Origin of the sequence: Brucella sp. TWI432 (assembly GCF_039674445.1) — a bacterium.
GTDB classification, from domain to species: Bacteria; Pseudomonadota; Alphaproteobacteria; order Rhizobiales; family Rhizobiaceae; genus Brucella; species Brucella chromiisoli.
Map to the genome: position 1 here is coordinate 911,097 of NZ_JBDJNL010000001.1, position 104,957 is coordinate 1,016,053.

The window sequence follows — 104,957 nt, forward strand, 5'->3', positions numbered from 1 at the left end:
ATGTGGATCGTCACGGGCACTGCGCGCAGTTCGGGGCCGGCAAGCATCATCACGGGAATGACTGTGCGCCCCAGATGTTTGCTCGCGAGCTCTGCGAGAAATTCCGTATGGCCGGGGTGTTGAAAACCTGCATCATAAAGCGGCTTTTTTGCAATCGGACACGTCACAACCGCAGACGTTTCGCCTGCTATTGTGAGGCTTACGGCGCGCTCAATGGCTTCAAGGATACCCGCAGCATTTTCTGGCAAAGGCTTTCCGGGGCTTTCCTTGTGCCGGTTGACAAGCGGCAACACCGGCAGCTGCGTATCGAAAATCTCTACGGCCTGTGAGGGTGCCGTTATGGCTGCAACAGGCACATTCAAACCAAGAAGTTCGGCACGCGCCAAGAGCTGTTGTGGATCGGCAATTATCAGAAATGGCGGCAAAGAAAGCTCTGCGCGCTTTAGCCATGTATTCAGAGCGACGTCAGCCCCAACGCCTGAAGGGTCGCCAATGCTTATGGCGAGCGGAGGAACCGATTGAATGCGCATATGTTTTTCTCGAATTATAGAATAAGGGGGCAGAAGCCCCCTCAAATTATACTGTCACTTGGCGACTGCCAAGGCTTTAACGATTAACGATGGTTGCCTTTTCACGCAGTTCATCGACATATTTCTTGCTCAACGCTTCGGCTTTCTTCTCTTGCCCGGATGCAGAATCGGCACCTTCCATTGAGAAAACAAGCTGTGCAACGCGGTCATCGGAAACCTGACGTGTCGAGCACACTGCGAGAATTTCTACGCCTTTTTCCGTGTCATGCGGAGGTGTCGCACGATTGACGCTGGTGGCTTTTATGTCCTTGGCCCATTCGCCCGGAAGCTGCTGCTCAATAATGCGTCCCAGATCGCGCACAGTGACGTCGATCATGCCTTTGGTAAGCTGACGCGTGCTGTCGCAGCTTTGGAAACGCGAACGCAATGCATTCGCTTCCTGACGGCGCTTGCCCATTTCCGCTGGCGAACGCTTTGCGCTGGGAACAACAAAGATAACTTGCTGCAACTGATATTCGGTTGCGACCGGCTTTTTGCCACCATCCTTGAGCATGCGCTGTACCGCATCCTGCTCGCTGACCATACCCGTTGCGCGGAAACGGGCGCTGACAAGACGGCCCCAGCCCATCTGGACCATGATGTATTTTTTAAAATGGTCAGGCGTAATTCCAGCCTGATTCATAACCTGATTGAGCTGGGCGACACTCATCTTGTTTCGCGATGCAAACCCAGCATAAGCTTCGTCGACTTCCTTGTCGGAAATGTTCATGCCGCGCGTCTTCATTTCGATGCGCTTGAGCATTTCTTCCGTCAGTTCCTGACGAGCGGTCTGGTTAAGGTTGCCACCTTTGCGCTGCAACTTCAAAAAGTTGACGCGGCGTTGAATGTCACCATTGGTAATGACATTACCCGAGACAATGATCTTGGCCTCTGCTGAATTTGACGCGGCATGGGCCGGGCTCAGCATCGCAGCCGATCCAAGCGCCGTGAAGCATACGGCGGCGCCTATCATGGAGGCGAAAAGAGGTTTAGCAAACATCATCTTTCTTTCCCGGTTCCTTCAGGTCGGCAACGCAAAGCTTCGCCTGATCTTGTAACGTATCAGAGGTTCGCACGACAAAGCGACCCCAATACAAGCCAATCATATTAAGATGACTGTATAGAGGACCCAGTGCGGCGAAACAATGACCCGCGAGCATTTTACGACGTCTTTGAAGAGGCTTGGCTCAATAAAATTGATAAAAGCGCGTAGTATTCAGACCAAAAAACCGGAAGCAGTTTGGCTGCGTCCGGTTTTTCTTCTTTTAGAAGGACTGTGAACCGCTCCCAATATCGCCGAGTGTTCGGAACGATATATTGAAGCCCACACTATGCGTTGCCTTGCTTTCACCCGGATTACGCGTCTGTACGTAAGCCATCGAATAGGTAAAGCACTCATCGTCATAGGCAAGACCGGACGAGGCGCGAACCAATGTATCGGAAACCAGATCGTAGGTACCCGAACCAAACACACGCCAGTTGTCATTGACCTTGACGTTTGTGGAGCCGCTGACTTCCTGGCGCAATTCCGAATAGCCGTATGCAGGCTGCGGCGCGATATAAGCATAACGCGCGGAAACGCTCAGGCGAGACCAGTTCTGTTGGGCTTCAAGTTCACCGCGTTTGAGTGCGAGGCTGTCTTTATCAAAGCGTCCACGGGCTGCAAATGCGAGGCCGGTTGAATTCGACGTTCCAATCATGCCAACATAGTCGGAACGCGCATCCTGCAGGCCCGAATCTTCGCCGACATTGACAAAATCGCTCGTACCGAACGAGTTTAAACCGCCGAGTTGAATCGACTGACCGCCAAGGGCGTAAAGATTCCAATCGGTGTAGTCGAAGCTGCCCGAATAACGCAGCCCGAAATTGGCGCGAGTGCCCCCTTCAACGCGATCATAGCCGGAGAACTTGTCACGCGAGAAAAGATTCGTCGCATCAAACACGAAGCTCTGCGCATCTTCATTTGGAAGCTGGCCTGCATAGCGTTCATTGTTGCGCATATAGATCTGGGCAATTGGCTCCAGAATATGCGTCGAACTTGTGCTTGAGAACAGGATCGGCCAGCGCAGTTCAAGACCCGCAGTCGCCATCGCACGTAGTGCCTCAGATTTAACCACCGCATCCGTGAAACCCGCGACAGCGGGATCAAAATTCGTACTCACGTTGATCGCATCGGCGCGAAGCGCCAACAAAGGCGTAATCACGAGACCGGAATCGGTGATGATCGTGCGCTTCCACTCAACTTCACCTGTCAGGCGGGTATTTGTACCGCTGAAACCCGGAATGCGTGGGTAGTCAGGAGTTACTTTCCCCCAAGACCCATCAGGCAACTTACCATAAGTATAAGCGTAATTTGCGTTCTTGCGGTAAAGAACCTGCAAATTGCTGGTGAAGTTCAGCTCGCCGCCATAAACGGATTCAGGTGCTGTATAAGAATAGTCGAGGCTTGGGAAAACCCAAGGTTGCTTTGAGTGCATCTCCACATCGCTATAATCAGATGTGACAGGATAGGATTCCTGCACGTTGAAGCGATAGAAGTTGAGGTCAAAGTAATTGCGATTATTGATGCCGCGCAGGTAAATATTGGAAACCTGTGTCTGGCTTGAATAACCTTCCAAGCTATATGTGCGGCTGAAATTCCGATCAGTCTGGGCCATAATATCCCAGCCAGCCTTCCAGCGCGCATTGATGTCGAAATCACCTTTCGATGCGATCATCCCGCGATTTTTTTCTTCGCGATCAATTGTGTTCGCATCGAACTCGCCGGGCTTCATCTGGTGAATGCCCGCGATCTGGAGATTATAGGTGCCGTTCTCGAGACGATGACGCCATTCAGCCTGTGTCAGAAAACCCTGCTTTGTGTAAGCAGTGGTTGAAAGTGTCAGGTCATAATTGGGTGCAAGCGCCCAGAAGTAAGCGTTCTTGATGCCGAAACCGAGCTTGTCTTTATATGCAAAGCCCGGAAACAGGAAGCCGCTCTTCCGCTTGACTGTTGGATCAGCCATCTCGAAAGCGGGGAAATAAGCGAGCGGCATTCCGAAAAGTTCAAACTTGCCGCGCTCGAAACGCACGGTTTTGGTCGCGCTGTTCCAAATGATTTTGCGTGCCTTGATCTGCCAGAGAACCGGCTTGTCAGGATTCTTTTCGCAAGCCTGACAGGCTGTGTAGACACCATTATTGAATGTGGTGATCTCGCCATTGCTGCGTTCCGCACTTTCGGCTGCAAAGCGCGTGTTGTCTGTCGTCTCAACGCGCAGACCATTGACGAAGCCATCGCGGAAACTATCCGTCACATCCAGATGATCGGAATAAATCTTGTTACCGTCGCGTTCGACGATCTCGACATTGCCTGTCGCGGTCATGCGACGGGTCTGCTGATTGTACGTTACCTGATCCGCAACGAGGCGATTGCCATCATATTCGATGCGCACCTTACCTTGAGCGGTAACAACATTGACGTCACGATCATAGACGAGCTCATCCGCCTGCAAAATCATGCGCGCATTGGGATCGCTCTGGTAATTTGCACCGAGAGCGTCCTGCGCATGAACCTGCGAAGGGAGAATTGCGACTGAAATGAAAGGTATAGCAAGGGCGCACACCAAAGCCGTCCCGCGTGCGAGACGCGAGAATGAATGGGGCAATACCATGCGGGTGTTACTCAAACCCACTAACCATCCTCCTTATGCAACAAAAAGGAGACACCAAAAAATGTCGCAATAACAACTGGAACCCAGGCAGCAACGAATGGCGGAACGAATCCCGCATTCCCGAATGCCTTCACCAAGACTGAAACGACATAAAGCATGAAGCCAGCAACAACGCCACCCAGAATCATCGCACCGGACTGACCAAAGCGCACAAATTTCAATGACACTGTTGCAGCAATGAGCGTCATTGCCATCAAGAGCGCAGGTAAGGCCAGAAGTGACTGGTATTGCATGTCAAATGCGTTTGCCGAATAACCGAAAGAACGCGCAACCTCGATCTTGTGACGCAATTGCGTAAACGGAATCGTATCGGGGGAGGCGAGCTTTTCTTCCACATATTCCGGGCGCAGCTGCGTCGGAATACTGAAGCTTTCCATTTTGCGCGGCTCTTCACCGCGCGAGAATTGTGTGACGTCGGTCAGTTCCCAGTGACCGTCCATAAGCTTCGCGGTGCGCGCATCATAGCGATTGCTGATTTTCTTCTTGTCATCGAACTGAATAAAGGTCGCATCGGCAAGCGTTGTTCCGCGATCCAGAATGCTTTTGGCGCCAATAATCGTTTCGCCTTCATCGGTCTTCTGTCGAAGCCATGGATCACGCAACGCTGATACGTCCGTCACTTTGCCAGTCTTCCAGTTGGAAGCGATTTCATCGGCTTTCGAGAAACCGTAAGCGGCAAACGGATTGAGAATAAAGATCGTCGCCAGACCAAACAGCAAAGCGCCAAAACAAGCTGGCAGCAGGAACTGCCACGCCGAAACCCCGACCGAACGCGCAACGACAAGTTCATACTTACGATTGAGCGAAATCAGCGTCGCCATGGCGGAAAACAAGGCCACAAAGGGGATCATCTGCTGCATGATGAAGGGAACGCGCATTGCAGAGATCCCAAGCGCGATCCAAACGGAATAGCCCGGAAGATTTGCAAGTTTGCTGGCGTTTTCCGTGAAGTCGAGCAGCAGAGCCAGCGCGAAAATGCCGAGCAAAAAATAGAATGTAATCTGCACATAGCGGACAAAGAAGTAACGCCCAAGGGTCCAGCCAATCATGCGTGCCCTCCTGAGTTTTTACGCAGTCGGCCAAGCACACGATTATAAGTGCCGGAGGCATACCCCCTGAAGCGATCAAAGCCATCAAGAATGCGATCGTTCCACTTGTCAGGAAGCCCGATACGACGTCCCGTGAAAAGGGCAAAACCAGTCAACAGAATCACACCGAGCGGTATCAGATACATGATGAAAATATAGGTTTCGTCCTTGTCCGCACGGTCAGCCGAGAAATAGCCAGCCCAATAGACAAGCAATGCAGTGCTGATCGCCGAGAAGGACGCAGAGACACGGGCTTCGCGGTGCGAGCGCGAGTCACCGGCATAGGCAAGGGCAATCATCGCAAACACAATCGGGTAGAGCCATTCTGTCAGGCGACGATGCAATTCCGCTTTGTAACGAAGAGGACGCGTCTGCAGGATCGGATCGTTCGGATCCGGGTTAAGCAGATAGGACAGCGGACGATCCTTGGCATAAATAACAAAATCGTCGCCAGCCGATGTGAACTGGCTGAGATCAAATGCATAAGAATTGAACTTGATGATCGAAACCGTACCGTCAGAAACATCCCTGCGCTGGACTTCCCCATCCTTCATCAGCAACATGTCGCCTGCGGGCGTGGTGGCAATGTTGCCGTCTGCTGCATAGTAAATCAGATCAAGCGTCGGGTCGCGGGAATCGGCGATGAACAGACCGCCAATGCTGCCATCGGGGCGGCGCTCTGCGATCTGGATATAAAGATTATCGGCGAGTTTGCGGAAATTGCCTTCCTGTACAACGACATTGAGCATATCCGCGCTCGCATTGGCGATCATGGCTCGCATATTCATGCGCGCATAGGGATCGACGTAGTTCGCAACCAGAAACGATACGAGCGAGATAATCGCTGCGAGTATCAAAATCGGACGCATGACGGCACTGCGTGGCGCGCCCGAGGCGTTGATGACGACAAGTTCGGAATCCTGGTTCATCGTCGAAAGTGTCTGCGTAATGGCAATGATCAGCGCAAATGGCATAACCAGAGGGATTGCAGACGGAATAAGTAACGAACTGAACTGGATGATTGTCTGAATGGACTGGCCGCTGGTGGTGAGAAAATCCACACGTTGAAGCACTTGCACTGTCCACGTAATGCCCACAGCAGCACCGAGTACCGCTAAGAACATGACCGCCACGCGGCGCAGGATGTACAACTCGATCAATCTCATGGGTGGAGTTTACATCCTGGTTCCGTTGAAAAAGCCTGACCCTTAAACAGAATCGTGGCTCGAAAATTAACAGCTACACTAATTGGACTTGGCTAAAATTAGCCAAAGAAATTAGGTTAACAGATTACTAAAGTTTTTTGGTTGATACCAGCGACCGTGTCTCTAAAGCCATTGGAATAATCGACGCAACCCGTTTTCATCTATTTTCGCTGTAAGACAAGATAGGTTCATATCCAAGGCTCGCAAGTTTTTATTCGAGTTAACGCAAAACTGATTTTCATTGAACGTCACTCTTGCCGTTTCGCCATATTCGTCTCACATGAGTAAGGAAAAGTCGCGACACAATCGTGTCATCTCATGGTCTGAGTTTGTTTGGAGTTGTTATGTCGAAACGTCCTTCCATTTCTTTCAGTGAATTTTCAGCCCCCCATAAAGGCGTAAGCATCGTTCTGGTTGCCAAGGGCGGCGGCTTTTCAGAAGAAGCCGCGCAGGCCGTTGGCGGGTCAGAAAAAATTGCGCGCATCATTGAAATCTCTGGCTTTTCGGGTGCTTTGGGTAAAACTGCCGAAGCCATTGAAACGACGGAAGGCGGTATTGATAAGATCGTTTTGGTTGGTGCGGGCGACCCCGGCGAACTTGGTAATGACGACTGGGTCAAAATTGGCGGAGCCGCATTTTCGCGAATCGGCAAGGCAGAACGCGCGACACTCACGCTTGCGCTGCCGGAAACCACAATCGCTGGCGACGAAGCAGGCGATGTGGCTCTGGGCATGATTCTGCGTTCTTATGACTTCAATCGTTATAAAACCCGCAAAAATGAAGAAAACAACGAGCCAAAGCATTCTGCAAAGGTTCACATTCACGTTGCTGATGTTCATAGCGCCAAAAGAGCCCTTGAAGTTGCTGACGCCGTTGCCGATGGCGTGCTCAAAGCACGCGATCTGGTCAATGAGCCAGCCAACATTCTCGGCCCTGTCGAGTTTGCTGAGGAAGCGCAGAAGCTTGAAAAGCTTGGCGTGAAGGTCGAGGTTCTCGGCGAAAAGGAAATGAAGAAGCTGGGCATGGGCTCTTTGTTGGGGGTCGCGCAGGGCTCTGTTCGCCCACCGCGTCTCGTTGTCATGGAATGGCAGGGTGCCAAAGCCAAGGAAAAGCCGGTAGCGTTTGTCGGTAAAGGCGTGGTGTTTGATACGGGCGGCATCTCGATCAAGCCTGCCGCTGGCATGGAAGAAATGAAAGGTGACATGGGCGGCGCTGCTGCTGTCACCGGATTGATGCGGGCGCTCGCAGGACGCAAGGCCAAGGTCAATGCAATCGGCGTTATTGGACTTGTCGAAAATATGCCGGATGGCAATGCGCAGCGTCCCGGCGACATTGTAACGTCAATGTCCGGCCAGACGATCGAAGTCATCAACACGGATGCCGAAGGCCGTCTCGTGCTGGCAGATGCACTTTATTACACCAATGATCGCTTCAAGCCGCAGTTCATTATCAATCTGGCGACGCTGACGGGTGCGATTCTCGTGGCGCTTGGCACACACCATGCGGGTCTGTTCTCCAATGATGATGAGCTCGCAGACCAGCTTTATGACGCTGGTCAGGCAACAGGTGAAAAGCTGTGGCGTATGCCGATGGGCAAGGAATACGACAAGATGATCGATTCCAAGTTTGCCGACATGAAAAACAGTTCGGGTCGCTACGCCGGCTCAATTACGGCAGCACAGTTCCTCAAGCGCTTTGTCGGTGATACACCTTGGGCGCATCTTGATGTAGCCGGAACGGCGATGGCATCCCCAACCAACGAATACAGCCAGACTTGGGCGTCGGGCTATGGCGTTCGTCTGCTGGACCGTCTTGTGCGGGATAACTTCGAAAGCTGATTTCGATTCAGAAACAACGGTATGGGCTGAGAAGGTGAATCGCTTTCTCAGCCCCGCCAAATCCTATACAAAGAGCGCATGGCTGAAATTCTCTTTTATCACCTCACAGAATCGACGCTGGATGAAGCGCTTCCGGGCCTTGTCGAACGTTCGATAACACGTGGATGGCGCGTCGTCATTCAGGCTGTGACCGAGGAACGGCGTGACGCTTTAGACAGTCTTTTGTGGACTTTCTCGGATACGTCTTTTGTGGCCCATGGCACCGATCATGAGCCGCTTGCTGAGCATCAGCCGGTCTTGCTGACCACATCGCAAGCCAATTTGAATGGCGCCACTGTCCGCTTTCTTGTGGAGGGGGCGGCGCTTGAAGATGCAAGCCCTTATGATCGGCTGGTTGTCATGTTTGATGGTCATAATCAGGAGCAGCTTGAAAATGCGCGCGCCCAGTGGAAAACTTTCAAGATGGGGAACCACGATTTGACCTATTGGCAACAGACACCGGATCGTCGTTGGGAGCGCAAAGCCTGATGCGTGCCGTCTTTATCGCAATGATTGTGGCGGGCTTCGGTTTGGCCCTCGGCTACCCATGGTATATGCGCCATTTCACAGGCGATGAGATTGGGCGCTGGCCGATTCTTGAAAGCCGTCAGGCTGGCTTCATTACACAGGAAGTTAAGCTTGAAGCGAGCGATGCACCGGTTCGTATTTTCGTGGATGCCACGCCATTGCCGGGCTATGTACCAGCTGAACGCCGTTCGGCGATAACTCTGGCTGTCAGCCGTGATGGTTTCCCAGTTCTTTCACAGGGGTTGGATTTTGCTTCCGGCAGCAGTTCCATCAACACGGATCGTCCGCAGGATGGAAGTGTTTTGCGTCAGAGTGCAGGCGATATCGATCCTGTCTTGTCTGGCACTTATGCATTTCACGCTGTTCAGGGCAATACGGATGGTTTGCAACTCTCAAAGGCCGAACTCGTGCTGAGACGCGGTGCTGAGGAAGCGGGTGAGACTTATACAACGATCGGACTCATCCTTGGTGTGCTCGGTGTCTATGCGCTGATGCGCACGCGCATTCGACGGCGGGTTGAATAGAAACTTATTCGGCCATTGCTTCTTCATATTCGGAAGACATTTCCAGCCATTTGTCTTCCGCATCGGCAAGCGCTGATTTTGCTTCGCTCATTTCCTTGTTGAGGCGTATCGCCTTCTGTGGCTCTTTCTCATAAAGGGCGGGGTCTTCCAATTGCGTGATGAACCCTTGAATCTGTTTCTGCAGTTTCTGCATCAAGTTCTCGGTTTCCTTGATCTTTTTGAGCAAGGGCGCGAATGTCTCACGCTTCTGGGCGGCAAGCTTGCGCTGCTCTGCCTTGTTGATCTTCGGCCCTTCGTCGCGCTCTGAAACCTGTTCGCCCTTGGCATCGGCCAGAACGATCTGGCGATATTCATCCAGATCGCCATCGAATGCCTTCACAGCCCCTTCACGCACCAGCCACAGACGTTCCATGGTTGCTTCGATCAGGTGACGGTCATGCGCAATCAGGATAACGGCGCCATTGAAGGCATTGAGCGCATGAACCAGTTCTTCACGGCTGTCGATGTCGAGATGGTTGGTCGGTTCGTCAAGGATCAGCAGGTTCGGACCATGGAAGGTTGCAAGCCCCATCAGAAGACGTGCTTTTTCGCCACCAGAGAGATCTCTGGCAGGTGTCAGCATCTTTTCTGTCGAAAGCCCCATCTGGGCAACACGCGCACGCACCTTTGCTTCCGGCTCGCCCGGCATGAGCTTGCGCACATGCTCAATTGCATTGTCTTCCGGAATGAGATCATCCATCTGATGTTGCGCAAAGAACGCCACTTTCAGATTGGGCGAAAGCGTCAGCGTTCCTTTTTCCGGCTGCAACCGACCGGCAATCAGCTTGGCAAGCGTCGACTTACCGTTGCCGTTTGAACCGAGCAGTGCAATGCGGTCATCATTGTCGATACGCAGCGTCACATTGCGCAAAACCGGCTTGCCCGGCACATAACCGACATCGGCATTATCCAATGCGATAATCGGCGAAGCGGCTTTCTTCTCTGCATCGGGAAAACGAAATGGCTGCACATTGCTTTCAACATAAAGCTCAATGGGCTTGAGCTTTTCCAGAGCCTTCATGCGCGATTGTGCCTGACGTGCCTTGGTCGCCTTGGCGCGGAACCGCTCTACAAAGGATTCCATATGCTTGCGGTGCGCTTCCTGCTTGGCATGGGCCTTTTGCTGAAGCTCCAGCATTTCGTGGCGCTGCCGTTCGAACTGATCATAATTGCCGCGCCAGAAGCTGATTTTCTTCTGGTCGAGATGCATAATTGACGATGTAGCCGAATTGAGCAGATCGCGATCATGGCTGATGATGATGACGGTGTGCGGATAACGCTTCACATAATCAACCAGCCACAACACGCCTTCAAGATCGAGATAGTTGGTCGGCTCGTCGAGCAGCAACAGATCGGGTTCGGCAAAAAGCACGGCTGCAAGCGCCACGCGCATACGCCAGCCGCCTGAGAAGGCGGAAGCGGGGCGGCGCTGTGCTTCGGCGTTGAAACCAAGACCTGACAGGATCGCGCCTGCGCGCGCTTCCGCTGAATGGGCATTGATGTCAGCAAGGCGTGTATGAATTTCAGCAATCCGGTGCGGGTCGGTTGCCGTCTCCGCCTCTTCAAGAAGCGCTGCACGTTCCTTGTCCGCTTTCATGACGATTTCAATGAGCGCATCTTCTGTGCCGGGCGCTTCCTGCGCTACTTGACCAATACGTGTATTTTTCGGCAGGGAAATATTGCCGGTCTCAGAGGCGAGATCGCCGGTGATGACACGAAACAGGGTCGATTTTCCGGTGCCGTTGCGGCCGACAAAACCTGTCTTCGAACCCGCTGGCAGCGTGATGCTGGCGTGGTCGATCAGGAGGCGTCCGGCGATTCGTACGGAGATGTCGTCAAGAATAAGCATGGTGAAAAGGCTTTTGCACGGCTTGAGATATTTCCGCAAGTATCAACTATTCGCTATCAGGCGAAACGGCGGCCCGCTTCGCTGCGCTGAAACTGAATAAGATCAAGCGATGGCGCATCCGCACGCAACCGTGTGAGTCCTGCATGGATTTGCCCACGATGGTGCGTTTGATGGTTGAAGAGATGGGCGAGTGCCGGGGCGACCCGCTGGCTGATCGTTCGCACATTGGTTGCTGTCATGTAGGTGAAGCGTCCAGCAAGTTGTTCAGCATTCATGCTTTCAACATATTGACAGATGCGCTCATCTTCAGCCTTTCGCATATCTCGCAGCTTGATGAAATCATCGGTGATGATGGCATCAAGCTGGTTGGGATGGTCGCCTTCGCCGGTAAAGCGCTTCATCCAGATGCGGTCTGTGACCAGCAAGTGATTAAACGTGCGGTGTATCGATCCAAAATACAGGCCGAGATCTACTCGATAGTCGATGTCGCTCAGATCAGCCGCTGCTGAATAGAGCAAGTCATTGGCCCAGTGATTGTAATGAGCGAACATTAAAAAGTGCTGTTCCATGATTTTTCCCCCCGAAGGCATTTCCAGCAAAAGCGCACAGCGTCTTTGTATGAGATAACGCCAAAGACATAACGACAGAGCAGCTATTTTGCATCCCGAAAGACATATGACGCTCTGGTGAATCGAATTCCCCTTCTATGCAGCCAATTTTCTGCTCTCTCAAGCTGATAAGCGCGTTGGGTGAGGCGCTCCCCCTTGGCAATCGGGCCTATCACGGTTATAGAACCCCACTTTCCGAATTTTCCATCATACAAGGTGTCATATGGCAATCGAACGTACTTTCTCCATGATCAAGCCTGATGCAACCCGCCGCAACCTGACCGGTGCGATTACTGCCAAGCTTGAAGAAGCTGGTCTGCGCGTTGTTGCTTCCAAGCGCGTCTGGATGAGCCGCCGCGAAGCTGAAGGCTTTTACGCAGTTCATAAAGAGCGTCCTTTCTTTGGTGAACTGGTTGACTCGATGTCTTCGGGTCCGACAATCGTTCAGGTTCTCGAAGGCGAAAACGCAATTACCAAGAACCGTGAAGTCATGGGCGCAACCAACCCGGAAAACGCAGACGCTGGCACGATCCGCAAGGAATTCGCACTGTCGATCGGCGAAAACTCGGTTCATGGTTCGGACGCTCCTGAAACGGCTGCTGAAGAAATCGCTTACTGGTTCTCCGGTACAGAAATCGTCGGCTAATTCAGCATTTCCAGCAAAAGTGCAGCGCGGTTTTGCGTAGGATAATGCAATAAAGAAGTCAGATGGATTGAAAAAGCCCGGTCGCAAGACCGGGCTTATTTTATTGCTGCATTTGAGACGATCAAAGGCTCTGTGCAAGCCTTGCCAACTCGTCGCCGCTCTCATCAATCAGGACAAGTTTTCCAGAATCCATTTTGTATGAACGTGTTTTGCCGAGCACATCGAGGAACTTGCGTTCTTGATTCATCAGTGCAGGTGGGCACTGCATGTAGGTCGAACCAATTTCACCGAAAGAAATATTGCTGCCTGATATCGTTGCCTTGCTCATGAAACGGTTGCAACCGCCGGAGCCGCTCACTGTGCCATCGGAATCAACCATAAGAGTGGTCTGGGCAGTATCGATGACGCCGCCGCCCTGAATATCCTCCGCGAGCCAGTCTTTGCCTTCGATCCCGATTGCAACGGTATCGTCTGTGCCCTTACGGACCATAACGAGCTTGAGTTCGATGGGGGCTGTGACATTTTTGGGATCAACCGTGTAACGCTCGTCAGTGACAAACCATAAGGTATCACCGGCAGCAATGCGTGCCTGCAAGGCATAGCTGTGCTGTGGTTCGAGTTGGTCTGTATCGAAGCTGATCGCAAAGGGGATCGGTGAGCCTTGTGGTGCTTCTATCCGTGTCTCCCCAATTGTCTTGGAAGGAGCGTCCGCGCGAGAAACATCAATGAGCTGCACGATAAGGTGCGCTTCGGGGGGAAGCGCAATGCGCTCACGATAGGAGGCCTTGCCGCTGATTGTCTTTTCGGCAGCAATACTCGCGGTTGGCATTGATGTTGTGACAAACATTGCGGCACCACCAAGCATGCCAATGCCGGCAGTGAGCGCTGCCACGATAGAAAGGGTTTTTGTCAGACCTTTTGCCATTGCCAAATTTAAAACTTTCGTTCCCCCAATTTTTAGTCATGCGGCTGCAGACATGTTACCGGATGTTCAAGGCAACCGAATTCGCGCGACACCATGACGAATGATGCAAACATTAACCGTTGCTTCATGTGAAAATTGTGGCGGTGTGATTTTATGCCGTCAATAGTTCCCATATTTTAGGGGGTTAAATAGTTAATTCGCCATTAAATGCGTCTTACGATATCTGATAAATTGGAAAAAGAATGTTGCGGGCGACTTCTTGGGTTCGCTTTTCAGTCTTTCTGCCAGCGCTGGCGGCTTTGCTCGTCTTTGGCTTTTGATTCGACCCAGCCGCCGATTTTTCCATCCATCAGATGCTCGCGCTTCCAGAAGGGGGCTCCGGTTTTCATGAAATCCATGAGATAGGATGCGGCCTCAAAGGCCACCTGACGATGCAACGATGCTGTGACAACGAGAACGATGTTTTCGCCGGGCTTGATAAGGCCGTAGCGATGAATGATCGAAACGCCACAGAGCGGCCAACGCGCTATCGCTTGCTCCGCGATGCGGCGAATCTCCGCCTGTGCCATGCCGGGATAATGTTCAAGTTCAAGCGCGGCAAGCGTACCGCCTTCATCGCGACAAAGGCCCGTGAAGCTGACAATCGCACCTATATCCGTCCGACCATCGCTAAGCTTTCGGACTTCCACGGCCATGTCGAAGTCGGCATCACGGATATCAATGAAGAGAGGGCAGATGTCAGGCTGCACCATTTCAACCACCGGTCATAGGTGGAAAAAGCGCCACTTCATTGCCGTCTCTGACCAGTTCATCATGGTCAGCGTGCTCCTGATTAATCGCGGCGCGAATAACCTTTTCATGCTCAAGCGCAGCGTCATATTCTTCGCCAAGGCTTTTGAGGTGTGCGATCAGATCTCCGACGGTGATTGTCTCGCAGGCAAGTTCGATGACTTCCTCTCCCTTGCCGATCTTTTCACGCACCCAGGCGAAATAGACGAGCTTAATGCGCATAATTATCAATCCATGACGTGCTTGAGGCCTGCGCGGAAATAATCCCAGCCCGTGTAAAGTGTCAGGATTGCAGAAATCCAAAGCAGAACAATGCCGATCTCAGTCGTATAGGGCAGGATTTTCTCGCCAGCGGGCCCCGCCAGCAGAAAGGCCAGAGCAACCATCTGTGCGGTTGTCTTCCATTTTGCCAGTTTCGAAACCGGTACGCTGACTTTCAGCTCGGCAAGATATTCACGCAGTCCCGAGACAAGAATTTCACGGCAGAGAATGATGATGGCTGCCCACAGCGTCCATCCGGCGATGGTGCCATCGGCCGCTAGCAGCAAAAGACATGCCGAAACCAGAAGCTTGTCAGCGATTGGGTCAAGCATACGGCCGATGGTCGATGTTTGCTGCCAGATGCGGGCAAGATAACCATCAAAGAAATCAGTGATGCTGGCGATGGCAAAAATTGCCAGTGCGGTCCAGCGCGACGTGTCACTTGATTGAAGACTGCCCTCCACAAAAAAGCACAAAACGACAAGTGGCACGGCGATAATCCGTGCGTAAGTCAGTATGTTTGGCAAGGAGAGAGTGTGATTTTTCCGCATAGCACCGTCGCATTCGTTATTCGTGCACAACAACAGGGATGACCGAGAAAATCAACACCTGCTCATGTGTTCTTCCGGGACGTAATGACGCCCTTGGAGGAATAGTTGCCGAAACCCGGACAAAATTACGTCATCGGTCGTGAAAATGATCGTGAATCGTGCGCGCCATGGCTTCCGATATGCCATCAATCTGCATCAGGTCTTCAATCGCCGCTCTGGAAACGGCTTTGGCCGTGCCGAAATGGTGGAGAAGGGCACGCTTGCGCGTTGGACCGATTCCCGAAATTTCATCAAGCGGATTGGCGACCATTTCTTTTTTGCGGCGCGCGCGATGCGTGCCGATGGCAAAGCGATGGGCTTCATCGCGCATACGCTGAATGAAATAGAGCACAGGATCGCGCGGTGGCAGCGTAAAGGCCGGCTTGCCTTCCACGAAAAAGCGTTCCCGTCCCGCTTCGCGATCAACGCCCTTGGCAATACCGATGGCCGTCACAAGATGGCTGATACCCAGTTCGCCAAGAATCTGGCGCACCGCGCCCACTTGCCCCTGACCACCATCGATAAGCACGACATCCGGCCATGAAGGGAAGGCGTCGTTGGTTTCCGCATCGCTTACAGGCTCAGGCTCGCCATGTTCCTTGACCAGCCGTGAAAACCGCCGTTCGATCACTTCGCGCATCATGCCAAAATCATCGCCCGGCGTGATGTCCGTCGATTTAATATTGAACTTGCGATACTGATTCTTCACGAAGCCTTCCGGTCCGGCAACGATCATACCGCCGACAGCATTCGTTCCCATGATATGCGAGTTATCATAGACCTCGATGCGGCGTGGTACATGCGGCAGGCCAAAGGTTTCGGCCAGCCCTTTGAGCAACCGTGTTTGCGAAGACGTCTCGGCCAATCGACGTCCCAGTGCTTCGCGGGCATTGGTCAAAGCGTGATCAGTCAGCTCTTTCTTTTCGCCACGTTGCGGCACAGTGACGTGAACGCGATGATTGGCTCGGGTGGATAAGGCTTCTGCGAGAAGCGTCTGATCCTCAATGCTTTGCGAAAGCAGAACCAGCTTCGGGCAGGGCTTGTCATCATAAAATTGCGAAAGGAAGGCACCGAGAACCTCCGCAGGTCCGAGCGAGCTGTCGGCTTTCGGGAAATAGGCGCGGTTGCCCCAGTTTTGGCCGGTGCGGAAGAAGAAGACCTGAATACAGGTCATGCCGCCTTCCTGATGGATGGCAAACACATCGGCTTCTTCGACAGTCTGCGGATTGATGCCCTGATGCGATTGCACATGTGAAAGCGCTGAAAGGCGATCACGATAAACGGCTGCATGCTCGAAATCGAGATCAGCAGATGCCGCCTGCATGGCTTTTGCAAGATGGTCTTTGACGTTCTGGCTTTTACCCGACAGGAAGGCTTTGGCTTCGCTCACAAGCTCTGCATAACCCTCGTCGCTGATCTCATGCGTGCATGGGCCCGAACAGCGCTTGATCTGGTAAAGCAGGCAGGGGCGGGTGCGTGTTTCGAATACTGAATCTGTGCAGGTGCGCAGCAAAAAGGCGCGCTGCAATGCATTGATTGTGCGGGTAACAGCACCGCCGGACGCAAATGGTCCGAAATATTCTCCCTTGCGCGTGCGGGCGCCGCGGTGCTTGAAAATGCCGGGTGCGCGGTGGTTTCCGCTCAACAGAATATAGGGAAATGATTTGTCGTCACGCAGCAGCACATTAAATCGTGGCCGCAAACGCTTGATAAGATTCGCTTCAAGCAGCAGCGCTTCCGTCTCCGTGCGGGTGACAACAAATTCCATTGTTGTCGTTTCGCTGATCATGCGTGTGATGCGGTTGGAATGTCCAATGCCGCGCGCATAATTGGAAACGCGTTTTTTCAGACTGCGCGCCTTGCCAACATAGAGGACATCGCCGGCGCTGTTAAACATCCGATAAACGCCAGGATTGTTTGGCAGATGCCTCACGAATGCATTGATGATGTCGGCGCCGCTCAGGCCTTTTGTATCCGGCAGCCCTTCCGATGAATCCCACTCAATAGAATCGGCAATCGGTGCGACAGGCACGATCCCTTCCAGATCGCCGTCATCGTCTTCATCCATGTCTGCATCATCGATGACAATGCCAGCCGCATCCTCTTCATCATTCGATGGCAGGTTTGGAGCATCGTCATGGGGCTTGCGCGGGTCATTCATTCCGTAATTCCTGCTATATCCGGCGTTTCCCATGCCAGATGCTGCCCACTATCAAGCGCGATCATCTGTCCTGTCACCGATCGGCTTTCCCAGAAGTAGCGAATAGTACGTCCAAATTCTGACAAATCGGGCGCGCGTGCCAACGGCAGACGGCTGACCTGCAACTCAAAATCATCCACGCTCTGCCTCTCGCTGGGAAGTGTGGGGCCAGGAGCTATGGCATTGACCCGAATGCGCGGGGCCAGTGCCTGTGCCAGCGTTTTTGTGGCGTTCCACAACGCAGTTTTAGAAAGCGTATAGGAAAAGAATTGTGGATTGAGCTTCCAGACGCGCTGGTCAATCACATTGATAATAAGGCCATCGCTGCCATCGGGGAGGGCTTTTGCCATTTCTTCAGCGAGAATCACCGGGGTTTTCAGATGAATTGCAAAGTGGCGATCCCAAAGCTGCATATCGAGACTGCCAACCCGATCATCTTCAAACAATGAGGCATTGTTAACGAGCAGACGAATCGGCCCAATCTTGTTGGAAGCCCGTGCGATTAAACCTCTAACATCATTCTCATCGGCAAGATCAGCTTTGACAATGCAGGCCTTTCCGCCTTTTGCCATGATCTGATCCGCAAGAATGCGAGCTTCTTCGGCGGAACGATTATAGTGAATCGCGACAGGAAAACCCAGAGCAGCCAGGTCTTCCACCATGGCTTTGCCTATGCGCCGTGCCCCGCCGGTCACCAGAACTGGGCAAGTTGCAAGCGGATTGGTTTGCGGATTTTCCAACAGGGTAAACACTTTCTTATCGTGATTCATCGCTTCGATTCTTGCCATCTTACCGGGAAAAATACAGCGTAAAACTGAAACTCTGATGACCTCCACTGACAAAAAACTAACAAATTCAGTGGTTTCAATTTCATCACCTTGTCTTCAAGCAACGCTTTCGATGTTGCAAGCCGTAATATAGGGGCAATATCGAGGCGTTGCCAGAATGCAACATCACAGTTTTGCCATGTTCTCGACAGGTTCTTTCCACAGAAGCGGAAAGATCATGCCGCAATTACCAACGATATGTCTGTCCTGTCAGCGCGGCATGGATGGATCACTCCCAATTTCTGTCCGCCCGATAAGGGACCGCGCTAAAGGTAATTTATTGAAGGAGAATGCAATGCGCACTCTTAAGTCTCTCGTAATCGCCTCGGCTGCGCTGCTGCCGTTCTCTGCAACTGCTTTCGCAGCAGACGCGATCATGGAACAGCCTCCTGTTCCTGCTCCAGTTGAAATGGCTCCTCAGTACACCTGGGCCGGCGGTTACACTGGTTTGTACCTCGGCTACGGCTGGAACAAGGCGAAGAACGAATCGTCCGTTTTCAGCGATCCTACAATTAAGCCTAATGACTGGAAAACCGGTGCTTATGCTGGCTGGAACTTCCAGCAGGATCAGTTCGTATACGGTGTTGAAGGTGACGCAGGTTACTCTTGGGCTAAGAAGTCCCGCGATGGTCTGGAAGTTAAGCAGGGCTTTGAAGGCTCGCTCCGTGGCCGTCTCGGTTACGACCTGAACCCAGTTATGCCTTACGTAACTGCTGGTGTTGCTGGTTCGCAGATCAAGCTCAGCAATGCTGTTGACGACGAAAGCAAGTTCCGCGTTGGTTGGACAGCAGGCGTTGGTATGGAAGCTAAGCTTACCGACAATATTCTGGGCCGCGTTGAATACCGCTACACCCAGTTCGGTAACAAGACCTACGACCTCGGCAACGAATCGGTTCGTAACAAGCTCGACACACAGGACGTTCGCGTCGGTATCGGCTACAAGTTCTAATGACTTCGTAATTGAACGAAAAAACCGGGCAGGAAACTGCCCGGTTTTTTTATTTTATTTTTTAAGCGTGAGGCAGAAGCTTTGAGAGTTCGGGGTGCAGCTCTTCGAACCGCTTCATCCAGCGTTTGAGCTTTGGCCGTCCACGCTCCCATTTGCCTTCAAAGCGCAGCGCCAGATAACCGAGCGTGGCCGCCAGGGCCAGATGGCCACCATGCAACTTAGCCGCAAGACGCGGCGGGGCTTCGTTTAAAAGATCAAGCGCACGTTCAGCCTTGCGCCATTGCAGGTCGAGCCAGGGCTGATGAATTTTGTCGTCAGGACGTGAGCGGCGCTCATAGACATGGGCGAGAAGGACGTCAGACAGGCCATCCGCGATGGCTTCAAAGCGTTCGGCATCGGTACGCTTTTCTGCATTGCGCGGGAAAATTTTGTTGCCTGATACGCGATTAAGGTACTGCATAATCGCACGGCTATCGAAAACACTCTTTCCGTCATCGGTGATGAGTGTTGGAATTTTCCCAAGTGGATTGGCGTTGATAAGATTTTCTGGCTCAGCAGAGGTTGTCACAACCACGCTTTCAAATGGAACTTGTGCATAAGCGGCGGCCATTCTTACCTTCGCGCTATAGGGCGAGGCGGGAGAATAAAGGATCTGAGTCATTATTATTCCTGAGGTTAAGATTATCGCGTCGCTGGCATCAGAACGGAACGGCTGCGACATGCATTATTGTTAATTTGTTCGCAGGGCCGAAATTTAAGGTCTTTCGTCATGCAGATTCGGACTTCCTGCAAATAATTTCGATTGCAGGAAATGGATATACCGTCCTGCTTCATACCCGGATTAGCCGCAATGAAGGCCTTTTCCACCAGCATAGGATCAACGCGGCGCGAGATCGCAAGATTGCGGAGGCTGGGCGGAATGTTCACTTGCTCATAAGCCTGACGGATCGTCGAAAAATATTCATCCTGCGCAAGACCTGAACAGCTTCCATGCTTGCGCCACTGATGCGCAATCAGACCTGTCGATGGCATAATGTCGGATACGCTGGAAACAATTTGCCGGGGAACGAAACTGCCGCGACTGCGGCTATTGTCCAACTGGCAATTGGCCGGATAGCCCCATTCGTTCTGTGGCCAAAGACCATGTACGACGAAGCCGAAGGGGCGCGATGTCCCACATTGCTGTTTGTTGGCTCTTGGCCCCTCAAGAGTGCAATAGCTTGGCGACCATGAAAGGGAGAGAACATAGAAATCGAAATCACCGGGGCGGCTATTGCCCCGGTCCTGCGCCATTGCTGATAGCGCTGAAAGGGAAGTGGCAAGAAGGGCGGCGGTTATCGCCGCCAGTTTGCGCAGCATCGCTGACACGATCAGCGCAGGACGCGGCAGCTGGCGTCGAAGACATACCAGCGGTCAAAGCCGTCGACGCAGAATTCAACATTGCTGCCCACGCCTGCAAAGCCCTGGCCTTCTTCAACCAGGTACCAGACCGGGCGATACTGGCCATCGCTCAAAACGGCTGTTGCCTTACAATAGGTGCGCTCAATCTGGGCCGGATTGTTTTTTGGCTCATAGCGTGTGAGACGAACATCGCTCATCGCGGTTATGCCAACCTGCGGCAGATGTGGCACATGGCGAACCTGATAGCCGAAATCAGAAACCACGCGGCGCAGTACGCTTTGCTGATTGCACAAACCTGCATCGCCAACAACGGCTGGTGCCGGCGCCAAATAGTCGGCAGCACTTGCGGGCAGGGAGGCAAACGTCAGCGGAATGGCCGAAGCAGAGAGAAATGCTGCCCTAGAAAACTGTCCGATGCGATCCAACTTGCGTTGCATGTCTCTATCCTGTCTTACAATTCGAGCATGACGCTCGCTTTTCAAACTCAGGTGCAGTTTCTTTCAGCAATGGCCAGCGGTCAAGTGCGATCCGTCTCGCTGCGTATCCATTGAATGCTGAAATTGCTCCCCTTTTCTTCCGCAAGTAATTTGGTAAGGCAGGGAAGCAGGATTTGCATCTCACTTTCGAGTGTGTAAGGCGGATTGACGACAATCATCCCGGTCCCATCAAGGCGCGGTTCGGACGATGGTGCGCGAATCGCAAGCTCGATCTTCATGATTTTCGGGATCTCGGTTTCCCGCAGGCGCTTTGTGAATCGGTCAGTCTCTTTCCGGTCTTTGACCGGATACCACAGCGCATAAGTCCCGCCGGGAAAGCGTTTGTAAGCCTTCACAAGCCCATCGACGAGACGATCAAACTCGCCTTCTATCTCGAATGGCGGATCGACCAGAACAAGCCCACGCTTTTCTTTGGGCGGCATATGCGCTCCAAGCGACAGCCAGCCATCAAGCTCAATGACCCGCGCCTGATAATCACCATCAAACAGTTTCGCCAGTTTCTTGGCATCCTGCGGATGCAGCTCCAGCGCCGACAGACGATCCTGTTTGCGCAGAAGATGGCGCGTAAGAAGCGGCGAGCCGGGATAGTGTTTCAGCTCATTGCCCTTATTGACCGACCGAACGGCATCGAGATAAGGCTCAAGCAGTTCGATTGCTTGTGGCGGGATTTCAGCCTTTTCAACGGCATCCATGATACGGCGAATACCGCCGATCCATTCGCCAGTCTTGCCGGCCTCCGTGCCACGCAGATCATAGAGGCCTATGCCCGCATGGGTATCGACCACGCGGAAGGCCTGTTCCTTGCGCTTGAGATATTCGATGATGCGGGAAAGGATGACGTGTTTGACGACATCGGCAAAGTTCCCGGCGTGATAGGCGTGACGGTAATTCATATTCGCGCTTGTTTCATGCCTCGTCGCTTTCGGCAATATCCCAGTGCTGCGAAATGTGAGATACAACGCTCATCATCTGCTCTTATTCGAGTCGTGTCTTTCATGTCCGGTACTGTTCTTCTGATTGTCCTTTGCGGCGCGTTTTTCCACGCAAGTTGGAACGCTATTGTTAAAGGAGGGGGCGACAAGTTTTTTGCCGCTGCCTGTGTGGTCGGCGCAGCCGGACTGATTGCAGTTTTCTTTCTGCCATTTCTGCCTTTACCGCATCCCTCAAGCTGGATCTATATTGCGCTTTCGACCATCACGCAGATATTCTACATGTCGCTGGTCGCCGCCGCCTATAAATCAGGCGATATGAGCGAAGCCTATCCGATCATGCGCGGAACGCCGCCTTTGCTGGTGGCGCTGGTCAGTGCACCGTTGATTGGCGAAACTATCGGTTTGGGTGGCTGGATTGGCGTTATGCTGATTTGCGCTGGCGTTCTGGCCATGGCGCTGGACGCGCGAAGGCGCAATGGTGGCACATCAAGCAGGACGGCTTTGCTTGCGCTTACAAATGCGGGGTTTATCGCAGCTTACACCATCATTGATGGTGTGGGCGTGCGGGCATCGGGGCATACTTTGTCCTATACGCTCTGGCTGTTTCTGGTGAACGCATTTCCACTGGCGGGCTGGGCTCTGTATCGTGAGCCGGATCGCTTCTTGCATTATATTCGAAACCACTGGCGGCCATCGCTGATCGGCGGTCTAGGCACTTTGCTATCGTATGGTCTTGCGCTATGGGCTATGACGATGGCCCCAATCGCTGTTGTTGCTGCTCTGAGAGAAACAGCTATCTTGTTTGGTATTCTTATTTCTGCATCCATTCTCAAAGAGAAAATTGGCTTGCCGCGTTTTCTGGCCGCAGGGCTGATCGTATTGGGTGCAATTACGCTGCGATTGGCTTAAAAAGCATTATGAGCCAGACGTCCCCCAAAACGAATATCAAAATTGGACATTCCGCTTGTCCGCATGATTGTCCCTCCACATGCGCACTCGATATTGAGTTGCTGGATGAGCGAACGATTGGCCGCGTGCGCGGCGCAAAAGACAATAGCTATACCGCAGGCGTGATCTGCGCCAAGGTCGCGCGCTATGCTGAACGTGTGCATCACCCGGATCGCTTGAAGCATCCGCTTATTCGCGCTGGTCGCAAGGGGGATGGCGAATGGAAACAGGCATCTTGGGAAGCAGCCCTTGATCTGATCGCCGAGCGCTTTCTCAAAGCCGAAGAGACATATGGCAGTGAAAGCGTCTGGCCTTATTATTACGCGGGTACGATGGGGCTTGTGCAGCGCGATTCCATCAATCGTCTGCGTTATGCCAAGCGCTATTCAAACCAGTTTGACAGTTTCTGCACCAATATGGCTTGGACCGGCTACTTTGCTGGCACCGGCAGCCTGACGGGGCCAGACCCGCGCGAGATGGCAAAGGCGGATGTGGTTGTCATCTGGGGCACCAATGCCGCCGCCACACAGGTTAATGTGATGACCCATGCGGTGCGGGCACGCAAGGATCGCGGTGCCAAGATCGTGGTCATCGACATCTACGCCAATGCGACTGTGCGTCAGGCCGATATGGGCATCGTGCTGAAACCTGGCACCGATGGCGCTTTTGCCTGTGCGGTTATGCATGTGCTGTTTCGTGATGGTCTTGCCGACTGGGATTATCTCAACCGCTACACCGACGATCCAAAAGGGCTGGAGGCCCATCTTTCAACCCGCACACCGGAATGGGCCGCTGAAATCACCGGCTTAAGCGTGGAGGAAATCGAGGCTTTCGCGCATCTGGTGGGCAAGACCAGACGGACCTATTTCCGTCTTGGCTACGGCTTTACGCGTCAGCGCAATGGTGCGGTTAACATGCATGCGGCGGCATCGATTGCCTGTGTCACTGGTGCTTTCCAATATGAAGGCGGCGGCGCATTTCATTCCAATGCGGGCATCTTCAAGATGGACAAGCGTGAGATCGAAGGCAGCACTATGCAGGATAAAAGCCTGCGTTTCCTTGATCAGTCGAAGATCGGGCGCATTCTCACAGGTGACAGCGAAGCGCTCTACGGCGGTCCGCCTGTGATGGCAATGCTGATCCAGAACACCAATCCGATGAATGTGACGCCTGAACAGCGCCTGGTGCGTCAGGGCTTTGCGCGTGAAGACCTGTTTGTTGCAGTGCACGAGCAGTTCATGACGGATACGGCCAAAATGGCCGATGTTGTTCTGCCTGCCACGACCTTTCTCGAACACGACGATATTTACCGTGGCGGCGGTCAGCAGCACGTGGTCTTGGGGCCGAAACTGATCGAACCTCTTGCAGAGGCTCGCCCCAATGTCTTTGTTATCAATGGGTTGGCGGAGCGACTTGGCGTTGCGCATCTGCCGGGCTTTAACGTCGACGAACGCACATTAATCGACAATATGAACACCAACAGCGATCTTCCGCATTTCGATGAATTGAAGGAAAAGCGCTTTGTCGATATGCAACCACCCTTTGAGGAAGCGCATTATATCAAAGGCTTCAAATGGCCGGATGGCAAGTTCCGCTTCCGCCCGGACTGGACCGGTAGCCCTTCACCAAACAAACCGCCGGAAGTCATGGGGCTGCAAGGGCCGCATCATTCAATTCCAGAGTTTCCGGACTATTGGAATGTGATTGAGGCAGTCGATGATGAACATCCGTTCCGACTGGCCACATCGCCGGCGCATAATTTTCTCAATTCAACGTTTGCCGAAACACCCACCTCTCTTGCCAAAGAAATCCGGCCGGAACTTCTCATCCACCCGGATGATGCGGCTCAACTGGATATTGCGGATGGTGAGCGGATTGAAATTGGCAATCATCGCGGCGAGGTCGTGCTTCATGCCGTGCTGCGCGCCGGTCAAAAGCGCGGCGTTGTGGTGTCGGAGGGCATTTTCCCGAATTCGACCTTCGAGCGCGGTGAGGGGATCAATACGCTGATCGGTGCTGAGCCTGCTGCGCCATATGGCGGGCTTGCGGTTCATGACACCAAAATCTGGATCAGAAAGCTTTCATAAAATAAAAAACCGCGCTTAATTTAAGTTAAGCGCGGTTTTTGATTGTATCAGACCGGATTAGCCTGCGTAGTTCAGCTTAAGCTTCGAGAGGCCAACAGCTGCATTGAGACCCTTCTGCCCTTGAAGCGAGATAGGCTGCAACGAGATGGTTTTCCATGAGCCGCCGGTCAGGATATTGGTGCCTGCGCCGATGCCAATTGCGGCATTTGCCGATGCGCCAACATAACGGCCCTTGAGCGCGCCCTCTGGGCGAACAGTTGGAGCCCACACCGCCCAAGCCATCGTGCCGCCATTGATGAAGCCAATATCAACGCCAATTTTGGTGATATTGCCTGTGTAATGCTCAATGGGACCACGGCCGCGAACGGGCTTGAATACGCAATTTACGTCCTGCTGGCTTCCAATGATCACACCAATTGCCGGGGAAATATCGCAAGTCAAAGTGCCAACTTCCGAACGCGGCTGTGTACGGCCTGAACCGGGGGCGGCCACGAAGTCAGCGGCAAGTGCCGGGGCCGTCATTGCGATGCCTGAAGCAACGGCCATAGCTGACAGGAATGAAGTCGAAAAACGGAGAGACATGATTTTGTCCTCTAATAAACACATACTGAAAGAGACGCTTATGCGACTCTCATAGGGTTGCCGAAGCAGCTTCCCTTACGCACCCGAATTAGGGCATTTTCGCGAGAATTAAAGTTTTGTTAACGAAAAAATTGGGGTGTGATTAATTTGTCGCGCTTCATTGTGCATTGCTGGTCAGGCGCTGATTATCATTGCATCTTGTGACAGGCTCGTTTCCACGTCACCACTGGCAAACTTTTTGAGCGCCAAAGCGTAGACCTTGTGCTCTGCCTTCAGCACACGGGCAGCAAGCGTGCTTTCCGTGTCTCCATCAATAATCGGCACTGCGGCCTGCGCCAGAATCGGACCTTCATCCATGCCTTCCGTCACCAGATGCACGGTACAGCCAGCAAGCTTCATCCCTGCGTCAAGGGCACGCTGATGCGTGTGCAGGCCCGCAAAAAGCGGCAGCAGTGAAGGATGGATGTTGAGGATACGGCCCTCATAAGGCGCAATAAATTTTGCAGAGAGAAGCCGCATATAACCTGCAAGGCAGAGAATGTCCGGGTTTAATGCTGCAAGCGCTTCAAGGATTGCGCCTTCATGCGCTTCCTTGGAAGCATAATCCTTGCGGGTAAACACCTGTGTTGCAATACCTGCGGCTTGCGCTTTCGCAAGGCCGCCGGCATTAGGCTTGTCGGAAAAGACCGAGATAATTTCAGCCGGAAAATCGGGCGCCTGAGCAGCGCGGATCAGCGCCTCCATATTGGAGCCGCCGCCCGAGATGAAAATGACGACCCGCTTGCGGCTCATAGCGCCAAAGTGCCCTGATAAACAACGCCTTCGCCTTCGCGCTTGACCATGCGGCCGAGCGTAACAACGTTTTCGCCTTCCTTGGCGAGCGCGGCAACCACGTCTTCCACCTTGTCGGGCGAGACCACAGCAATCATGCCGATGCCGCAGTTAAACGTGCGCAGCATTTCGAGCGGTTCGACGCCGCCGGTCTTGGCAAGCCAGGAGAAAACGGCCGGAACATCGATTGCATCAAGATTGATTTCAGCCGCAAGACCATCTGGCAGAACGCGCGGAATATTGTCCGGAAAACCACCGCCTGTGATATGCGCCAATGCCTTGATGCCATCCGACGCTTTGATTGCTGCAAGCAGAGGCTTTACATAAATGCGGGTTGGCTCCAGCAGGGCTTCACCAAGCGTTGCGCCTTCCTTGAACGGCGCATCCGATTTCCAGCCAAGACCGGATATTTCAACGATGCGGCGCACCAGCGAGAAACCGTTGGAGTGAACGCCTGATGACGAAAGGCCGAGAATAATATCGCCTTCGGAGACATCGCCGCGCGGCAGCAGGCGATTGCGTTCTGCGGCACCAACCGCAAAGCCAGCAAGATCATAATCGCCATCCCGATACATGCCCGGCATTTCAGCGGTCTCGCCACCGATCAGCGCACAGCCAGCCTGAAGGCAGCCTTCTGCAATGCCGGAGACAATGGCGACACCCTGATCAGGCGACAGCTTGCCGGTCGCGAAATAATCGAGAAAGAACAGCGGCTCTGCGCCCTGTACGACAAGATCGTTCACGCACATGGCAACAAGGTCAATGCCAACGGTGTCATGCTTGTCTGCATCGATTGCGATTTTGAGCTTGGTGCCAACACCATCATTGGCTGCGACCAGCACCGGATCGGTAAAGCCTGCGGCCTTGAGATCGAACAGGCCGCCGAAGCCGCCAATTTCCCCATCAGCGCCGGGACGGCGTGTCGAGCGCACAAGTGGCTTGATCTTGTCGACCATCAGATTGCCCGCATCAATATCGACGCCAGCCTCCGCATAGGTCAGTCCATTTTTTTGGGCGGGGTTATTTTCAACGGTCATGACCTGCTCCTGGAGATTGGGCGGGAATAATTAAGCGCGCAATGACATGAGATTGCCTGTCCTGCAAGGCCGCAGAGCCGGAAAAGCACAAAACAACGCAGGAATCTGCGGAAAATCACGACCCTGTGGGTTGCCAGCCACGTTCAAACTTGCACCGCGCACATCCATTGCAATCTTTCTGCGTTGGACTAACTATCATCCTCGCCCAGTGCTTATAACAATAGTAATATGACTATTTATCGGACAAGCTCACAACCTGCCTTTTCAGAGAATGGATGAATATGGCCAAAAAACCAGCGCCCGTGACCGATGCCACGAGCAAAACCATACAGCAATCGGATGCTGTGGCGCGTGATGGCGACATTCACGTCAATGTCGAAGTCGGTGGCTTCACCGGTTCGGTCGTGCGTCGTCAGGCCATGTTCTGGACATGTGCCATATTGGTGTTCATCCTGTTTTTGGTCGTGTTCAGCCCGGTTCTGCTGCCATTTGTGGCCGGTATGGCTTTGGCTTACTTCCTTGATCCGGTTGCGGACCGGCTGGAGAAGTTGGGATTGTCGCGGCTGGCCGCAACCATTTTCATCCTGCTCGTTTTTCTGATCATACTTGTGGTCGGGCTGATGATCATCATTCCGATTTTGGCTACGCAGCTCGTGGATTTGATCGGCAAACTACCCGATTACATTTCGCAGCTTCAGGCATTGATGGCGAATGAAAATTCCCAGTGGCTCAAGCGTTATATTGGCATCGATAGCTCAGTCATTCAGGAGAATCTCAGCTCGCTACTCCAGCAAGGGGCTGGTTTTCTTTCCACTTTGCTGCAATCCCTGTGGAATTCGGGGAAATCTCTGATCGATATTGCAGGCCTTTTCATCGTCACGCCCGTGGTTGCGTTCTACATGCTGCTCGACTGGGATCGCATGGTTGATCGTATCGATTCATGGGTGCCGCGCAGACAGCTTTATACGGTTCGCAGTATCGCGCGTGACATGGATAAGGCGGTTGCAGGCTTTGTGCGCGGGCAGGGTACTTTGTGCCTCATCCTCGGCACTTATTATGCCATCGGCCTGACACTCGCAGGTCTTAATTTTGGCCTGCTGATCGGCTTTTTCGCCGGCGTTATAAGCTTTATCCCCTATATCGGATCCTTTATCGGACTGGCGCTCGCCATCGGTGTTGCGCTGGTGCAGTTCTGGCCGGACTGGATTACGATTGTGGTTGTTGCAGGGGTGTTTTTCCTGGGCCAGTTCGTGGAAGGAAATATCCTCCAGCCCAAGCTTGTTGGCTCATCGGTCGGGCTTCATCCGGTCTGGCTGATGTTTGCTCTGTTCGCCTTCGGTTCCCTGTTTGGCTTCACCGGAATGCTGGTTGCCGTGCCTGCTGCGGCGGCAGTCGGGGTGCTTGTGCGATTTGCGCTGAATCGCTATCTCCATTCTCCGATGTACGACCCGGCGTTTAAGCGTTCGCATTCCGATAAAGGGTTGTTGATCGAAGCTGGCGAGAATGCAGGCAAGGAAAAATGAAATCGAACTGTAACCCGGTTGAAAGCACAGGAGAAAGCGATGAGTGACGCCCCGCGTCAAATTCCGCTCGATCTCGTGCATCAACCCGGCTATCACCGCGAAGATATTATCGTCACGGGGTCGAACCGTGCTGCGGTGGATCTGATTGATCGCTGGCCGAACTGGGTTGCGCCGGTGGTGATCCTTGCAGGGCCGACAGGTGCGGGCAAAACGCATCTGGCAGAAGTCTGGCGTGCGGCAACAGATGCATTATTGGCCGATCCGAAAGCTATCAGCGATGATGTGGTGACGGGGGCGGCAGAATATCCGGTTTTGATCGACAATATCGGTGGAGCGGCTTTTGACGAAACAGGTCTGTTTCATCTCATAAACAGCGTCCGGCAGAACGCCGCCCTCGGACCGGGGCCGTCGCTTTTGATGACGTCGCGTCTTCTACCTGCCAACTGGAACGTCAAGCTGCCTGATCTTGCATCGCGTCTGAAGGCTGCAACAGTCGTGGAGATTTCAGAGCCGGACGATATGCTGCTTGGTGGCGTCATCCATAAACTGTTCGCCGACCGCCAAATCAGCGTCGAGCCGCATGTGGTGAGCTATCTGGTCAGCCGGATCGAGCGCTCACTTTTGTCGGCAATCCAGATTGTTGATCGCCTTGATCGCGTGGCACTTGAACAAAAAACCCGCATAACCCGCACGTTGGCCGCACAGGTTTTGTCGGATAGCGGTCACGGTGATGAATGAAGATCGCCGTCACCGGAGCCAATGGATTTATCGGAAGCGCTGTTCTTGGACATTTGGCGCTAGAAGGCCATGCAAGCCTTGCTCTGTCTCGCAATGACCTTTCAAACCCCGACTTCTATGACGTGGATACGGTTATTCATTGTGCTGCCCTTGCGCATCGCACAGGGGCGGGCCGGCCACAGGCAGAGGCCTTTGATGCCGTTAATCATCGCCTGACAGTCGAACTTGCCGAAAAAGCCCGACAGGCCGGTGTGCGTCGCTTCATTTTTGTCTCGACGATCTACACGATTGCACAAAACCCATCGCCGCTTACGCCGGATATGCCGCTTGCCCCGCGTGACGATTATGGACGTGCCAAAGCCGAAGCCGAAATTGCTCTGCTTGCCATGCGTGGTATCGAAGTGGTGATTGCGCGTCCTGTGCTTGTCTATGGACCGGATGCGAAGGCCAATCTGCGCGCTTTGATGCGGCTTTGCGACAGCGGCCTGCCTTTGCCATTGGGCGCTGCCAACAATCGCAGAAGTTTTGTCTCACTGGAAAATGTGGCGCGCGCCTTGGTGTTTTTGGCCAGCGCACCCTCAAATGCAGTTTCGGGCCAGATATTCCATCTTGCCGAGCCGGAACCACGTTCAACACGCGCGCTTGTATCAAAAGCACGTGCCGCGATGGGGCGTCCGTCGCGATTGCTGCCGGTGCCAGCCATTTTTATGAATATTTTGCTGACGCTCGTCGGCAGGAAGATGCTTTATGAACAGCTGTTCGGCGATATGGTCGCCGATACCGCATCATTGCTTGCAATTGGTTTTAACTATCTGCCGGGTGATCCCCAAATCGCAGCCATGGCGAAAGCTGCGCAGAAAGTTTAGTTCTTCTGTCCAACGGCCATCGGCGGCTGAATGCGTGTCTTCTGCACCACGGGCACCGCTGGGGCGGGCGCTTGTGGTTTTTTGGCAACCGATCCGGTGATCATCCCTGCGCTGTCAGGTTTGCTACGGCCACCGAGCAGCCGCTCTTCATGCACCCAGCCAATCATATTGGTCGAGGGCACAACAACACGGTGCCATCTACCTGTTTTGCCATAGGAGCGCATTTCGCGCCCTTTATCCACAGTGCCGATTGAAGGCGACTTATCCCAGGCATTTTTATGAATGATAAGCTTCGTCTTTGCATAGACCACGGATGGCGAGTGTGCGGCTGCATTTGTGCCACGCGGCGGCATTGGCAAAGCGCGTGCAGAGGCCGGGGGCGGTGGGACGAGCTTCTGCGTTGGCATCGGCGGCTTAGGCGCTTGAATGGCGGCTTGCTGCACGGGTTTGGGCTGTGCAGGCGCAACGGGTGCCGTAGGGCGAGGGACAGGACCAACCGCGCCCGCATAATCTCTGGAGTGCGTTTTCTTCTCGATCACTGCCCTTTCGGCAGGCTGTCGGGTCTCTGTCTTTGCAGGGGCAGAAGAGACGGTCTTTGGCGCACTCTGTTTGAAAAGCGCAGAAATAGCGGCTTGTGGGCTTTTATGTTGTGCCGTTGCCCACAGACTAAAAGCACCCAGACCCAATATCGCGCCGAGCGCCAATATTGGTGCGGATGAGCCTGAACTGGTTTTGCGCCCGCCTGAACGCCCACTTGAGCGTTTTGTCGGGCGGGAACTCCGTTTGCGTGGTGCCATTTCTATGTCCCCTGTCCTGCTCGTAACGGTGTCCGAATCGCGACAGGAAGACACTAGCTCGTCTTCCTTCGCATTTGGTTACTGCGGACAAGCCGAACCTAAACGGAGCGGGTGAGGCCACCATCAACGCGCAGATTTTGTCCCGTGATATAAGCGGCACCTTCAGAGGCGAGAAATGCAACGGTTGCAGCAATTTCTTCGCTGGTTCCGTAGCGCTGCAATGGCACGCTGTCGCGGCGTTCTTCGGTGGCAGGCAGGCTGTCGATCCAACCCGGCAGAACATTGTTCATGCGGATATTGTCTGCTGCATAGGTGTCTGCAAAAACCTTCGTAAAAGAAGCAAGGCCTGCCCGAAAAACCGCCGAAGTCGGGAACATCGAGCTTGGCTCGAAAGCCCATGCAGAGGATATATTGATGATCGTGCCGGATTTCTGCTTTTGCATGTAAGGTACCACAAGGCGGCTTGGGCGCACGACGTTGAGGAAATAAGTATCAAGACCCTTGTGCCAGTCTTCATCGGTAATATCGAGAATAGGCGCACGTGGACCATGACCGGCACTGTTGACCAATGTATCGACACGGCCCCATTTTTCGATTGCGAGATCGACGAGTTTCTTTAGATCATCCACCGACTGGTTGGAGCCGGTTACGCCAATGCCGCCCAGTTCTTTGGCAAGGGCTTCACCTTTGCCTGAAGATGATAAAATCGCGACCGCAAAGCCATCTTGCGCAAGACGCTTTGCAGATGCAGCACCCATGCCGCTGCCGGCTGCGGTGACGATTGCTACTTTTTGTACCGACATTTCGCTATCCTTATGGGGTGAAGATGAAAGGAACGTAGCGCAGCAGCTTGAAATCCCAAGTCAATTTTCTTGAATTTAAGGTTTCATGATACTGGTGGACAATAAAAAACGCCGCTTGCGCGGCGTTTGTTAGAAGACAGTCTGATCAACTATTCCGGTTGAGACGACGTGCTTCCCGAAAAAGAGTCAGCAGATGCGGGCTCGTCGCGTTTCTGGCGCAATTCTTTTTGCTGAACGGCATCCCGAAATGCTGCCCATTCATTTTCGTGACGACGGTAAAGCGCATCTGAATTCTGCATATCCATTTCGATACTCCCGATTTTCGAGCCTCCGTTGACTTGACAAGCCAAATAACACGGACCGCGAAAAATAGTTGCATCACAAACGGTAAGCGATTGAAATCTTAATCGATTCATATGTTTTTAACTCGATTAAGTATCCGACAAATGTGGATATTAGACGCGCATTTCAGACTAAGGGATTAGTTCTCCTGAATGGAGACACCATTTTCTCCGATTTTCATCTCTATACCGGAAGGCTTCGTTTCTTCCTGATAGGTATAGACCGCGAATCCGGCCACGATGACGATAAGAGCACCTATAACAAGATAAAGACCGTTGCGATTCACTCTGAAACTCCTGAAAATGTGAAGATGCAACTGAAACGTCCCAGCCTGGTGATTGGTTCCGACTTTTTGTTCAAACCAAAAACGCCAATAAGCGTATGAATGTGAATAAAATTGGCAAAGGCACTTTTTATCGCTTGCTTTATTTCTGTCGATTAACTAGGGAAGGGCCGCTTACAAAGCACGGAGCGTAGCGCAGCCTGGTAGCGCACCTGATTTGGGATCAGGGGGTCGGAGGTTCGAATCCTCTCGCTCCGACCATTTTCTTCAAGACAGTTTGCAAAGATGAAGTATGTCGCAGGCAGATGCTGTGGCGTGCGCCTTTATCGCGTTGACATGATGTGATGTGTAAACTATTGCCTTGATGAAATTGTCGCCATTGATATGCGCGTCAGCAAAAGATTTGGATCAAGGTTCTTCAAATGGTTGCACGTATTTACCGTCCAGCTAAGACCGCAATGCAGTCTGGTAAAGCCAAAACAGAAAACTGGCTTCTGGAATATGAGCCGGAGAGCGCCCGCAAGGTTGAGCCTCTGATGGGCTATACATCATCCGGCGATATGAAGAGCCAGATTCGCCTGTCATTTGACAGCCGTGAAGACGCAATCGAATACGCGACCCGTAACGGCATTGCTTATCGCGTGATCGAGCCGCACGAAGTGAAGCGCCGCAAGGTTTCCTATTCGGATAACTTCAGCTTCTATCGCGCCCAGCCTTGGACGCATTAACAGCTTTTCCCGGCCTCATGCTTCATGCTATGGCCGGGTTCTGATGGTGAGGTCCCGTAGCTCAGCTGGATAGAGCACCGGCCTTCTAAGCCGTAGGTCACTGGTTCGAATCCAGTCGGGATCGCCATTACTTTTCAATCGTTTATTCGATGTTCGTGCGGGAGCAGTTTACCGTTTTTTGGGGCGGTTTACAGAATAGTTGCTTTTCATCATGCTGTTGCGTGCCTATTGGAGCAAAGCATGGATTGATAAAATGATGCTTCAACAAGATTGAAATGCATTCGAAGTCAGCGATTTCATCGTCATTTCGTTTTGGTATCAACATCAACTGCTTGTCTGGAATCTAACGGGAGCCGCACAGTGGATGGGTGGCGCATGAGAATTCTGCCCGCACCGGTATCTCCATGCAGGTGCTGGAGTTTTCCAAACAGGTGTCGCGGTATCAAGGCCGGCGGCAGCGACGACTTTCCATTATGAGACATGAGTGGATGAGGTCCAGCCTTCGCCATCATTGTTCTCAGGTGTTGTCTGGGGACATATGGCATGTCGCCAAGCAACAGAAGCGCATGGCTCGCTCCGCGTCTTTTTACGTATTGTAATCCGGCCCTCAGGCTCTGGCTTTGCGTTGATGAGTTCTTGGGAAATAAAGGGCGTAAACCTGTGTGCCTGAATAGGCTTGCAACCGAAGGATCGCTTGCAACAATGACACCAAAACTAAATGGCAGCCCCCGGAGGGATGCTGCCACATGGGCTGCTAAGGGTTTTCCGTTATAACGCGAAAGAAGTTTATTTCCGGCGCCAAACCGCCGGGATTTGCCAGCAGCCAAAACAAGTATTGCAATTTTTGCAGCCCCTCTCATTGCGCGTCTTCTGCATGCATGCCTGAAAACGCACCATCCGTCGCATTTTGCAATATATGCGCAAGCACCGATACGCCTAGCGTATGGGGATCACGAGTCGATGGAATAAGCCCGAGGGGAAAACGCAGCTTTTCGATATGCTCTGGCGAACAATCATGAGCGCCGAGCGTTTCGCATCGCTTCACATGGGCGCGTCTGCTGCCCTGCGCACCGACAAAAAATGCGAGGCTGCTGAGTGCCTTAGATAAAATTATCGGCTCGCGATCATGATCGTGAAAGAACGTTACAACGGCAGTTCTGTTGTCTATTTCGACATTCTCGGGCCAATTGTTTGTAACAAGAGGCGAGGCCCAGGAAAAACGCGTCAGCACATTCGGGTCTGGCGAGAACAATTCTACCCGACAACCGGCAGCAAGCGCGAGTTCGGCAAAACAAACTGTTTCCATGCCTGTCCCAAAAATCAAAACCCTGATCTGCGGCAGGATTGTTAATTGCAGGCCCACGCCGGCCGGATTAAGTGACAAAGTTCCTTCTTCCCCCAAGCTCAGCATGGCTGGCCTTCGTGCCTTGAGTTGCGCCGCAACGACACTCAAAAGCTGTTTGTTAGGAAACGGAAAAATCTGAATATCGAGCGCTCCACCACATGGGAGAGGAACATCCCAATAAGGCGAACCGCTGCCGTAACGCACGCGCATGGTTTTGCCGGTTTCCATGGCCTTTTTCGCATTGAGCGCGACACTTTTGTCGATGCAGCCGGAGGAAAGATTTCCCCAGCTACGACCAGAGGCATCGATCACCATTGCAGCACCGCAACGGCGATAGGATGGGCCTTCAACACCCACGATAACGGCAAGAGCGCAACATTCAGCGGATAGGGCTGGCATCAAAGGAAAGTCATTTTCGTTGATCGAAACGGCGCGCACAGCCTCTTTCGTATCCGCGAACTCAGTTTGTCCCGTTGGCTTCATGCGCGTTCCCCGCTCTTTGCCGAAGTTCCCGAAAAACTCACTCACCCAATGCTTTTTTGATCTTTTCCGGTGTGACCGGCAAATGATAAAAGCGCTTGCCTGTCGCATCGGTGATGGCGTTTCCAATGGCAGAGACAATTGGGATCATGACCACTTCTGCCAAGCCTTTTGGCGGTGAGCTGTCAGAGAGTGGGTCGAGATATTCCGTTGTCTGGGTCCAAACCGCGACATCCTTACTGCGTGGGAGCGTATAGCGATTAAAATTCCACGTCCCGTCACCCGGACCATCATCATAAAGCGGCAGTTCCTCCATCAAAGCATGGCCAATACCCATCGCGACACCGCCTTGCTGCTGGCCTGAAACCAGTTGTGGAACGATAATGCTTCCGGGATCAAGCAGGCTGTGGTGCCGCATAATCTCCACTTCACCGGTAAAGCTATTGACGTTCAATTCCACAAGACAGGCCGCAGGCGTATAGGTTGTGACACCGGCATTGTTGCGCTGAACAGGCGGATAGTTGACGCTGCGGCGTTTGAGGAAATCATAGCCTCCGGTCGTCATGCGGCTTTTGAGATCGTCGGAAGCGCCATCGCCATAACGCACGGCGAGAAGGTCGACAGGCAATTCCCGGATTCCTGTGCCGGGTATATCAAATGCGGCAGTGGCCCATTCCCACCGGCTGAAACAATGAAGCGCTACACCGGTAATCAGCCCCATTTCATGCGCCTTTTTGGCAAGGCGTTCAAACGACAGTGTTTCCATGCCGCTGCCGCCAATGCCGCCCTCCACAACACGAAGATCGCCGAGTGTCATCACACCGCTCGCTATCTGCCCACCTGAAACGCCTTCGCTCCAGATCGCGCGGGCAGCAGGCCAGAGCGTATTTTCAAACAGGAATCGTGCAGCTTGCTGTGTGCCAAAACCAAGGAAATAAGCGCTGTTGGAGGCACTCATCGCCGGAAGTGTGAACGGCACCCAAAATGGGTCCTTCTCAAGCTCATCCTGTTGGGGCTGGGTGGTTGTGTAGGGCGAGAAATTGCTGACCATGGGCAGCTCAGCGAATTCAGTCACGCCAAATTCGACGACATCAGGCACCTTGCCCAACATTTTTCTGACCATAACCTGCTGTGCAGTCGTGGCACCAGTGCCGATTTCCTGCACACAATGGCGCATTGTCAATTGACCATTTGCGTCAAATTCGAGGGCTAAGGCACTTGTGTCTGCACCGGAGCCATAATCTTTTTGCACCTGCGCAAACCCAACCCCGTAAAGTCGGCCGGGATGGGCTGAATTATACTCGGCTCTGGCTTTTTCCCGGTTAAGCCACAGAGGGTGGTTTGCGGCACGATCAAGCATTTCCACATTGCGCAAATCGCCGAGCGGTTGTGCGCCCTGGGTGTTTTCATCACCGGCATGCATGGCATTGCGGCGGCGCAATTCCACGGGATCGATACCCAATTCATCCGCAATTTCATCCACCATCAATTCGGTGATGCTCATGACCTGAATGGTGCCATAGCCGCGCATGGAACCGGCTTCGACGGCTGGTGTCGCAAGCGCTATGGCTGTGAGGTCCGATTGCGGGAAATAATAGATAGATTGTGCGGCGGTGGCAGCAACCTGTGCGACTGAGAATGAGAAATTGGCCCGCCCGCCACCGTTGCAATTGTAAAATCCTTTCAGGATTTCAAACTTTCCGCTTTTGCGATCAGCAACGATTGTTACATCCATTTCGATCGAATGGCGTTTCATCCCCAGCTGAAACTGTTCGTAACGATCATTGGCCAACCGCACGGGCAAACCACCGCCATATAAACACGCGACGAGAGAATAGAAGGGGAAGATCGAATGATCTTTTGAGCCATACCCGACTGTTGTTCCCGTCAAAAGCTTAATCGTTTCCACGGGAAACTGCTTGTTGTCCTTGACGATCAATGCCGCGACCCGCGCCACTTCAAAAGGTGACTGTGCGGCGACAATCAAATGAAGCGACCGGGTGCTGGCGTCATACCAGGCGTTGCCGTTATCAGGCTCCATGGCACTCGGGTCAATGGACTGTGAAAAGCCGTGCCGCTCCAACACAAATTTTCTGTCGTCCTTGCGTGCAGCATCAATGGCTTTTTCGATGTCGGCAGCCGCATTCATGCCGCGCTGCATTGGTTCATAGTTTTCACGCGCGACAGCAAGCGGGTCACGCACGCCACCACCGCCGCGATGTTTGGTGGTCACCGAAGTGGGGACGAAAACGCCCGTTGCGCTTTCTGATGGCCATGTTGGCGTGTTGCCGTCAAAGCCGCCCCAGATCACCGAATCCTGAATCGGCGAAAAAACAGATGAGGCTGACGGCTTATCCCCGCCGATGCGCACATAACGGGCCGCGCCGTAATTGGCTGGTGGCTTTGGTCCTGTTTCAGCACCATATTTCACCACGCTCGTTTCAAAGCGCAAACGGCGTTTGGCAGCATCAAAGCGATCAAAATCGCGGTAAATGAGCAGGGCAACCGGCTGTCCGAGCAAGGGCGCGGTCTCGCCCTTGGGCAAAAGAAAATACTTTCCATAAAAGCCTTCATCCAGCCCTTCGGGTTGCGGAGCCAGAATGCCATCGCGTTCAAGGTCTTCATGCAGGATCAGGCGATCAGGTTGTAAATCGGGACCCAGAACCGAGAGGTCCACCATCTCAAATGCGCGATCGGCTTTAGTCGCCTTGATAAAAAAGGCATGCGCCTGATCTTTTGGCCAGCCTTCGAGATCGCGGGCGCGATAATCGCGTGAGAAGGTCTTGTCACCCGTTACCTTACGAATGGCATCCCAGCGGTAGCGTGCCTTTCCATCCTGGCCCAGCCAGTCAGACGCGCTTGGGCCGGATTGTACCTCTTCTGCATGTGCTGCGGGCAGGCGTCCAATCATCACAGCAATGCCGGCAATTGTTCCCAGCTTGATAAAATTACGACGTGAAATATGTGAATCCATTATGCCCTCCGGCGTGATCCGATAGCATTACAAAACAGCTTACAGTCTTTGGGTTTGGCCATGTATTTTTGTAGAAATTTCTTATAGCGGCGGATCTGTTTTTCCAGACCCGCCTCTTCTTAATCGACTGCGCTTTCCTGCGCCGCCACCGCTTGCGTAGTAACGGGTGTGCTTTGCCCACCCCATTCAGCTCTGATCCAGCTTATGAGTGCCGCAATCTCGGGGTCATCCATACGATGTGCAAAAGGCGGCATGGCATACATGCGCTGACCATTGGTGAAAGTCTGCGTTGGAATGCCGTTGACCACAACATTGATCAGTGTCTGCGGATTATCCATCGCAAGCGTTGCATTGCCCTTCATAGAGGGCGCCACATTCGGGATGCCTTCGCCGTTCACACCATGGCAGCCGGAGCAGGCCGATATGTAGGCAAGTCTGCCTGTATCCATAACACTTCCGGGGGCAGGGGACGCGGCTTCCGGTAAGGGCGCAGGTGGTGCAGAGGCTTTGGCGATATTGCCCTGTTCATCGGTCAACAGATAGGTTGCAATCGCCCTGACGTCGTCGGCTTCCATAACGCTTGTAGAAAAATGCGTCACGGTGTTCATGCCGGCAAACGAAGTGCCCTGAGGGGCGATGCCGGTTTGCAGATACTGGCTCAGTGTCTCGACATCAAAGCCATGTTTGGCCAGAGCAGCAGTGGTTATATCAGGGACAGCCATACCATCAACTTCCCCACCTTGCAGAGCGCGGGAAAAGTCGCTGCCCATCATGATATTGCGTGGCGTATGGCAGGCACCGCAATGGGCAAGGCCCTCGACAAGATAAGCGCCACGGTTCCATTCTGCCGAACGCTGTTCATTATGCGGTGCTTTGCGATCCGGGAAGTTCAGCAACGTCCAGAAGTTCATAAACGGGCGCACTGGCAGCACGAATACGCCGGTGTTTTCCTTGTTGGCGACCGGCATGTCAGGGATGCTCATCATATAAGCATAGAGCGCATCCAGATCGTCAGGCGTGGTGATATGTGTATCGACAAAGGGCATTGCCGGATACAGATTGCCCTTACCTGCCGCTATTCCATCGCGCAGTGCGCGATGAAAGTCCGCACGTGTGTAATTGCCGATACCATACTGCTTATCCGGGGTGATATTCGTGGAATAAACAGTGCCAAATGGTGTGCCGATTGCCACACCACCTGCCGCCATTGGCCCTTCGGGCAAAGAGTGGCAGCCAAAGCAATCGCCAGCCAGTGCAAGTTCGCGTCCGCGCGGGATCAGATCTTTCATCTGCTCCGGTGACATCGCTTGCTCTGCCTGTGGAGCAACGCTCGACATGCGGAAAAGGCCAAACAGAATGGCAAGCGCAACCACTGCGCCCAACACGATGATGGCTAAGATCGAATTACGCAATCTATGGCTTTTCATCGTTGGAACTCCTATCCGATCACGCAACCGGGTGTGGCAAGCGCCACATCGCGGATGGCTTCATAATAACGCACATAGCCTGTGCAGCGGCAGATATGGACGTCCAGCGCTTCTTCTATGGCGCCTTCAAGATCTTCGCGCCGGACAGGCTGGCGCTTGAGTTGATCAATGAAAACAGTCGCTCCCGCCACAAAGCCCGGCGTGCAATATCCGCACTGGAAAGAGAAGTGGTCAATGAAAGCCTGCTGAATGGGTGTCAGCTTCAAAACCTTGCCATCGGCATCCGTTTCGGCCTGACCTTCGATTGTGATGATCGATTTCTCGTTGAAGAAATGAGCATCGTAAATGCAGGTACGGCTTTCTGTTTTGCTACCGTCAGGCTGCAATTCCATGACAGTGCAAGCATGGCAAATACCTTGACCGCAACCAAAATGCGTTCCGGTCAAATCCAGATATTCATGCAGAAAATCAATCATTGGCATGCCAACCGGAACCTCAACCGGGCCGATTGGCTTGCCATTGATAGTCAGCGACAACGGACGTTTTTCGATGCTCATGACAAGGCCCTCTTTATCTTTTCCGGTGTGATCGGGAATTCATAGAACCGCTTTCCGGTGGCATGGGTAATCGCATTGCTGGTTGCCGGCAAAATCGGGATCATGCCCAGTTCAGCCATGCCCTTGGGGGGCGATGTCTCTGACAGTGGTGGAAGATAATCCGTGGTCTGGTTCCAGACTGCCACATCTTTGGCGCGGGGGAGCGTGTAGCGATTGAAGTTCCATGTGCCATTGCCGGGACCATCATCATAAAGCGGCATTTCTTCCATCAATGCATGCCCCAGCCCCATCGCGGTGCCGCCTTGTATCTGGCCCGATACCAGTTCCGGCACAATCATCGTGCCTGGTGCCATCATCATATGATGGCGCATGACCTGCACCTGACCGGTAAAGGCATTGACATTGAGTTCAACAAGGCAGGCTGCTGGGGTCACAGTTGTGGGATCAGCACCCGCACGTTTTGTGGGCGGGTAATAGGCGATCTTTCGCTTGATAAACTCATAACCTGCTGTGGTCATTCGGCTTTTGAGTTCCTCAGACGCACCATCGCCATAGCGCACGGCAATAGCATCAAGCGGCAGCGTTCTGTTGCCAACCGTTGGAATGTCGAATTCAGCCCTCGACCATTGCCAGCTACTATAGGCATGAACAGCCACACCGGTGATCAGCCCCATTTCGTGGGCTTTTTTTGCCAGTCGCTCAAACGGGATCGGCTTCATACCGCCGCCACCGATACCATCGGGCCCGACACGAATATCCGACAGTTCCACATTGAGGCTTTGAAGCGGACCACCGCCAACCCCTTCGCTCCAGAGCGCCTTTGCGGCAGGCCACAGGCTGTTTTCGAGCAGGAAACGGCCAGCCTGGCGCGTTCCAAAACCAATATAATAAACCCCGCTGGAAGAGCTCATGTCGGGGATCAGCGCAGGCGTCCAGTACGGATCACTCTTGGCGAGCTCGTCCTGTTTTTTCTGATCGGCATAACTGGTGTGTAGGGGCAGTTGCTCAAACTCGGTCACGCCGAAATCGACAATATCAGGCGCCTTGCCCAATGCCTGCCAGATCATCACCTGCTGCGCTGTGGTGCCGCCGGTTCCGATTTCCTGCACGCAATGACGCATGGTCAATTGACCATCCGCATCAAATTCAAGCACCAAAGCGGTTGGAACGCCACTGGAACCATAAACCTGCTGTACCTGCGAAAAGCCCACGCCATAAAGTTTGCCGGGGTTTGCTGCTTCAAATTCCGCCTTGGCTTTCTCGCGGTTTTGCCAGAGCGGGTGTTTTGCTGCCAGATCAAGCATTTCAACATTGCGCGGGTCGCCGGCGATAATGCCACCCTGCGTATTGGGATAGCCTTCCAGAATTGCATTGCGACGGCGCAGCTCAATCGGATCGATTTTGAGCTCATTTGCAATTTCATCGACCATCAGTTCCGTCACGGCCATGGATTGCAGCGAACCAAATCCGCGCATGGAACCGGCCTCAACGGCGGGTGTCGCCATGGCCAGCGCCGTCAAATCGGATTTAGGAAAATAGTAGATCGATTGTGCGCCACGCGCTGCCACATGTGAAACCGCAACAGACAGATTTTCACGACCACCGCCGTTGCAGCTGTAAAAGCCTTTGAGCACCTCAAACTTGCCCGTCTTGCGGTCTGCAAGGATGGAGACATCCATCTCGACCGCATGGCGCTTCATGCCCATCTGGAACTGTTCATAACGATCATTGGCCATGCGGACGGCACGGCCATCGCCATAAAAACACGCTGCCATCGCATAGAACGGAAATACGGAATAATCTTTCGATCCGTAGCCGACGGTTGATCCGGTCAGAAGAACGATGTTTTCGACCGGAAAAAGCTTGTTGTTTTTGGCAAGCATCGCAACGGCATTCACAATGCCGGTCGGCGATTGCGTTGCGGTCATCACATGCATGGTTTTGGTGGATGCATCATACCACGCATTGCAATTGTCCGGTTCCATCGCGCATGGATCGATGGATTGCGAAAAACCATGCCGCTCCAGCACAAACTTGTCGGGATTGTTGCGCGCGGCATCAATTTCATCGGAAATTGCGCGGGCATAGTCCATGGCAATACCCTGTGTATCCGGCTTTTCATCTGCGCGTTGCAGCGCTTCAATGAAACCGCCGCCTCTGTCTTTGCGAATGACAGGCGGAACGGCGACCGCTTTTTCGGGCGCATAAGGCGGCCAGACAGGCGTATTTCCGTCAAATCCACCCTTGATTCCAGCATCCTGAAATGGCGAAAACTTTGACGCGTCATAAGGTGTGTCGCCGCCAATACGCACATAGCGACCGGCACCGTAATTGGCTGGTGGTCTGGGGCCGGTTTCTGCGCCGTAAACAACCGCACGGTCTTCAAAGCGCAAAAGCCGCTTTGCAGCATCGAAGCGATCAAAATCCTTATAAATCAGGATAGCAACGGGATGCCCCAGAATGGGTGGTGTCTCACCTTTAGGCACCAGAATATTGTAGCCGTAAAAGCCTTTGCCCATATTGGTATCCTGCGGGATATTCAGCCCGTCGCGGGCCAGATCTTCCTGCAGGAGAAGCTTGTCTGGTTGCAGATCAGCACCAAGGATGGAAAGGTCAACGCCTTCAAAACTACGGTCTGCTTTGGTCGCCTTGAGCATGAAGGCATGGCTTTGCTGTTTCGGCCATCCCGGAATGTTGCGTGCACGATAGTCCCGTGCAAAATTCTTCTGCCCTGTCACCTTGCGCACGCCATCCCACCGGAAGCGCGCCTTGCCATCCTTGCCGATCCAATCCGTCGATGTCGGTCCCGAATGGACTTCCAGTGCGTTTGCAACAGGAACGCGTCCAAGCATGATGGTTATGCCAGCAACACTGCCAAGTTTGATAAAATCGCGACGCGAAATGTCTGAAGCCATGCGTAATCTCCTCAGCACAAGGTTCCGGACGCCAGCGGGTTGCCCGGAAGAGCTTTCGTAAAACAGTTCCCGCCGGTGGGCATACAGACCACTAGTATTCGAGTTGTCTCGGGGTCGTTGTTGACTTCTTTTTTTCAGATCCGTCGGACTCTTTGTGCGCGCCATCCTCCTGTTCTTCGAACAAAACGCCGCCGAGTGCTGCGACAAGGATCATAAATCCTGTGCCAAGAAGCCACGACAAATACCAAGGCCCGTAATCACCCAGAATAATGCCAACAAGAATGGCTATGACCGCGATGATCATTGCCAGCACAAAACGCCAGAATACGCTCATCATGGTCTCCTTAAAATGCGTGGTGAGAGGCCTTGACCTGCTCGGAATCCACCTTGCCGCGCATAACCCAGAAGGCCCAGCTCGTATACATAACGATCAGCGGCATGAAGATAACGGTGAAGCCAAGCATCCACATCAGTGTCAGCTGGCTTGAGCCGGAATTCCACACGGTCAGACTGTGGGACGGCTGAGTGCTTGAAGGCATCAGGAACGGGAACATGGCAACGCCTGCGGTGGCGATGACGCCAATCCATGCAATTGCGCCAAGCCACCATCCGAGCACAGCGCGGCGTGCGGCAATCGCCAGAAGTCCAAAAACAATGCCAAAATAGGCAAGGGCAGGGATGCCCCATAAAATGGCGTAGCTATGGAAATTGGACAAAAGCGCACCCGGTATACGCTCGACCACCTGATGAAGCGGTGTTTGCGGCACGCCCGGATTTGGGCCTTGAACGATGTGATATCCATCCATGCCCGAAACCCACAAACCGCCGATACTGAACAGAACAATCGCCAGAACGCCACCGAGCGACGCCGCTTTGCGTGCGCGTTGCGCAAGTTCGCCAAGCCCGCCACTCATGAGCATCGCTCCGCCCATGTAAATGGACAGCGACACGGATAGAAGCCCGCAAAGAATTGCGAACGGATTGAACAGTTCGATGAAGCTGCCGGTGTAATAGGACGTCATCCGCCAGTCGAAATTGAAGGGCACGCCCTGAATGACGTTGCCGATAGCGGCACCAAACACCAGCATGGGCACAAACCCGGAAATGAAAAGGCACCAGTCCCAGGCATTTCTCCAGCGTGGCGATGGCAATTTGCTTCGATACTCAAATCCAAGCGGCCGGACGATCATGCTCCAGAGCAGAACCAGCATGACGATGTAAAAGCCGGAGAAGGCTGTGGCATAAACCAGTGGCCAAGCGGCAAAGATGGCGCCACCACCAAGGATAAACCAGACCTGATTTCCATCCCAGTGAGGGCCGATGATGTTCAGGGCCACGCGGCGATCGGTGTCACTGCGTCCGACATAACGCAGCACCGTACCCACACCCATGTCCATACCGACCATGATGGCAAGCCCCATGAGCAGCACGCCGAGAAGAGCCCACCAGATCAGTTGAAGCGCGAAATAAATATCCACGGCAGAACCTCCTTCTTAATAAGCCACAGCCGGAGCTGATGAGGTTGCAGGGCTTGCTTCTTCCGGCCCATCCGGGCCTTTGCGGATGAAATGAAGCATGAGGAACAATTCGACGATGGCGAAGATTGTGTAGAGCAGGATGAAGCCTGACAGTGACACGATCATATAGCCGACCGTATGGGTTGATGCTGACAGCCATGTCGGCAGCACCTCATAGACCGTCCAGGGTTGTCGCCCGACTTCCGCAACCAGCCAGCCCATTTCACAGGCAATAAACGGCACCGGGATCATCCACACCGAAGCGCGCAGGAACCAGCGATAATGATGGACGGAATTGGTCAGCGTGAGAATGAAGGATAGGACGAAATAACCGAGCATCAGCAGGCCAAGCCCTACCATAATGCGGAACGACCAGAAGATGATCCAGACTTCAGGTATCGTGTCTTTTGCTGCTCTGTCGATATCGGCATCCGTTATGCGTGTGATGTCGCCGTCAGGTGCATAACGCTGAACGAGAAAGCCGTAGCCGAGATCATCCTTATGCAGATCGAACTTGGCAAGGGCTACCGCATCCGTCGGATTTGCGCTCAAAATCTGCATGGCCTCGATTGCGGGGATACCGTTCAGAATGCGTTTTTTGGCACGCGCCTCCAGCACATCCGCAGCCGGTACGGTTCCTTCCAGCGAGTGCGTCACGAGGATGGAAAGCATTGCCGGGATTTTAACGGCAAACAGATTGCGTTGTTCGCTTTGTGAGGGAATTGCGATGGCATTAAAAGCCATCGGCGCTTCTTCGGTTTCCCAGAGCGCTTCCATCGCGACAAGCTTGGTGGGCTGCGCATGGGCGCCGACAAAACCCAGCGCATCGCCAAGCGTCAGCACACCACCGGTTCCAAGCACGCCAAACAACGCGGCAATGCGGAACGAACGCTTGGCAATATCCATATGGCGGTTGCGCAACATGTAAAAAGCGCTGATACCACAAACGAAAATTGCAGCGGTGACATATCCGGCAAGGACGGTATGCACAAACTTCGCCTGCGCATCCGGGTTGAAGAACATATCGAAGAAGCTACTGAGCTCCATACGCATGGTAACAGGATTGAAGTCCGCCCCTTTGGGGCTCTGCATGAAGCTGTTGGCGACAAGAATCCACAAAGCAGAAAGGTTTGAGCCAAGCGCTACCAGATAGGTGACAACCAGGTGCTGCATTTTGGTCAGACGATCCCAACCAAACACCATCAGTCCAAGGAACGTCGATTCCATAAAAAATGCCATCAGCCCTTCAATGGCCAATGCAGTACCAAACGCATCGCCCACAAAGCTGGAATAGAATGACCAGTTCATGCCGAACTGGAATTCCATCGTAAGACCCGTTGCCACGCCGAGTGCAAAATTGATCAGAAGCAGTTTTGCCCAGAACTGCGTCATACGGCGATAAACTTCACGCCCTGTTGTGACATAAACCGTCTCCATAATGGCGACCAGAATAGTCAGGCCCAATGTCAGTGGCACAAAAAGAAAGTGATATAAGGCTGTTGCAGCAAATTGAATGCGTGAAAGATCAACTACCAGATCGTTTACCACGACTAGTCCCCCTCCTTTTCTAGTCCGTAATCACAGAGCTTTACTTTACAAAGTTCTGGTTGCCTGACATCGGACGCATGAAAAGCTGTTTTATAATTATGCTTATTGGATATTATATACTGCTAATTATCAAAACTCTATTTTTGAGTGCTTCTAAACGCCGCACCTTATCCTCATGTCTCGGACGCTGTGTTTTATAATGAGGCACGAAATTCGACCCGAAGCAGAAGAAAATATCCCACGGGCATCTTCAATTTCTCGCAAAAAACGCGATAAAGTTCAAATTAGTATGCTGAATATTTCTTCGCCTTTATTACGGAAAGGCGACCTTCTCCCTGAAGGAAGAATAGATCAGATTAAGTCAAAATTTCCATTAAAATTATTGGTTGCCGTCATTTTTATCCCGGTTTTAACGTGTGTAGCGCGCAAGAATGCATCGTAGCGCGCTACAGTTTCAACACTTATAACGAGGCAGGCGGCGCGTTTACGCCTTGCGTAAAAACTCGGTGCGCAGAACAAGTCCTTTGACCTGTTTGGTGCTGCAATCAACCTCGTCGGGGTTGCCCGTGAGGCGAATATTCTTCACGAGTGTTCCGCGCTTGAGGGTGGTGGATGTACCTTTTACCTTCAGGTCCTTGATCAGGGTAACAGAATCGCCATCGTTGAGTTGCGTGCCGTTGCTGTCGCGTACGATTTCATCAGACATAATTTTATCCCGATTATGAGTTGCCGCAGTGCCATGGATTATGACAACTGTCGGTTCGTGAACGGTAGGTGAGCCTACTCTTCTTCTTGGTTGCAGCTTTGGATTTCCATTGAGAGCAGTGATCTGAATGAATGGGATCAGTGCTCTAAGGTTTTCTTTTTCAAGCATAATCTTATCGATCTTCGCTTCGCTCCGGTCGGACTATGTTCTAAAAAGAACGGTTTCGGTCGCCACATCTGATGCTTCTACAATAAAAAAACGCCGCATACATTGCGGCGTTTTGTATTCAGCAAAATTAAGTCTATTGTCCTCGCGGGCCATCGCCTCTATCGCTGGATCTCAACCGAAAACGTTGGTCGCCCCTATAAGGTCGATCCCAGTTGCGTCCCCGATCCCAGTTGTTGCGGCGGTCCCAACGACCGCGGTTCCAGTTTCGTCGCTCATAACGATGATTGTCCCACCGGTCATAGCGATCATTAAGCGCTGCACCAAGGGCGGCACCGGCAATCAACGGAATACCGATGAGCGCCGCTGTATTGCCAAAATTATTTGAGTAACCGCCACTCGAACCTTCGCGCATGGCGAGATAACGTGAGGATGCCCAGCCAGATAATCCGCCATAATTGATCTGGCACCAGCCATAGCCGGAAGTGCACGCCTGAACAGTGACAGGGGACCGGCTCGGAACACTGCCAACAGCGGCATATCCCGTGCCCGGTCCAGTGCGAACATTCAGATTGGTTGTTACAATCGCATTTGCTGCCTGCGCAGTGCTCGCGGAAAAGACGCCTAAAACCAAGAGTACTACTTTGAAAGAAGGTCTCATCGGAGGGTTCCCTGAACAACTCTATTGGTTAATAAACGATGAAGATGTGTAAGAGGTTCCCGTTGGCAGTCATATTGCCGGTGATTTAGAGCATTTCCAGCAAAAGTGCGCAGCGGTTTTGCGTAGGACAATGCGTAAAATAAATAGCTAAGGCATTTCCAGCAAAAGTGTGCAGCGGTTTTGCGCAGGACAATGCGTAAAATAAATAGCTAAGGCATTTCCAGCAAAAGTGCGCAGCGGTTTTGCGTAGGACAATGCGTAAAATAAATAGCTAAGGCATTTCCAGCAAAGGTGCGCAGCGGTTTTGCGCAGGACAATGCGTAAAATAAATAGCTAAGGCATTTCCAGCAAAAGTGCGCCGCGGTTTTGCGTAGGACAATGCGTGAAAACCAATGGAGACAGCATTTCCTGCGTTTCAATCAAAACAGGAAATGGGTTAGCGGCGGCGGTGACGCAGAATGACGGCAATGGCGAAGCCTGCCAGCCCAACGGCGATGACACCCTGCAACACGAATATCCAGTTCATCATGGCATTTTCCTTTGGTGCATTGTGCACCTGAATTCATGAGCGCATCTTGATCTCTATGAATCAGGTCGGCGCTCTAAGGCTTTTTACGCAACGCATAAAACTTATCAGAGTTTGTCTTTCGCCGATAAGTTTTATGCACTCGACGGTGTTCTACAGCATCGGTTAAAGAATCATAATCATTTTTTGGAAAGCCGAAAACACACATCAAATGGTGAAGTCGTAACTATTCCTGTGGCCCGAAATATTTGTTTTTCAAAGCCGTCAGTTCTTCATTCTCCTGCAAGCTGATGATCGCGATTGAAGCTGGTTTTACGAGATCACTGTGACGCGGGAAAGCAAAACCGTATTTATCAGGGCTGAATATGTTTCCAACGATTTCTACCGGTTCGCCTGCATGTCTGTGGGTATAATATTCCAGCACCGGGCTATCGGCGACAATTGCTGAAATTTCATCATTGGTGAGTGCCGCGACAGCCTCTGGAAGATGGTCGAAAGTTACAGTCGATATAGAGCGGGCTTGCAAAAGCTGCTGTGCAATGCTTCCCGTCCGTACGCCGACAGTCTTATTCTGCAAATCAGACAGACTATTGATATTATTGGATATATGGGCAACAGTCATGACGCTTGTGACGGACGATGTTACATAGGCAACGAGGGCGATGCCAAAGATCAGCCAGAAAGCCTGCCATATTCGACCCGCCCAGCCAAAGAGATTTTTGCGCGTGCTTTTGCCGGATGTGGCAAGCGAAACCACATGATAAAAGCTTTCGGCCAGACCTTCCATCCAACGGCGTGGGAAATTCTGATCGAATTTGCGATCAAAGATCGTCAGCAGAATCGTGGCAATCAGGATGACAATGCCAATCCATGCATAGGTTGCCAGGTGACCGGCATCTTCAAGATCGCTGATCAGGTCTTCCCAGCCATTGCCAGCTTGCGTGTGCACCATGATACGCAGACCGGCGTCAAACCATGGATGCGTAAAATCAACCACTTCCGCGCGTTTTTCTGTGATGGTGAGATTGGTGACAGCCGCGTCGACCTCATTTTTGGATACGGCCTCCACGAGCGCGGAATAGTTGGGATATTCGATAAACCGTGAGAGAAGCCCCAAACGCGCGCCGATGTCGTTCCAGAGGTCTATCGCCATTCCATTGAATGTCTCGCCCTGTTTGTTGACGAATGGTTCGCTGACATAAACGCCAACCTTCACCTGCCGCAAAGGCGCATCCTGCGCATTCGAGGGTAGGGCTGCAACAATGATAAAAAGAAGGGCAAGCAGGCTTTGCGAGACGATGCAGAGCGATTTTTTACTTAAATTCCACGATGACACAGGTTCAAGCCGATTTTTGTTTCCCACCGTCTCAAGTATAAATATTCCAGCTCAATTTGGAAGTAAGCGAGCGGTCTATTTTCTTTAATTTCTAATATTTAAATATGCCTAATGTTTTATATAAATGGCAAGTAATGTGGGCGTCAAAGTGGCTCTGCTCAGCAGCGTATTGATAGAACCACTCTGATTGTTGAAGCGCGATCAGATCGCAGCAAAGCCTTTTTCGAGATCGGCGATCAGGTCAGGCACATCTTCCAGACCGATTTGCAAACGAATAACCGGACCGGGATATGTGGACGTGGCGACCGTGCGGTCTTTCAGTCCGACCTCGTTTGCAAGGCTTTCATACCCACCCCATGAGTAACCGAGGCCGAAAATCTCAAGTGCATTGAGAAACGCATGTGCTTCTTTTCGCTCTCCGCGTTTAAGAACAAAGGCAAATACCCCGGATGAGCCTTTGAAATCCCGCTTGAACAGCGCATGACCGGGATGGCTTTCGAGTGCGGGATGCAATACGCGCTCAACAGCCGGATGGCTTTCGAGCCAATGGGCAATTTCAAGTGCACTTTTACGATGATGTTCCAGTCTCACGCCCATGGTGCGCAAACCACGCAGGACTTGATAGGTGTCGTCCGGTGCTGCACACAGCCCAAGTGTGCCATGGGTTTCAAGCAATTGCGGCCAGCATTTTTCGTTGGCAGAAATCGTGCCGAACAGAATATCGGCATGACCGGAAGGATACTTTGTTGAGGCTTGAATGCTAATATCCACGCCAAAATCAAGCGGCTTGAAATAGAGCGGTGTCGCCCATGTGTTGTCCAACATAACAATGGCACCCGCTTTGTGGGCGGCGTCCACGATCGCCGGAATGTCCTGCACTTCGAATGTGTTGGATGCAGGGGATTCCGTAAACACGACCTTGGTGTTGGCACGCATAAGGGTTGCGATCTCACTGCCGATCTCAGGATCATAATATTCAACCTCTATGCCCATGCGCTTGAGAATCGTATCGGCAAAGTGGCGGGTTGGATTGTAGATGGAATCGACGAGCAACGCATGGTCACCCGGCGACAGAAAGGCGAGAAGTGGCACCGTAACTGCTGCCAGACCTGATGGAACACAGACCGTGCCGGCAGAACCTTCAAGTGCATCAATAGCCTTACACAAGGCTTCGCTCGTTGGCGTTCCTCGTGTGCCATAGGTGTATTTCTGATTGCTGGTTGCCATGGTCTGAGCGTCTGGAAACAGCACCGTGGAAGCCCGCACAACAGGTGGATTGACGAAGCCGTGATAGTCTTTCGGATCATAGCCGTCGTGGGCCAAGCGTGTGTTTATGCCCAGCTTTTCTGTCTTGTTCTGCTTGTTAGTCACGAAATTGCCTCCAGGCCATGTTGCATGCTGATCAATCGATTCTTGTTTGCGGTTGCCGCAGAGAAGGTATCTGTATCCGCTTTTAGAGCGCATCCCGAAAAGTGTGAAACGGTTTTCGGACAAAGATGCGTTAAAATGAAGAGTTAGAGCGCCGATCTGATGCAATCAGAGCGAAAAGCGCGCTAAGGAAAGAGTATCCCCGACATGAATGAGAGCAAAGCCACGAGCACGATCCTTTATCCATTTCGTGCCGCGTTGGAACTCTTAAGAGCATTAGTACGGCCGGCTTATGCCGGTGCACCGTCCAGCTGGACGATGGAAATGACGGCAATTGTCGTGCTTTTGCCTTTCGTGCTGCTGGTCCTGCATCTATGGGACGCGCAGATCGTTCGCGCTGCAATGCATAGTGATTTTATTGTCATGGAGCTGCTGCGCGCCATAACTGATTTGATTCGCACAGTTGTGTGGCTTGGTATTGCTATTCTTGTTTGGCTGCTAACGGCATTGCTGCTTTCACCGGGAATTCGTCTTGTTTGCCAACAATTGCTCGTTCGTTTGCATGGATGGGCGACGCTTGTTCTGGCCTCTATCGTTGTCGGCAGCATTCCCACCGAGATCGGAAAACTTGCCATTGGGAGGGCAAGGCCGCTTCTGCTTGATGAGCTTGGTTCCGCCTATTTTGCCCCGTTTCGCGGCGAGCATTCTTATGAAAGCTTTCCGTCAGGCCACTCCATGATGGCGGGCATAATGCTCGTCTCCTTGTGGATTTTTCTGCCGCGCTGGCGCTCTCTGACTGCACCTGTGTGCCTCTTATTTGTCATCAGCAGGCTCGCGGCTGGGGCGCATTATCCGACAGACGTCGTTGCTGGGTTTGCAATTGGCTTTATTGCGACATGGTGGGTTGCTCGCTTCATGGCCACGCGAAATATTATTTTTTCAGTTGATAATGATAGCATGATGCCAAAAGTCTGATTTTGACGGAATAGCAACGTTTTTCACGTTTAATTTCATGCGGCATTTCATCTAAACATATGTTTGTATTGACTAATTTTTTTACCGTAAAGTTACTCCGATAAGTTGGGAGTAAATACACAAAAACCGGGAAAGCATGTAAAAATTGCTATGTCACGCGGTCATTTTTTTGAAGAATGGTTTTTTTCTCTCGCGTTAATAGCTTGACCAAAACCAAAATTTCGCCTTCGATAGAGTGGTGAAGGTGGCAGGCTTCACTGAGCCCAAACAAAATGAGAGTCGATAACGACTCCGGGCAAGGGTTGCCTGCATGATGCAAGGGATTGGGGAGGTCTCTATAAAGGACTCTCCTGAATTTTGCGGAAAATAAGCAACAGAGACGTTGGGCTGTTTGGCCTCACGATCTCCCGGGAACATAAAGGTTGCAGGCCAGATGAAAAAAACTGTTTTGACAGGGGTAGTGGGTTTAGCGGCGCTGTTTGCTGCTGCTTCAGGGGCGTCGGCAGATACGCTTTCCGATGTGAAGAACAAAGGTTTTCTGCAATGCGGTGTGAACACGGGCCTGCTTGGCTTTGCCTCGCCGAATGATAAGGGCGAGTGGTCTGGCTTCGATGTGGACTATTGCCGTGCTGTGGCTTCTGCGATTTTCGGTGATCCAACCAAGGTGAAGTTCACGCCGCTGAACGCGAAGGAGCGTTTCACGGCTTTGCAGTCGGGTGAAGTGGATGTCCTGATCCGTAACACGACTTGGACAATCAGCCGCGACACTGCGCTCGGCCTTGACTTTGCTGGCATCAATTATTTTGACGGCCAGGGCTTCATGATCAATTCGAAGAAGCTGTCGGGCATCAATTCCGCATTGCAGCTTTCCGGCGCTTCCATCTGCGTTCAGGCCGGCACGACAACCGAGCTGAACATGGCCGACTATTTCCGTTCCAACAAGATGGAATATAACCCGGTTGTCTTTGAGAAGATCGAAGAAGCGAATGCTGCTTACGATTCCGGCCGTTGCGACGCCTATACGACCGACCAGTCCAGTCTTTATGGGGTTCGTCTGGCGCTCGCCAATCCGGATGATCATGTCATCTTGCCGGAAATCATCTCCAAAGAGCCGTTTGGCCTGACTGTTCGTCAGGGTGACCCCAAGTGGGCAGATGTCGTTCGTTGGACGCATAATGCGCTGCTCAATGCCGAGGAATACGGCATTACGCAAGCCAATGTCGAAGAGATGAAGAAGTCCGACAACCCGGACATCAAGCGTCTCCTTGGTGTGGAAGCAGACACGAAGATCGGCACCGATCTTGGCCTCGACAATGATTGGGTGGTGAAGATCGTAAAGGGTGTTGGCAATTATGGTGAGATATTCGAACGCAATATCGGTGCCGGCAGCCCACTCAAGATTGCACGTGGTCTTAACGCCCAGTGGAACAAGGGTGGCCTGCAATATGGCATTCCCGTGCGCTAACGGGTCTTGCTCTTCAGACTGATCGTCGGCGGGTGCAGGAGCACCCGCCGGATTTGTCGGCTTTGCAGTTTGTTCGTTTGTGAATGTCCCCACGTCATGCGGGCATATAAATGCTGACGATCTGCATTTTGGAATTCAACCGCGTCTTGTTGGTGCGCGAGTTCGGGATGATCCTGAACAGAGGATGACAAGACCGAACGGTTCGGCATTCGATGCCTCAATTTCAGGAATTGCTCCGCAAACGCGGTCAGCCTTTCTCGCTCGACATCGATGCTGCCAGCCGAGAAGCACAGGAAACATATGGCTTCCTATTCTGTAACTGAACGTCGCGAGGATAGCGGCAAAACTTCGCTCCTGTACGATCCGCGAATTCGCGGCATCTTCTATCAGGTCATTGTTTTTGGTGCGGTGATTGGCGCAATCTATTGGATTGTCGGCAACACAATTACCAATCTCCAGCGCGCCAATATCGCTTCCGGTTTCGGCTTTCTAAATGGCCGTGCGGGTTTCGATATCAGCCAGACGCTGATTCCATATTCCAGCGATTCGACCTATGGAAGAGCTTTTCTTGTTGGCCTTCTGAATACGCTTTATGTGGCAGGCCTGGGCGTTGTTCTGGCGTCAATCATCGGCTTTCTTGTCGGCGTCGGGCGTTTATCCCGCAACTGGCTTATCCGCAAGATCTGTATGGTCTATGTTGAGGTTTTCCGAAACATCCCGCCTCTGCTTGTGATTTTTTTCTGGTATTTCGGGGTGCTTTCCGTGTTGCCACAGGCAAGGGAAAGTCTGTCTCTGCCGCTCGGCACCTATCTGAACAATCGTGGGTTTTTCATGCCGTCGCCCGTATGGGGTGAAGGCGCATGGCTGCTGGCAGCCGCATTGTTGCTTGGAATTGTCGCTTCTTTCATCGTTGCGCGCTGGGCGAAGCATCGGCAGATGGCGACAGGAAAACCGTTTCATACAATACGCGTTTGTGCGGCTTTGATCATCGGTTTACCGATACTGGCGCTGATTGCGACCGGATTTCCTGTTTCGTTTGATTTTCCAAAACTTGGCACCTTCAATCTGACAGGCGGCGCGCAGGTTAAGCCGGAATTTCTCGCACTGTTTCTGGCTTTGTCGTTCTATACCGCTTCCTTCATTGCAGAAACTGTGCGCGCAGGTGTGCTCGGTGTAAACAAAGGCCAGACAGAAGCCGCCTATGCAGTTGGCTTGCGTCCGGGGCAAACAATGCGGTTGGTCATCGTGCCGCAGGCGCTGCGCATCATCATTCCACCGCTCTCCAGTCAGTATCTCAATCTGATCAAAAACTCCTCTCTCGCTATTGCGATCGGTTATCCGGATCTTGTGGCTGTGGGTGGCACGATCCTCAATCAGACGGGGCAGGCTGTTGAAGTCGTCGCGATCTGGATGGTGATTTATCTCAGCATCAGCTTGATCGTTTCCGGCCTGATGAACTGGTTCAATGCGAAAATGGCACTGGTGGAGAGATGACCATGGAAAACACAAATCTCCAATACGTTCGTTCGCAATTGGTCGAAGGCGAAAAGCCGCCCCGCTCAGTTCATGGCTTGTCACATTGGCTGCGGGTCAATCTTTTCGCGACGCCCGCTGATGCGGCACTCACAATTTTTGGTCTGGCCGTTGTGGCCTGGTTTCTGCCGCCCATGATTCAGTGGCTGTTTGTTAATGCAGCCTGGACTGGTGCAGACCGAACAGCCTGCCTGACTGTCACGCAGGGTGGTATACAGCCGGAGGGTTGGTCTGGTGCGTGCTGGGCCTTTGTGAAGGCGAAACACGAGCAGTTTATCTACGGGCGTTATCCGGTTTCGGAACGCTGGCGTGTCAACCTGACTGCGGTTTTTTTCGTGGTTCTGCTGGTTCCTTTGCTGATCCCGAAAATACCGCATAAGGTCATTAATGCGATTTTATTCTTGCTGGTTTTTCCGGTGGTTGCGTTTTTCCTGATGGTCGGTGGCTCATTTGGCCTTCCTTATGTGGAAACGGCGCTCTGGGGTGGTCTGTTGGTGACGCTGGTACTGTCTTTCGTGGGCATAGCCGTGTCGCTGCCATTGGGTGTGGTGCTGGCTTTGGGACGACGCTCCAAGCTGCCGGTCATCAAGACCTTCTGCATCATCTTTATTGAAATGGTGCGCGGCGTGCCGTTGGTGACCGTGCTTTTCATGGCGAGTGTGATGTTGCCTCTGTTCCTGCCGCCGGGCGTAACTTTCGACAAGTTGTTGCGTGCGCTTATCGGTGTGGCGCTGTTCGCTTCGGCCTATATGGCAGAAGTGGTGCGCGGTGGGCTTCAGGCCATTCCGCGAGGACAATATGAAGGTGCGGATGCACTTGGTCTTAGCTACTGGCAGAAGACCAACCTCATCATATTGCCGCAGGCTTTGAAGCTGGTCATTCCGGGCATCGTCAACACGTTCATTGGCTTGTTCAAAGACACCAGCCTTGTCTACATCATCGGCATGTTTGATCTGCTTGGTATTGTGCGTCAGAACTTTTCCGATGCGAACTGGGTTTCTCCACAGACACCTGCAACCGGCTTGATCTTCGCGGGCTTCGTTTTCTGGATTTTCTGTTTCGCCATGTCGCGATACTCTATATTCATGGAACGAAGGCTCGACACGGGTCATAAACGATAAGAATCAAGGGAATAATGAAAATGAGTGCACAAAGCGCCCTCCCGCAATCCGAGCTCGGTGTCGAAATCGACCGTTCAAAACTGGAAGTCTCAAAGACTGAAGTGGCGATCGAGATCAAGAACATGCACAAGTGGTATGGTGAATTCCACGTGCTGCGTGACATCAATCTGAAAGTGATGCGTGGCGAACGCATCGTCGTTGCCGGTCCTTCGGGTTCCGGCAAATCGACCATGATCCGCTGCATCAACCGTCTGGAAGAGCACCAGAAGGGTCAGATCATTGTCGATGGCATTGAGCTCACCAATGATCTCAAGAAGATTGACGAAGTGCGCCGTGAAGTCGGTATGGTCTTCCAGCATTTCAACCTCTTCCCGCATCTGACCATTCTGGAAAACTGCACATTGGCACCAATCTGGGTTCGCAAAATGCCAAAGAAGCAGGCGGAAGAAGTGGCCATGCATTATTTGCAGCGCGTGAAGATTCCGGAACAAGCCAACAAATATCCGGGCCAGCTTTCGGGCGGTCAGCAGCAGCGTGTGGCCATTGCCCGCGCACTGTGTATGAACCCGAAAGTCATGCTGTTCGATGAGCCGACTTCTGCACTTGATCCGGAAATGGTCAAGGAAGTGCTCGATACAATGGTGAGCCTTGCCGATGAAGGCATGACCATGATTTGCGTCACGCATGAAATGGGCTTTGCGCGGCAGGTTGCAAACCGCGTGATTTTCATGGATCAGGGCCAGATCGTTGAGCAGAATTCACCTGCCGAGTTCTTCGACAATCCGCAGCATGAACGCACCAAGCTGTTCCTCAGTCAGATTCTACACTGACCAAACGAATTGTTTCATAACAACACCCGCCGCTGATAACGGCGGGTGTTTTGTTATCGGGATTATGGTTGCCTTGGTATGCCGGGGTTTATGAGGTGAAGATGACAGACTTTCATTGGAGCGAATATCTGCCTCCCGAGGCGCATCGGGAGTTTGATTCTTTTTACAGGAAAGAGTGGTGGACTGCAGCGCGTTCGTTTGAAGATGTCATAAAGATGCTCAAACACTGCGACCTCACATTGTTTTGTCGTGATCAGAATGATGAAATCATTGGTTTCGCACGCGTTTTGACCGATTTCACATTCAAGGCGATGATTTTTGATGTCATCGTGGCCGAGCAAACACGCGGGCAGGGGCTTGGGAAAATGCTTGTTCAACGTCTACTGAACCACGAGAAGCTACGTGGGGTGAGCAGCTTTGAACTCTATTGCCCTGATCGTCTGGTGCCCTTTTATGAAAAACTGGGCTTTGTAAAAGGATCTTCTGCGTTGCTTTTTAATCAACCGCGCACAGCTTGAACGGCATCATAGCCATAAAGCCAGTCCAGATCTTTGAGAAAGGCATCAGCGCTGCGCGTGGCAAAAAGCATGTTGCGTCCGAGCGCAAAGATACCTGTTGCGTGGTAGGCAAACCGATTCATCTGACCGCGTTTGCCAACCGCAGCAATCCGCGCTTTTCGAACAGAATCAAACCGCTTTAGCGCTGATTGTGGCTCCCGGTCATCCAGTGCCTCGGCAAGTGCTGCCGCATCTTCAATTGCCATGGCAGCCCCCTGCGCAGCAAAGGGCGTAACAGCGTGTGAGGCATCGCCAAGGAAAATCGTTCTGTCTGGGCCGACAAACAGCGCTTCAGCCATTTCAAAAAGTGGCCAATAAGTCCATTGCGTTTGTGCTGCCAGAATGTCACGAACCGGTGCACTCCAATCTGCGTAAATTGATTTTAGCCGCGAAACATCACCCGTCTTTGACCAAACTTCGCCGGGATTATCGCCAGTCGTAATGGCGACAAAGTTGAAGAAGTCTCCGCCCTTTACCGGATAGGCAATGAAGTGCGCTTTGTTGCCAAGCCACGCAGAAACAGCCTTTTGTTCCGGGACCGCTGCCTTAAGGCTTGCGGGTAGCGCGTCAGCTGCAAGTGTTGTGCGCCAGGCAATGTGACCGCTGAAACGCGCTTTATTATATCCGACCTTCGCGCGTTGCGCAGACCAGACGCCGTCACAGGCGATCAGATAGCTGGCTGCGATTTTTTCCTCTGCTGCACCACGTCTGACTGTTGCAGAGATGCCGTTGTTATCAGCCTTATGTTCGATAATTTCCGAGCCGAGATTGATTTCAATATTTGGATGGTTGGTGCAGGCATTTAACAGAGCTGATTGCAAATCAGCGCGATGGCAGACAACATAAGGATGGTGCCACCGTTGTAATGCCTCATCACCCAATTGCATTGCGAGCAGGGGGCGAGCCTTGCGTCCATCCATAAGGTAGAGTGCTTGGGGCGTAACAGCTTGCGAGCAGAGGCGATCTGCAACGCCAAGGCGTTCAAGGTGACGCATCGCATTGGGGGCGAGCTGCAAGCCTGCGCCGACTTCCGACAAGGCTTGCGCTTTCTCAAACAGTTCAACACCCCAGCCCCGCGCCGCACATTCCAGCGCGGCACTCAGACCGGCAACTCCGGCCCCTGCAATCAATATGTGGCGTTTGCTCAAGCTGCTCATCATATCAGCGGCACGCATGCCGCTTGCTATATTCAGGCAGCTTTGTCTGCGGGTGTTTCGTAAACACAGCCGGCAGGCACGGTCTCGTCAGCATGAAGTTGTGCATTGTAGCGGTAGAGCGTCGAGCAATATGGGCAGACGACTTCACTTTCGTCGCCCATGTCCAGAAAGACGTGCGGATGATCAAAAGGTGGGTTTGCGCCGACGCACATGAATTCCTTCACGCCGATTTCAATAGAATTGTGACCAGCGTCGTTCTGGAAGTGCGGGATGATGTGATCGGACATGATAGGCTCCGGAGCTTGTGGATCGCGATACCCAATTCAGGATAGCTATTTTTTTAGCATTTACCGTGTACGGCTTGTTTCTGAAAGCGTTTTCATCAATTCTGGGGACATTTCAAGCGGTTTGCTATCAAACTGTCATATGACAGCCATAGGCTTATCGTCGCGCCGGGATATGCCGGTAGTAACCGGGATAGGAAAAATGAACGAAAACAGCGTTGTGGCAACTCAGACCGATAATTTGCCAGCTCCTTTGGAAAATGGCCATTCCATGGGCCAGAAGTCCGTCATTGCTCAGAATGCTCACGAAGCTTTGAACAGTGACAAGACAGCCGAGCTGATGCAAAGCCCTGAACGCTTCGTTAATCGTGAGTTTTCGTGGTTGCAGTTCAATCGTCGTGTGCTGGAAGAAGCGGCCAACATCCGCCAGCCCTTGCTGGAACGTTTGCGTTTTCTGTCGATTTCAGCGGCAAATCTTGATGAGTTTTTCATGGTGCGCATCGCGGGCCTTGCCGCGCAGGTGCGTGCAGGCGTTGCCTTGCGCAGTGCGGATGGTCGCACGCCACAGGAGCAGCTTGATTTCGTTCTGGAAGAGGTCGGTCGCTTGCAGGAGGGGCAGCAGGCGTGTTTGCGCACGCTGCGTGAAGAACTTGAAAAAGAGAATATCGAGATCGTGCGTCCATCGGCTTTGTCGAATACAGAAAAGGAATGGCTGGAAAGCCACTTCCTGGAAACGATTTTCCCGGTTCTGACACCGCTTTCAATTGATCCGGCGCATCCGTTCCCGTTCATTCCAAATCTTGGCTTTTCGATCGCGTTGCAACTCGCGCGCCGTCTCGATGGCCATCCAATGACAGCCCTCTTGCGTATTCCGGTCGCCTTGAAGCGCTTCATTCAGCTTCCTCCAGAACAGCAGAATGCTTTCCGCTTCATCACAATTGAAGATGCGGTCAGCCTGTTTATCGGTCGCCTGTTCCCTGGTTATGAAGTGCGTGGCGCAGGCACTTTCCGCATCATTCGCGACAGCGATATTGAAGTGGAAGAAGAAGCTGAAGATCTGGTTCGTCTTTTTGAAACAGCGTTGAAACGCCGCCGCCGCGGTCAGGTTATCCGCATTGAGTTTGATGGAGAAATGCCCGAGGCACTTCGGATTTTTGTGGCGACAGAACTTGGCGTCTCGGAAAACCGTATCAGTGTTCTCGAAGGTCTTTTAGCACTCAACATGATTTCGGAAGTTGTTTCGATTCCGCGCGATGATCTCAAATTTGTTTCCTATAATCCGCGTTTCCCTGAACGTATCCGCGAACATGGCGGCGATTGCTTTGCCGCGATTCGTGAAAAGGATATCGTGGTTCACCATCCCTATGAGTCATTTGACGTCGTGGTGCAGTTCCTGCGTCAGGCTGCGGCTGACCCGGATGTGCTGGCAATCAAGCAGACATTGTACCGTACCTCCAACGATAGCCCAATCGTGCGCGCGCTGGTTGATGCGGCAGAAGCTGGCAAGTCGGTGACGGCCCTTGTGGAGCTCAAGGCGCGTTTTGACGAAGAAGCAAATATCCGCTGGGCGCGCGATCTGGAGCGCGCAGGCGTTCAGGTGGTGTTTGGCTTTATCGAACTGAAAACGCACGCAAAGATGTCATTGGTCGTCCGCCGTGAAGACCAGAAACTGCGCTCCTATGTTCACCTTGGCACGGGCAATTATCATCCGATTACGGCGCGCATTTACACCGACCTGTCTTTCTTCACGTCCGATGCCGACATTGCGCGTGACGTGGCTCATATCTTTAACTTCATCACCGGCTATGCGCAGCCTGCTGAAGAAATGAAAATTGCGATTTCACCACTGACATTGCGCGCGCGAATCTTGAAGCATATTGATGACGAGATCGCCAATGCGAAGGGCGGCAAGCCGGCGGCCATCTGGATGAAGATGAACTCGCTGGTTGATCCACAGATTATTGATGCACTTTACAAGGCCAGCCAGGCTGGTGTGCATGTGGACCTTGTCGTGCGTGGCATCTGCTGTCTGCGGCCAGGCGTTCCAGGCCTTTCGGACAACATTCGCGCCAAGTCGATTGTCGGGCGTTTTCTCGAGCATAGCCGCATTTTCTGCTTCGGAAACGGCCATGATCTGCCTTCCGACAAGGCGATCGTCTATATCGGTTCCGCCGACATGATGCCGCGTAATCTAGACCGTCGCGTCGAGACACTGGTGCCGATCACCAATGCCACAGTGCACCAGCAAATCCTGTCTCAAATCATGTTTGCCAACATAATTGATAACCAACAGAGCTATCAGCTACTTGCGGATGGTACCTCTCGCCGGATAGAAAAAGAGGATGGAGAAGAAGCTTTCAACGCGCAGGAATATTTCATGACAAATCCGAGCTTGTCGGGTCGCGGAAAGTCGCTGAAGTCATCTGCCCCCCGTCTCATTGCGCATCGTAAGCGTGTGCAGGCGGAAAGAAACACGACTTCATGAGTCCAGCAGTCGCACAAGGCCGATTGAAGGGTCTTAAACCCGTTGCGGTTATCGATATCGGTTCCAACTCGATCCGTGTCGTCGTTTATGAAGGCATTGTCCGCTCTCCGACAGTGCTTTTCAACGAAAAGCTTCTCTGCGGTCTTGGCAAAGGACTGGCCAAGACCGGAAAACTCAATGAGAAATCTGTCGATATCGCGCTGCGCGCATTGAAGCGTTTTCGCGTTCTGGCCGAACAGGCGGGGGCGATCTCCATTCATGCGCTGGCAACTGCCGCCGCACGCGAAGCAAAAAACGGCCCCGATTTCATTTCTCAGGCCGAGGCTATTCTTGGACGGCACATTGAAGTGCTGTCCGGCAAAGAAGAAGCTTACTACTCCGCTTTGGGTATCATTTCAGGTTTTTACAAACCGCAAGGCGTAACCGGCGACCTTGGCGGTGGTAGCCTGGAGCTGGTTGCCGTCAATGACCATGAGGTCGGGGAGGGCATTACCCTTCCATTGGGCGGTCTGCGCTTGCAGGATATGTCCAACGAGCAACTGCCGGAAGCGGCGAAGATTGCCCGTACGGAATTGGCGCGTGCAACCCTTCTTGAAGAGCATCAGGGGCAAGTCTTTTATGCTGTGGGCGGTACTTGGCGAAACCTCGCAAAGCTGCACATGACGGCCAAGCATTATCCGCTGCATGTCATGCATGGCTATGAGATGGACCCTGTGGAAGCCAAAAGCTTTCTCACACGTGTTGCCAAAGGCAATATCGACACAATGCGCGGCATTGAAGCGGTGTCGAAAAACCGCCGTCAGTTGCTTGGCTATGGCGCTACGGTTTTGCTTGAAACCATCCGTCGCATGAAGCCATCCAAGATTGTGTTCTCGGCGCTGGGTGTGCGTGAAGGCTATCTTTATTCACTGTTGCCTAAAAACGAGCAGCGGCTTGATCCGCTTCTGGCATCAGCGGAAGAGCTGGCGATCCTGCGTTCGCGTTCACCGCGCCACGCCCGGGAGCTTGCAACATGGACAACGCTTTCCTTGCCTGTGCTTGGTTTTGATGAAACCGAAGATGAAGGCCGTTACAGACAGGCAGCCTGTCTGGTGGCTGACATCAGCTGGCGCGCGCATCCTGATTATCGCGGCTCGCAGGCGCTCAACATTATTGCGCATGGCTCATTCGGCGGTATCGATCATCCGGGCCGTTCTTATATGGCAATCGCCAATTACTATCGCCATGAAGGATTGGTTGAAGACGAGATTGCGCCGGAGATTCTCCAGCTTGCCACACCGCGCCTGCGCGAGCGGGCAAAGCTTCTGGGGGCTTTGCTGCGCGTTATCTATCTGCTTTCCGCATCCATGCCGGGCGTGATCCCACGTCTTTATTGGCGTGAAGAAGAAAATGGCATTGCGCTGGTCGTGCCTGGCGATCTGGCTGATCTTATTTCGGATCGTCCAGAGGGGCGGTTGCAGCAGCTTGCAAAACTGACGGGAAAAAACCTTTACTTCGCCGTCGGTGACAGCGCGATTGACGCAAACGAGCATCATTAAACGTATCAGAAGTTATCCATGAAAAGGCCGGCAGGAGTTTTCTCCGCCGGCCTTTTGATTTAGTTCAGGTCAACCGCTTGAATACGCCGGTTTTCGAACTTGATACCAATCTTGCCATCAATCAGATCAAGCGCTTTCTGACCAAAAACTTCACGGCGCCAGCCTTGAAGGGCTGGAACATTGGCTTTTTCGCCTTCGGCGGCGATCTTGTCGATATCGTCGGAGTTTGCGACGATCTTGGCTGCCACACCGTGTTCTTCGGTCACAAGCTTGAGCAGGACCTTAAGAATATCTGCTGCGGCCGCGCTGCCTTCAGGTGAATGCGATTGTTTTGGCAACTTTGGCAGGTCTTCTTTTGGAATAGCCAGTGCAGCCTGAATGGCGTTTACCAAACCTGCCGCCTGAGCCGAACGTTCCCAGCCTTTTGGGATCGAACGCAGACGTCCAAGCGCTTCCGCATCTTTTGGCTGCTGCTGGGCGATTTCAGCAATCGTGTCGTCCTTGATAACGCGTCCACGTGGAACGTTGCGTTCGCGTGCTTCGCGTTCGCGCCATGCCGCAACCGATTGTACGATCGCAAGCTCGATTGGCTTGCGCATCCGGGTTTTCACGCGCTTCCATGCATCATCCGGGTGCAGATCATAGGTTTCGCGCGCGCTCAGCACGGCCATTTCCTCATTGACCCACTCGCAGCGCCCTTCTTTTTCCAATTCTGCTTTGAGATAAAGATAGATGTCGCGCAGATAGGTAACATCAGCCAGCGCATAATCGAGTTGCTTTTCAGACAGTGGACGGCGGCGCCAGTCTGTAAAGCGTGATGATTTGTCGATATGTTTTCCGGTGACTTTCTGCACCAGAGCATCATAGGAAATAGCGTCGCCAAAGCCGCAAACCATCGCGGCCACCTGACTGTCGAAAATCGGCGAGGGGATCAGGTCGCCCAAATGGAAGACAATTTCAATGTCCTGACGCGCTGCGTGGAAAACCTTGACCACCTTTTGGTCCGCCATCAGACGAAAGAATGGCGCAAGGTCCAGCCCCGGCGCCAAGGCATCGACCAGTGCGGTGTGATCGGGAGAAGCCATCTGAATAAGACAGAGCTCCGGCCAGAAAGTCGTTTCCCGAATAAATTCGGTATCGACTGTCACAAAGTCGGATTTGGCTAGGGCGGATACGGCCTCTTCAAGGGCCTCTGTGGTCGTGATGAGCTGCATGTTTTTCTTTTAGAGCGCATCCCCAAAACTGTGAAGCGATTTTCGGATAAGATGCCCGTTAAAACAGAAATGACGCGCAGGCCGTCTGGCGCGCCGGAAGAATGATATATCGATGGAACAACTCGGAAATAGTGATTTTTGTCGACATATTCTGTCAAGCTGGTTTAACACAGACACTGTCGGCTTGACAAAGCGTGATCAAAATGCGCTTTTCCGCCCAAATTGCAGCGCTTTGCATGCACAAGATTTATAAAGTTCCAAAAGGCAGAAATCATGCACCGTTATCGCAGCCATACCTGCGCAGCCCTTCGCAAATCGGATGTGGGTTCCAATGTCCGTCTGTCCGGCTGGGTTCACCGCGTCCGTGACCATGGCGGCATTCTCTTCATCGATCTTCGTGACCATTATGGCATCACGCAGATCGTGGCCGATCCTGATTCGCCCGCGTTCAAGGTTGCTGAGACCGTTCGCGGCGAATGGGTTATTCGCGTCGATGGTGAAGTGAAGGCCCGCGCAGGCGATGCCGTGAACGCCAACCTGCCAACAGGCGATGTTGAAATCTTCGCCACCGAGATTGAGGTTCTGGCCGCGGCCAAAGAACTGCCGCTGCCAGTGTTTGGCGAGCCGGATTACCCGGAAGATATCCGCCTCAAGTACCGCTTCCTTGATCTGCGCCGCGAGACGCTGCACAAGAACATTATGAGCCGCACGAAGATCATTAGCGCGATGCGTCGCCGCATGACCGAAATCGGCTTCAATGAGTTTTCAACGCCAATCCTGACGGCTTCCTCACCGGAAGGCGCGCGCGACTTCCTCGTGCCAAGCCGTATCCATGAAGGCAAGTTCTACGCGCTGCCGCAGGCTCCGCAGCAGTACAAGCAGCTTCTGATGGTTGCCGGTTTCGACCGCTACTTCCAGATTGCACCTTGCTTCCGTGATGAAGATCCGCGTGCAGACCGTCTGCCGGGCGAATTCTATCAGCTCGACCTCGAAATGAGCTTCGTAACCCAGGAAGAAATCTGGGAAACGATGGAACCTGTCATGCGCGGAATCTTTGAAGAGTTTGCCGAAGGCAAGCCTGTTACGCAGCAGTTCCGCCGCATCCCTTATGACGATGCGATCCGCACTTATGGTTCGGACAAGCCTGATCTGCGCAACCCGATTGAAATGCAGGCAGTGACCGAGCATTTCGCTGGTTCCGGCTTTAAGGTCTTCGCAAACATGATCGCGAACGATCCCAAGGTTGAAGTCTGGGCGATTCCGGCAAAGACCGGCGGTAGCCGCGCATTCTGTGACCGCATGAATTCATGGGCGCAGGGCGAAGGTCAGCCGGGTCTTGGCTACATCTTCTGGCGCAAGGAAGGTGACAAGCTTGAAGGCGCAGGCCCGATTGCCAAGAACATTGGTGAAGAACGCACCGAAGCTCTTCGTGAGCAGCTTGGTCTTGGCGACGGCGATGCCTGCTTCTTCGTAGCCGGTCAGCCATCGAAGTTCTACAAATTTGCAGGCGACGCCCGCACGCGTGCGGGTGAAGAACTCAACCTCGTTGATCGTGATCGTTTCGAACTGGCCTGGATTATCGACTTCCCGTTCTACGAATGGGACGAAGACAACAAGAAGCTCGACTTCGCACACAACCCGTTCTCGATGCCGCAGGGTGGCAGGGAAGCGCTGGAAACGCAGGACCCGCTGTCGCTCAAGGCTTATCAGTACGATCTGGTCTGTAACGGCTTTGAAATCGCGTCCGGTTCGATCCGTAACCAGTTGCCGGATGTTATGGTCAAGGCGTTCGAGAAGGTTGGTCTCAGCCAGCAGGACGTGGAAGAACGTTTCGGTGGTCTTTACCGCGCGTTCCAGTATGGCGCACCGCCACATGGCGGTATGGCAGCCGGTATCGATCGCGTGATCATGCTGCTCGTTGGTGCAAAGAATCTCCGAGAAATCTCGCTGTTCCCGATGAACCAGCAGGCGCTTGATCTTCTGATGAACGCGCCTTCGGATGTCTCGCCAGCACAGCTGCGCGATCTGCATATTCGCTTAGCACCAATCCAGAAAAGCTGATCTTCTCAGTTTGAAATAAAAAGCCCGGTCGCGAGACCGGGCTTTTTATTTAGGGCGTTAAAAAAACCGGTGAGCAGCGCTCACCGGTTTTCGTTGAACCAATTTGTCTATGATCAGTTGTTGGCTTCTACGCCGATTTTGAGAAGCGGGATAATCTTCGTCGGATCAAGTGACGCTGTCGCAACGATGGATGCAAAGCTGACCGACTGATCTGGAGATGCGCTGATTGTCAGCGATTTGGGATCGTCAAAATACTTTTCAGCCGCAGTCTTCAGCTGCTGGGCAAACTCTGGATTCTTGAGCTGTGTTGCCATCAGCGGCACCATCATTTTAAGCTGTTCACCAAGCGCTTTGCCATCAGCGCCCTGCTGCTTGCCATAATAGTCGAGCAGCTTCTGGGTGAGAGTTTTATTGTCAAAGCGGATTGTCAGGTTCTTGAGGCTGAGTTGTTCAGCAAGGCCAAGAATCGCCAGACCGGCAGCATCCTTATCGGCATCTGCATTGGTCATGTTCTGCTGGGTTTTCTGAACAGCTTCGAGGAAGGCAATATCATAGCCAGCAAGTGCACCGGTAATGTCAATCTTGCCTAAATCTGTTGCATTGATTTCAAACTGATCAAGGGATGCATCACCAGACTTCGGCGACCATGTACCTTTCGATGCGACCGAGCCATTGAAGGCGGTCATGTCGAGGGGCGCCAGCGGGTTCTTTTCATCATCTTTGAAGTTCGCATTTACACTGGCAATGTTCAGCGCATAATCGATTTTTTCGGTACGGTCGGCTGCATTCAGCGAAACTTCGAGGCCTTCGACGGTTGCCCCATCTTCACCTGGTGTTCCGAATGCCATTTCATCGATTTTCATCTTGTCGTAGAAAAGGATCTGGTTGAGTGCACCTTCAGCCTTTTCGGATGGAATCGAGACGTTTTCCATCGAGATGCCTTTGATGGAAACCTTGTCATTTTTGTTTGCTTCGCCAGCAGGGATGTCCATGTCAGGAACAGTGACTTTTTCAATGCTGTATCCGCCGTCTGCGGCGTCCTGTACATTTTCAAGCGTAACGTCGCCAACAGCCATTTCCTTGTCGGAAACCGTTGCAAGCTTGATCTTGGTCCCTTCAAGCACAATGTCAGAGCCATCTGCTTTGACATTGGTAAAGCTTAACGCGCCACCCTGCTTTGTGTAGAGTGCCTTGATGCGTTCAGCGACTGCATTCGCATCAGCAGCCATTGCTGCGCTGCCAAGAACGAGCGAGAGTGCCGTACTTGCCGCGAAGACGCGCGCGGCCTGCTTGCTAAGAACGAAAACCTGCATTTATTGGCTCCTGATTATTGGGTAAAAATTCAAATGCCTACATAAGCTTTTACAAATGGAAAAACAGCCCGATTTGTTCATCCAATGATAGCTGTGGAGAAAATCACTACATTTTCTTTATAGGAGATCAATGACGGCATATTTACGACGAATGTACTGGATTGGTTCTCATCTCTACTTGCTGACGAATCGCGCAATTGGTACGGATAGGCATGGGTAAAAGTCTGATTCCGCCGGGTGACGGCGAAGAACACATCGAACGGGTTGATCTTAAGTCAGCTCTCGAGGAGCGCTATCTCGCTTATGCGCTGTCCACGATCATGCATCGTGCGCTGCCGGATGTGCGCGATGGCCTGAAGCCGGTGCATCGCCGCATCATGCATGCAATGCGTCTGCTGCGCCTCAATCCCGATCAGGCCTATGCGAAATGCGCGCGTATCGTTGGCGACGTGATGGGTAAATTCCACCCCCATGGCGACGCCTCGATTTACGATGCGCTTGTACGTCTGGCACAGGATTTTGCCGTGCGTTATCCGCTCGTGGACGGGCAGGGCAATTTCGGCAATATCGACGGCGATAATGCGGCGGCCATGCGCTATACTGAAGCGCGTATGACCGAAGTGGCAACATTGCTGCTTGAAGGCATCAATGAAAATGCCATAGATTTCCGCCCGACCTATAATGAAGAGGACGAGGAACCCATCGTCCTTCCGGGCGCATTCCCGAACCTGCTGGCCAATGGCTCGGCCGGTATTGCGGTCGGCATGGCCACCAATATTCCGCCGCATAATGTGGCGGAGCTTTGCTCATCGGCGCTGTATCTCATCAATCATCCCGACGCGAGTGTTGAGGAACTGATCACGTCACCTCAACAATGGGAAGAGTTGAAGAAGGAAGCGGAAAGCGATCCTGCGGCCCTTTTGAAGTGCAAGGTGCGGGGTCCCGATTTCCCAACCGGCGGTATTCTGGTCGAAGATCATGCCAATATTGTCGAAGCCTATCGCACCGGGCGTGGTTCTTTCCGCGCACGCGCACGCTGGGAGAAGGAAGAAGGCAATCGCGGAACCTGGGTGATTGTTGTCACTGAGATTCCATATCAGGTTCAGAAGTCGCGCCTGATCGAGAAGATTGCGGAATTGCTTCTGGCCAAGAAGTTGCCGCTGCTCGACGATATTCGCGATGAGTCTGCGGAAGATATCCGCATTGTTCTTGAACCGAAGAACCGCACGGTTGATCCTGAGTTGCTGATGGAATCGCTGTTCAAGCTGACCGAGCTTGAGAACCGCGTTTCGCTCAACATGAACGTGCTTTCGCATGGTAAGGTGCCGAATGTTCTCTCACTGGGCGGCGTGCTCAGGGAATGGCTTGAACACCGCAAGGAAGTGCTGGTTCGCCGCTCTGAATATCGTCTGGCAGAAATTGAGAAGCGACTGGAAATCCTTGGCGGTTTGTTGATTGCTTATCTCAATCTTGATGAAGTTATCCGCATCATCCGTGAGGAGGATGAACCGAAGCAGGAGCTGATCCGAACCTTTGAGTTGACGGATAATCAGGCCGAAGCGATCCTCAATATGCGCTTGCGCTCTTTGCGCAAGCTTGAAGAATTTGAAATCCGCAAAGAATTCGACAGTCTGACCGCTGAGAAGACGGATATTGAAGGCCTGCTGGCTTCGGGCACACGCCAGTGGAAAAAGATCAGCGCTGAGATCAAAGCCGTCCGCGAGAAATTTGGACCGGCAACCAAACTGGGCAAGCGTCGCAGCACCTTTGCTGAAGCGCCGACACATGATCTTGAAGACATTCATCAAGCGATGATTGAGCGTGAGCCAGTCACAATAGTCGTGTCTGAAAAGGGCTGGTTGCGCGCGATGAAGGGCCATATGGCCGATTTCTCGACGCTCTCGTTTAAGGAAGGCGATAAACTCAAGCTCGCATTCCATGCGGAAACGACGGACAAGCTTCTGTTCTTCACTACAGGTGGCAAATTCTTCACCATTGGTGCGAACACGCTTCCGGGCGGTCGCGGCCATGGCGAACCGATCCGCATCCTCGTTGATATGGAGAATGATCAGGATATCCTGACAGCCTTCGTTCACGATCCACAGGCCAAGCTTCTGCTTGTATCGCATGAAGGCAATGGCTTCATCGTGTCTGAGAATGAAGCGGTCGCCAATACCCGCAAGGGTAAGCAGGTGATGAACGTGAAGGCACCGGACGAAGCCAAACTTTGCCAGCGCATTTCCGGCGATCACATTGCCGTCGTGGGCGAGAACCGGAAGATGGTTGTCTTCCCGCTTTCGGAAATCCCGGAAATGACACGCGGCAAGGGCGTTCGTTTGCAGAAATATAAGGATGGCGGCGTGTCCGATGTCCGCACTTTCGCAATCGCTGATGGCCTGTCATGGCAGGATTCGGCAGATCGTACGTTCAATCGCAGCAAGGAAGAACTTGTTGAGTGGATTGCAGCGCGCGCTTCCGCAGGGCGTCTTGTTCCAAAGGGTTTCCCGCGTTCGGGCAAGTTTTAAAATAAAGGCGGCCTGTGCCGCCCTTATTGTTTTCTAACCCTCAAATTTCTGCCAGCCGCGTGGGCTAAGATGCTCTTGCGGCCTGAAGCGCGTCTTATATTGCATCTTGCGCGATCCCTCGACCCAATAGCCAAGATAGACGTAGGGAAGGCCGGCAGCGCGAGCGCGCTGGATATGATCGAGGATCATGAAAGTTCCGAGCGAACGCTCGTGCATATGCGGCGTGAAAAAGGAATAGACCATCGACAGGCCATCCGCCATCACGTCAGTGAGCGCTACCGCGATCAGCTCTCCATCGCCCTTGGCACTGATAAAACTGTCCGGCCCGCGTCTGCGGTATTCGATAATCTGCGTGTTGACATGGGTGTCTTCGACCATCATCGCATAATCGAGTACCGTCATATCGGACATGCCACCTGAATGGTGACGGGCATCCAGGTAGTCACGGAAAAGGGCATATTGCTCTGTGCTTGGTTGGGCGTTGTGCTGGCGACCAATCAGATCACGATTCTGATTCCAGACCCGGCGCATACTGCGGTTCATTTCGAATTCGCCCGTCAGAATGCGCACCGAAACACAGGCGCGGCAAAGCTCGCAGGCTGGGCGATAGGCAATATTCTGTGAGCGGCGAAAACCACCCTGTGTCAGCAGGTCATTGATTTCGTTGGCCTTATCACCCACAAGATGTGTGAAGACCTTCCTCTCCATCTGGCCGTCAAGATAGGGGCAGGGCGATGGAGCCGTTAAGAAAAACTGCGGAGACTGTTGCGGTTGATGGGTCATCCAATATCCACGAAACGGCAATGCCGAACCATCTATTCTGCTTTAAAGATTGAGCCGGCTGTCCAAAACGTCAATAGACATTTTGTGCAGCCGACCCTGAATTTTTTTGATGATTAACGATCCGAACGGATAACTGCAGTTCCAAGCAACAGGTCATGCACGGTGCGCTTACGGTCAATCACCAGTGTCGCGAGCAGGATCAGTGGTGTAAGAACGACATTTAAACCCCAGAAAAGAACCGTGTGAACCACTGCAAGCATTGGATCGACGCTCCCGCCCTCAAGGCGCACCAGTTTGATGTTCATCATCTGCATGCCCTTTGTGGCCTGCTGAGGTCCGCCCAGCGTGCGCGATACATATAGCAGCGCGACGATCGGGAACATGAACGCATAAAGCGCCCACCCCAGTGAAAGCGTTATGATGCCCAGAACGAAAATCATGATTGCAGCCGGAATGCATAAAAGAAAGACAATGAGATAGTCGATCAGAAAAGCCATAATGCGGCGTGTGCGCACGCCTTCAAAAAAAGCGCGGCTTTCAAAACGCGGGCCCATGATTTCGCCGTGCAGAATATTGTCGGACATTTTTCCTTCCAGTCCTTGTAAAGACACGTCCGGGAACAGCCGTCCGCTGTTCCGCCCAATGCGGAACAGTTTCAAGGTGGTGTACGAAGCTGGCTATTTCAAGGAAATAATATTTCGACCTGTCAGCGCTGACTGTTCAGCTTTTCGGCAACATCAAGTGCAAAATAGGTCAGAATGCCATCACAGCCTGCGCGTTTGAATGCCAGCAGGCTTTCCATGATAACTTTTTCTTCGTCAATCCAGCCATTCATGCCGGCCGCTTTGATCATCGAATATTCGCCTGATACCTGATAGGCATAAGTCGGCAGGCGGAATGTGCTCTTGAGGCGATGGATGATGTCGAGATAAGGCATTCCAGGCTTGACCATCAGCATGTCTGCGCCTTCAGCCACATCCTGTTCAGCCTCGCGCACCGCTTCGTCAGGGTTTGCAGGATCAATATAATAGGTCTTCTTGTCGCCTTTCAGCAGACCGGCGGTCCCGATTGCATCGCGGTATGGTCCATAGAAGGCGGATGCGAATTTTGTTGCATAGGACATGATGGGCACATGGTGGAAGCCATGGGCATCCAGCGCCTGACGAATAGCGCCGATCCGTCCGTCCATCATATCGGACGGTGCGATAATATCGGCACCGGCTTCGGCCTGTGCGAGCGCGCCGCGAACGATCATTGCAACCGATTCATCATTGATGATCTCACCATCCCGCAACACACCATCATGGCCATGCGTTGTGAACGGATCAAGTGCTGCATCGGTAATGATGCCGATTTCCGGTACTTCTTTTTTGATCGCACGCACGGCGCTATTGATCAGATTGTCGGGGCTTGCGACGAAAGCACCATCTTCTGTTTTGACTTCCGCTTTTTCGCGCGGGAAAGGGGCAATCGCCGGAATACCGAGCTTGGCGGCTTTCTCGGCCATGCGTACAGCCATATCCACTGAGTAGCGTTCAAGTCCCGGCATCGCGTCCACTGGTTCGCGGACATTGGTTCCGCAAGTCAGGAAAAATGGCAGGACCAGATCATCGACCGTCAGATGTGTTTCCTGCACCAGTCTGCGCGACCAGTCAGCCTTGCGCATTCGGCGCAGACGACGACTTTGCGTCACATCATCGACGTGAGCTGAAATGTTGGCAGAAGAAATGTTGGACAAACGATCAGTCATATAAATGTTCCCGAGAGAAGAAAGCTTGGGAATCTAACGGTTCGGAAGCTTGTTATCAGATGGGCACGGTTTATCACGGGAAAAGTGGCTAAACCAAGCACAATGGCCTGTGCAGGATTGACGCGGGGCGTTTCACTTTCTACCCATTAAAGCATTTCCAGCAAAAGTGCGTAGCGGCTTTGCGTCGGATAATGCGTGAGTGAAAAATCATTTCCAGCAAAAGTGCGTAGCGGTTTTGCGTCGGATAATGCGTGAGTGAAAAAGCATTTCCAGCAAAAGTGCGTAGCGGCTTTGCGTCGGATAATGCGTGAGTGAAAAATCATTTCCAGCAAAAGTGCGTAGCGGTTTTGCGTAAGAAAGAATGGTTAAAGTGGTTTCAGCGATTCAGTCATGACGGGAGTCGCTTTGGTCATAGGGGAGAGACATGATGCAAATCGATTTCGGTGGTGGCAGTGAAATCAGCTTTGAGCGCAAGGGAAAAGCGGGGCTGGTGAAACTGACGCGCACATCCGCGCTCAATGCTTTGACGCATAAAATGATTCTCGCCCTCGACCGCGCTTTGCAGGCCTGGGCAACAGACCCGGATGTCGCCTGCGTTATTATCGAAGGCGAAGGCCGCGCCTTCTGTGCAGGCGGCGACGTTGTTGCAGCCTATAAAGCAGGACGCGAAGGCACACCCGCGTTTGACTTTTTCCGTGATGAGTATCGACTGAATGCCCGCATCGGACGTTTTCCAAAGCCGTATATCTCGCTGCTTAATGGCATTGTGATGGGTGGTGGCGCTGGTATTTCGGTTCATGGTTCGCACCGGATCGTGACGGAAAACACGCTTTTTGCGATGCCTGAAACCGGCATTGGTTTCTTCCCGGATGTGGGTGGAAGTGCCTTCCTGCCGCATCTTCATGACAATTTTGGCTATTATCTTGCGCTCACCGGCAACCGCATTCGCTGGGGCGACTGCCTGCAAAGCGGTATCGCGACCCATGCGGTGGCTGCCAGTGAGCTCGAAGACCTTCGCGACGATCTCATTGCCAAAGCCGATGTTGATGCAGCTTTGGCGCGTATGCAGTACCCGGATTTTGAGACCACGCCCGAAACCCGCAAAATCATTGCGGAGAGTTTTGAATACGCAACGCTTGCCGAATGCCTCAACGCTTTGGAAAAAGCCGCAGCCGCAGGCAGTAAACCTGCAACGGATATTCTCAACGTCATTGCCACACGTTCGCCAACCAGTGTGGCTGTCACATTCCGCCAGATTGCTGATGGTCGAGCGCTGAGACTTGATGATTGCATGCGCATGGAATACCGCATTGCATCGCGTATGCTGGCTGAGCATGATTTTTATGAGGGTGTGCGTGCTGTGCTGATCGATAAGGACGGCGCGCCAGTCTGGAAGCCGGCTTCAATCGATGAAGTAAAGCCGGAAATGGTCAATGCGTATTTTGCTAATCTTGGCGAGAGGGAACTAAGCTTTTGATGCGCCAGGATGAACTGCACCAGCATAGACAAATCAGCGGCACCGAATGGTCCTTTGTGTGGTTTATAAGGATGATTGCACTCGTCGCTCTTGCGAGCGGCGTTTATTATTGGATTAAACTTATTGGGGTTCAGCCGGGCTTGCTGTGGCGTTTCGATCTCATGCCATGGCAATGGCAGACCGCGACCGTTGCACTTGCGCTGCTCTTGCCAGTCGCGGCGACCGGTCTGTGGATGCGCGCGCCATGGGGCCCGGTCTTGTGGTTTATCGCAGCATTTGGCGAAATCGCCATCTATTCAGTTTTTGCACGCGACTTTGAATACAGGCCTGTGACGGTGGGCTTTAACGTTGTCTGCATCCTTATTTATATTGTTTTCCGCGTGCTGCTTTTCCTTGAAAAAAGACAGCAATCCCGCATCGGCCTTATCAGCTGAAAGAGCCAATCAGTAACACAACGTTAAGCCTGAAATTGCATTTCTCTTGGTAAGCTACTGTTAAGGCTGACTTTTAATTCGAATTTTATGCATCGCATCTAAAGTCCTCTCAAGAACGGTGAGAAAATACACCGGACCAACAGGAAGAGAGCAGCCTCATGCAAGGCTGCTCCGACAGAGAGGCAAAAGAAATGAACAATGCACAACATAGAATGGATGCATCTGCTCCGCTTTTGAATCCCGAAGCAGCTCTCCGCACACTTTATCTCGAAGCATTGCAATTGGTTGAGCGTCTGCACCGTCGTCTGCTTGATGTGATCAAGGACGAATTTGATCGCAATGGCCGCAACGACATCAATGCAACGCAGGCGCTGCTCCTGTTTAACATCGGCAATTCTGAACTCACCGCCGGTGAATTGCGTTCGCGCGGCTATTATCTTGGTTCCAATGTTTCCTACAATCTGAAGAAACTGGTCGATATGGGCTTTATTCATCATGAGCGCTCAAGCACCGACCGTCGCTCGGTTCGGGTTAGCCTGACGGATAAGGGCAATGAAATTGCCGATCAGGTGCAGTCGCTTTATCAGCGCCACATTGCATCCATTGAGCAGGTCGGCGGCATTCAGGTTGAAGAGTTTACAGCTATGAACCGTTCTCTGCAGCGGCTTGATCGCTTTTGGAACGACAGCATCGCCTACAGGCTCTGATCAGGGCATAAGTCCTGTGAGATCAAAGCGCGTTCATGTTGCAGAACGGTCACAATGAGTAGAGTTCATTCGTTGATCTTTATAATAGCGAGCTATTTAAGTCGCACCGGCCTTGAATTCCCGGCATTGCGACATGATTAAGCCATAAAAACCGCTTTTAGAGCATTTCCAGCAAAAGTGCGAAGCGGTTTTGCGTGGGGTAATGCCTGAAAACAAACACATAGAGCATGTTTAATGGTTCAGTCAAAATAGGAACTGCTCTAGCCGATCTTTACAGCGCATTATCTGGGGTTGTTTTCGGATACACGTGTCCGGATTAAACTGATTAGCTTCTTGGGACAAAGAACATGACCAAAACCGACAAGAATACCGATGCTTTGAATGCAAGTCGCCGCAGCTTTTTGCGTGGCGCAGCAACTGCCGGTCTGACTGCGGCTGCTTCGGCCATGGTTCCTGCTGCTTTCGCACAACAACAGGCTTTAAACGATATTCTTGCCGCACCGCGTCGCGGTAACTGGGATGACCAGTTCGATGCGCGTGCGACGGGCGGTCAGAAAGTTGCCACCAATCAGCCGGTTATCAGCCAGCAGACTGTTGGTGATCTTCAGTCTGCCATCGCTCAATATGCAGATATTGCAGGTCGGGGAGGCTGGCCGCAGGTGCCGGGCAGTGCAAAGCTACAGCTTGGCGTCACGGATCCCTCGGTGCAGGCTCTGCGTCAGCGCCTTATTATTTCCGGCGACCTTCCGCGCGAAGCAGGCGTTTCCAGCGCATATGACACCTATGTCGATGCAGCGGTCAAGCGCTTCCAGTCGCGTCATGGCCTGCCAGCCGATGGCGTGATGGGCCAATTCACCTATGCTGCGATGAATGTGGACGCCAACACGCGCCTCGGCCAGTTGCAGACCAATCTTCAGCGCCTGTCGAGCATGGCGGGTGCAAGCCAGACCGAACAGCGCTTCGTGATGGTCAATATTCCGGCAGCGCGTATTGAAGCCGTTGAAAATGGCAGTGTTGCGCAGCGCCACACAGCGATTGTTGGCAAGATCGACCGTCAGACACCGATCCTGAATTCCAAAATCCACGAAGTTATTCTTAATCCTTATTGGACGGCACCAAAGTCGATCATTCAGAAGGATATCATTCCGCTGATGCGGAAGAATCCGCAATATCTGGCGAACAATAAGATTCGTCTTTACAATGCGCAGGGTCAGGAAGTTGCACCGGAAACTGTGGATTGGAATACTGATGACGCCGTGAAGCTGATGTTTCGTCAGGATCCAGGCAAGATCAATGCCATGTCTTCGACTAAGATTAACTTCCCCAATCCATATGCCGTTTATATGCATGACACGCCACAGAAGAGCTATTTCAACAAGCTCATGCGCTTCGATTCGTCGGGCTGTGTCCGTGTGCAGAATGTCCGCGATCTTGACGTATGGCTGTTGCAGAATACGGCTGGCTGGGATCGCCAGAACATCGAATCTACGATTGCATCTGGTGTCAATACACCTATTCAGCTGACCGATCCTGTGCCGTTGCACTTCGTCTACATCACCGCATGGTCGACAGGCGATGGCGTGGTGCAGTTCCGCGACGACATTTATAAGATGGACGGTGCGACTGCGTTGGCACTTGGCACCGATACTTAAGTTGCATTCACGTTTAAGAAAGCCGTCCGAACCTGTTTCGGGCGGCTTTTTTGTTGCAGCTTTGGCCGTAAGCTACGTCATGCCGCATTTTGGAACATGCTTTTCGCATCACGGCCATTGGCCTTGCCTGTCGAAGTGTGATACTGCGCCTCATCTCTTATAGGTGTGACCGGCTATCCCGGAGGGTGTGAAACATGTCTCAAGCCAATACCGCTTTTTTCAACGCAACTCTTGAAGAAATCGATGCCGATATTTTTGGTGCGATCCGCAACGAACTTGGTCGTCAGCGTCATGAAATCGAGTTGATCGCTTCTGAAAACATTGTTTCGCGCGCGGTTCTTGAAGCGCAGGGCTCCATCCTCACCAACAAATATGCCGAAGGCTATCCGGGCAAACGCTATTATGGCGGCTGCCAGTATGTTGACGTCGTAGAAGAACTGGCAATCGAACGTGCGAAGAAGCTGTTTGGTGCAGAGTTCGCTAACGTGCAGCCAAATTCCGGTAGCCAGATGAATCAGGCCGTGTTTCTGGCGCTTCTGCAGCCGGGCGACACGTTCATGGGCCTCGACCTCAATTCCGGTGGCCATCTGACCCACGGTTCACCAGTCAACATGTCCGGCAAGTGGTTCAACGTTGTTTCTTATGGTGTCCGTAAGGAAGATCATCTTCTGGATATGGAAGAAATCGCTCGCCTCGCACGCGAACACAAACCAAAGCTCATTCTCGCTGGCGGTACAGCCTATTCCCGCGTCTGGGATTGGAAACGCTTCCGCGAAATCGCTGACGAAGTTGGCGCATATTTGATGGTTGATATGGCACATATCGCAGGTCTTGTTGCTGCCGGTGTTCATCCATCACCCGTACCACACGCGCATGTTTGCACGACGACGACTCACAAGTCGCTTCGCGGTCCACGTGGCGGTATGATCCTCACCAACGATCCTGATCTGGCGAAAAAGTTTAACACAGCTGTTTTCCCCGGCCTTCAGGGTGGCCCGCTGATGCACGTGATCGCTGGTAAGGCTGTTGCATTTGCAGAAGCACTCAAGCCGGAATTCAAGGTCTACGCTCAGAACGTCGTTGATAATGCACGCGCATTGTCGGACGAACTGAAGTCTCACGGTCTCGACATTGTTTCCGGTGGTACGGACAACCATCTGATGCTGGTTGATCTGCGTCCAAAGAATGCAACCGGCAAGCGTGCAGAAGCCGCTCTTGGCCGTGCCAACATCACCTGTAACAAGAACGGCATTCCATTCGACCCGGAAAAGCCATTCGTAACATCGGGTATTCGTCTTGGTACACCTGCCGGTACGACCCGTGGTTTCGGTAAGGCTGAATTCAAGGAAATCGGCTCGCTGATTGCGGAAGTGCTCGATGGTCTTAAGGTTGCAAATTCCGATGAAGGCAATGCAAAGGTTGAAGCAGCGGTTAAGGAAAAGGTGGTTTCTCTGACCGAGCGCTTCCCGATGTACGGCTATCAGGGATAAGAGTTCAAATTTTGATGAAGCCCCACTCAACCCTGTTGAGTGGGGCTTTTTTTGTATTTGACTGTATTAGGCAGCATGGCCGTGATGGGGTATCATCGGCAGGAATCATTTCATTTAGTCAGTTGAAAGAGTGCCATGCGTTGTCCCTATTGCCAGTCTGAAGATACGCAGGTGAAGGATTCCCGCCCGGCGGAAGACGGCGCTGTTATTCGCAGGCGTCGTGTGTGTTCGGTCTGTGGTGGGCGATTTACGACATTTGAGCGCGTGCAGCTCCGCGAGCTGATGGTCGTCAAGAAAAGCGGTCGCAGGGTGCCATTTGATCGTGAGAAGCTTGCCCGTTCCATCGATGTAGCGCTGCGTAAGCGCCACGTGGATGAAGAGCGTGTTGAGCGTGCAATTTCTGGCATCGTGCGTCAGCTTGAAAGCTCGGGTGAAGCGGAAGTGACATCAGATGAAATTGGACGTCTCGCAATGGACGCGCTCAAGGGTGTCGATGATATCGCCTATATCCGCTTTGCTTCCGTCTATCGCAATTTCAGCAAGGCTGTTGATTTCCACAATGTCATCGACGAACTGACTGTAGCTGAAACTGATGGCGATCCGGACGCATAAGATGAGCCGAGTGGAATTTCCGCATACCAATGTCACGCCGGATGATGTTCGTTTCATGGAGGCGACGATCCGCCTTGCACGCCGCAACAAGGGGCTGACCGGCACAAACCCGTCAGTCGGTACGATCATTGTCAAGGACGGTATCATCGTCGGACGTGGTGTCACGGCACTTGGTGGCCGTCCTCATGCCGAGCCGCAGGCTCTGGCCGATGCAGGCGAAGCGGCAAAGGGCGCTACAGCCTATGTCACACTGGAACCTTGTGCGCATCATGGCCGCACGCCGCCATGTGCGGAAGCGCTGGTGCGCGCAGGTGTCGCGCGCGTGGTCGTTGCGGCTACTGATCCTGATGAAAGAGTGAGCGGAAAAGGCTTTGCCATATTGCGCGAAGCAGGCATTGAAGTGGTGCCGGGCGTTCTGTCGGTCAAGGCGGCGGATGATCTGGCGGGTTATCTGAATCGATCTTCTAAAAAACGCCCGGAAGTGATTCTGAAACTTGCACTTTCTGCCGATGGCTTTATCGGAAAAAAAGGCGAGGGGCAGGTCATGATTACCGGTCCGATTGCACGTGCCCAGTCACATATTTTGCGTTCACAGACCGATGTGATTCTCATCGGGGTTGATACGGCAATCGCTGATGATCCCATCCTCAATTGCCGTCTTCCGGGATTGGAACAACGCTCACCCATTCGCCTCATATTGGACAGCGGATTGAAATTACCGCTCGATTCAAGGCTTGTTCGCAGTTCGGAAGCCGTTCCATTGTGGCTTTCGTGTTGCGAAAACGTTGCGCCGGAAAGGCGCTATGAGATGCAAGCAGCCGGATGCCGCATTGTTGCAGCGGAAAGTCATGAAGGTCGTATCGCTTTACCGGAGCTGATGGACGATCTTGCAGCAGAGGGAATTTCTTCCGTGCTGGTTGAAGGCGGGGCCAATGTTGCCAGGAATTTTCTGAAAGAAGAGCTGGTAGACCGGCTTATCCTGTTCCATTCACCTGTAGAAATCGGCGCGATGCATGGGGTTGCCGTTACAGGTCTGCAATCCCATATCGATGATGAATTTACAATTTTGCGCGAAACGCAATACGGCGACGATGCCTGTATCGAGTATGTAAGGAAAACGTGATGTTTACTGGGATTGTCACCGATATCGGTAAAGTGGATCGTATCAAGCCTTTGAATGAAGGCGTTTTGCTGCGTATTGAAACAGCCTATGACCCGGAGACAATTGAGCTTGGTGCGTCAATTGCCTGCTCTGGTGTGTGCCTGACCGTTGTGGCGCTGCCGGAAAAAGGCACAAATGCCCGCTGGTTTGAAGTCGAGGCATGGGAAGAAGCGTTGCGTCTGACCACGATTTCCACTTGGGGAAGTGGCACCCGCATCAATCTTGAGCGCTCGCTCAAGCTTGGCGATGAAATGGGCGGTCATCTGGTTTCCGGCCATATTGATGGACAGGCAGAAATTGTTGAACGCAAGGAAGAGGGCGATGCTGTACGCTTCACCCTGCGCGCATCGGAAGAGCTTGCACCATTTATTGCGCAGAAGGGCTCGGTCGCGCTTGATGGCACCTCGCTGACGGTCAACGGTGTCAATGGAAACGAGTTTGATGTTCTGCTCATTCGTCATTCGCTGGGAGTGACCACCTGGGGCGACCGCAAGGTGGGCGACAGGATCAATATTGAGATTGATCAGCTCGCGCGATATGCAGCAAGGCTTGCGCAATATCAGAAATAAGCTTAGAGCCTACATTCTAAAGCTATAACAGCATTTTTCGAATTCAGCGTTGACCGCAGGTGTTGCGGTCCGCGATTTCTGCCATGGAGTCTCTCATGTCGAAGCACGAGGCGCACGCGCCGCATTTGCTCATTGTTGAAGCGCGTTTTTATGAGGAACTGTCCGATGCGCTTCTGGACGGCGCGAAGGCTGCTCTTGATGCGGCTGGCGCGACCTATGACGTTGTGACAGTGCCTGGTGCACTGGAAGTGCCCGCGACCATTTCTTTCGCACTTGATGGCGCGGAAAATGGCGGCACTTATTACGATGGTTATGTGGCTCTTGGCACGGTTATTCGCGGTGAAACCTATCATTTTGATATTGTTGCCAATGAATCCTGCCGTGCGCTGACCGATCTTTCCGTGGAAGAAGGTCTTGCTATCGGCAACGGTATTTTGACCGTTGAGAATGATGAACAGGCCTGGGTGCGTGCGCGTCGTGAAGACAAGGACAAGGGTGGCTTTGCGGCTCGTGCTGCGCTCACCATGATTGAACTGCGTAAGAAATTCGGAGCCTGATACGATGACTTCTTCTTCTGAAGGCCGTTCGGCACCAAATCTTCCGCGCACTGCAAATAAGCGTGGCGTTGCACGTCTTGCAGCCGTACAGGCGCTTTACCAGATGGATGTCGCCGGCACAGGCGTCATGGAAGTCGTGGCGGAATATGAAGCGCACCGACTTGGCAAGGAAGTCGATGGTACGCAGTATCTCGACGCTGATCCACAATGGTTCCGTGCCATTGTTGCAGGCGTTGTCGATAGCCAGTTAAAGCTCGACCCGGTGATTCATCAGGCGCTGACCGAAGATTGGCCGCTATCGCGTCTCGACTCGACACTGCGTGCCATTCTGCGTGCGGGTGCATGGGAATTGCAAACCCGCAAGGATGTGCCGACTGCCGTGATCGTTTCGGAATATGTGGATATTGCCAAAGCCTTCTACACCGAAGATGAGCCAAAGCTTGTTAATGCCGTGTTGGATCGTCTTGCCTTTGAACTGCGCGGCGAAAGCCGCGGTTCCAAGGCGCGTGGCAGATAAGTATCGCTCACTGCAATGCTGATTAAAAAGGCTACGATTTTTCGTAGCCTTTTTGCGTGGTTATGCAAAAAACTACGGCTTGACCTTTTAAGATGGCTTCCGCATGTTGGGTGCGCGGCATTGAGAATGCTCAAATGCATAAATAGCTGATGAACAAGCCGAAGAAGCCCGGTGAATGGTCGGCTTCAGGTTCTTCCTTGCCGCTATTCCAGGTCCGGGGAGGGGTTTCGGGCCTTTCATGCGCCAATGTGTGCAGGCAATTGCAAACTTGATTGCGAGCGATCTGTCTATAGCTGGTGCGCACTCAATGGGAGTTGGCCTAAATGGGAATCGGAATTCTTCTTCTTGTTATTGCCTGTGGTGTAGTTTCCGTTCTTTTCGCCATATGGGCGACGCGGTCTGTTCTGGCAGCGGATCAGGGCACAGCGCGCATGCAGGAAATTGCTGGTGCCATTCGTGAAGGCGCATCAGCCTATCTTACCCGACAATACACCACGATTGCCATTGTTGGCATCGTCGTCTTTTTGGCAGTCTGGTATCTGCTGTCGATCACTGCCGCTATCGGCTTTCTCATCGGAGCTGTCCTGTCTGGCTTGACTGGCTTCATCGGGATGCATGTCTCTGTGCGTGCAAATGTGCGCACGGCGCAGGCAGCTTCCTTAAGTCTTGCGGGAGGATTGGAACTCGCATTCAAATCCGGCGCTATTACAGGTCTTCTTGTCGCCGGTCTCGCGCTGCTTGGCGTCTCGGTGTATTATTTTATTCTGACAGTATGGATGGGCTATGCGCCTTCTGACCGCACCGTTATTGATGCCCTCGTGGCACTTGGCTTTGGCGCTTCGCTGATTTCAATCTTTGCGCGGCTTGGCGGCGGCATCTTCACCAAGGGTGCTGATGTCGGCGGCGATCTGGTTGGGAAGGTCGAAGCAGGTATCCCGGAAGATGACCCACGCAATCCGGCAACCATAGCGGACAATGTTGGTGATAATGTCGGTGACTGCGCTGGCATGGCAGCGGACTTGTTCGAAACCTATGCCGTGACAGTTGTTGCGACGATGGTTCTGGGCGCGATCTTCTTTGCTGGCTCGGATATGCTTTCAAGCGTGATGCTCTATCCACTGGCCATTTGCGGTGCTTGTGTCATCACGTCGATTGCCGGCACATTTTTCGTCAAACTCGGCGTTAATGGCTCCATTATGGGTGCGCTTTACAAGGGGTTGATTGCAACAGGCCTGCTTTCCATCGTGGGTATTGCCGTCGCCAACACGCTGACAATTGGCTGGGGCGAGGTCGGCGTGGTTGCAGGCATGTCTATCACCGGCACCAACCTGTTTATCTGTGGCATTATCGGTCTGATTGTGACGGGACTGATTGTTGTGATCACCGAATATTATACCGGCACCAACAAGCGCCCGGTCAACTCGATCGCACAGGCTTCGGTTACCGGCCACGGCACCAATGTTATTCAGGGGCTGGCTGTTTCGCTCGAATCAACTGCCCTGCCTGCAATTGTGATTGTGGGTGGTATCATCAGCACATATCAGCTCGCTGGTCTGTTCGGTACGGCAATTGCTGTTACAGCCATGCTTGGCATCGCGGGCATGATCGTGGCGCTTGATGCTTTCGGTCCGGTCACGGATAATGCAGGCGGCATTGCGGAAATGGCGGGGCTGGATCCCGAAGTGCGCAAATCGACCGATGCGCTTGATGCTGTTGGCAATACGACCAAGGCCGTCACCAAAGGCTATGCAATTGGATCGGCGGGTCTCGGTGCTCTGGTGCTTTTTGCGGCCTACTCCAATGATCTTGCTTATTTTGCCGCTAACGGACAAACCTATCCATATTTTGCGAATATGGGGCCGGTGTCGTTTGAGCTTTCCAATCCTTATGTGGTTGCCGGACTGATCTTTGGCGGTCTTATTCCCTATCTCTTTGGCGGTATGGCGATGACAGCTGTCGGTCGCGCGGGCAGTGCGGTGGTGCAGGAAGTGCGCCGCCAGTTTCGTGAAAAGCCGGGCATTATGACGGGACAGGATCGCCCTGATTATGCGCGGGCTGTCGATCTTCTGACCAAAGCTGCCATTCGCGAAATGATTATTCCTTCGCTCCTGCCGGTTCTAGCCCCACTTGTCGTCTATTTCGGCGTGCTGCTGATTTCCGGCTCCAAAGCGGCTGCTTTCGCGGCACTTGGCGCGTCGCTTCTGGGCGTCATCATCAACGGTTTGTTTGTGGCCATCTCCATGACATCCGGTGGCGGTGCCTGGGATAATGCCAAGAAGAGCTTTGAGGACGGCTTTACCGATGCTGATGGTGTCAAACACATGAAGGGATCGGAAGCGCATAAGGCTTCGGTAACGGGTGATACTGTCGGTGATCCTTACAAGGATACGGCCGGACCAGCCGTTAATCCGGCCATCAAGATCACCAACATTGTGGCGCTCTTACTGCTCGCAGTGCTCGCGCATTCGGCTTGATGCTTAAACACTAAAAAACCCGCCGTTAGGCGGGTTTTTCTTTAAGAGCATTTCCTGCAATTGATGGATTCGTTGGACATGCCCCAGCGATGAATTTGCAGGATTAATTATTGCCGCCCGCACTCATTCCGCCCGGAAGCGATGTCGGGGCTTTTGCAACGCCCTGAATAATCTGACCGATAAAGGTCTGATCCTTGCCGCCTGTTGGCGTGGTGCGCGAGACAAAATCAAAGACCTTGCCATCCTGAAGACCATAATTAGCGATATGATCTACCTTGCCGTCCTTGTCGAAGTAGATAGCAAGGATGTGACGGTCAATAATCTTCGGCTTCATGAATTGCGCTGCACGATAACGCTTCTGCGAAATGTAGTAAAACACTTCATTGTCGAAGGTCGCCGTCGTCGATGGCGTACCAAGTGCCAGAAGCACCTGTTCACGACTGGAGCCCACCGGCACCGAGTCGAGCGCCTGTGGATCAAGCACGTAACCCTCTGTGATCGTTTCCGACGGATTTAGCGTGGATGCAGTGTTGCAACCGGCAAGAGCCGCCGAAAAGAGAATTGCCGTGCCTGCGAGAAGGGCACGCTGTGTGCGTGCGCTTGGGAAAATTCGCTGCAACAAAGACCTCTCCATACATTCAATATCAGCGCGGCACTTTCGCCGTCGGGTGAACTTCGGTAAACCACCTTGCTTCTGGATGCAACAAGTACGGTCGTACGATAATGATTCTTCGACTATTTCGCCGCAAATCTAAGGCAAATGAGACAGTTGTGCTTCGCGTTTACGAGACGATCGTGGCGGCGGCGCGGCAAAAACGTTTTTATGCACAATTTCAGGTGCCTGATACGCCATTGGGGCGCTATGAGATGCTGTCGGTGCATATTTTTCTGGCCCTGCATCGTATGAAGGGCGAAAATTCGCCGCTCATGCCGCTCGCGCAGGACATTGCAGACGAGTTTTTCAAGGATGTCGATCATTCCCTGCGCGAATTGGGAATCGGTGATCAGGGTGTTCCAAAGCGCATGAAAAAGCTTGCACGCATGTTTTATGGGCGCGTCAACTCCTATGGTACGGCCCTCGACGACAATGACAGGAATGCGCTCGCAGCTGCTTTGACACGAAATATTCGCCCCGATCTCGAATTATGGCCGCAATCTCACTATTTGAGTGAATATGTCTTTGCCTGCCGTGATGATCTTCAAAAAATCGAAGATCAGGCTTTGGCAGCGGGCGACATATCCTTTATGGATGTGGAGAAAATGGCGTTTACGTCAACTGATATGGAAATAAAGGCACACGAGAATGACTGATAAACCGGCACTGAGCTATCCCGTTCCGGTTCTTCATCTGCCCGCGAAGGGCTTGACGGTGAACATTGGAACCAATGATAAGGAAAGAGCCGCATTGGCATCTGAACACGGCCTTCAGGCGGTTAAATCCTTTGATGCCGAGTTTCTGCTGACGCCTTGGAAAAAGAAGGGCGTTCGCCTGCGCGGTACCATTAAAGCCGAAGTCGTTCAGTCTTGCGGTGTGACACTCGAGCCAATCAATGCGAGTGTTTCGGAAGATGTCGATACGATTTTTGTGCCCGAAGATTCGCGTCTGGCCAAAGTCCAGCTTGATGAGAGCGGTGAATTGCTGCTCGACGCGGATGGCGCAGATATTCCTGAGACGTTTGTTGGCGATAAAATTGATATTGGTGCGGTTGCCGAAGAGTTTTTTGAACTGGCACTGGATCCATATCCGCGCAAGCCGGGCCTGCCAGTGGATGCTGAACCAGTCGTTTTTGGTGATACGGGTGAGGAAGATAAGCCTGATTCGCCTTTTGCAAAGCTCTCGGAATGGTCTAAGAAGCCGTGATTTAACCGATGGTTGAGAGAATCTGGTTGTGCGCGACCGGAAAAACACTATTTTCGCGGAGAAGCCCTCTGCGTGTATAAGCAGGTTTGGGCTAGGGATCGCACAGGAATAATCAAGAGTGATAAAAATTTCGATTGACGCCATGGGCGGTGATTTTGGCCCTGAAGTGGTCATCCCTGGTGCGGCGAAGGCGCTTGAGCGTCATCCTGATACCCGGTTTATCTTTTTTGGACTTGCCGGACAGGTTGAGCCGGTGCTTGCGCGGTATCCGAAACTTCAGGCCGCATCTGAATTTCGCGCCAGTCAGGTTGCGGTCAAGATGGATGACAAACCAAGTCAGGCGCTGCGTTCGGGGCGTGGTAAGTCTTCCATGTGGCAGGCAATTGAAGCGGTAAAAACCGGCGATGCCGATGTCTGTGTTTCCGCTGGGAACACCGGTGCACTGATGGCAATGTCGAAATTCTGCCTGCGTATGCTTTCCGATGTCGAGCGCCCGGCAATCGCCGCCATCTGGCCAAGCCTGCGCGGCGAAACCATTGTGCTGGATGTCGGCGCAACGATTGGTGCCGATGCGCGACAGCTTGTTGATTATGCCGTCATGGGCGCTGGCATGGCGCGCGCGCTGTTTGAGGTTCGTAAGCCAACAGTGGGTCTGCTTAACGTTGGCACTGAAGAGATCAAGGGCCTTGATGAGATCAAGGAAGCCGCGCAGATTTTGCGGGATACCCCCTTGGCAGGTCTGGAATATACCGGCTTTGTCGAAGGCAATGACATTGGCAAGGGCACAGTCGATGTGGTCGTGACCGAAGGCTTTACCGGCAATATTGCACTCAAAACCGCTGAAGGGACTGCGCGTCAGACGGCAACTTTGCTGCGTCAGGCCATGTCCAGAACGCTCCTTGCCAAGATCGGATATATTTTTGCGAAAGGTGCGTTTGATCGTGTTCGCGAGAAAATGGACCCGAACAAAGTCAATGGCGGTGTGTTGCTTGGCATGAGTGGCGTTGTCATTAAAAGCCATGGCGGTGCGACCGCAGAAGGATTTTGTTCTGCAATTGAAGTCGGTTATGACATGGTGCGCAACAAGCTTCTCCAAAAAATTGAAGCGGATCTGGCGCATTTCCATCATAGTCATCCGCACGCTGCGTCTACTGACGGCAATGGAAGCAGCTAAGTAAATAAGGCCCCCCAATACACGGGCACTAATTTTGACCAGCATACGTATGTTTCGCTGTAGTCAGGCTAGGACAGGAAAAACGATGATAAGATCTGTCGTAAGAGGAATTGGTTCTGCTCTCCCCAAGCGGATCATGAAAAATTCTGATTTTGAAGGCGTTATAGAAACCTCTGACGAATGGATCGTTCAGCGCACAGGCATTCGCCAGCGCCACATCGCAGGCGAGGGCGAAACCACCGTATCATTGGGCGCAGATGCCGCACGTGCTGCATTGGAAAATGCAGGCCTTCAGCCATCCGATATCGATCTGGTGCTTGTTGCGACTTCGACCCCAAATCATACTTTTCCGGCCAGTGCAGTGGAGATTCAGCGTGAGCTTGGCATCACGACCGGATTCGCATTCGACTTGCAGGCGGTTTGCAGCGGCTTCATCTATGCCATAACCACGGCCGATCTTTATATCCGTGGCGGTCTGGCCAAGCGGGTGCTGGTGATTGGTGCCGAAACATTCTCGCGCATCCTCGACTGGAATGACCGCACGACCTGTGTGTTGTTTGGTGACGGTGCAGGCGCACTTGTGCTTGAAGCATCCGAAGGCAAGGGGCTGACGTCTGATCGTGGTATTCTGACTGCAAACCTGCGATCCGATGGCAATCACAAGGAGAAACTGTTTGTCGATGGTGGTCCATCCACGACTCAGACAGTCGGTCATCTGCGAATGGAGGGCCGCGAAGTCTTTAAACATGCCGTGGGCATGATCACCGATGTGATTGAGGCTTCTTTTGCAGAAACAGGCCTGACAGCTGACGATATTGACTGGTTTGTGCCGCATCAGGCCAACAAGCGCATCATCGACGCTTCAGCGAAAAAGCTTAATATTGCCGAGGATAAGGTGGTGATCACCGTTGATATCCATGGAAATACCTCTGCGGCTTCCGTTCCGCTGGCGCTTGCAACAGCGGTTGCGGATGGCCGGATCAAGAAGGGCGACCTCGTTCTTCTGGAGGCAATGGGCGGTGGATTTACCTGGGGCGCGGTTTTGTTGCGCTGGTAATTGGAAATTTGATAGGCCGCGAGGAAACTCGCGGCTTGACCGAAGGCCGTTTATCTGTGTAACCTCCTGTCACTTAAGGATATTATCTGTTCAAACGCTAACCAGGTAGGTTCGGTCATGGGAGGTAAGACGGTCACACGCGCTGATCTGGCAGAGGCTGTTTACCGAAAGGTAGGCTTGTCCAGAACAGAATCGGCAGCTTTGGTCGAAATGATTCTCGACGAAGTCTGTGATGCCATTGTGAACGGCGAAACTGTAAAACTGTCGTCCTTTGCGACATTTCAGGTTCGTGACAAGAATGAACGCATCGGGCGCAATCCGAAGACCGGTGAGGAAGTTCCAATTCTCCCACGTCGCGTCATGACATTCAAAGCATCAAATGTTCTCAAGCAGCGTATCCTGCAAGAACACCAGAAACGCGGCGCAAAATCGGCGAAATAGCTGGTTTAAAAGATAAAATAGAATTTTTATGAAATCGCTCTTCGGGGCGATTTTTTCGTTTTTGAAGATCCCGGTCTTAGAGCATTGCCTGTTTTGATTGAACCATCGGAAAGGCCCTATCTATTTGTCTTCATGCATTATCCCGCGCAAAACCGCTTCGCACTTTTGCTGGAAATGCTCTTTCTTCCTGTCATATTTGAACAGGTGCTTATAAAGTTATTCTATTATATAATGGATAAATGGAGTGACTCGTTTCTCTAATATAATGAAGCGATTAATTGGGGCTTTTCGTTTAGCAATTTTATGTTAAACGCGTCCAATTATTATGATATTTTGGCTGGCACTGAGTTATGTGCCGATTGCCATTTGAACTATCTGGGCTGGCAGGCTTGCTGAACGGCAAAGCCAAACCACTGGAAAGGGCAAGCAGATGGACAAAAGCCCTGATGCATTCAGGACTATCAGTGAAGTTGCAGAGGATCTTGATCTTCCGCAGCATGTGTTACGTTTTTGGGAAACACGCTTTACCCAGATCAAGCCCATGAAGCGGGGTGGGGGACGCCGCTATTATCGTCCGCTTGATGTGGAACTGCTCAAGGGCATCCGTCATCTGCTTTATGATCAGGGTTACACGATCAAGGGCGTGCAGCGTCTGCTTCGTGAAAACAATGCGCAATTCATCATTGCGCTTGGCAACGACGATGTGCAGGCCATTGAAGCGATCACACGCCAGAAACAGGCGTTGGCTGATAAGCAGGCGATGGAAAACGCTGCTGATAATGAAATGGCGCTGCCAAATGGCATCAAACCACCGCAACCGGCTCGCAAGCTTTTTGGCTTGTTGAAAGGTGAGGAGGATGGCCCGATCGGCGCCGATGGTAAGCGTCCATCCAAGGATAACCGGGGCTTGTTGCAGGAAGCGCTTTTTGATCTTCTAGAGTGCAAGCGCCTGCTGGATCAGGTTCGATAAGATAAAAGGGAGGCTCTTGCCTCCCTTTTGTTTTTTCAAATCTATGATGATGATAATTTCAGGCCGATAATGCCTGCCAATATCAAAGTAACGCTGGCGACACGGAAAAAAGTTGCAGCCTCACCCAGAATGACGATTCCGACAATGAAGGCACCCACGGCACCGATGCCGGTCCAGATAGCATAAGCAGTGCCAAGCGGCAGACTGCGCATTGCAACGGAAAGCAGGGCGAAACTACCGATCATTGTAACGATTGTGATGATGCTTGGCGTTAGCAGCGAAAAGCCTTCCGACTTTTTCATGAAATAGGCCCAGACGATTTCGAGGCTGCCGGCAAGTACAAGATAAACCCATGCCATTATGGTGCTCCTTGGGTATGGGCCGTCCCATAGTGAACACAGACGCGGGTCGTCCCGCGCAGTTCTTAGATAGAGTTATTTTTTTCGACTGCAAGCATGAATTGAGCGGCTTTTACGCTATTCTGAGGTTCATGCCCATTCATTTAATAGATCCGCAACACGCTCTGTCTGAAGCGGGAGGGCGAGGGGGCGTTTTTTGTTCTGACACTAGACACGCCATGCATCTGTGTTCATTTTGTTCTTTTTTCATATTTTAAGGGCTTGCGGTTTAAACCTTTATAATCTAGTGATTTTTCATGGTTCGGAGCGTAGCGCAGCCCGGTAGCGCACTTGACTGGGGGTCAAGGGGTCGTGGGTTCGAATCCCGCCGCTCCGACCATTAAATCAATGACTTAGCCACCATAAGTCACTCTTCCAGTTTACCGTTTGATGCTCGGTTTACAGCAGTTGTTCTGCTTTCGATCTTTTCCACAGCCGCACTCGACACCAGATAGTGCTTCCTGATGATCGTTTCAGCATCCTTTTCCGAATGACCAGACACCTCCGCGATATGCTTGATCGACGCACCATTCCGATAAGCAAGCGTTATGAAGGTCCCTCTCAGGTCGTGGAATGTTTTCCCCTTTATCCCCGCGGCTGCAACGGCCTTACGCCACGATGATTTGAAGCCTGTAGCCCACGGCTTGCCTTGCGCCGTTGTCAGGATCGTTACCGAGTTGCCCCGCTTCACGTTGTCCAAAGTGGCTTTCAGTTCTGCTGAAACTTTCATGCGAACGTGAGCGCCTGTTTTCCCCTGACGCAATGCTATTGTCTCGCCATCATAAGCGGTCCATGTAAGCTTCAACAGGTCGCCCTGTCTTTGCCCTGTCCATAATGCCAACATCAGGGCACGAACGATTGGTTCAGGCGCTGGCTTGCGGATTAGCTCTCCATCGTCGTTCTTCTCACCAAACCGCATTGCGTTGATTTCATCATCTGACCAGATCAGATCGCGCCTTGTGCCGTCGCTGACCTTCTCAACCTTTTCCAGAGGGTGCCGGGTGATCATTTCACGGTCATAGGCGAACGCCAGAATACGTTGCAGGACGCTCATGAATAGATCAGCTTTGCGCGGGTGCGTCTCAGCTATCTCGTCACGCCATTGCAGGAAAAGGGAGCGAGTGCCGTGCGCTGATATTTTTCGCACGGGCATGTCGTAAAATTCAGCCTCAATCCCGCGTATCGCAATATCATAGCCCTCCTTGGTGGAAGGCTTAAGCGTTTGATAAGCAGGCGACTTGATGTACTCCCGGATGATCTCGGCTAACCGTCCTTGGAACGGCGCGTCATCCTTATCGCGAGTTAGTTTGAAATACTCAGCAAGAAAAGCATCTGTGTTTGGCTTAGCCTTCATCCTTGGCCCGCCGCGCCATGCATAGTAATAGGTCGCTGTCGTGCCGTCAGCCAGCCGCTTGTTTACGCGATGCACTCCGGGTAGATCGACCTTCACGGCGCTTTCTCCATTGTTCTAAATTGTTGCCGCCATATGCCAAATCGGGGTCAAGGCTATTGTCTTGCTTTAGATCGTCCACTGTTGGATAGACCCTGAATATTCGTCCTCTTTCATCCTTCATTTCAATAGGCACTCCGCGTTTTGTCGCGATGATCGCCATCCGGTCAAGATCGGACTGGCTGATTGAAGCCTTTGCCGTCATTCGATAAGCCCTCCGAAATTGTGATTTGTTTCTGTTTCGTTCACGGTGTAATAGCTGCCGCCTGATAGGAGGCTGGCATGGCAAGCTTTAGCGTTAACGCGACCCTTGGTGATTGTTTGAAGTATGGCGAATACATCACTGCAAGTTGTCTTGATTGCCATCACAATGCGAAACTGGATATGCATGGCCTTGCGGATAAGCTTGGACCAGATCACGGTGCGTTGTTCAAAGACATTGCCCATTTGTTGAAGTGTTCGGCATGTGGCAGCAAGCGCATTCACCTGATCTATTCGAACATCAGTACTAATCGAGCTGGCCTTGCTAAGAATAGGTGAGGATAAGTTACTCACTCTCTCCCCCTTTCTTGCAGTGCGGTGCGGTCCCGTTGAATGTCTTGGCAAATGACGTTCCAGACGAACAATGGTGCGCCGTCTGCAGACCAGCCAAGTTCGCGGGCTTTCGCGAAAACCTCAGCTCGCCCTGTTTCGTCAATCAGCTTTTCTATGTATTCTTTGGTAAGCGACATCTACTCACCGCCTTTCAGGGCTTGGCGACCGTCGCACCAATCTGTTTCTTTGATCAGTTTTGAGAAATCCTCGATCACGCCGCGATTGCTCTGACTGAGTTCGATGGACCGGGTCAGCAATTCATTCCGCTTGATAAGGAGAGGCTCGTTTCCTACAGCCCATTTCTCTCCGGCAATGAAGCTTAAAGCTGCGGTCAACAGGATAGCGGCGGTTAACTTCATTCGCTCTGCTCCCCTAGTGAGCTGGCGTTGAGGGCTTCGATTATCTCCTTCGCAACCCTGCCAACATCGTGATGGGTGAACTTCCAACCCAGAAACTTCAGACGGTCATAGGCAATACGCAGCGCTTCTGATTGTGTTCGGTCTCCGTACGCCACCTTCTCGATCAGTTCCTTACTCGCCATGGCTTGCTTCTCCGCTCAGTTTTAGCGCTCTCGAAGCTTGAATTATTCTGAGCGTCTTATAGTCGTCTTCATTGAGAACCGGGACAGCCACGAACAGGATTTGTGCCTTGGTCAATTCCCGTGCGAAACTCATTTCCTCGCGGATTTGCGCGACTTTACTTGTCATTGCTGGCCTCCGGGAAAACAATGGTGCTTTTACTCGATGAGACAGCTTTACCATCAAGCAAAATCGAAACCTCAACATTCTGGCTATCTCCATACCCTGCTGAATATGTTACGGAAACTTCGATAGTCAGCATGTTCTCAAGAAGTCGTTTCAATTCTTCTCTGCTCATTAGCTGGCCTCCTTTGCACGCAAGAGGGCGATGCGGCCCATGTGATAGGAAATAGCTGCAGCATCGTTCTCAAATCCGTATTGAGTGCCTTTGGAGAGTTCGTGAATGTATCCTTCGCGTTCGGTTATTTCCATATCAGGCCCTTCCAGCTTGGATAGTCTGTCAATGAGGGTCATGCGACTTCTCCTGATGACCAAGCTCCGAGAACAAGGCTCATTACGCCGAACAAAAAGAACATTCCCGCTGATTTTGGCTCTGGCATTGAGTGGAATCCTGACGACAGAAACCCGCCAGCCATGAGTGTAAAAGCGTATGAGAATTTCATGGCTTGGCCTCCAAGGCGGCGCGGGCTGATTGTGCTCGGTTGCGGATGGCAACGCCCTTCCAAAAAGCGGAACGCATAGGTTCCGTAAGTTGAGTAACTAAAACCAGACGTATATTCTCCGCATACATTTCGATTTCTTCCAACGCCTTCTTCGCCGCCGCGAGTTGGGTTTCTAGGGCTTTGCGCTGCCTCCATACCTTCACAAGCAATGAAGGATGATCGCCCATATCGACAGAAAACCGCCATAGATCCGCATCGCATTGGGCTTCGTTGCGTAACTTGCGATCCTTCGACAATTGTTTTTCGTAAGCTGCAAGCTTGGTTTCAGCCTTATCCGCACGGTCGGTTTCTGCGAACCAATGCTGCGTGTTTTTTCTGGCTACTTCGACCAGTGTTTCTACAGACAGGCTGTCGAGATAGCCGGGAGCATCTTCACCGCCCGTAATGGCGTAAGCCAGCTTGTAGCGCTCGTCTCCCAACCCCTTAACCCGCGCAGTCAGCGCCGCGTTGTCGGCTTCAAGTTTTTCAATCTGTTCGCTCAGGGAATGGGCTGTATTGAACCAAAAATCTCTTATCCGTTCTACGCGTCCTCTCTCATCCCGTTCCGCCGCAATGATGGCCTCGGCCTGCGATTGGTTGCACAGCCTTCTGACTGTTGCACCGTTGTTTTTACGAACAGCCCATGATTGCGGATGATCGGAATACCATTTGCCGTTTTTCTCAACCTGGTATTCAACCGTCTCCAACCCCTCGACCGGCGCGGATGGTTGCAAAAACTTGCGCAGCGTGTCGAGTTCTTTCGGGTCTAAATGATAGATGTTATCTTCATCAGCTTCGAGAAAATCGATAATGGATTGAACCAACCCTTCTACCGGCGCGGCGGGGCGGGTGTATGACAGAACGCAGATACCATCAGGTAAGCCGTAGCCGCGTTGTATGTGGCTTATGGTGCGATCCATCGTTCGACCGTCGATGCATGTCAGGTGAACATTGTCTCCAACTTCAAAACCACGGTCGTCGTTGCGGACTTCGCCAGTCTTTGCGCCTGATAAGAGGTCAGAAAATGGGTGAGCATCGATCTTGAGATTATGCGTCTGCATCGCTGCCTCCATTAGGGAGGGTGGCTACTCGCTCAATTTTGTAATCGCAGTACCGATCCACGCTGTTGAACCATAGGTCTTCAGAAGGCGAATAACCGTCTTCGTCAACATCGTCGGGGCGTTCGATAACATTGCATTCTACAGCGCGAGCAACGACCGTTTTGCCTTGAACAACTCTGATTTCCTCGGTGTCGATTGACCATTCGCCATCGTTATAGCTGCCCTTTCGGTACTCCGAGAGAACTTCCTCGGCGCACTTTATGGCTTCATCAATGGTTCTGAATTTACCGACTACACAGTCGCCAAAATGTCCGGGGTCTTTTACCTTGAAGGGCTTACTCATACCGCCACCCCCGGTGAGGCTGGGAGGGGGCGCCAGTGGGTGGGATTAGGCTCTGTATCGGCTTCATCCATCCAGTATTCTTCGCCGTGGTGATTTTTATGCCACCAGCAATTGTAGTAACCGTTTGCTATATTGTATGCTAAGAACTGCGTCCCATCCTTCGGCGCCGTCTCAATCGGGAACCAGCCATCCGCAACCATTTTACCGGCGTCGGCAACATGGTCCGTTACAGGCTGAGACGAGAGAAGTCGTATCGCGTCGGCCACGTCATATTGAACGTAGTCTTCGGCAACTTGTGCCGCTTCCTCCAGCGCCTGCGCACGCGGCGATGGGGTCTGGGCGTATAGATAAGGCTTGAGAAATTCGTATGCGAACTCGACACCGATTTGCGTGTCATCAGGAGGAAGATATTCAGGGTTTGGAAAGAAATCTTCACTGGTTTCCCATACGTATTTCTGACTTCCAAACCGGCGCGTCATTTCATCAAACAACGCTTCCTTGTCCTCCTTCACCCCCGTAAGGAAATGCAGCGCAAGATCGGCGCGGACATATTCTGTGCCACCTTCGCCTTCATCAGTCCAAACTTGATGTTCATTGTCCGTATCTGCGCACCCAAGAAAGATGCGCTCTGGCATAGCCTGCACTGCTGCTTCTGGGATGGTCGTTGTCATGGGCGAATCCTCGCAATCCCTGACTGCATCAGCCGGGACAATGGCAATTTCGGAAGGGCGGATTTGTCGATGCGTGGAGACTTTTCAGTCTTTTGGAAGCCTTGACTTCTCAAATTACCTTTTGCGCGAACTATGCCGTTCGCCTTGTCACTCATGCGCTTTGTTTTTGCCGCTCTTGGCGTATCGACAGTACGGGTTTTGTATCCGTGGCAAGGTATGCAGACAGCCGCGCAGTTTTCCAGCGTGGGTTCTCCACCAATGCTATCAGCTATGATGTGATCATATTGAACGCCTGCGCTCAGACTGGCGCAACAACGCTGTCCGGCTTCAAAGCCGTACATTTCGCCAACAGCCTCGCATTTCATGCCAGATCGCTTTAGAGCAGCGCGCTTAACTTCCTTTGAGAATTCACGCCGCGCCATGGTTCACCTCCGAGAAATCGGTGAGCGACAGGACAATATCTAGATACTGTTCGCACTCACGGTCGAATGGCCCGCGTACTTCACCTTCAAGCTGCTTCGTCTTTTCGACTTTCACAGCATCATATGGGCGGCTTCGTACGTGGGCTTTGATGAGAAGGGGCTTACTCATGCTGCCGCCCTCGCTGTTTCTCCCGGTTCTACGCCAAGCAATTTGTCAATTGCTTCGAGAACGGCGGTTTTGCTTTCCTGAAATTCGCGCTTTCCCATAGCCTTCATGCTCTGGCTTTGAGCGGTGAATACTTTCACAACTGCCTCGCGATGGATTACAACCGCATAGGCATCCATGGGCTTGACGAACGCGGCCATACGCTCGGCGTCGGCCTTGCTGGCGCATACGATGCTTCGCTCGTCGGCATAGCCACATTTGACCAGCATCTTTTTGCGAAGGTGTTCCGGCGTTGGATATTCTGCCAGCATTTCATCTGTCAGGGTGTTCCATGCGTTTGTGATCGATGCGAAGTAATGATTGTGAGAAGCTTCTGAGCGGTCGTGGTGTTCGACAATCTTGTAAACTTCACCGACAACAAACTGACGATCAGCGTGCGCGGCCCAAAAAGGAGAGGCTGGTACCATGGCCTCACCATTCCATTCCATAGTGATAGGAGCGCTTGACATTATGCTGCCTCCGTGAAGGCTGGATATTCAGTAGCAAGATCAGCAATCGCCTCATCAACCTCTTTAAGGAACAGCGTCACATCGATTTCCAGAGCACGAATGTCTGCATCTACACGGTGATGACGTTTCACGAACAAGCGCATGTGTTCCGGAAAGCGAGGATCGAACGAAACAAAGTCACACCACTGGCGACCAGTGCACGCCATCTGCCAATTCATCTGAGTGATGTATCGTGGCGGAATCGTATTGGTGCGAAGCGTGTCCAGGTGAGTTGCTGAATTAGGACATTTGATTTCCAAAAGCCCGTCATCACCGACAAGCCCATCAGGTGACGCGCCTGTCATTGCAATATGCGGATGTGCCACAAAACCAACCTGCACAACGCGCGTGTTCTTTTCGAACTGATAGGCTGACCGTGCGTCAGGCTCGTTGTCCGTGCCCCACTGCATGGCAGAGGACGTGAAGGTTTCTTCTGCTTTTCCGGTAAGGCGCTCAAGAACGAGTTCCGCGAGATAGTTTTTGCGCGATGCTCCGTAGCCAGTTTTTGTCTTTGCGATTACGTCAGCAACTCTGGACGCTGTGACGCGTCCAAGCCGTGCGGCAAACCATTCAACGGAGCCTTGGACAATATCGGTCATTTTGCACCGCCATTCGACTTCTGTTGACGCTTCCACCAATTCTCAATATCTCGAAAGCACTCATTGAACAGGTTTGACGGGAGGTCTGGAATTGCGTCGATCTTGTATTTTTCACAAACAAGATCGATCTGTGCGCCGGACTTTTCGATAAGCTCACGCAACAAAACCACCTGCTCGGCTGTGATCGGGCCTGACTGTTCCGGCACCTTATTGCCGTCGCGGTCATCACCAGTGCTGATGTTGAACAGCATGCAAAGCAGATATCGACGGCCATATGTGGCGGTGCTGCCAAATGCCTGCGTTCCAGTCTTGTTGACCTTGCCCTGTGCACCAGCGCCATCGACCGGAATTTCACCTACACCATTTCTGGAATGACCTTCTTCGTGAGAGATTTCCCAAAGGATGCGTAGCTCGCCCTTGTCGTTGTAGCCATCTGGCTGGAACGAAACTGCAAAACCGTGTGCGTGAATGATCGGCATTGCCTGATCTTCAATTGCTGCTAGGTCCGCATATGTCGAATTAGTGTGGCTGTTCTTGCGCGTCTTTGTGACGACTGGCAATTCAGCCTGGCACTTAGACATTGCCGCGAAATATGCCTTTTTGGCCTGCCGTTCCTCGTCTTCGCGGGCGCGGTCTTCCATGCGCTCCTTCATGTCGAGCATCTTTTCCAGACGGTCGAGAGGGATTGTCGGGTCCATGGCGATGCGTTCGATCATGGAAATCATTGGAGCATCGCCGCCACGGTAAACGGGCGCATTGCTCTCCTGCTTAATATCAAGTGCTTGAGCGGCCATTATCTTCCCCTTTGCGCGTAATCGTTCATGATTTCTGCTGTGAGTTGGCGAGCGCCGCCGAATCCGTAAATTCTGGCAGCATCCTTGAAGGCCGAGCGCAATTGGTGCTCAATAAAGCCTTCTGGCTTACTCATGATGGAGCGAGTGGCTTCCAACTCGGCTTGAGCTTCTGCCGTGAGGTGATCGGCTGTCATCAAATCCCCCATCCGAGCGCGACATACGGCGCTACAAGTGCGATTATGATTGCGGTGATTGCTTCGAGGCGGGTGAGTTCACGCATGGGCGGCTATCTCACTGATTACGCGATAGGCTTCGTTGGCCTGTTCAACGCTGCGAAGTTCGGCGGTGTGGTATTCTTCAAGGCCAAGAACGTGAGCGATGTCGGAATACAGAACCGATCGGTTGAAACGACCAGACTTCCAAAGAGGGTCGAGAACAGCATGAATGCTTGATCTGATCTTTTTGATTGCTGGCGTTGGGATGCACCCGAGCGGCCGCGTCCTGTTCTTAGTCTTGTGGTGACAACCGACGAAGTTCTTGCAGGTGTCGCACTTCCAGAACGGCAGACAGGACAAGTCGCCACGATGAGGGTAAATCTCCTTGCCGTCTGTCAGGCGCGCATCAACTGACGACTGGCAACCGCAGCAGAAAATCTTACGCTTCTCGACCATAATCCACCTCACTCCGCAGCTTCGAGAACAGCCGTTTGCATGTTCTCAAGGGCGGTAAATGTGAGGTCGGAATAGTCGTCACGACGACCAAGGCGGTAATCAATGCGCTGCTTTGAGCTTAGAGCATCTTCGCTGCCGAAAGAGCGAAGCATGTCGATCGTCTGAATTTCAGTATCGGCATTGACTTCGGCAAGCTCTGCCAGAATGCGGCTTACTTCCATACCGCTGTCGCGCTGATCTTCCATGTCGTAGCATGTCAGTGAAGGCACACGTGACCGCAGAGCAGCCAGTCTTGCCATCTGGTTATCAATGATTGCCTGTAATTCTGATTGGCCTGACATTTATTCTGTCTCCTGAATAAGCATTCGGGAAACCGCCCCGTAAGGCGGAAACCGGAAGGCTTATGAGCCGTAGCCGTAGCCGTAGCCGGAGCCGGAGCCGGAGCCGTAGCCGGAGCCGTAGCCGTCGCCGTAGCCGGAGCCGTAGCCGTCGCCGTAGCCGTAGCCGTAGCCGTCGCCGTAGCCGTAGCCGTCGCCGGAGCCGGAGCCGTCGCCGGAGCCGGAGCCGTCGCCGTAGCCGGAGCCGTAGCCGGAGCCGTAGCCGTCGCCGGAGCCGGAGCCGTAGCCGGAGCCGGAGCCGTCGCCGTAGCCGGAGCCGTAGCCGTTCTCCTTGAAGCTCACTTCCTGAAATTTAAGGACGGTAGTCATTTGCGCCCTCAATCGAAGCCTGAGCCGCTTCGGTCGTGGTCATGATTTCAGCAGCGTTGAGGATGGTGTGCGTTGGCACGGTGGCGCAGATTTTCGCGTTTTTAGAAACGCCATGCTCGGCAACATCAGAAAGGGAAATGCCAGCCTTGTTTGCAACTTCCCAATACCAGAGGCGACGAGCGTTTTTGAGAATAACGGTTGTTCCATCAACCGAGACAAGGGTGCCGTAATGAACGCCAGCGGCAGAAGCGCGGATAATTACCTTTTCGCCAATAAGCGGGTTTGCTGGTGAATCCTGAACCGCAGCGCCGCCAAACATTGCAGCTAACTGCTTCGCTTCTCCAATTGTCAGATTATCTAATGCACTCATTGCTCTCTCCAAGTTAGGCTGAGAGCGTTGCTCCCAACTCGTTTGTTGAGATCAATGTACGATAATCATACATAATGCGCAAGTAGAAATGTACGAAAATCATAAATTATTTTCCGCCACCCCTTCCACCCAGCCCCAAACCGTGTAGAATCAGGGTGCAAAAAAAAGCCTCCCGGTGAGGGGAGGCTAAACGAGGTGGTTAATGCGTTTGAATCTGGAAATGATCGCTATCGCACTAGTCATCAATGCAGCGCTTAGAGTGGTCGATGTATTGTTCGGCCTGCCTATCGCGATTGCTGTTGCATCGTTGGGGCTAGTGGCGGCGCTCTGGCTGTTGTGGCGCTGGCCAGCTTGATGATTGCTTAAATGTTGCAGGCAAGACGCTTTGCCTCCATTAAACGTTAAGAGGGCGTAAATTCCCCCTTTTTCAAAGGTATGTTAATCTTATAGTGCTTTCTAAGCCAAAAAAGGATTTTAAGTATGAGCACCATTTACACCATCGGGTACGAAGGTACCGACATCGACAGGTTCATACGTACGCTTCAAGTCGTTGGTGTGCAGGTTTTGGCTGATGTGCGCGCACTGCCGCTTTCTCGAAAAAAAGGCTTTTCAAAAAATTCTCTTAAAGAACACTTGGAGAATGCTGGAATTGAGTATCATTCCTACCAACCTCTTGGTGACCCCAAACCGGGTAGAGACGCAGCCCGTGCCGGACGGTTTGATGAATTCCGCAAGATCTATACGAAGCACATTGAAACAGATGCTGCTATGGCTAAGGTATCAGAGCTTTCAGTAACGGCATCCGAGAAAATTACCTGTATGCTTTGTTTTGAGCGCGACCCAAAAACCTGCCATAGAACAATCATTGCCGAAAAGCTGAGTGATCTGAATATTTCATCGTTTGATTTGTACGGGGATGATCCAAAGAAATATGAACGGAATCTCTCATTGCTGCCAACTGCCCGTCTAGAAGCCGCTGAATAAGTCCGCGGTAACTGGCACTGGTTTCTCGCTAGGAGGATAGATTATGCTTATAATCATCCACTGGTGGCGAAAGCGATTGTGATTGCCAATGAGAAAGCTCAAATCTTTTTTCCGAAACTGCGTAACGTATTTCTCTTTAAATTTCTCTTTCCACTGATCGCCGTAAAGCTTCTTGAAGTTTAAATATGCTGCTCCCACTTCCCAGTCGATGGCTTTTGTTCTTAACTGTTTTTCAGTGCCATTTACAATGCTTGTGAAGATATAATAGAAATCAAAAGGTATTTTCTCTAATATCTTCGCAGGTTTTTTGTTATTATCATCAAACAATGACGCTTGTTTTTCAGCCTTCGTAAGCTTTTCAATGTCTTCTTTTGTCCATTCAGGTGAGCTTTCTTTTATCTCCATGTCAATTAGACTATGAGGTTTTATCAGCCCTAGACTGACTCCTGAATTTTCTCGTACATTTTCTAGATGTTCTAGCGATTCATATATTTCTATTTTATCGAGTTGTTCACGCCTAAGTTGCCAATTATTCTTTGTGTCCAGCCGTACTCCGCACGTTAAAGTATCAACCTTAATATAGTGACTTTCTGGTCGGCTATCTTTTGAGGGCTCAATCCTAGCCCTTATCCACTGCCATTTTCCAAACTTTTCTTCATCGCGCATTAGTCGGAACGGAACTGGGAAAAGGCGAATGAGATTGCCGGTTTTTGTTATTCCTGCAACACATGACAATTCCACATGTTTTTTACTCGGACTAGGATATGTTTTGCATAAGATTAGAACGTCTTCAAATTCAGCTGCCATTCCCCGCTCCCTAAAGATTTACACTGCGCGCCATGTTTGGCTGATGCGCGAGATACAATACCCTCTACAAGTTTAACTTGATTCGTTGGCCCGCAGCCACAAATTGTGCGCGTAACGAGGGGTATCACTACATTTAGTTACCCTAATTAAGCAGTGAATTTTTTCCTAATATGTTCTTGTTTCGTTCTCATTTATGAGTCATCCTGTCGCACATAACAGTGTGATAGGGAGTACGGGTAATGGGAATGCAGACAAATTTCATCGTGCAGAGCTACAGCAAGGGTGCAAGGGGCAAGCTAAACCCTGATACGCCTTTCATTGCGAAAGACGTGGCTCATGCACGGCGCACAGCCGAGCGCATGGCTCTAAGCAGTCCTATGGTGATTGCCTTCACGAATACCGGCGATGCTGAGACAGGCGATTTCGAACCGCCTAAGCTTATCTATGCTCATGGCGATCAGTTGCCGCCAGAAGTCGATGAGATGGAAAAAATCTAACACCGGAGATGTAAATGATTAGCTATGTCTCAGGCGGCAAGGTTTTAAAGAAATCGACAGTTGATGAAATGCTGGAGCAGGCTTTGTCCTGTGAGGAGTTGAAAGCCGTGCGTGAAATTGAAAAAATCAGCGAGCGGCTCTCTAATCTTATGGGGTTGGTTCACGGTGGGGATTGGCAAGTAGTGATTGATCATCAGCGGCAAGCTCTGATGATTTTTTCTTCTTAGCCTGGAATACAGCTTCAATCGCGAGTGACGCCAATTCTACAGCGCGCTTGTCTAAGCCATCTGTTTGACGAAGAATTCGGAATATTTCAGCTTCTGGATCCAAGTTCGGTGTAATATCAATAGGCCAGACCGGTGGCGCTACGCCAAGGTATCTCGCGATAATTGGAACTTCACGGACTTTAATATCGCGATTTCCTTTAAGAAGTTGCGTGATTTGAGGGTGCGCAACACCTAGAGCCTCGGCAAGGCCTTTTTGGGTCTTGCCAGCCTTCTTGTCTAGGTTGTTAGCAACCCATTCAGCGAACATTTGCGATACGTTATCCTGCATTGTTTGATTTTCGCACAATGCTGAATTTGTAGCACGTAGGATTATCGTACATTCTGACTTGCAAAGATTGTACGAATATCATACATTCTCGTTCATGAGACACGAGCCAGCAAACACAATCATCACAGAATTTGGCGGTTTGACCGCTGTAGCAACCATTGTCGGCGTTTCTCCGCATTCGGTGATGCGTTGGCGCATGCCGAAAGACGCGGGTGGCACTGGCGGGGCAATTCCTCATTGGCATGTCCCGGTGCTGATTGAAGCTGCACAAGATCGAAAGATTAAGCTCAAGCCAGAGGACTTCATCGCGAAGTCCGCGCCCAAGCGCTCCCGTACGAGGGCAAGCGCATGAGCGACGCCAGCCTCAAATCTTATTATCAGCGCTGGCTTAACCGAGAGGAAGCCAAACAAGCTGTTGCTGACGATCTGAAAGAGCTTTTCGCAGAGATGAAAGGCGAGGGCCACGACACGAAAGCGGCTCGCGCTGCGTTTCGTCGTGTTGCTGCGTTTGAAGTTGCTGAAAAGAAAGAAGAAATTGAAGGTCATGAAGCCCTCGTTGAGACGTATTTCAACGCCCTTACGCGCGACGCGCGCGAGGGAGGTGCGGAATGAACTGGCAGTCTGTTGCTTCTGGTGTGATTGGCGAAGTGCATAAAAGCCTTCCGGTTGATGCTGATCTCAAGACGCGCAAGAGAGCGCTTAATGAAGCCCGTCCGTATGAATTCAGCGCGACAAGTTGGGGTCGCAAGGTGTGGGCAAAACATGCTCGAAATTACCTTGAAAAATTTGGCTTAGAGCCGCTGTCAGTTAAACGCGGCAATCGCCTTCCGTTGTCTCCAATGGAGCGCATGATGCAGCGCGCCAAATCAGTTTCTCTTTCGTCTGCTGCCCCCCACCTCCCTGCAGACGAAAAAGCCGTGCCACCTTTCAATAAGCGTGGCACGGCTTCTCTTTCGAGCAAGGACGGCGGCGATGAGGAATAATCGTCCTAGCTCAATCTCAAATTCACGAACCCGTCGAGCGTCCTTTGTGTCGCGTTCTTTTCCGGTCGCCCGGATATTCGACGGTAGCGGATGCGTCCGGGCGACGCGTGACCGGGGTTTCCCTCTCAACCTTGAACAAAGCAGGTTCACGCTTTTCTGCATCCGCGTCATTTCTTCGGGCTATCGCGGCCTTTCGTGCGTTCTGCAAAACGCGCCATGCCGCGTAGCCGATCAATTCCAAATCCATTCTCCACGCTGTGTTTCGTTTCAGGCTCTCCATGTCCTGAAACGTAGCTGGAGAGCTTTGAAATGTCTGACAAAGGTTTTGAAGGATCTGACAAAATGAGTGTCGAATTTGTCAGCAACGCAAAAGGTATGAGCGAATTCATCCTTGAACGGACCTTCCGGGGGCCGGGCGATACTGTTGACGCTGCAATGCACCGAGCCGAGCGCCTTTATGGAGCGCCTGCCTCTTGGATGCACCGCCTGCGATACCGTTCAATCAAAGACATGCCTGTATCTGCTTACGCAGCAATCTTCCGTGCGTACGAGGCCGTGCGCAAAGCATCAGTGAAATCATACGAAGCCGAGAGGGAATTGGCTCATGAGCGTGGTTCGAAACTTCTTGGCCTCACGGATACTCTGGCTGGAACGCCAGTTTCATGCCGCACGGCAGAAGGTGCGCGAGTACTGGAGGCACAAGGTGCGCCGTCAGAAAGATCAGCAAACTTATCCATCGAGAATAGAGAAGGGCGATAAATGATCGAGTTCCGCTCCATTCTGATTGCTGCCGCTTGCACACTGATTCCGCTCGCTGTGGTGCTGTTTTATATGAAGTGGAACTTCTGATGACAGCTAGCGCGCGCGGTCTTTTCAGAGCCACAGGGAATAAGCCTAAGCCAGTTCACATCATGCTCGACGGCGAGATTGTGAAGACCGATTCCCTAGAGCGTGAACCGAACGAGTTTTATCCGACACCGCCAGAGCCGACGCGTGCCTTTCTCCATGCTGAGATTGAGCGGCTGCGCGACTTCCCTTGCATTTGGGAGCCTGCAGCTGGCGATGGCGCAATGGTTCGCGAAATGGAATCTCTTGGCCTTGTCGTACGCTCGTCCGATCTGATTGATCGCGGCTGTGTGTGATTAAGCATGGAATAAGGACCCCATTTAAGGGGTTATCGGCATCCAAACGGGACCCCTTATTTAAAGGGTAACATGACCTTCGATTTCAATCGGAGGTTTTCTATTG

At 52.4% G+C, this 104,957-nt stretch carries 117 protein-coding genes and 3 tRNA genes (1 of these 120 only partly in view); 49 read left to right on the top strand and 71 right to left on the bottom strand.

Annotated elements, in window-relative coordinates:
- The 5 genes from pdxA to lptF form a co-directional block, all read right to left on the bottom strand.
- Positions 1-530: the 5' portion of a 4-hydroxythreonine-4-phosphate dehydrogenase PdxA gene (gene pdxA / locus ABE527_RS04505; RefSeq protein WP_499696238.1), read on the bottom strand. Its footprint begins 502 nt before the window's first position; the window shows 530 of its 1,032 coding nt (coding positions 1-530); it begins with the start codon at positions 528-530; its stop codon lies beyond the left edge, outside the window.
- Positions 531-606: 76 nt separating this feature from the next.
- Positions 607-1,572, bottom strand: a complete 966-nt coding sequence (locus tag ABE527_RS04510) for a SurA N-terminal domain-containing protein (protein ID WP_265983292.1) — start codon at positions 1,570-1,572, stop codon at positions 607-609.
- Between the two features lie 262 nt (positions 1,573-1,834).
- Positions 1,835-4,219, bottom strand: a complete 2,385-nt coding sequence (locus tag ABE527_RS04515; RefSeq protein ID WP_499696328.1) for an LPS-assembly protein LptD — start codon at positions 4,217-4,219, stop codon at positions 1,835-1,837.
- Between the two features lie 20 nt (positions 4,220-4,239).
- Complete coding sequence (lptG, locus tag ABE527_RS04520; RefSeq protein ID WP_499696239.1) at positions 4,240-5,328, bottom strand: LPS export ABC transporter permease LptG; 1,089 nt, start codon at positions 5,326-5,328, stop codon at positions 4,240-4,242.
- A complete protein-coding gene (lptF, locus tag ABE527_RS04525) occupies positions 5,325-6,533 on the bottom strand; it encodes an LPS export ABC transporter permease LptF (RefSeq protein ID WP_396996885.1) in 1,209 nt (402 codons plus the stop codon). The genes lptG and lptF overlap by 4 nt, the downstream gene beginning before the upstream one ends.
- Before the next feature lie 383 nt (positions 6,534-6,916).
- Between lptF and ABE527_RS04530 the strand changes: the two genes are divergently transcribed.
- The 3 genes from ABE527_RS04530 (at position 6,917) to bspB (ending at position 9,501) form a co-directional block, all read left to right on the top strand.
- Positions 6,917-8,410 (top strand): leucyl aminopeptidase, encoded by a 1,494-nt coding sequence (locus ABE527_RS04530; RefSeq protein WP_265983297.1) that lies wholly within the window; start codon positions 6,917-6,919, stop codon positions 8,408-8,410.
- A 78-nt stretch (positions 8,411-8,488) separates the two neighbouring features.
- The gene (locus tag ABE527_RS04535) at positions 8,489-8,938 is read left to right on the top strand and encodes a DNA polymerase III subunit chi (RefSeq protein WP_396996887.1); all 450 of its coding nucleotides are present in this window, start codon (positions 8,489-8,491) and stop codon (positions 8,936-8,938) included.
- On the top strand, positions 8,938-9,501 hold the full coding sequence (gene bspB, locus ABE527_RS04540) for a type IV secretion system effector BspB (RefSeq protein ID WP_499696240.1): 564 nt from the start codon (positions 8,938-8,940) through the stop codon (positions 9,499-9,501). Before ABE527_RS04535 ends, bspB begins: the two co-directional genes overlap by 1 nt.
- A 4-nt stretch (positions 9,502-9,505) precedes the next feature.
- On the opposite strand, the gene ABE527_RS04545 is transcribed toward bspB, so the two are convergent.
- Positions 9,506-11,389: an ABC-F family ATP-binding cassette domain-containing protein gene (locus tag ABE527_RS04545; protein WP_499696241.1), complete on the bottom strand. Its 1,884-nt coding sequence runs from the start codon at positions 11,387-11,389 to the stop codon at positions 9,506-9,508.
- A gap of 56 nt (positions 11,390-11,445) precedes the next feature.
- The gene (locus tag ABE527_RS04550) at positions 11,446-11,958 is read right to left on the bottom strand and encodes a DinB family protein (protein WP_499696242.1); all 513 of its coding nucleotides are present in this window, start codon (positions 11,956-11,958) and stop codon (positions 11,446-11,448) included.
- 262 nt (positions 11,959-12,220) lie between these two features.
- Between ABE527_RS04550 and ndk the strand changes: the two genes are divergently transcribed.
- Positions 12,221-12,643, top strand: a complete 423-nt coding sequence (gene ndk / locus ABE527_RS04555) for a nucleoside-diphosphate kinase (protein ID WP_499696243.1) — start codon at positions 12,221-12,223, stop codon at positions 12,641-12,643.
- A gap of 121 nt (positions 12,644-12,764) precedes the next feature.
- On the opposite strand, the gene ABE527_RS04560 is transcribed toward ndk, so the two are convergent.
- The 6 genes from ABE527_RS04560 to ABE527_RS04585 all read right to left on the bottom strand — a co-directional run bounded on the left by ABE527_RS04560 (position 12,765) and on the right by ABE527_RS04585 (position 18,178).
- Positions 12,765-13,568: an META domain-containing protein gene (locus ABE527_RS04560; protein WP_499693593.1), complete on the bottom strand. Its 804-nt coding sequence runs from the start codon at positions 13,566-13,568 to the stop codon at positions 12,765-12,767.
- 272 nt (positions 13,569-13,840) lie between these two features.
- Positions 13,841-14,320 carry a molybdenum cofactor biosynthesis protein MoaE gene (locus ABE527_RS04565; protein ID WP_265983308.1) on the bottom strand — a complete coding sequence of 160 codons (480 nt, stop codon included), beginning with the start codon at positions 14,318-14,320 and terminating at the stop codon, positions 13,841-13,843.
- A 1-nt stretch (position 14,321) separates the two neighbouring features.
- Positions 14,322-14,579: a molybdopterin converting factor subunit 1 gene (gene moaD, locus ABE527_RS04570; protein ID WP_499696244.1), complete on the bottom strand. Its 258-nt coding sequence runs from the start codon at positions 14,577-14,579 to the stop codon at positions 14,322-14,324.
- Positions 14,580-14,584: 5 nt separating this feature from the next.
- A complete protein-coding gene (pgsA, locus tag ABE527_RS04575; RefSeq protein ID WP_265983311.1) occupies positions 14,585-15,169 on the bottom strand; it encodes a CDP-diacylglycerol--glycerol-3-phosphate 3-phosphatidyltransferase in 585 nt (194 codons plus the stop codon).
- Between the two features lie 130 nt (positions 15,170-15,299).
- Positions 15,300-17,369: an excinuclease ABC subunit UvrC gene (uvrC, locus tag ABE527_RS04580; RefSeq protein WP_265983312.1), complete on the bottom strand. Its 2,070-nt coding sequence runs from the start codon at positions 17,367-17,369 to the stop codon at positions 15,300-15,302.
- Complete coding sequence (locus tag ABE527_RS04585; RefSeq protein ID WP_499696245.1) at positions 17,366-18,178, bottom strand: SDR family oxidoreductase; 813 nt, start codon at positions 18,176-18,178, stop codon at positions 17,366-17,368. Before ABE527_RS04585 ends, uvrC begins: the two co-directional genes overlap by 4 nt.
- 352 nt (positions 18,179-18,530) lie before the next feature.
- Between ABE527_RS04585 and omp25 the strand changes: the two genes are divergently transcribed.
- Positions 18,531-19,184: an outer membrane protein Omp25 gene (omp25, locus tag ABE527_RS04590; protein ID WP_265983314.1), complete on the top strand. Its 654-nt coding sequence runs from the start codon at positions 18,531-18,533 to the stop codon at positions 19,182-19,184.
- 61 nt (positions 19,185-19,245) lie between these two features.
- On the opposite strand, the gene ABE527_RS04595 is transcribed toward omp25, so the two are convergent.
- The 4 genes from ABE527_RS04595 to ABE527_RS04610 form a co-directional block, all read right to left on the bottom strand.
- Positions 19,246-19,845: a glutathione S-transferase gene (locus ABE527_RS04595; protein WP_499696246.1), complete on the bottom strand. Its 600-nt coding sequence runs from the start codon at positions 19,843-19,845 to the stop codon at positions 19,246-19,248.
- A gap of 20 nt (positions 19,846-19,865) precedes the next feature.
- Positions 19,866-20,543 carry a ribonuclease T2 family protein gene (locus ABE527_RS04600; protein WP_396996959.1) on the bottom strand — a complete coding sequence of 226 codons (678 nt, stop codon included), beginning with the start codon at positions 20,541-20,543 and terminating at the stop codon, positions 19,866-19,868.
- An 11-nt stretch (positions 20,544-20,554) separates the two neighbouring features.
- Positions 20,555-21,022: a phage portal protein gene (locus tag ABE527_RS04605; protein ID WP_265983316.1), complete on the bottom strand. Its 468-nt coding sequence runs from the start codon at positions 21,020-21,022 to the stop codon at positions 20,555-20,557.
- 80 nt (positions 21,023-21,102) lie between these two features.
- Positions 21,103-21,975 (bottom strand): 23S rRNA (adenine(2030)-N(6))-methyltransferase RlmJ, encoded by an 873-nt coding sequence (locus tag ABE527_RS04610; RefSeq protein WP_499696247.1) that lies wholly within the window; start codon positions 21,973-21,975, stop codon positions 21,103-21,105.
- 102 nt (positions 21,976-22,077) lie between these two features.
- On the opposite strand from ABE527_RS04610, the gene ABE527_RS04615 reads away from it, so the two are divergent.
- Together ABE527_RS04615 and ABE527_RS04620 are read left to right on the top strand one after the other, a co-directional pair.
- Positions 22,078-22,923: an EamA family transporter gene (locus ABE527_RS04615; RefSeq protein ID WP_265983319.1), complete on the top strand. Its 846-nt coding sequence runs from the start codon at positions 22,078-22,080 to the stop codon at positions 22,921-22,923.
- 8 nt (positions 22,924-22,931) lie between these two features.
- A complete protein-coding gene (locus ABE527_RS04620; protein WP_499696248.1) occupies positions 22,932-25,049 on the top strand; it encodes a molybdopterin oxidoreductase family protein in 2,118 nt (705 codons plus the stop codon).
- A 57-nt stretch (positions 25,050-25,106) separates the two neighbouring features.
- Here the strand turns inward: ABE527_RS04620 and ABE527_RS04625 are convergent, their stop codons facing one another.
- The 3 genes from ABE527_RS04625 to purM form a co-directional block, all read right to left on the bottom strand.
- Positions 25,107-25,631: a DUF992 domain-containing protein gene (locus ABE527_RS04625; RefSeq protein ID WP_265983322.1), complete on the bottom strand. Its 525-nt coding sequence runs from the start codon at positions 25,629-25,631 to the stop codon at positions 25,107-25,109.
- A gap of 174 nt (positions 25,632-25,805) precedes the next feature.
- Positions 25,806-26,423: a phosphoribosylglycinamide formyltransferase gene (gene purN, locus ABE527_RS04630; protein WP_499696249.1), complete on the bottom strand. Its 618-nt coding sequence runs from the start codon at positions 26,421-26,423 to the stop codon at positions 25,806-25,808.
- Positions 26,420-27,499 (bottom strand): phosphoribosylformylglycinamidine cyclo-ligase, encoded by a 1,080-nt coding sequence (gene purM, locus ABE527_RS04635; protein WP_265983325.1) that lies wholly within the window; start codon positions 27,497-27,499, stop codon positions 26,420-26,422. The genes purN and purM overlap by 4 nt, the downstream gene beginning before the upstream one ends.
- 281 nt (positions 27,500-27,780) lie before the next feature.
- Here purM and ABE527_RS04640 point away from each other — a divergent pair, with 281 nt between their 5' ends.
- Genes ABE527_RS04640 through ABE527_RS04650 form a run of 3 tightly spaced genes read left to right on the top strand, consistent with a single transcriptional unit; the run spans position 27,781 to position 30,626 of the window.
- On the top strand, positions 27,781-29,022 hold the full coding sequence (locus ABE527_RS04640) for an AI-2E family transporter (RefSeq protein ID WP_499696329.1): 1,242 nt from the start codon (positions 27,781-27,783) through the stop codon (positions 29,020-29,022).
- 39 nt (positions 29,023-29,061) lie between these two features.
- A complete protein-coding gene (hdaA, locus tag ABE527_RS04645) occupies positions 29,062-29,760 on the top strand; it encodes a DnaA regulatory inactivator HdaA (RefSeq protein ID WP_265983329.1) in 699 nt (232 codons plus the stop codon).
- The gene (locus tag ABE527_RS04650) at positions 29,757-30,626 is read left to right on the top strand and encodes an NAD-dependent epimerase/dehydratase family protein (RefSeq protein ID WP_499696250.1); all 870 of its coding nucleotides are present in this window, start codon (positions 29,757-29,759) and stop codon (positions 30,624-30,626) included. Before hdaA ends, ABE527_RS04650 begins: the two co-directional genes overlap by 4 nt.
- Here ABE527_RS04650 and ABE527_RS04655 read toward each other — a convergent pair.
- The 4 genes from ABE527_RS04655 to ABE527_RS04670 form a co-directional block, all read right to left on the bottom strand.
- Positions 30,623-31,423 (bottom strand): hypothetical protein, encoded by an 801-nt coding sequence (locus ABE527_RS04655; RefSeq protein WP_499696251.1) that lies wholly within the window; start codon positions 31,421-31,423, stop codon positions 30,623-30,625. The genes ABE527_RS04650 and ABE527_RS04655 overlap by 4 nt on opposite strands.
- A gap of 98 nt (positions 31,424-31,521) precedes the next feature.
- Positions 31,522-32,226 (bottom strand): SDR family oxidoreductase, encoded by a 705-nt coding sequence (locus ABE527_RS04660; protein ID WP_499696252.1) that lies wholly within the window; start codon positions 32,224-32,226, stop codon positions 31,522-31,524.
- A 149-nt stretch (positions 32,227-32,375) separates the two neighbouring features.
- Positions 32,376-32,531, bottom strand: a complete 156-nt coding sequence (locus ABE527_RS04665; protein ID WP_396996901.1) for a hypothetical protein — start codon at positions 32,529-32,531, stop codon at positions 32,376-32,378.
- Between the two features lie 176 nt (positions 32,532-32,707).
- Positions 32,708-32,854: a hypothetical protein gene (locus tag ABE527_RS04670; protein ID WP_265983337.1), complete on the bottom strand. Its 147-nt coding sequence runs from the start codon at positions 32,852-32,854 to the stop codon at positions 32,708-32,710.
- A 181-nt stretch (positions 32,855-33,035) separates the two neighbouring features.
- Between ABE527_RS04670 and ABE527_RS04675 the strand changes: the two genes are divergently transcribed.
- From ABE527_RS04675 to ABE527_RS04685, 3 genes are all read left to right on the top strand, one after another.
- A tRNA-Pro gene (locus ABE527_RS04675) sits at positions 33,036-33,112 on the top strand.
- A 161-nt stretch (positions 33,113-33,273) separates the two neighbouring features.
- Positions 33,274-33,579 carry an ETC complex I subunit gene (locus tag ABE527_RS04680; protein WP_265983338.1) on the top strand — a complete coding sequence of 102 codons (306 nt, stop codon included), beginning with the start codon at positions 33,274-33,276 and terminating at the stop codon, positions 33,577-33,579.
- Between the two features lie 50 nt (positions 33,580-33,629).
- A tRNA-Arg gene (locus ABE527_RS04685) sits at positions 33,630-33,706 on the top strand.
- A gap of 175 nt (positions 33,707-33,881) precedes the next feature.
- Here the strand turns inward: ABE527_RS04685 and ABE527_RS04690 are convergent.
- From ABE527_RS04690 to ABE527_RS04750, 13 genes are all read right to left on the bottom strand, one after another.
- The gene (locus tag ABE527_RS04690; protein WP_499696253.1) at positions 33,882-34,439 is read right to left on the bottom strand and encodes a nucleotidyltransferase family protein; all 558 of its coding nucleotides are present in this window, start codon (positions 34,437-34,439) and stop codon (positions 33,882-33,884) included.
- Positions 34,436-35,407: an XdhC family protein gene (locus ABE527_RS04695; protein WP_499696254.1), complete on the bottom strand. Its 972-nt coding sequence runs from the start codon at positions 35,405-35,407 to the stop codon at positions 34,436-34,438. The genes ABE527_RS04690 and ABE527_RS04695 overlap by 4 nt, the downstream gene beginning before the upstream one ends.
- 37 nt (positions 35,408-35,444) lie before the next feature.
- Positions 35,445-38,378 (bottom strand): xanthine dehydrogenase family protein molybdopterin-binding subunit, encoded by a 2,934-nt coding sequence (locus ABE527_RS04700; protein WP_499696255.1) that lies wholly within the window; start codon positions 38,376-38,378, stop codon positions 35,445-35,447.
- 119 nt (positions 38,379-38,497) lie between these two features.
- Positions 38,498-39,805 carry a c-type cytochrome gene (locus ABE527_RS04705; protein WP_499696256.1) on the bottom strand — a complete coding sequence of 436 codons (1,308 nt, stop codon included), beginning with the start codon at positions 39,803-39,805 and terminating at the stop codon, positions 38,498-38,500.
- A gap of 11 nt (positions 39,806-39,816) precedes the next feature.
- A complete protein-coding gene (locus ABE527_RS04710) occupies positions 39,817-40,362 on the bottom strand; it encodes a (2Fe-2S)-binding protein (RefSeq protein WP_396996910.1) in 546 nt (181 codons plus the stop codon).
- On the bottom strand, positions 40,359-43,277 hold the full coding sequence (locus ABE527_RS04715; protein WP_499696257.1) for a xanthine dehydrogenase family protein molybdopterin-binding subunit: 2,919 nt from the start codon (positions 43,275-43,277) through the stop codon (positions 40,359-40,361). Before ABE527_RS04715 ends, ABE527_RS04710 begins: the two co-directional genes overlap by 4 nt.
- Positions 43,278-43,368: 91 nt before the next feature.
- Complete coding sequence (locus ABE527_RS04720; RefSeq protein WP_499696258.1) at positions 43,369-43,611, bottom strand: hypothetical protein; 243 nt, start codon at positions 43,609-43,611, stop codon at positions 43,369-43,371.
- 10 nt (positions 43,612-43,621) lie between these two features.
- Positions 43,622-44,755, bottom strand: coding sequence for a cytochrome d ubiquinol oxidase subunit II (gene cydB, locus ABE527_RS04725; RefSeq protein WP_499696259.1), 1,134 nt, complete (start codon positions 44,753-44,755; stop codon positions 43,622-43,624).
- A 15-nt stretch (positions 44,756-44,770) separates the two neighbouring features.
- Complete coding sequence (locus ABE527_RS04730) at positions 44,771-46,342, bottom strand: cytochrome ubiquinol oxidase subunit I (protein ID WP_499696260.1); 1,572 nt, start codon at positions 46,340-46,342, stop codon at positions 44,771-44,773.
- A gap of 484 nt (positions 46,343-46,826) precedes the next feature.
- Positions 46,827-47,048, bottom strand: a complete 222-nt coding sequence (locus ABE527_RS04735) for an alkylphosphonate utilization protein (RefSeq protein ID WP_094506899.1) — start codon at positions 47,046-47,048, stop codon at positions 46,827-46,829.
- Positions 47,049-47,349: 301 nt separating this feature from the next.
- Complete coding sequence (locus tag ABE527_RS04740; RefSeq protein ID WP_499696261.1) at positions 47,350-47,874, bottom strand: SH3 domain-containing protein; 525 nt, start codon at positions 47,872-47,874, stop codon at positions 47,350-47,352.
- A 752-nt stretch (positions 47,875-48,626) separates the two neighbouring features.
- Positions 48,627-49,736 (bottom strand): transporter substrate-binding domain-containing protein, encoded by a 1,110-nt coding sequence (locus tag ABE527_RS04745; RefSeq protein ID WP_396996917.1) that lies wholly within the window; start codon positions 49,734-49,736, stop codon positions 48,627-48,629.
- 201 nt (positions 49,737-49,937) lie between these two features.
- Positions 49,938-51,107 (bottom strand): cystathionine beta-lyase, encoded by a 1,170-nt coding sequence (locus ABE527_RS04750; RefSeq protein ID WP_499696262.1) that lies wholly within the window; start codon positions 51,105-51,107, stop codon positions 49,938-49,940.
- A 204-nt stretch (positions 51,108-51,311) separates the two neighbouring features.
- On the opposite strand from ABE527_RS04750, the gene lpxE reads away from it, so the two are divergent.
- The 6 genes from lpxE (at position 51,312) to ABE527_RS04780 (ending at position 57,546) form a co-directional block, all read left to right on the top strand.
- Complete coding sequence (gene lpxE / locus ABE527_RS04755; protein WP_499696263.1) at positions 51,312-52,079, top strand: lipid A 1-phosphatase LpxE; 768 nt, start codon at positions 51,312-51,314, stop codon at positions 52,077-52,079.
- A 433-nt stretch (positions 52,080-52,512) separates the two neighbouring features.
- On the top strand, positions 52,513-53,544 hold the full coding sequence (locus ABE527_RS04760) for an amino acid ABC transporter substrate-binding protein (RefSeq protein ID WP_265983361.1): 1,032 nt from the start codon (positions 52,513-52,515) through the stop codon (positions 53,542-53,544).
- A 300-nt stretch (positions 53,545-53,844) separates the two neighbouring features.
- Positions 53,845-55,038: an amino acid ABC transporter permease gene (locus tag ABE527_RS04765; RefSeq protein ID WP_499696264.1), complete on the top strand. Its 1,194-nt coding sequence runs from the start codon at positions 53,845-53,847 to the stop codon at positions 55,036-55,038.
- Positions 55,039-55,040: 2 nt separating this feature from the next.
- Positions 55,041-56,198 (top strand): amino acid ABC transporter permease, encoded by a 1,158-nt coding sequence (locus ABE527_RS04770; protein ID WP_265983363.1) that lies wholly within the window; start codon positions 55,041-55,043, stop codon positions 56,196-56,198.
- 20 nt (positions 56,199-56,218) lie between these two features.
- Entirely contained in the window at positions 56,219-57,028 is an 810-nt protein-coding gene (locus ABE527_RS04775; protein WP_499693618.1) for an amino acid ABC transporter ATP-binding protein, read from the top strand.
- A gap of 101 nt (positions 57,029-57,129) precedes the next feature.
- Positions 57,130-57,546 carry a GNAT family N-acetyltransferase gene (locus ABE527_RS04780; protein WP_499696265.1) on the top strand — a complete coding sequence of 139 codons (417 nt, stop codon included), beginning with the start codon at positions 57,130-57,132 and terminating at the stop codon, positions 57,544-57,546.
- On the opposite strand, the gene ABE527_RS04785 is transcribed toward ABE527_RS04780, so the two are convergent.
- Entirely contained in the window at positions 57,528-58,715 is a 1,188-nt protein-coding gene (locus ABE527_RS04785) for an FAD-binding protein (protein WP_499696330.1), read from the bottom strand. The two genes, ABE527_RS04780 and ABE527_RS04785, sit on opposite strands and share 19 nt — an antisense overlap.
- 59 nt (positions 58,716-58,774) lie before the next feature.
- Positions 58,775-59,029 carry a zinc-finger domain-containing protein gene (locus tag ABE527_RS04790; protein WP_499696266.1) on the bottom strand — a complete coding sequence of 85 codons (255 nt, stop codon included), beginning with the start codon at positions 59,027-59,029 and terminating at the stop codon, positions 58,775-58,777.
- A gap of 268 nt (positions 59,030-59,297) precedes the next feature.
- Here ABE527_RS04790 and ABE527_RS04795 point away from each other — a divergent pair, with 268 nt between their 5' ends.
- Together ABE527_RS04795 and ppx are read left to right on the top strand one after the other, a co-directional pair.
- Complete coding sequence (locus tag ABE527_RS04795; RefSeq protein ID WP_499696331.1) at positions 59,298-61,511, top strand: RNA degradosome polyphosphate kinase; 2,214 nt, start codon at positions 59,298-59,300, stop codon at positions 61,509-61,511.
- Positions 61,508-63,049, top strand: coding sequence for an exopolyphosphatase (gene ppx / locus ABE527_RS04800; RefSeq protein ID WP_499693621.1), 1,542 nt, complete (start codon positions 61,508-61,510; stop codon positions 63,047-63,049). Before ABE527_RS04795 ends, ppx begins: the two co-directional genes overlap by 4 nt.
- Before the next feature lie 59 nt (positions 63,050-63,108).
- Here ppx and rnd read toward each other — a convergent pair whose 3' ends face one another.
- Complete coding sequence (rnd, locus tag ABE527_RS04805; RefSeq protein WP_265983369.1) at positions 63,109-64,263, bottom strand: ribonuclease D; 1,155 nt, start codon at positions 64,261-64,263, stop codon at positions 63,109-63,111.
- Positions 64,264-64,536: 273 nt separating this feature from the next.
- Here rnd and aspS point away from each other — a divergent pair, with 273 nt between their 5' ends.
- Positions 64,537-66,324, top strand: coding sequence for an aspartate--tRNA ligase (gene aspS, locus ABE527_RS04810; protein ID WP_499696267.1), 1,788 nt, complete (start codon positions 64,537-64,539; stop codon positions 66,322-66,324).
- Positions 66,325-66,437: 113 nt separating this feature from the next.
- On the opposite strand, the gene ABE527_RS04815 is transcribed toward aspS, so the two are convergent.
- A complete protein-coding gene (locus ABE527_RS04815; RefSeq protein ID WP_499696268.1) occupies positions 66,438-67,637 on the bottom strand; it encodes an aq_1923 C-terminal domain in 1,200 nt (399 codons plus the stop codon).
- Positions 67,638-67,849: 212 nt separating this feature from the next.
- On the opposite strand from ABE527_RS04815, the gene ABE527_RS04820 reads away from it, so the two are divergent.
- Entirely contained in the window at positions 67,850-70,162 is a 2,313-nt protein-coding gene (locus ABE527_RS04820) for a DNA topoisomerase IV subunit A (protein ID WP_499696269.1), read from the top strand.
- Positions 70,163-70,195: 33 nt separating this feature from the next.
- Here the strand turns inward: ABE527_RS04820 and ABE527_RS04825 are convergent, their stop codons facing one another.
- The 3 genes from ABE527_RS04825 to hemB form a co-directional block, all read right to left on the bottom strand.
- Positions 70,196-70,945 carry an arginyltransferase gene (locus ABE527_RS04825; RefSeq protein WP_499696270.1) on the bottom strand — a complete coding sequence of 250 codons (750 nt, stop codon included), beginning with the start codon at positions 70,943-70,945 and terminating at the stop codon, positions 70,196-70,198.
- Positions 70,946-71,058: 113 nt separating this feature from the next.
- Entirely contained in the window at positions 71,059-71,529 is a 471-nt protein-coding gene (locus tag ABE527_RS04830) for an RDD family protein (RefSeq protein ID WP_499696271.1), read from the bottom strand.
- A 122-nt stretch (positions 71,530-71,651) separates the two neighbouring features.
- Positions 71,652-72,695 carry a porphobilinogen synthase gene (hemB, locus tag ABE527_RS04835; RefSeq protein ID WP_265983375.1) on the bottom strand — a complete coding sequence of 348 codons (1,044 nt, stop codon included), beginning with the start codon at positions 72,693-72,695 and terminating at the stop codon, positions 71,652-71,654.
- 427 nt (positions 72,696-73,122) lie between these two features.
- Between hemB and ABE527_RS04840 the strand changes: the two genes are divergently transcribed.
- From ABE527_RS04840 to ABE527_RS04890, 11 genes are all read left to right on the top strand, one after another.
- Positions 73,123-74,172 carry an enoyl-CoA hydratase/isomerase family protein gene (locus tag ABE527_RS04840; RefSeq protein WP_499696332.1) on the top strand — a complete coding sequence of 350 codons (1,050 nt, stop codon included), beginning with the start codon at positions 73,123-73,125 and terminating at the stop codon, positions 74,170-74,172.
- Complete coding sequence (locus ABE527_RS04845) at positions 74,172-74,606, top strand: DUF6163 family protein (RefSeq protein WP_265983376.1); 435 nt, start codon at positions 74,172-74,174, stop codon at positions 74,604-74,606. The genes ABE527_RS04840 and ABE527_RS04845 overlap by 1 nt, the downstream gene beginning before the upstream one ends.
- Positions 74,607-74,797: 191 nt before the next feature.
- Positions 74,798-75,313, top strand: a complete 516-nt coding sequence (ldtR, locus tag ABE527_RS04850) for a transcriptional regulator LdtR (RefSeq protein ID WP_499693625.1) — start codon at positions 74,798-74,800, stop codon at positions 75,311-75,313.
- A gap of 347 nt (positions 75,314-75,660) precedes the next feature.
- Positions 75,661-76,965, top strand: a complete 1,305-nt coding sequence (locus tag ABE527_RS04855) for a L,D-transpeptidase family protein (RefSeq protein WP_499693626.1) — start codon at positions 75,661-75,663, stop codon at positions 76,963-76,965.
- Positions 76,966-77,159: 194 nt separating this feature from the next.
- Positions 77,160-78,455 carry a serine hydroxymethyltransferase gene (gene glyA / locus ABE527_RS04860; protein ID WP_499693627.1) on the top strand — a complete coding sequence of 432 codons (1,296 nt, stop codon included), beginning with the start codon at positions 77,160-77,162 and terminating at the stop codon, positions 78,453-78,455.
- A 135-nt stretch (positions 78,456-78,590) separates the two neighbouring features.
- A complete protein-coding gene (gene nrdR, locus ABE527_RS04865; protein ID WP_265983380.1) occupies positions 78,591-79,067 on the top strand; it encodes a transcriptional regulator NrdR in 477 nt (158 codons plus the stop codon).
- A gap of 1 nt (position 79,068) precedes the next feature.
- Entirely contained in the window at positions 79,069-80,190 is a 1,122-nt protein-coding gene (ribD, locus tag ABE527_RS04870; RefSeq protein WP_499696272.1) for a bifunctional diaminohydroxyphosphoribosylaminopyrimidine deaminase/5-amino-6-(5-phosphoribosylamino)uracil reductase RibD, read from the top strand.
- Positions 80,190-80,798 (top strand): riboflavin synthase, encoded by a 609-nt coding sequence (locus ABE527_RS04875; RefSeq protein WP_265983382.1) that lies wholly within the window; start codon positions 80,190-80,192, stop codon positions 80,796-80,798. Before ribD ends, ABE527_RS04875 begins: the two co-directional genes overlap by 1 nt.
- Positions 80,799-80,893: 95 nt before the next feature.
- On the top strand, positions 80,894-81,355 hold the full coding sequence (locus ABE527_RS04880) for a 6,7-dimethyl-8-ribityllumazine synthase (RefSeq protein WP_265983383.1): 462 nt from the start codon (positions 80,894-80,896) through the stop codon (positions 81,353-81,355).
- A 4-nt stretch (positions 81,356-81,359) separates the two neighbouring features.
- Complete coding sequence (gene nusB / locus ABE527_RS04885) at positions 81,360-81,872, top strand: transcription antitermination factor NusB (RefSeq protein ID WP_499696273.1); 513 nt, start codon at positions 81,360-81,362, stop codon at positions 81,870-81,872.
- Positions 81,873-82,195: 323 nt separating this feature from the next.
- Complete coding sequence (locus tag ABE527_RS04890; protein WP_265983385.1) at positions 82,196-84,346, top strand: sodium-translocating pyrophosphatase; 2,151 nt, start codon at positions 82,196-82,198, stop codon at positions 84,344-84,346.
- A gap of 103 nt (positions 84,347-84,449) precedes the next feature.
- On the opposite strand, the gene ABE527_RS04895 is transcribed toward ABE527_RS04890, so the two are convergent.
- Positions 84,450-84,968, bottom strand: a complete 519-nt coding sequence (locus ABE527_RS04895) for an outer membrane protein assembly factor BamE (RefSeq protein ID WP_265983386.1) — start codon at positions 84,966-84,968, stop codon at positions 84,450-84,452.
- A 101-nt stretch (positions 84,969-85,069) separates the two neighbouring features.
- Between ABE527_RS04895 and ABE527_RS04900 the strand changes: the two genes are divergently transcribed.
- From ABE527_RS04900 to ABE527_RS04925, 6 genes are all read left to right on the top strand, one after another.
- On the top strand, positions 85,070-85,657 hold the full coding sequence (locus tag ABE527_RS04900) for a ubiquinol-cytochrome C chaperone family protein (RefSeq protein ID WP_499696274.1): 588 nt from the start codon (positions 85,070-85,072) through the stop codon (positions 85,655-85,657).
- Positions 85,650-86,207 carry a YceD family protein gene (locus ABE527_RS04905; RefSeq protein ID WP_265983388.1) on the top strand — a complete coding sequence of 186 codons (558 nt, stop codon included), beginning with the start codon at positions 85,650-85,652 and terminating at the stop codon, positions 86,205-86,207. Before ABE527_RS04900 ends, ABE527_RS04905 begins: the two co-directional genes overlap by 8 nt.
- 118 nt (positions 86,208-86,325) lie before the next feature.
- Positions 86,326-87,381 (top strand): phosphate acyltransferase PlsX, encoded by a 1,056-nt coding sequence (gene plsX, locus ABE527_RS04910; protein WP_265983389.1) that lies wholly within the window; start codon positions 86,326-86,328, stop codon positions 87,379-87,381.
- Between the two features lie 85 nt (positions 87,382-87,466).
- Complete coding sequence (locus ABE527_RS04915; protein WP_265983390.1) at positions 87,467-88,438, top strand: beta-ketoacyl-ACP synthase III; 972 nt, start codon at positions 87,467-87,469, stop codon at positions 88,436-88,438.
- A 117-nt stretch (positions 88,439-88,555) separates the two neighbouring features.
- The gene (locus ABE527_RS04920; RefSeq protein WP_265983391.1) at positions 88,556-88,879 is read left to right on the top strand and encodes an integration host factor subunit alpha; all 324 of its coding nucleotides are present in this window, start codon (positions 88,556-88,558) and stop codon (positions 88,877-88,879) included.
- 430 nt (positions 88,880-89,309) lie between these two features.
- On the top strand, positions 89,310-89,849 hold the full coding sequence (locus tag ABE527_RS04925) for a MerR family transcriptional regulator (RefSeq protein ID WP_499696275.1): 540 nt from the start codon (positions 89,310-89,312) through the stop codon (positions 89,847-89,849).
- Between the two features lie 41 nt (positions 89,850-89,890).
- On the opposite strand, the gene sugE is transcribed toward ABE527_RS04925, so the two are convergent.
- On the bottom strand, positions 89,891-90,208 hold the full coding sequence (gene sugE, locus ABE527_RS04930; protein WP_265983393.1) for a quaternary ammonium compound efflux SMR transporter SugE: 318 nt from the start codon (positions 90,206-90,208) through the stop codon (positions 89,891-89,893).
- Positions 90,209-90,510: 302 nt separating this feature from the next.
- On the opposite strand from sugE, the gene ABE527_RS04935 reads away from it, so the two are divergent.
- Positions 90,511-90,587, top strand: a tRNA-Pro gene (locus ABE527_RS04935).
- A 27-nt stretch (positions 90,588-90,614) separates the two neighbouring features.
- Here the strand turns inward: ABE527_RS04935 and ABE527_RS04940 are convergent.
- From ABE527_RS04940 to ABE527_RS05045, 22 genes are all read right to left on the bottom strand, one after another.
- Entirely contained in the window at positions 90,615-91,697 is a 1,083-nt protein-coding gene (locus tag ABE527_RS04940) for a tyrosine-type recombinase/integrase (protein ID WP_499693632.1), read from the bottom strand.
- Entirely contained in the window at positions 91,648-91,902 is a 255-nt protein-coding gene (locus ABE527_RS04945; protein ID WP_424576107.1) for a hypothetical protein, read from the bottom strand. The genes ABE527_RS04940 and ABE527_RS04945 overlap by 50 nt, the downstream gene beginning before the upstream one ends.
- Positions 91,899-92,252, bottom strand: a complete 354-nt coding sequence (locus ABE527_RS04950; RefSeq protein ID WP_499696276.1) for a hypothetical protein — start codon at positions 92,250-92,252, stop codon at positions 91,899-91,901. The genes ABE527_RS04945 and ABE527_RS04950 overlap by 4 nt, the downstream gene beginning before the upstream one ends.
- Entirely contained in the window at positions 92,249-92,428 is a 180-nt protein-coding gene (locus ABE527_RS04955; protein WP_499696277.1) for a hypothetical protein, read from the bottom strand. Before ABE527_RS04955 ends, ABE527_RS04950 begins: the two co-directional genes overlap by 4 nt.
- Positions 92,429-92,650, bottom strand: coding sequence for a hypothetical protein (locus ABE527_RS04960; protein WP_499696278.1), 222 nt, complete (start codon positions 92,648-92,650; stop codon positions 92,429-92,431). It lies immediately after the preceding gene.
- On the bottom strand, positions 92,647-92,832 hold the full coding sequence (locus ABE527_RS04965) for a hypothetical protein (RefSeq protein WP_499696279.1): 186 nt from the start codon (positions 92,830-92,832) through the stop codon (positions 92,647-92,649). The genes ABE527_RS04960 and ABE527_RS04965 overlap by 4 nt, the downstream gene beginning before the upstream one ends.
- The gene (locus ABE527_RS04970) at positions 92,822-92,998 is read right to left on the bottom strand and encodes a DUF1382 family protein (protein WP_499696280.1); all 177 of its coding nucleotides are present in this window, start codon (positions 92,996-92,998) and stop codon (positions 92,822-92,824) included. The genes ABE527_RS04965 and ABE527_RS04970 overlap by 11 nt, the downstream gene beginning before the upstream one ends.
- Positions 92,988-93,167, bottom strand: a complete 180-nt coding sequence (locus ABE527_RS04975; protein WP_499696281.1) for a hypothetical protein — start codon at positions 93,165-93,167, stop codon at positions 92,988-92,990. The genes ABE527_RS04970 and ABE527_RS04975 overlap by 11 nt, the downstream gene beginning before the upstream one ends.
- Positions 93,167-93,343, bottom strand: a complete 177-nt coding sequence (locus ABE527_RS04980; RefSeq protein WP_499696282.1) for a hypothetical protein — start codon at positions 93,341-93,343, stop codon at positions 93,167-93,169. The genes ABE527_RS04975 and ABE527_RS04980 overlap by 1 nt, the downstream gene beginning before the upstream one ends.
- 145 nt (positions 93,344-93,488) lie before the next feature.
- Positions 93,489-94,592, bottom strand: a complete 1,104-nt coding sequence (locus ABE527_RS04985) for a DUF3850 domain-containing protein (protein WP_499696283.1) — start codon at positions 94,590-94,592, stop codon at positions 93,489-93,491.
- Complete coding sequence (locus ABE527_RS04990) at positions 94,579-94,935, bottom strand: hypothetical protein (protein WP_499696284.1); 357 nt, start codon at positions 94,933-94,935, stop codon at positions 94,579-94,581. Before ABE527_RS04990 ends, ABE527_RS04985 begins: the two co-directional genes overlap by 14 nt.
- On the bottom strand, positions 94,932-95,606 hold the full coding sequence (locus ABE527_RS04995; RefSeq protein WP_499696285.1) for a DUF551 domain-containing protein: 675 nt from the start codon (positions 95,604-95,606) through the stop codon (positions 94,932-94,934). The genes ABE527_RS04990 and ABE527_RS04995 overlap by 4 nt, the downstream gene beginning before the upstream one ends.
- Entirely contained in the window at positions 95,603-96,028 is a 426-nt protein-coding gene (locus tag ABE527_RS05000; protein WP_499696286.1) for an HNH endonuclease, read from the bottom strand. The genes ABE527_RS04995 and ABE527_RS05000 overlap by 4 nt, the downstream gene beginning before the upstream one ends.
- Positions 96,015-96,197: a hypothetical protein gene (locus ABE527_RS05005; RefSeq protein ID WP_499693641.1), complete on the bottom strand. Its 183-nt coding sequence runs from the start codon at positions 96,195-96,197 to the stop codon at positions 96,015-96,017. The genes ABE527_RS05000 and ABE527_RS05005 overlap by 14 nt, the downstream gene beginning before the upstream one ends.
- Positions 96,194-96,703 carry a hypothetical protein gene (locus tag ABE527_RS05010; RefSeq protein ID WP_499693642.1) on the bottom strand — a complete coding sequence of 170 codons (510 nt, stop codon included), beginning with the start codon at positions 96,701-96,703 and terminating at the stop codon, positions 96,194-96,196. The genes ABE527_RS05005 and ABE527_RS05010 overlap by 4 nt, the downstream gene beginning before the upstream one ends.
- Positions 96,703-97,341, bottom strand: a complete 639-nt coding sequence (locus ABE527_RS05015; protein WP_499696287.1) for a lambda exonuclease family protein — start codon at positions 97,339-97,341, stop codon at positions 96,703-96,705. The genes ABE527_RS05010 and ABE527_RS05015 overlap by 1 nt, the downstream gene beginning before the upstream one ends.
- Positions 97,338-98,135: an ERF family protein gene (locus ABE527_RS05020; RefSeq protein ID WP_499696288.1), complete on the bottom strand. Its 798-nt coding sequence runs from the start codon at positions 98,133-98,135 to the stop codon at positions 97,338-97,340. The genes ABE527_RS05015 and ABE527_RS05020 overlap by 4 nt, the downstream gene beginning before the upstream one ends.
- Entirely contained in the window at positions 98,135-98,329 is a 195-nt protein-coding gene (locus tag ABE527_RS05025) for a hypothetical protein (protein WP_499696289.1), read from the bottom strand. Before ABE527_RS05025 ends, ABE527_RS05020 begins: the two co-directional genes overlap by 1 nt.
- Positions 98,330-98,407: 78 nt before the next feature.
- Positions 98,408-98,806, bottom strand: a complete 399-nt coding sequence (locus tag ABE527_RS05030; protein WP_499696290.1) for a zinc-finger-containing protein — start codon at positions 98,804-98,806, stop codon at positions 98,408-98,410.
- Between the two features lie 8 nt (positions 98,807-98,814).
- Positions 98,815-99,147 (bottom strand): hypothetical protein, encoded by a 333-nt coding sequence (locus tag ABE527_RS05035; RefSeq protein WP_499696291.1) that lies wholly within the window; start codon positions 99,145-99,147, stop codon positions 98,815-98,817.
- 60 nt (positions 99,148-99,207) lie between these two features.
- Positions 99,208-99,513, bottom strand: coding sequence for a hypothetical protein (locus ABE527_RS05040; RefSeq protein WP_499696292.1), 306 nt, complete (start codon positions 99,511-99,513; stop codon positions 99,208-99,210).
- Entirely contained in the window at positions 99,497-99,883 is a 387-nt protein-coding gene (locus ABE527_RS05045; protein ID WP_499696293.1) for a DUF6948 domain-containing protein, read from the bottom strand. The genes ABE527_RS05040 and ABE527_RS05045 overlap by 17 nt, the downstream gene beginning before the upstream one ends.
- Positions 99,884-100,085: 202 nt before the next feature.
- Between ABE527_RS05045 and ABE527_RS05050 the strand changes: the two genes are divergently transcribed.
- Positions 100,086-100,238, top strand: coding sequence for a hypothetical protein (locus ABE527_RS05050; RefSeq protein WP_499696294.1), 153 nt, complete (start codon positions 100,086-100,088; stop codon positions 100,236-100,238).
- 125 nt (positions 100,239-100,363) lie between these two features.
- Positions 100,364-100,867, top strand: coding sequence for a DUF488 domain-containing protein (locus ABE527_RS05055; RefSeq protein WP_499696295.1), 504 nt, complete (start codon positions 100,364-100,366; stop codon positions 100,865-100,867).
- Here ABE527_RS05055 and ABE527_RS05060 read toward each other — a convergent pair.
- Positions 100,850-101,674: a DUF8757 domain-containing protein gene (locus tag ABE527_RS05060; protein WP_499696296.1), complete on the bottom strand. Its 825-nt coding sequence runs from the start codon at positions 101,672-101,674 to the stop codon at positions 100,850-100,852. The two genes, ABE527_RS05055 and ABE527_RS05060, sit on opposite strands and share 18 nt — an antisense overlap.
- A 239-nt stretch (positions 101,675-101,913) precedes the next feature.
- On the opposite strand from ABE527_RS05060, the gene ABE527_RS05065 reads away from it, so the two are divergent.
- Positions 101,914-102,171, top strand: a complete 258-nt coding sequence (locus ABE527_RS05065) for a hypothetical protein (protein WP_499696297.1) — start codon at positions 101,914-101,916, stop codon at positions 102,169-102,171.
- A 147-nt stretch (positions 102,172-102,318) separates the two neighbouring features.
- Here the strand turns inward: ABE527_RS05065 and ABE527_RS05070 are convergent, their stop codons facing one another.
- Positions 102,319-102,726, bottom strand: coding sequence for a helix-turn-helix domain-containing protein (locus ABE527_RS05070; protein WP_499696298.1), 408 nt, complete (start codon positions 102,724-102,726; stop codon positions 102,319-102,321).
- Between the two features lie 94 nt (positions 102,727-102,820).
- Here ABE527_RS05070 and ABE527_RS05075 point away from each other — a divergent pair, with 94 nt between their 5' ends.
- From ABE527_RS05075 to ABE527_RS05085, 3 genes are read left to right on the top strand one after another with little or no spacing between them, the layout of a single operon-like run.
- Positions 102,821-103,078, top strand: coding sequence for a carph-isopro domain-containing protein (locus ABE527_RS05075; protein ID WP_499696299.1), 258 nt, complete (start codon positions 102,821-102,823; stop codon positions 103,076-103,078).
- Positions 103,075-103,338 carry a GapR family DNA-binding domain-containing protein gene (locus tag ABE527_RS05080; protein ID WP_499696300.1) on the top strand — a complete coding sequence of 88 codons (264 nt, stop codon included), beginning with the start codon at positions 103,075-103,077 and terminating at the stop codon, positions 103,336-103,338. Before ABE527_RS05075 ends, ABE527_RS05080 begins: the two co-directional genes overlap by 4 nt.
- Positions 103,335-103,709 carry a hypothetical protein gene (locus ABE527_RS05085; protein ID WP_499696301.1) on the top strand — a complete coding sequence of 125 codons (375 nt, stop codon included), beginning with the start codon at positions 103,335-103,337 and terminating at the stop codon, positions 103,707-103,709. The genes ABE527_RS05080 and ABE527_RS05085 overlap by 4 nt, the downstream gene beginning before the upstream one ends.
- A 22-nt stretch (positions 103,710-103,731) precedes the next feature.
- Here the strand turns inward: ABE527_RS05085 and ABE527_RS05090 are convergent, their stop codons facing one another.
- Positions 103,732-103,956, bottom strand: a complete 225-nt coding sequence (locus ABE527_RS05090; RefSeq protein ID WP_499696302.1) for a hypothetical protein — start codon at positions 103,954-103,956, stop codon at positions 103,732-103,734.
- 62 nt (positions 103,957-104,018) lie between these two features.
- Between ABE527_RS05090 and ABE527_RS05095 the strand changes: the two genes are divergently transcribed.
- The gene (locus tag ABE527_RS05095) at positions 104,019-104,468 is read left to right on the top strand and encodes a hypothetical protein (RefSeq protein ID WP_499696303.1); all 450 of its coding nucleotides are present in this window, start codon (positions 104,019-104,021) and stop codon (positions 104,466-104,468) included.
- A gap of 89 nt (positions 104,469-104,557) precedes the next feature.
- Entirely contained in the window at positions 104,558-104,851 is a 294-nt protein-coding gene (locus tag ABE527_RS05100; RefSeq protein ID WP_499696304.1) for a hypothetical protein, read from the top strand.
- Positions 104,852-104,957: the final 106 nt, after the last annotated feature.

Bases quoted from the DNA above. Each gene is read 5' to 3' on its own strand.
- ABE527_RS04770 (WP_265983363.1), top strand. From the start codon at position 55,041: ATGGAAAACACAAATCTCCAATACGTTCGTTCGCAATTGGTCGAAGGC.
- ABE527_RS04830 (WP_499696271.1), bottom strand. From the start codon at position 71,529: ATGTCCGACAATATTCTGCACGGCGAAATCATGGGCCCGCGTTTTGAA.
- ABE527_RS04960 (WP_499696278.1), bottom strand. From the start codon at position 92,650: ATGAAGTTAACCGCCGCTATCCTGTTGACCGCAGCTTTAAGCTTCATT.
- ABE527_RS05095 (WP_499696303.1), top strand. From the start codon at position 104,019: ATGTCTGACAAAGGTTTTGAAGGATCTGACAAAATGAGTGTCGAATTT.
- omp25 (WP_265983314.1), top strand. From the start codon at position 18,531: ATGCGCACTCTTAAGTCTCTCGTAATCGCCTCGGCTGCGCTGCTGCCG.
- ABE527_RS04990 (WP_499696284.1), bottom strand. From the start codon at position 94,935: ATGAGTAAGCCCTTCAAGGTAAAAGACCCCGGACATTTTGGCGACTGT.
- ABE527_RS04705 (WP_499696256.1), bottom strand. From the start codon at position 39,805: ATGAAAAGCCATAGATTGCGTAATTCGATCTTAGCCATCATCGTGTTG.
- ppx (WP_499693621.1), top strand. From the start codon at position 61,508: ATGAGTCCAGCAGTCGCACAAGGCCGATTGAAGGGTCTTAAACCCGTT.
- ABE527_RS04640 (WP_499696329.1), top strand. From the start codon at position 27,781: ATGGCCAAAAAACCAGCGCCCGTGACCGATGCCACGAGCAAAACCATA.
- ABE527_RS05015 (WP_499696287.1), bottom strand. From the start codon at position 97,341: ATGACCGATATTGTCCAAGGCTCCGTTGAATGGTTTGCCGCACGGCTT.
- ABE527_RS05065 (WP_499696297.1), top strand. From the start codon at position 101,914: ATGGGAATGCAGACAAATTTCATCGTGCAGAGCTACAGCAAGGGTGCA.
- ABE527_RS04615 (WP_265983319.1), top strand. From the start codon at position 22,078: ATGTCCGGTACTGTTCTTCTGATTGTCCTTTGCGGCGCGTTTTTCCAC.
- ABE527_RS04610 (WP_499696247.1), bottom strand. From the start codon at position 21,975: ATGAATTACCGTCACGCCTATCACGCCGGGAACTTTGCCGATGTCGTC.
- ABE527_RS04995 (WP_499696285.1), bottom strand. From the start codon at position 95,606: ATGACAACGACCATCCCAGAAGCAGCAGTGCAGGCTATGCCAGAGCGC.
- ndk (WP_499696243.1), top strand. From the start codon at position 12,221: ATGGCAATCGAACGTACTTTCTCCATGATCAAGCCTGATGCAACCCGC.
- ABE527_RS04530 (WP_265983297.1), top strand. From the start codon at position 6,917: ATGTCGAAACGTCCTTCCATTTCTTTCAGTGAATTTTCAGCCCCCCAT.
- ABE527_RS04545 (WP_499696241.1), bottom strand. From the start codon at position 11,389: ATGCTTATTCTTGACGACATCTCCGTACGAATCGCCGGACGCCTCCTG.
- hdaA (WP_265983329.1), top strand. From the start codon at position 29,062: ATGAGTGACGCCCCGCGTCAAATTCCGCTCGATCTCGTGCATCAACCC.
- ABE527_RS04515 (WP_499696328.1), bottom strand. From the start codon at position 4,219: ATGGTATTGCCCCATTCATTCTCGCGTCTCGCACGCGGGACGGCTTTG.
- ABE527_RS04845 (WP_265983376.1), top strand. From the start codon at position 74,172: ATGCGCCAGGATGAACTGCACCAGCATAGACAAATCAGCGGCACCGAA.
- lpxE (WP_499696263.1), top strand. From the start codon at position 51,312: ATGAATGAGAGCAAAGCCACGAGCACGATCCTTTATCCATTTCGTGCC.
- hemB (WP_265983375.1), bottom strand. From the start codon at position 72,695: ATGACTGATCGTTTGTCCAACATTTCTTCTGCCAACATTTCAGCTCAC.
- ABE527_RS04915 (WP_265983390.1), top strand. From the start codon at position 87,467: ATGATAAGATCTGTCGTAAGAGGAATTGGTTCTGCTCTCCCCAAGCGG.
- ABE527_RS04695 (WP_499696254.1), bottom strand. From the start codon at position 35,407: ATGAAGCCAACGGGACAAACTGAGTTCGCGGATACGAAAGAGGCTGTG.
- ABE527_RS04680 (WP_265983338.1), top strand. From the start codon at position 33,274: ATGGTTGCACGTATTTACCGTCCAGCTAAGACCGCAATGCAGTCTGGT.
- ABE527_RS04620 (WP_499696248.1), top strand. From the start codon at position 22,932: ATGAGCCAGACGTCCCCCAAAACGAATATCAAAATTGGACATTCCGCT.
- purN (WP_499696249.1), bottom strand. From the start codon at position 26,423: ATGAGCCGCAAGCGGGTCGTCATTTTCATCTCGGGCGGCGGCTCCAAT.
- ABE527_RS05030 (WP_499696290.1), bottom strand. From the start codon at position 98,806: ATGGTCGAGAAGCGTAAGATTTTCTGCTGCGGTTGCCAGTCGTCAGTT.
- nusB (WP_499696273.1), top strand. From the start codon at position 81,360: ATGACTTCTTCTTCTGAAGGCCGTTCGGCACCAAATCTTCCGCGCACT.
- ABE527_RS04655 (WP_499696251.1), bottom strand. From the start codon at position 31,423: ATGGCACCACGCAAACGGAGTTCCCGCCCGACAAAACGCTCAAGTGGG.
- ABE527_RS05010 (WP_499693642.1), bottom strand. From the start codon at position 96,703: ATGTCAAGCGCTCCTATCACTATGGAATGGAATGGTGAGGCCATGGTA.
- ABE527_RS04585 (WP_499696245.1), bottom strand. From the start codon at position 18,178: ATGAATCACGATAAGAAAGTGTTTACCCTGTTGGAAAATCCGCAAACC.
- ABE527_RS05070 (WP_499696298.1), bottom strand. From the start codon at position 102,726: ATGCAGGATAACGTATCGCAAATGTTCGCTGAATGGGTTGCTAACAAC.
- ABE527_RS04740 (WP_499696261.1), bottom strand. From the start codon at position 47,874: ATGAGACCTTCTTTCAAAGTAGTACTCTTGGTTTTAGGCGTCTTTTCC.
- bspB (WP_499696240.1), top strand. From the start codon at position 8,938: ATGCGTGCCGTCTTTATCGCAATGATTGTGGCGGGCTTCGGTTTGGCC.
- ABE527_RS04795 (WP_499696331.1), top strand. From the start codon at position 59,298: ATGGGCCAGAAGTCCGTCATTGCTCAGAATGCTCACGAAGCTTTGAAC.
- ABE527_RS04535 (WP_396996887.1), top strand. From the start codon at position 8,489: ATGGCTGAAATTCTCTTTTATCACCTCACAGAATCGACGCTGGATGAA.
- ABE527_RS04955 (WP_499696277.1), bottom strand. From the start codon at position 92,428: ATGTCGCTTACCAAAGAATACATAGAAAAGCTGATTGACGAAACAGGG.
- ABE527_RS04710 (WP_396996910.1), bottom strand. From the start codon at position 40,362: ATGAGCATCGAAAAACGTCCGTTGTCGCTGACTATCAATGGCAAGCCA.
- ABE527_RS04650 (WP_499696250.1), top strand. From the start codon at position 29,757: ATGAAGATCGCCGTCACCGGAGCCAATGGATTTATCGGAAGCGCTGTT.
- ABE527_RS04760 (WP_265983361.1), top strand. From the start codon at position 52,513: ATGAAAAAAACTGTTTTGACAGGGGTAGTGGGTTTAGCGGCGCTGTTT.
- ABE527_RS05025 (WP_499696289.1), bottom strand. From the start codon at position 98,329: ATGACAGCCGATCACCTCACGGCAGAAGCTCAAGCCGAGTTGGAAGCC.
- ABE527_RS04855 (WP_499693626.1), top strand. From the start codon at position 75,661: ATGACCAAAACCGACAAGAATACCGATGCTTTGAATGCAAGTCGCCGC.
- ABE527_RS04920 (WP_265983391.1), top strand. From the start codon at position 88,556: ATGGGAGGTAAGACGGTCACACGCGCTGATCTGGCAGAGGCTGTTTAC.
- ABE527_RS05050 (WP_499696294.1), top strand. From the start codon at position 100,086: ATGCGTTTGAATCTGGAAATGATCGCTATCGCACTAGTCATCAATGCA.
- ABE527_RS04595 (WP_499696246.1), bottom strand. From the start codon at position 19,845: ATGACTCAGATCCTTTATTCTCCCGCCTCGCCCTATAGCGCGAAGGTA.
- ABE527_RS04975 (WP_499696281.1), bottom strand. From the start codon at position 93,167: ATGAGCAGAGAAGAATTGAAACGACTTCTTGAGAACATGCTGACTATC.
- ABE527_RS04765 (WP_499696264.1), top strand. From the start codon at position 53,845: ATGGCTTCCTATTCTGTAACTGAACGTCGCGAGGATAGCGGCAAAACT.
- ABE527_RS05100 (WP_499696304.1), top strand. From the start codon at position 104,558: ATGACAGCTAGCGCGCGCGGTCTTTTCAGAGCCACAGGGAATAAGCCT.
- uvrC (WP_265983312.1), bottom strand. From the start codon at position 17,369: ATGAATGACCCGCGCAAGCCCCATGACGATGCTCCAAACCTGCCATCG.
- ABE527_RS04690 (WP_499696253.1), bottom strand. From the start codon at position 34,439: ATGAGAGGGGCTGCAAAAATTGCAATACTTGTTTTGGCTGCTGGCAAA.
- ABE527_RS05080 (WP_499696300.1), top strand. From the start codon at position 103,075: ATGAGCGACGCCAGCCTCAAATCTTATTATCAGCGCTGGCTTAACCGA.
- ABE527_RS04780 (WP_499696265.1), top strand. From the start codon at position 57,130: ATGACAGACTTTCATTGGAGCGAATATCTGCCTCCCGAGGCGCATCGG.
- ABE527_RS04965 (WP_499696279.1), bottom strand. From the start codon at position 92,832: ATGGCGAGTAAGGAACTGATCGAGAAGGTGGCGTACGGAGACCGAACA.
- moaD (WP_499696244.1), bottom strand. From the start codon at position 14,579: ATGCGCATTAAGCTCGTCTATTTCGCCTGGGTGCGTGAAAAGATCGGC.
- ABE527_RS05000 (WP_499696286.1), bottom strand. From the start codon at position 96,028: ATGGCGCGGCGTGAATTCTCAAAGGAAGTTAAGCGCGCTGCTCTAAAG.
- ABE527_RS04715 (WP_499696257.1), bottom strand. From the start codon at position 43,277: ATGGCTTCAGACATTTCGCGTCGCGATTTTATCAAACTTGGCAGTGTT.
- ABE527_RS05055 (WP_499696295.1), top strand. From the start codon at position 100,364: ATGAGCACCATTTACACCATCGGGTACGAAGGTACCGACATCGACAGG.
- sugE (WP_265983393.1), bottom strand. From the start codon at position 90,208: ATGGCATGGGTTTATCTTGTACTTGCCGGCAGCCTCGAAATCGTCTGG.
- ABE527_RS04985 (WP_499696283.1), bottom strand. From the start codon at position 94,592: ATGCAGACGCATAATCTCAAGATCGATGCTCACCCATTTTCTGACCTC.
- ABE527_RS05090 (WP_499696302.1), bottom strand. From the start codon at position 103,956: ATGGATTTGGAATTGATCGGCTACGCGGCATGGCGCGTTTTGCAGAAC.
- ABE527_RS04605 (WP_265983316.1), bottom strand. From the start codon at position 21,022: ATGCAACGCAAGTTGGATCGCATCGGACAGTTTTCTAGGGCAGCATTT.
- ABE527_RS04775 (WP_499693618.1), top strand. From the start codon at position 56,219: ATGAGTGCACAAAGCGCCCTCCCGCAATCCGAGCTCGGTGTCGAAATC.
- ABE527_RS04550 (WP_499696242.1), bottom strand. From the start codon at position 11,958: ATGGAACAGCACTTTTTAATGTTCGCTCATTACAATCACTGGGCCAAT.
- ABE527_RS04790 (WP_499696266.1), bottom strand. From the start codon at position 59,029: ATGTCCGATCACATCATCCCGCACTTCCAGAACGACGCTGGTCACAAT.
- ABE527_RS04815 (WP_499696268.1), bottom strand. From the start codon at position 67,637: ATGCAGGTTTTCGTTCTTAGCAAGCAGGCCGCGCGCGTCTTCGCGGCA.
- ABE527_RS04820 (WP_499696269.1), top strand. From the start codon at position 67,850: ATGGGTAAAAGTCTGATTCCGCCGGGTGACGGCGAAGAACACATCGAA.
- aspS (WP_499696267.1), top strand. From the start codon at position 64,537: ATGCACCGTTATCGCAGCCATACCTGCGCAGCCCTTCGCAAATCGGAT.
- ABE527_RS04945 (WP_424576107.1), bottom strand. From the start codon at position 91,902: ATGACGGCAAAGGCTTCAATCAGCCAGTCCGATCTTGACCGGATGGCG.
- ABE527_RS04980 (WP_499696282.1), bottom strand. From the start codon at position 93,343: ATGACCCTCATTGACAGACTATCCAAGCTGGAAGGGCCTGATATGGAA.
- ABE527_RS04720 (WP_499696258.1), bottom strand. From the start codon at position 43,611: ATGAGCGTATTCTGGCGTTTTGTGCTGGCAATGATCATCGCGGTCATA.
- ABE527_RS05060 (WP_499696296.1), bottom strand. From the start codon at position 101,674: ATGGCAGCTGAATTTGAAGACGTTCTAATCTTATGCAAAACATATCCT.
- ABE527_RS04510 (WP_265983292.1), bottom strand. From the start codon at position 1,572: ATGATGTTTGCTAAACCTCTTTTCGCCTCCATGATAGGCGCCGCCGTA.
- ABE527_RS04905 (WP_265983388.1), top strand. From the start codon at position 85,650: ATGACTGATAAACCGGCACTGAGCTATCCCGTTCCGGTTCTTCATCTG.
- ABE527_RS04825 (WP_499696270.1), bottom strand. From the start codon at position 70,945: ATGACCCATCAACCGCAACAGTCTCCGCAGTTTTTCTTAACGGCTCCA.
- ABE527_RS05045 (WP_499696293.1), bottom strand. From the start codon at position 99,883: ATGAGTGCATTAGATAATCTGACAATTGGAGAAGCGAAGCAGTTAGCT.
- ABE527_RS05040 (WP_499696292.1), bottom strand. From the start codon at position 99,513: ATGACTACCGTCCTTAAATTTCAGGAAGTGAGCTTCAAGGAGAACGGC.
- ABE527_RS04880 (WP_265983383.1), top strand. From the start codon at position 80,894: ATGTCGAAGCACGAGGCGCACGCGCCGCATTTGCTCATTGTTGAAGCG.
- pgsA (WP_265983311.1), bottom strand. From the start codon at position 15,169: ATGCGGAAAAATCACACTCTCTCCTTGCCAAACATACTGACTTACGCA.
- ABE527_RS04665 (WP_396996901.1), bottom strand. From the start codon at position 32,531: ATGGATATGCAGAATTCAGATGCGCTTTACCGTCGTCACGAAAATGAA.
- lptG (WP_499696239.1), bottom strand. From the start codon at position 5,328: ATGATTGGCTGGACCCTTGGGCGTTACTTCTTTGTCCGCTATGTGCAG.
- ribD (WP_499696272.1), top strand. From the start codon at position 79,069: ATGAGCCGAGTGGAATTTCCGCATACCAATGTCACGCCGGATGATGTT.
- rnd (WP_265983369.1), bottom strand. From the start codon at position 64,263: ATGCAGCTCATCACGACCACAGAGGCCCTTGAAGAGGCCGTATCCGCC.
- nrdR (WP_265983380.1), top strand. From the start codon at position 78,591: ATGCGTTGTCCCTATTGCCAGTCTGAAGATACGCAGGTGAAGGATTCC.
- ABE527_RS04735 (WP_094506899.1), bottom strand. From the start codon at position 47,048: ATGTCTGATGAAATCGTACGCGACAGCAACGGCACGCAACTCAACGAT.
- ABE527_RS05085 (WP_499696301.1), top strand. From the start codon at position 103,335: ATGAACTGGCAGTCTGTTGCTTCTGGTGTGATTGGCGAAGTGCATAAA.
- ABE527_RS05075 (WP_499696299.1), top strand. From the start codon at position 102,821: ATGAGACACGAGCCAGCAAACACAATCATCACAGAATTTGGCGGTTTG.
- ABE527_RS04560 (WP_499693593.1), bottom strand. From the start codon at position 13,568: ATGGCAAAAGGTCTGACAAAAACCCTTTCTATCGTGGCAGCGCTCACT.
- ldtR (WP_499693625.1), top strand. From the start codon at position 74,798: ATGAACAATGCACAACATAGAATGGATGCATCTGCTCCGCTTTTGAAT.
- ABE527_RS04625 (WP_265983322.1), bottom strand. From the start codon at position 25,631: ATGTCTCTCCGTTTTTCGACTTCATTCCTGTCAGCTATGGCCGTTGCT.
- ABE527_RS04700 (WP_499696255.1), bottom strand. From the start codon at position 38,378: ATGGATTCACATATTTCACGTCGTAATTTTATCAAGCTGGGAACAATT.
- purM (WP_265983325.1), bottom strand. From the start codon at position 27,499: ATGACCGTTGAAAATAACCCCGCCCAAAAAAATGGACTGACCTATGCG.
- ABE527_RS04970 (WP_499696280.1), bottom strand. From the start codon at position 92,998: ATGACAAGTAAAGTCGCGCAAATCCGCGAGGAAATGAGTTTCGCACGG.
- ABE527_RS05005 (WP_499693641.1), bottom strand. From the start codon at position 96,197: ATGAGTAAGCCCCTTCTCATCAAAGCCCACGTACGAAGCCGCCCATAT.
- ABE527_RS04925 (WP_499696275.1), top strand. From the start codon at position 89,310: ATGGACAAAAGCCCTGATGCATTCAGGACTATCAGTGAAGTTGCAGAG.
- ABE527_RS05020 (WP_499696288.1), bottom strand. From the start codon at position 98,135: ATGGCCGCTCAAGCACTTGATATTAAGCAGGAGAGCAATGCGCCCGTT.
- ABE527_RS04840 (WP_499696332.1), top strand. From the start codon at position 73,123: ATGCAAATCGATTTCGGTGGTGGCAGTGAAATCAGCTTTGAGCGCAAG.
- ABE527_RS05035 (WP_499696291.1), bottom strand. From the start codon at position 99,147: ATGTCAGGCCAATCAGAATTACAGGCAATCATTGATAACCAGATGGCA.
- glyA (WP_499693627.1), top strand. From the start codon at position 77,160: ATGTCTCAAGCCAATACCGCTTTTTTCAACGCAACTCTTGAAGAAATC.
- lptF (WP_396996885.1), bottom strand. From the start codon at position 6,533: ATGAGATTGATCGAGTTGTACATCCTGCGCCGCGTGGCGGTCATGTTC.
- ABE527_RS04660 (WP_499696252.1), bottom strand. From the start codon at position 32,226: ATGTCGGTACAAAAAGTAGCAATCGTCACCGCAGCCGGCAGCGGCATG.
- ABE527_RS04600 (WP_396996959.1), bottom strand. From the start codon at position 20,543: ATGCTGCGCAAACTGGCGGCGATAACCGCCGCCCTTCTTGCCACTTCC.
- ABE527_RS04890 (WP_265983385.1), top strand. From the start codon at position 82,196: ATGGGAATCGGAATTCTTCTTCTTGTTATTGCCTGTGGTGTAGTTTCC.
- ABE527_RS04900 (WP_499696274.1), top strand. From the start codon at position 85,070: ATGATTCTTCGACTATTTCGCCGCAAATCTAAGGCAAATGAGACAGTT.
- ABE527_RS04565 (WP_265983308.1), bottom strand. From the start codon at position 14,320: ATGGTGCAGCCTGACATCTGCCCTCTCTTCATTGATATCCGTGATGCC.
- ABE527_RS04875 (WP_265983382.1), top strand. From the start codon at position 80,190: ATGTTTACTGGGATTGTCACCGATATCGGTAAAGTGGATCGTATCAAG.